Source organism: Tardiphaga sp. GW821-FHT12E02 (assembly GCF_058807155.1).
Map to the genome: position 1 here is coordinate 454,782 of NZ_JBXAQK010000002.1, position 115,343 is coordinate 570,124.

Consider the following 115,343-nt stretch of genomic DNA (forward strand, 5'->3'; position numbering starts at 1 on the left):
AGCCTTTGTGCGAATGCTTTCTGCTGTGAGAATTGATTTTGCGCAACGCTCCGCCTAAAGCTCCGGGGCGGAGGCCGATATGGCGGAATATGTGGTTCAGTTTGGCAAGGATGGCGGAAAAGTCGAATCCGACGGCCGTCTGGATGCGGCGGCTTTTCATCGAAATCACACCGCGATCTGGGCAATTCTTGCGGCATCCTTGCGGCATCACAGCGGCGACGTTGTGGAGGTCGGCAGCGGCACCGGCCAGCATGTCATGCACTTTGCCGAGCAGTCGCCCGACATCACTTGGTGGCCGAGCGATCTCAACGATGCGCATCTGATCAGTATCGAGGCATGGCGCAATTTCACCCAGCGCGCGAATGTCCGCCCGCCGCTGCGAATTGATCTCACTGATCCCGATTGGTGCCCCGAATTGCGCGATGGCAGTGCGCGCGAGCTGCTTGCGGTGTTCTGCGCCAATGTCGTCCACATCGCACCGTGGCCCGTGGCGGAGGGGTTGATCGCAGGCGCGGCACGTTATCTTCGGCCGGATGGCAAGCTCTTCATCTATGGCCCGTTCAAGCGCGGCGGCGCGCATACGGCTGTGAGCAACGCGGCCTTCGATACCAGCCTGCGCAATAACAATCCTGCATGGGGCGTGCGCGATGTGGAGGAGCTGGAGAAAGTGGCTGAGAGCGTCGGGCTGAAGCTCAACGAGATCGTCGAGATGCCGGCCAATAATCTGATTCTGGTTTTTGCACGCGTGGCTACGTAGTCATTTCATAACAAAAGGCTTGGCCAAACCGAGCCGATACCCGGGCGGAATTCCCATGAGCGATACGACGATTCCAGACAATTTCGACGACGCGCGTGCGCGTGCCACTGTATGGCGGCTTGCGGCGGCACAGGCGCTGGGCGGCGCCAATTCTGCGGTGATCTTTGCGACCGGCGCGATCATCGGCGCAACGCTGGCGCCGAGCGCGTCGCTCGCGACAGTGCCGATCTCGGTCTATGTGGTCGGGCTTGCCGCGGCGACGCTGCCGGTCGGCATCATCTCGCGGCGCTATGGTCGGCGTGTGGCGTTCATGATCGGCAGTGGGGCAGGGGCGTTGTGCGGATTGCTCGGCGCTATCGCCATTCTGCAGGCATCTTTTGCGCTGTTCTGTGTCGCGACGTTTTTCGGCGGGCTCTATGGTGCAGTCGCGCAGTCCTATCGCTTTGCGGCCGCCGATGGCGCGAGCCCGGCTTACAGGCCGAAAGCCGTATCATGGGTGATGGCCGGCGGCGTGTTTGCCGGCGTGCTGGGGCCGCAGCTCGTGCAATGGACCATGAATATCTGGTCGCCTTATCTGTTCGCGTTCAGCTTCCTCGCGCAGGCGGTGGTGGCGCTTATCGCGATGGCGCTGCTGTCCACTGTGGACGCGCCAAAACCTGCGCCGGCAGATATGCATGGTGGACGGCCGCTGGTGGAGATCATCAAGCAGCCGCGCTTCGTGGCTGCCGCGATCTGTGGCGTGGTGTCATATGCCATGATGAATCTGGTGATGACCTCAGCGCCGCTGGCCATGAAGCTGTGCGGGCTCAGTCTCAGCGATTCCAATTTCGGGATTCAGTGGCATGTGGTTGCCATGTATGGGCCGAGCTTCTTTACCGGCGCGCTGATCACGCGCTTCGGCGCACCGAAAGTCGTCGCAGTTGGCCTCATACTCGAAGCGCTGGCGGCGATCATCGGCATGTCGGGCATTACCGCGATGCATTTCTGGATTGGACTGGTCGTGCTCGGCGTCGGCTGGAATTTCGGCTTTGTCGGCGCGTCCGCCCTGGTGCTCGAAACGCATCGGCCGCAGGAGCGTAACAAGGTGCAGGCCTTCAACGATTTCCTCGTCTTCGGCCTGATGGCGGTGGGCTCGTTCTCGTCGGGGCAGTTGCTTGCCAGCTACGGCTGGAATGCCGTGAATGCGGTGGTGTTTCCGCCGGTGGTGCTGGGGCTTGTGGTGCTGATGATTGCAGGTTTCGCGAAGCGGCGAGCGCTGAAGCAGGCTGAGGCGTTTCCGGACCCGGCGATCTAGTTCGGGACGCGTAGCTTGCATGGAGCGAAGCGTAATGCACGGGCCGGCGAGGTGATGAAGCGCCGGTCCCCGGATGGCGCTGCGCTCCATCCGGGCTACGGCCGAGAGATTAATCCACTTCCATCAATTGCCCCGCCGTCTCAAACGCCTCGCGCGGCCATGCGATTTGCACCACGGCGCCGTGGTCGGGGAAGATGCGGTTGCTGAACGTCACCTTGGCACCGGTGCGCTCCAGCAATGTGCGGGCGATGAAGACGCCGAGGCCAAGGCCGCGGCGGGGGCCGTCTTCGGTGTTGCGACGGCGCGACAGATAGGGTTCGCCGATGCGCGTCAGGAGATCGGGCGGAATGCCGGGGCCGTCGTCGGAAATCGACAGCACGATGGCGTCGGCATTCCACCAGGCATTCACCTCGACCTGCTCGCGGGCGAAATCGACGGCGTTTTCCAGAATATTGCCGACGCCATAAAGGATCGCGGGATTGCGCATGCCGACCGGCTCGGGCGCCGTCGAGACGGCGATCCGTACCTTGATCGATACGCCGAAATCGCGATGCGGCGAGACGGATTCTTCGATCAGCTGCGAGATGCGCATGCGATCGAATGGCGCGCCGCTGGAATTCAGCTGGGTGATTTTCGACAGGATTTCGCGGCAGCGCTGAGCCTGCTCCGCCATGGTGCGGAGATCGCCGGCGAGTTCCGGATTCTTGTCGACGCTCTTCACCAGTTCGCGCGAGATCAGGAAGATGGTGGCGAGCGGCGTTCCGAGTTCATGGGCGGCAGCCGCAGCGAGGCCGTCGATCTGGGTGAGGTGTTGCTCGCGTGTCAGCACCAGCTCGGTGGCGGCAAGGGCGTCGGAAAGCTTGCGCGCTTCCTCGGTGACCTGGAAAGCATAGAGGCTGGTGACGCCGATGGCGGTCATGATCGAGAACCAGACGCCGAGCAGATAGATCTGCGGCAGCACCAGCGGATCGGCGGTGTCCCATGGTAGCGGCAGGTGGAAGAAAGCGAGCACGCTGGTGCAGGTGCCGGCAAGGACGCCGAGCGCAATCGTGTAGTTGGTCGGCAGCGCGGTGGCCGAAATCAGCACCGGCGCGAGGAACAGGAACGAGAACGGGTTCTGCAGGCCCCCGGTGCAATAAAGGAGGCCTGCGAGTTCTATGATGTTGAGCGCCAGCAGGGCTGCGGCGCTGACCGCTTCCAGGCGATGCACGGGATTGAAGAGCGTCTGCAGCACGAGGTTCAGCGCCGCCGACAGGCCGATGATCGTCACGCAGGGGATGATCGCCATGTCATATTCGAGGCCCTGCACCACCACGAAAATAGCGGCGAGCTGCCCCAGCGCTGCCAGCCAGCGCAGCCGCAGGATCGTGTCGAGGCGCACATAGCGGCGGGGATGACGGAAGTCGGAAACGGAAATGTCGGTCATATCAGCGTTTTAGCGGGTTGGCGGGGGAGGCACAAACGAACGGTGATGCGGCAAACTCGCCCGTGTCGGCTTGTCGTCCCCGCGAAGGCGGGGCCCCATAGCCTCCGAAAGTGTGTGGCGAAGAATCTCTCCGTGTGGTGTTCCACTTACTCCGTCGGAGGTTATGGATCCCCGCCTTCGCGGGGATGACAGGAGAGCGTGGGGCCGCCCCAACTGCTCAACTTGCGTTCAGCGTCCCGATGCCGCAGAGAACGGCCTCAATGACCGTCGATGACATCACGCACACCAACCCCGCTCCGCTGCGCCCGGACACTCCGGCTGCGATCGAGGTCGCGCATCTGGTCAAGATCTATAAGACCGAGCGCGCCGTGGACGATATCTCCTTCTCCATCGCGCGCGGTAGCATTACGGGCCTGCTTGGCGGCAATGGCGCTGGCAAGACCACGACCATCGCCATGATCATGGGTCTGGTGCTGCCGACCTCCGGCAAGGTGTCGGTGCTCGGCCATGCGATGCCGGAGCAGGCGGCGAGCGTGCTCGGGCGGATGAATTTCGAAAGCCCGTATGTCGATATGCCGATGCGCCTCACGGTGCGGCAAAATCTGACCGTGTTCGGCAAGCTCTATGCCGTGCGGAACCTGCGCGAGCGCATCGCGCAACTGGCGTCCGATCTCGACCTCACCGATTTCATTGATCGCGCCAGCGGCAAGCTCTCGGCGGGTCAGAAGACGCGCGTGGCGCTGGCCAAGGCGCTGATCAACGAGCCGGAACTGCTGCTGCTCGACGAGCCCACCGCCTCGCTCGATCCCGATACGGCGGACTGGATCCGCGGGCATCTGGAAACCTACTGCCGCAGTCACAATGCGACCATCCTGCTGGCCTCGCACAACATGCTGGAGGTCGAGCGGCTGTGTGATCGCGTCATCATCATGAAGAAGGGGCGCGTCGAGGACGATGACAGTCCGACGGGCATCCTGCAGCGCTATAACCGTACCACGCTGGAGGACGTGTTCCTCGATGTGGCGCGCGGCCGCAACAGGGAGGCGGCGCAATGAGCATCATGAAGCATACGAGCGGCCTCGCGATGCATCGCATCAATGCGATGGTGCTGCGCTACTGGTATCTGCTGCGCTCGTCCTGGCCGCGGATGCTGGAGCTGATCTATTGGCCGGCGCTGCAGATCATCACCTGGGGCTTCCTGCAGAGCTATATCTCGCAGAATGCCGGCTTCTTCGCGCAGGCGGGCGGCACACTGATTGGCGCCGTGATCCTGTGGGACATCCTGTTTCGCGGCCAGCTCGGCTTCTCCATCTCGTTCCTCGAGGAGATGTGGGCGCGGAACCTCGGCAATCTGATGATGAGCCCGCTGAAGCCGATCGAGTTCCTGATCGCGCTGATGATCATGAGCCTTGTTCGTCTGGCGATCGGCATCATCCCGATGGTGATCCTGGCGGCGGTGTTCTTTCACTTCAATCTCTTGAGCTTCGGTCTGCCGCTGATCCTGTTCTTCTGCAATCTGATCTTCACCAGCTGGTCGCTCGGCATCTTTGTATCGGGCCTCGTGCTGCGGAACGGGCTGGGTGCGGAGAGCATCGTCTGGACGCTGATGTTCGGCTTGATGCCGCTGGTCTGCGTCTATTATCCGGTCGCCGTGCTGCCGGCCTGGCTGCAGCCCGTCGCGTGGTGCCTGCCGCCGACCTATGTGTTCGAGGGCATGCGGGCGCTGCTGTTCGATCAGGTGTTTCGCGGCGACCTGATGCTGGCGGCACTGGCCATGAATGCGGTGCTGTTCGTGGCATCGTTTGCGTCGTTCCTGTGGCTGCTGAACAGCGCCAAGCGCGCGGGATCGTTGATTTCCGGCGGGGAGTGAGGCTACTCCGTCCCTCATCCTGAGGAGCCGCGCAGCGGCGTCTCGAAGGATGGCCGCGAACCTCGAGCCGGCCAACTCATGGTTCGAGACGCGGCCTGCGGCCGCTCCTCACCATGAGGGGGAGCAACTACTCTGCCCTCATCCTGAGGAGCCGCGCAGCGGCGTCTCGAAGGATGGCCGCGAACTTCGAGCCGGCCAGCTCATGGTTCGAGACGCGGCCTGCGGTCGCTCCTCACCATGAGGGGGAGCAACTACTCTGTCCTCATCCTGGGAGCCGCAAGGCGGCGTCTCGAAGGATGGCCGCACGCTCCGAGTCCAGCCAGCTCATGGTTCGAGACGCGACCTGCGGTCGCTCCTCACCATGAGGGACAGAGCCAAATTCGACCAATGGCCTGCCGGAAAAGGGGTGATTTTACCTTGTTCCTCACCTGCCCATGGCACAGGCGCATTGACGCTTTCTAAGTCAGTCTTCACTATAGTGCGCTGCAACACGCTCATCAACGGATGTGAGGACAGATGCCGATAGGTGAATTTGGCAGGCCGCCGGCGCTGCCGACGGAAACCAGCCCCGGTATGACCGCGCCGATGTACTGGATGTATGAGATGGCCTATGCCTCTCTTGGTCCGGCACGCGCGATGTCCGATGCCACCAAGATGATGCTGCAGAATCCGCTCAATCCGTTCGGACAGACGGATTTCGCCAAGCAGATCACTGCCGGCTGCGAATTGTTCGAGCGTACCACGCGCCGCTACGGCAAGCCCGAATGGGGCCTCAAGGACACCGAAGTGAACGGCGTTCGCACGCCCATCGAGATCCGCTCGGTGTGGGAAAAACCGTTTTGCCGTTTGCTCTATTTCGATCGCAAACACCCGCGCCCGCTGCGCCATCCGCAGCCGCGCGTGCTGATCGTGGCACCGATGTCCGGCCACTATGCCACGCTGCTGCGCGGCACCGTGGAAGCGTTCCTGCCGACCCATGAGGTCTACATCACCGACTGGTCCGATGCGCGCCAGGTGCCGCTTGCAGCCGGCCGCTTCGATCTCGACGACTACATCGACTATGTGATCGAGATGTTCCACGTGCTCGGCGGCAATGTGCATGTGCTGGCGGTGTGCCAGCCGGCGGTGCCGGTGCTTGCGGCCGTGTCGGTGATGGAAGCCGATAACGATCCCTATGTGCCGCTGTCGATGACGCTGATGGGAGGCCCCATCGATACGCGCAAGAATCCGACTGCGGTGAACGATCTCGCCGGCGAGAAGGGCATCGACTGGTTCCGCAACAATGTCATCACCAAGGTGCCGTTCCCGCATCCGGGCGTGATGCGAGATGTCTATCCGGGCTTCCTGCAGCTGAACGGCTTCATCAGCATGAATCTCGACCGCCACATGGACGCGCACAAGAAGCTGTTCGAGAACCTGGTGAAGGGCGACGGCGATCTCGTCGATAAGCACCGGGAATTCTACGATGAATATCTCGCGGTGATGGACCTGACGGCCGATTATTACCTGCAGACCGTCGATACCGTGTTCATCAAGCACGCGCTGCCGAAGGGCGAGATGCTCCATCGCGGCAAGCTGGTCGAGCCTGCGAAGATCGTGAACGTTGCGCTGATGACGGTGGAAGGCGAGAAGGACGACATATCCGGCATCGGCCAGACGCAAGCAACACACACGCTGTGCACATCGATCCCCGATGATCGTCGTGTGCATTACATGCAGCCCGGTGTTGGACACTACGGTGTCTTCAATGGATCGCGATTCAAATCCGAGATCGTTCCGCGCATCTGCGACTTCCATGCAAGCGCTGCGCATGCACGTCGTAACGCCGCTGCAGAGTGATTCATTTTCGCAGCGTTGCGCATCAATGCGCAGCGCTGCAGAGACGCTTTGAATCGCGCGCAAAAGACGCGGTCGGTTGCAGGATGAAATCGGTTAAACCCTTGAAAAATTAGCGGTAAACCGGATTTTCCACCTATCCCCAAAGGGTGGTGCGCGATTCAATTCTAAACTCGGTTCTTGAGCTTACTTTTGAATCAGGATTCGGGTTTCCTGCTACATTCCGTAGGGGACAAATCGGCCCAAGACCCCTTATCTTGGGCAAATGATTTGTTTTTGCGCCGAGCCCTTTTCCTGGCGGCGGTTATGGCAGTCTCCGGTCGATCTCTTGACGACCGGAACTCCTGACATGGCCTTTCGCGCACTACTTTATCGCCGTCCCACGGAACCAGACACCATTGCGGTCAAGCATGGCTCGCAAATCTTCGCCATTCGGCTGCGCAGGCACCGCCGCGCGACGAGATATACACTCCGGATTCATCCAAGCGATCGCGAAGCCATTCTGACGATGCCGCCGCGCGGCACTCTGGTCGATGCAAAGGACTTCGCGCAGCGTCACGGCGCGTGGATCGCCGCGCGTCTTGGTCGTTTGCCGAAGGCAGCACCATTCCAGCATGGCACTGTCGTGCCCCTGCGCGGCGTGGATCATAAGATCGTTCACCGTTCCGGTCGCGGAACCGTGTGGACGGAGGTGCGCGACAGCGGCGAGAAGATCATCTGCGTCGCTGGCGATGTCGAGCACATTGATCGACGTGTCCACGATTTCCTCAAGCGCGAAGCGAAGGCTGATTTGACCAAGGCGTCGGCGAAATATGCGGCGCAACTGGGTGTGAAGGTGAAGCGCATCCAGATTCGCGACCAGTCGAGCCGCTGGGGTTCGTGCACGACGGAAGGCTCGCTGTCGTTTTCATGGCGGCTGATCCTGGCGCCCGCCTTCGTGCTGGATTATCTCGCCGCCCATGAAGTCGGGCATCTGGTGGAGATGAACCATTCGGCGAAGTTCTGGCGCGTGGTGGGAAAGATCTGTCCGGCCACCGAGCGGGCCAAGACCTGGCTCGATACCCATGGCAATGATCTGCATCGGTTTGGGGTGAGCGAGTAGGGCTCACTGTTCTCCGTCCCTCATGGTGAGGAGCGCGCTCCTGCGCGCGTCTCGAACCATGAGATGGCCTGGCTCCAAGCGTGCAGCCATCCTTCGAGACGCGCGCGAAGAGCGCGCTCCTCAGGATGAGGGTGGAGTGCTGGGAAGCGCCGCCCTCTAGCGGCCGAACAACCGCTCCGACAGCCATCCATCGATCCCGCTTCCCGCTTCCGGCCGCACATTCTGCTGCTGCGAGCGGGCGCGTTGTTGCGCGGGATAATTCGCCTGGGTCGGTGGCGCATCATTCGGCTGGGCGCGATAGCCATTATAGACGGGCGCGCTCGGCACATAGCCGCGCTCGGGGGGCAGTGACGGCGGGAGCGGCGGCGGGGGCTGCTGCGGCGTGGTCGAACCCGGCAGCAGGCTCGACAGCGCCTGGCCGATCGGATTGTTGCTGAACGCGCTGGATGGCGCCAAGCCCGGCACTGGTTCGGGCGTCAGGCCCTGATGGGCGACCTTCATGAAGCGCGACCAGATATCGACCGGCAGACCGCCGCCGGTCGCCTTCTTGGTCGGCGAATTGTCGTCATTGCCGAGCCAGACGCCGGTGACGAGCTGCGAGGTGTAGCCGATGAACCAGGCATCGCGGAAATCCTGGCTGGTGCCGGTCTTGCCGGCGGCGTACCAGCCGGGCAGTTCCGCCTTCTTGGCGCTGCCGGTGAGGATGGTCTGCTGCATCATCGTGTTCATGGCAGCAACGGCACGCGCATCGATCACAGCGCTCGGGGCGTCGTTGCGGCGGGCATAGAGCGTCTTCTTGCCTTCGACGGTGCGGATCCGGGTCACCACATAGGGCGTCGTTCCATAACCGCCATTGGCGAAGGGCGTATAGGCGCCGACCAGCTCCATCATCGACACTTCCGACGTGCCGAGTGCGATGGAGGCATTGGCCTCAAGCTTGGAGGAGATGCCCATGCGATGCGCCGTGCGCACCACGCTGGCGGGGCTGACTTCCATGCCCAGCCTGACGGCCACCGTGTTCAGCGACATCGACAGCGCCTGGGTCAGCGTGACCGAGCCGAAATATTCGTGGGTGTAGTTTTCCGGCTTCCAGCCCTTGATATCGAGGGGCGCGTCCTGCCGGATCGTCTCCGGCGTCATCCCGGACTCGATGGCGGTGAGATAGACGAACGGCTTGAAGCTCGATCCAGGCTGGCGCTTGGCGGTGACCGCGCGGTTGAACTGGCTGTCGGTGTAGTTGCGGCCGCCGACCATGGCGCGCACCGCGCCTTGCGGCGTCATCGCCACCAGCGCGCCCTGGGTCACGTTGAACTTGACGCTCTTGGCGGCAAGTTCGTCGATGATGGCGGCTTCGGCGGTGCTTTGCAGCTTGGGATCGATGGTGGTTTCGACAACGATGCTCTCGTCGACCTGGCCGACGAGATCGTCCAGCACTTCGCCGATCCAGTCGGCGACATAGTTCACGGTGCCGGCGCCGACCGGCTTCACATTGTATTGCGGCGCGCCCACCGAGCCCCTGGCCTGGGCGGCCGTGATGAATTCCGCATCCTGCATCGCTGCCAGCACCACCTTGGCGCGGGCTTCGGCGCCTTCGGGATTGCGGTTGGGCGCGAGGCGCGAGGGCGACTTGACAAGACCGGCCAGCATCGCAGCTTCGGCGATGGTGACGTTCTTGGCGCTCTTGCCGAAATATTTTTGCGCGGCGGCTTCGACGCCGTAAGCGCCGGAGCCGAAATAGACGCGGTTGAGATACAGTTCGAGGATCTGGTTCTTCGAGTGCTTGCGCTCCAGCCAGAATGCCAGCTCCACCTCCTGCAGCTTGCGCTGCATAGTGCGTTCCTGCGTGAGGAACAGGTTCTTGGCGAGCTGCTGGGTCAGCGTCGAGCCGCCCTGGGAGACGCCGCGATGCATCAGATTGGTCACCGCCGCCCGCGCCACGCCGATGGGATCGACGCCCCAATGCGAATAGAAGCGGCGGTCTTCGATGGCAATGAAGGCCTTCGGCAGATAGGGCGGCAGATCCTTGATCAAGACATTGTCGCCGGCCTGTTCGCCGCGGGTGGTCAGCACGGTGCCGTCCATGCCGACGATCTGGATGGTGGGCGGCCGTTTCGGAATTTCCAGAGACTGGATCGGCGGTAGGTGCGCGCCGACATAGACAATGGCGCCGCCGATGAGGATTGCGGCCCATAGACCAAGCACGGCGGTCCAGTAGAACATCCGCTTGATGCTGCGGCCAAAGCCGCCGCGGCTCTTGCTGCGCGCCTTGCTGGAGGTGCGGGTCTTGCGCGGCTTCTCGGCCGGCTCACGTTTCTGTGCCTTCTTCGGCCGCTCTTCATCGCCGCCGGGCACGCGATCGGCAGCAGACAGGCGCAGATCGGACAATGCGGCAGAGATGCCGAATGTCGGCTCCTTGCGTCCGCCGCCCTTTTTCTTGCCCCATGCCATACGCAAACACCACGCTCCGTTCCCGGCAGGGTACCGGTCGCGGTTTAAGGCGCCGTAAAGCGAAGATTAATGGTTAGGAAACGGAGTTCCATCTTGCGCGTTAGTGTCGCGCGATGTGAATGCCATGCATGAAGTCATTGAACTTGTGCGCGGAATTCGATGAAGTGAAATGGCGCGCAGACCATCCGCGCATGGGGAAGGCGATCCAAGGTTGAGTATCGATCCGGCGCTTACCGGCCAAATCCCCGCAGCGGTCACGGATCCGCAGCGCCGTGCGGTGCTGCACAGCTATGGCATGCTTGATACCGGGCCGGAGCCGGAATTCGACGACATCGTCATGCTCGCCCGCCAGGTCTGCGGTGCGCCCGTTGCGCTGATCTCGCTCGTCGATGCCGATCGGCAATGGTTCAAGGCGGTGTCGGGCTTCGATGTCTGCGAGACCTCCATCGAGCAGTCGGTCTGTGCGCATGCGCTGGCGGTGCCCGAGACGCTGAACATTCCCGATCTCACCCTTGATCCGCGGACAAAAGACAATCCGCATGTCACCGGCGAGCCGCATCTGCGCTTCTATGCCGGTGCGCCGTTGATCGCGGCCGAGGGAGTTGCCATCGGCACCGTCTGCGTGGTCGATACGGTGGCGCGGCCCGGGGGCTTGCGGTCGGATCAGCTCGCGGCGCTGGAAGCGCTGGCGCGGCAGGTCATGACGCAATTCGAGCTGCGTCGTGATCTCGTGCGCGCCTATGGGCAGTCGCGCGGCCATGTTGCTGCGCCTTCGGTGGTTGCCGGTGATCGCCACGGCGATCTGGAGGCGCGCTACTATACGCTGTTCAATTCGCTCGATGCCGGCTTCTGCGTGATCGAACTCGCTTTCGATGCCGAGGGTACGCCGACCGACTACAAATTCGTCGAGGTCAACACGGCCTTTGCCGACCAGACGGGATTGAAGGACGCCGCCGGCAAATGGATGCGCGATCTCGCGCCCGAGCACGAGCAGCACTGGTTCGATCTCTATGGCAAGGTCGCGCTGACCGGCCAGCCTGTGCGGTTCGAGCAGCATGCCGGGCAGCTAGGTGATCGCTGGTACGATGTCCATGCGTTCCGCATCGGCGCGCCGGAGGCGCATCAGGTGGCGATCCTGTTCAACGACGTGACCGTGCGTCGCGCCGCCGACCAGCAGATGCGATTGCTCAACGAGGAGCTCGGCCATCGCATGAACAATGCGATGGCGCTGGTGCAGGCGATCGCCTCGCAGACGCTGCGCGGCGTTCAGGAGCGCGACGCGGTGGAGGCGTTTGAGCGCCGCCTCGATGTACTCAGTCGTGCGCATCATGTACTGGAGCAGCAGAGCTGGGCGTCGGCCGCATTGCGCACGGTGATCGCTGGCGTGCTCGCCGCCCATGCGGACAAGGCGCGTGTCAAACTCGACGGGCCGGAGATCGCGCTCGATCCGAAAGCAGCGCTGTCGCTGTCGATGCTGCTGCACGAACTCGCGACCAATGCAGTGAAATATGGTGCGCTCGGCGATAACAGTGGCCATGTCGCGGTGTCGTGGACGACGGAGAATGGCACGCTGGTGCTGGACTGGCGCGAGAGGGGCGGGCCCGCGGTGACAGCGCCGACGCGAAAAGGGCTTGGCACGCGCTTGATCGATCTCGGGATCGCGGGGAACGGCGGCGTGACCAAGAGCTACGATGCGGACGGTTTTCACGCGACGTTTCGGGCGCCGCTGGAAAAGGTGGAGTTTTCATCCCTTCCCCAAGCGGCGCAGCCGCGCGGTGGGGAGGGTGGATCGAACACGTAGCGTTCGAGACGGGTGGGGTGTTTCCCCAAACTCCGACGTCACGTGGGGAGAGTCCCCACCCCTGCCTATCGGCGGACCCTCCCCACTGCGCAGCTGCGCTGCTTGGGGGAGGGAAACCATTCGCTTCGCCGTTTTACTCGAGTCCCTGCACCACAGCGGGCTTATCCCCCGTCGGTGCAGGCGTCTCCGGTCTCGCTTCCGTTGCCGGCGGAGCCCCCGTTGGCGGTGTTTCAGCCTTCTCAGCCGGAGCAGGCGTCACAGCCGCTGCTTCCGGTGCCTTCGCTTCCGCCGGCTTCGTCTCCGTCACCGCGGACTGCTGCACCGGCGCCGGTGCTGGCACGGCGGCCGGTTCAGCAGGCTTCTCCGCGATCGGCTTGTCGATCACCGGGGGCTTCTCCACCGCAACAGGCTTCGCGGGTGTCGCAACGGCCTTGGGCGGCGGCGCTTTTGGCAGCGGCACGGTTGCGGTTTGGCTTGCCACTTTTTGCTTGGGCGCGGGCGTAGTCGCCGACGGTGGATTCCCCGCCACAGCCGCTGCCGCCTTCGGATCGAAAGGCGGCCGGCGATATTGCGGGAGTTCCGGCATGGCGGCTTCCGGGCCGTAGCGCGCCACGACTTCCTGATTCATCCGATCGCCCATCTGATAGGCCGGCATGAAACGCAGGATTCTGCCGCTGCGGGCGTCAATCACCATACGCCCGTCCTCGCCGCGGCGGTCGACTGCGGCGATCGTGTAGAACAACCCGCGCTGCTGCGGCGCGCCGAGGGGCGAGAAGCCGGCCTCGCGCAGGATCGCGTAAATTTCTTGCGGCGGAAGAACCGCAGGCGCGTAGCCGTCGCCATAACGCGGTCCGGGCACGTAAACCCGCGGCGGTGGCATGGATGCATAAGGGCCGGGTTCCTCGAAATCCGATACCCGCACGTCGCCCCGCATCGGCGGCAGGACTTGCGCCTGCGCGGCCGTCGCCAGCATCAGGCCAGCCGCGGTCAGACAACCTACAGTGAATTTCATTGCACGCTCCATCGACGCCCCCGCGCCCGGAGATGGGCCCAGTCCTGAGCCCGAATTGACTTATGTCCACGCCTCGCGAAGTTCCCCGTCTCAGGCGTTAACGAACGGCGCCAACCTCGCTTTGGATTTCGGCAGGGAAAGGGCCGGATCGCGGCACCTTTAGGTTTGCCGTTGCGGTTTGGTTACACACCGAAACAAGCGATTTGCCATGCGCTGTTGCATTGCGGCGGCGGACTCCCTTGCGCTTGTGTGCTAGATAAAAGTTTGGCAAGGTGATGGTTAGGACAGCATCACTGTCGCAATTTTTTGTGGCAGAACCCGCATTGGGTCTGCGACATAAGCGAGCGCTCCCGATAAAGAGGCGCTTGTTAAGGCAGGATATGGGGTGGTCACCGGATACGGCGGGCTGCCACCAGTCTTAATTCTGAAAACCAGGCTCGCTGAAGGCGCGAGCGGTAGCCCGTACGGGTTCCGCGAGCGTCAAAGGTGCGCCGACAAGGGTGGCAGAGCCCCGATGTGGGGGCTGAGAGGACGAAGATGAGCGGATCAGAGCACGAGCGCCAATTGATCGAAACCGGCATGCATGCGGCGGCCCCGGCTATCAAATCGGCTCACGTGAAAGATTCGGCCATCAAACCTGAACTGCATACCTACCGTCCGCCGGCGCTGGGCATGTACGACCCCTCGCAGGAAAAGGACGCCTGCGGCGTCGGTTTCATCGCCAATATCAAGGGCGTGAAGTCGCATCAGATCGTCTCGGACGCGATCAACATCCTGTGCAATCTCGAGCATCGCGGCGCCACCGGCGCAGATCCGCGCTTCGGCGATGGCGCGGGCATTCTCGTGCAGATTCCGCACAAGTTCTTCAGTCGCAAGGCGACCGAGCTCGGCTTCGAGCTGCCGGAACCCGGCCAATATGCCGTCGGCGCGCTGTTCATGCCGCGCGACGTGCCGTGGCGGAAGGTGCTGCAGGGCATCATCGCCGACCAGATCAAGGCCGAAGGCCTGAAGCTGCTCGGCTGGCGCGAAGTGCCGACCGACAATGCCTCGCTCGGCGAAAGCGTGAAGCCGACCGAGCCGACCAACATGCAGGTCTTCATCGGCATCGGCAAAGCCAAGGTCGTCGATGCGACGGATTTCGAGCGCCGCCTCTATGTCCTGCGCAAGTCGATCTCGCAGGCGATCTATTCGCGCCGCGAGCGCGGCCTGTCGGGCTATTACGCGTGTTCGATCTCGTGCCGGACCATCATCTACAAGGGCATGTTCCTCGCCGATCAGCTCGGCAGCTATTATGCCGACCTGCACGAAGCGGATTTCGAATCCGCGCTCGCCCTCGTGCATCAGCGCTTCTCGACCAACACCTTCCCGACCTGGTCGCTGGCGCATCCGTTCCGCATGGTCGCCCATAACGGCGAAATCAACACGCTGCGCGGCAACACCAACTGGATGGCGGCACGCCAGGCCTCGGTGGAATCCGATCTGTTCGGCAAGGATATCAGCCGTCTCTGGCCGATCTCCTATGAAGGCCAGTCGGACACGGCCTGCTTCGATAACGCGCTCGAATTCCTCGTGCAGGGCGGCTATTCGCTCGCGCATGCGGTCATGATGATGATTCCGGAAGCGTGGGCCGGCAATCCCCTGATGGATGAGCAGCGCCGCGCCTTCTACGAATATCATGCGGCCCTGATGGAGCCGTGGGACGGCCCGGCCGCGCTGGCCTTCACCGACGGCCGCCAGATCGGCGCGACGCTGGACCGCAACGGCCTGCGTCCGGCACGCTATCTCGTCACCAAGGACGATCGCATCGTCATGGCGTCGGAAATGGGCGTGCTCGACATTCCGGAAGAAGACATCATCACCAAGTGGCGTCTGCAGCCCGGCAAGATGCTGCTGGTCGATCTCGAGGAAGGCCGCCTGATCCCGGACGAAGAGATCAAGGCCCAGCTCGCCGCCAGCCATCCCTATGCGCAGTGGCTGCAGAACACCCAGATGCGCCTGGAAACGCTGCCAGACGCGCCGTCCACCGGCCAGCGTTCCAACCTGCCGCTGCTCGCGCGGCAGCAGGCCTTCGGCTACACCCAGGAAGACATCACGATCCTGATGACGCCGATGGCGTCGCAGGGCGAGGAGGCGGCGGGCTCCATGGGCACCGATACGCCGATCTCGGCGCTGTCGAACAAGCCGAAGCCGCTCTACACCTATTTCAAGCAGAACTTCGCGCAGGTGACGAACCCGCCGATCGACCCGATCCGCGAGGAGCTCGTCATGAGCCTCGTCTCGATCATCGGGCCGCGGCCGAACCTGCTCGACCATGAAGGCGTCGCCACCACCAAGCGCCTCGAAGTCCGTCAGCCGATCCTGACCGACCAGGATCTCGAAAAGATCCGATCGATCTCGGATGTCGCCGACTCGCACTTCGTGTCGCGCACCCTCGACACCACCTTCCATGCCGGTCTCGGCGCGGCGGGTATGGAGCAGGTGCTGGATGAACTCTGCGCGCGTGCCGAAGGCGCGGTGCGCGAGGGCGTCAACATTATCATCCTGTCGGACCGCATGGCCGGCTCGGATCGTATCCCGATCCCGGCACTGCTGGCCTGCGCCGCCGTGCATCACCATCTGATCCGCACCGGCCTTCGTACCTCCGTCGGTCTCGTTGTCGAATCCGGCGAGCCGCGCGAAGTGCATCACTTCGCCTGTCTCGCGGGCTATGGCGCCGAAGCGATCAACCCGTATCTGGCCTTCGAATCCATCATCGCGATGAAGGACAAGCTGCCGACAGCGCTCGACGACTACGAGATCGTCAAGCGCTACATCAAGTCGATCGGCAAGGGCCTGCTGAAGGTGATGTCCAAGATGGGCATCTCCACCTACCAGTCCTATTGCGGCGCGCAGATCTTTGACGCCGTCGGCCTGCGCACCGAATTCATCAACAAGTACTTCGCCGGCACCCACGGCAAGATCGAGGGCGTCGGTCTGCCGGAGATCGCCGAGGAGACCGTGCGTCGCCACACCGAGGCGTTCGGCGAGATCCAGATCTTCAAGAACGCGCTCGATATCGGCGGTGAATACGCCTATCGCAGCCGTGGCGAAGATCACGCCTGGAGCGCCGAGACGGTGTCGCTGCTGCAGCATGCGGCGCGCGGCAATTCGCAGGAGCGCTACCGCGCTTTCGCCAAGATGCTCAACGACCAGGCCGAACGCCTGCTGACGCTTCGCGGTCTGTTCAAGATCAAGACCGCCGAGGACGAGAAGCGCAAGCCGGTGCCGATCGAGGAAGTCGAGTCGGCGGCCGACATCGTCAAGCGTTTCGCCACCGGCGCCATGTCCTATGGCTCGATCTCGCGCGAGGCGCATACCACGCTCGCCATCGCCATGAACCGGATCGGCGGCAAGTCGAACACCGGTGAGGGCGGCGAAGAGTCGGATCGCTTCAAGCCGATGCCGAATGGCGACTCGATGCGCTCTGCCATCAAGCAGATCGCGTCCGGTCGCTTCGGCGTGACGACGGAATATCTCGTCAATTCGGACATGATGCAGATCAAGATGGCGCAGGGCGCGAAGCCCGGCGAAGGCGGTCAGCTGCCCGGCCACAAGGTCGACGCGACGATTGCTGCCGTGCGCCACTCGACCCCGGGTGTGGGCCTGATCTCGCCGCCGCCGCATCACGACATCTATTCGATCGAAGACATCGCGCAGCTGATCTATGACCTGAAGAACGTCAATCCGACGGGCCAGGTTTCGGTCAAGCTGGTGTCGGAAATCGGCGTCGGCACGGTGGCCGCAGGCGTCGCCAAGGCGCGTGCCGACCATGTGACCATCGCCGGCTTCGAAGGCGGCACCGGCGCATCGCCGCTGACCTCGATCAAGCATGCGGGTAGCCCGTGGGAAATCGGCCTCGCCGAAACCCACCAGACCTTGGTGCGTGAACGCCTGCGCTCGCGCATCGTGGTCCAGGTGGACGGTGGCTTCCGCACCGGCCGTGACGTCGTCATCGGTGCCCTCCTGGGCGCAGACGAGTTCGGCTTCGCGACTGCCCCGCTGATCGCGGCCGGCTGCATCATGATGCGCAAGTGCCATCTCAACACCTGCCCGGTTGGCGTCGCCACCCAGGATCCGGTGCTGCGCAAGCGCTTCACCGGCCAGCCCGAGCATGTGATCAACTACTTCTTCTTCGTTGCCGAGGAAGTCCGCGAGATCATGGCCCAGCTCGGCTATCGCAATTTCAGCGAGATGGTCGGCCAGGTGCAGATGCTCGACCAGGGCGCGCTCGTCTCGCACTGGAAGGCCAAGGGTCTCGACTTCTCCAAGCTGTTCGTGCGCCAGCCCGAACTGCCCGGCCAGAAGATCTATCACTCGGAAGAGCAGAACCATCACCTGGAGAAGGTGCTGGACCGCGAACTCATCGCCAACGCGCAGCCGGCACTCGACCGCGGCGCGCCGGTGAAATTCGATGCCAAGATCAACTCCACCAACCGTTCCGCCGGTGCGATGCTGTCGGGCGCGGTGGCCAAGATCTACGGCCATGCCGGTCTTCCTGAAGATACCATCAAGGTGTCGTTGAAGGGCACCGCCGGTCAGGCCTTCGGCGCGTGGCTGTGCAACGGCATCACCTTCGATCTCGAAGGCGAAGCCAATGACTATGTCGGCAAGGGCCTGTCGGGCGGCAAGATCATCGTCCGTCCGCCCGCGCATTCCAGCATCGTGCCGGAAGAGTCCATCATCGTCGGCAACACCGTGATGTATGGCGCGATCGAGGGTGAGTGCTACTTCCGCGGCGTGGCCGGCGAACGTTTCGCCGTGCGTAACTCGGGTGCGGTCGCGGTCGTCGAAGGCGCCGGCGATCACTGCTGCGAATACATGACCGGCGGCATCGTCGTGGTGCTCGGCAAGACCGGCCGTAACTTCGCAGCCGGCATGTCCGGCGGCATCGCCTATGTCCTCGACGAGGCCGGCGATTTCGAGAAGCTGTGCAACATGGCGATGGTCGAACTGGAGCCGGTCCTCTCCGAGGAGCTGGTCGCGCAGAACACCTATCACCACACCGGCGATCTCGAGGCCCATGGCAAGGTGGACGTGTTCGCCAACCTGCTGGAATCGGACATCGAGCGTCTGCACATCCTGATCTCGCGCCATGCAAAATATGCCGGCTCGAAGAAGGCGCAGATGATCCTCGCCGACTGGAAGACCTGGCTGCCGAAATTCCGCAAGGTCATGCCGGTCGAATATCGCCGCGCGCTGAAAGAGCTGAAAGCGAAAGCCGCCGAAGCCGAACCGCAGATCGCGATCGGCGCGTAACACAGGTACCCTCTTGGTGGGGCAGCGCGCAGCGCCGTCTCGAACCATGAGGGAGTGATGAGCACCCATCCTTCGAGACGCGCGCGAAGATCGCGCGCTCCTCAGGATGAGGACCGAGTTTTGGACTTCTCGCTTAAGGCGTCACTTCTATGGGCAAGATCACCGGTTTTCTCGAAATCGAACGTCACGATCGCAAGTATGCGCCGGTCGCGGAGCGGCTGAAGAACTACAATGAGTTCGTGATTCCGCTCGGCGACAAGGATACGCAGAGCCAGGCCGCGCGCTGCATGAATTGCGGCATTCCTTATTGCCACGGCACCGGCTCGGTGCAGCCCGGCACGCCCGGCTGCCCGGTCAACAACCAGATCCCGGACTGGAACGATCTGGTTTACGCCGGCAACTGGGAAGAAGCCTCGCGCAACCTGCATTCCACCAACAACTTCCCGGAATTCACCGGCCGCATCTGTCCGGCGCCGTGCGAAGCGTCCTGCACGCTGAACATCGACGACAATCCGGTGACCATCAAGACGATCGAATGTGCCATCGTCGACAAGGCATGGGACAATGGCTGGCTGAAGCCACAGGTGCCGAGCGTGAAGACCGGCCACAAGGTCGCCGTGATCGGCGCCGGCCCGGCCGGCATGGCTTGCGCGCAGCAGCTCGCACGTGCCGGCCACGAAGTCCATGTCTATGAGAAATTCGCCAAGGCCGGCGGGTTGATGCGTTACGGCATTCCTGACTTCAAGATGGAAAAGACCGTGATCGATCGCCGCGTCGAGCAGATGGTCGGCGAAGGCATCATCTTCCACTACAACACGCCGGTGGGCGGCACCGCGCCGAACGCTATCGATCCGGTCGAGCTGGCAAAGACCTATGACGCCATCGCGCTGACCGGTGGCGCCGAGCATGGCCGCGATCTGCCGATCCCGGGCCGCGAATTCGACGGCATCCATTTCGCGATGGATTTCCTGCCGCAGCAGAACCGTCGCGTTGGCAACGAGCCGCTCGGCGACATCAAGGAGATCCTGGCCGGCGGCAAGCATGTCGTCGTCATCGGCGGCGGCGACACCGGTTCGGACTGCATCGGCACTTCGCTGCGTCAGGGCGCGCTGTCGGTGACCCAGCTCGAGATCATGCCGGCTCCGCCGGAGAAGGAAAACAAGGGTCTCACCTGGCCGAACTGGCCGCTGAAGATGCGCACCTCGTCGAGCCAGGCCGAAGGCGCCGAGCGCGAGTTCGCCGTGCTGACCCAGAGCTTTGAAGGCAAGGACGGCAAGGTCACGCAGCTCAATTGCGTGCGCGTCGACGACAAGTTCAAGCCGATCCCGGGCAGCGAGTTTGCGCTGAAAGCCGATCTCGTCCTGCTCGCCATGGGCTTCGTGCATCCCGTGCACGAAGGCATGCTGAAGACCCTCGGCGTCGAGCTCGACCAGCGCGGCAATGTGCAGGCGGGCCTCAACGACTTCGCGACCTCATTGCCGAAGGTGTATTCGGCCGGCGACATGCGCCGCGGCCAGTCGCTGGTGGTATGGGCGATCCGCGAAGGCCGTCTGTGTGCACGCTCGATCGATACCGCGTTGATGGGCACCACGACGCTGCCAAGGTAAAACGCGGCCGTAGGGCGGATAAGCGAAGCGTAATCCGCCATTCTTCGCCACATGCACTCGGCCGGCGGATGACGGCTTCGCCTCATCCGCCCTACGGCCAAACGCCAAAACGACCCGGCCTGCTCAGCAGCGCCGGGTCGTTTCGCGTTCAGCGATGATGTTATTTCTTCATCGCTGTCTTGTTCGCAGGCGTGGTGACACCAGCCGCCTGCAGGATCAGGTTTGCGACGTCGCGGGCATGCGACACCATGATGAGATGGCCGCCATCGACTTCGACGGTGGTGGCGTTCATGCGCTTGGCAAGGAAGCGCTCGAGATCGGGATTGATGGTGCGGTCCTGCTTGGCCACGGCATAGAAGGATGGCTTGTCATGCCAGGCCGCAGCACTGGTGCGATCCGCGAAGATGCTGGCTGCCGTATCGCCCTGTTCGGCGAACAGCACCTTTGCTTTCGTTGGCTCGACGCCATTGGCGAAATCCTTGAGGAAGGCCGGCTCCGACAGCAGCGTATAGCCATCATGGGTCTGGATGCCTGCGCGCACAGGGCCCGTCGGGAATTTGCCGGACAGCGCGACGAAATCCTCATTGGCATCGGGTGCGCGCGCCGCGACATAGACCACCGCGGAAACCTTGGGATCGGTGCCGACATCGCTGACCACGGTGCCGCCCCAGGAATGGCCGACCAGCACCGTGGGGCCATCCTGTAGCGCGAGCGCGCGCTTGGCGGCGGCATTGGAATCGGCGAGCGACGACAGCGGATTCTGCACGGCGGTGACATGCAGGCCGGCCTTTTGCAGCAGCGGGATCACCTCGCCCCAGCTGGATCCATCGGCCCAGGCGCCGTGGATCAGCACGACATTCTTGGCCTTTACGGGGGCAGTCTGCGCATCGGCTGTGGTGGCGGTGAAGATGGCGGAAAGGGCGCTCAACGCGAGCGCGGCAAGTATCCGGGTGGTGGTCATTGCATGAACTCCTGATGGGTTGAGACAGTGGCTCTGTCTTGCCAGAGGTTCGATGCAGGGGTCTTGGACGTTACGCAGGCGGAGGTTTGTGATCGATCACGGATGATCACGAGAATGCGAGAAAAAAGCGCCCCGGATGGTTCCGGGGCGCTCGCAACACACAGCTACACTTACTTCACGTAACAGTCGCTATTACGCAGCGACTTTCTCGGCCGAGCCGTCAACCACCTTGGGTGCGCTCACGGCGCTGGTGGAAATCGGAATGCTGCGCGGCTTCGCAGCTTCGGGAATCTCGCGCACGAGATCCACATGGAGCAGGCCGTTCTCAAGCGAGGCATTCTTCACCTGCACGAAGTCGGCGAGCTGGAAGGCGCGCTCGAAGGCGCGGGCGGCGATGCCGCGATAGAGCACTTCGGACGAGTTGCCATTCTGGTTGGCAGCCTTCTCGCCCTTGATCGTCAGCGTGTTTTCCTTCGCGACGATGGAGAGCTCGTTCGGCGCAAAGCCGGACACGGCGACGCTGATACGGTAGTCGTTCTCGCCGAGGCGCTCGATATTGTAGGGCGGATAGCCCGACGCGGTTTCAGCCGTGGTCTGGTCCAGCAGGTTGAACAGGCGATCGAAGCCGACGGTGGAACGATAAAACGGGGTGAGATCATAGGTACGCATAGGGTAGTCCTCCATTGAGCGACTGTTGAGTTACCCGCCCGCCAATCGGGCCGGGCTTTCGTCACATGCAGCCTAGAGAGGCCTGCATGAAGGTGATATGGGAGGGGTGTTGCGGCCTGCAAGGGGAGGCGAAAGAATCTCGCCGGCGCCTCTCAGGCTCTTGAAAACCCGCCTTTTTCACCTAGCCGGTCCCGCATGACGCTTGTCTCGATCCCCGCCAATCCGGTCCCCGAAGGCGCCACGTCCGGCACGATCAAGACATCCGATGGTGTCGAGCTGCGCTTCGCGCGCTGGGCACCGCCGGCCGGCCATAAGGGCACGGTGTGCGTTTTCACCGGTCGCGGCGAATTCATCGAGAAGTATTTCGAGACGGTGCGCGATCTGCGCGATCGCGGTTTTGCCGTGGCGATGATCGACTGGCGCGGCCAGGGTCATTCGGCGCGGCGGCTGCGCGATGCGCGCAAGGGCTATGTGCGGAATTTCTCGGATTTCGAAATCGATGTAGAAGCCTTCGTGCAGCAGGTGGTGATGCCGGATTGTCCGCCACCTTATTATGCGTTGGCCCATTCCATGGGTGGTGCCGTGATGCTGCGGGTGGCGCATTCCGGGAAGCGCTGGTTCGATCGCATGGTGCTGTCGGCGCCGATGATCGATCTGCCAGGCCGCTCCACCTCGCTGCCGGCGCGGCTGTTGCTGCGCTTCCTGCGCTGGACCGGGCAGGGCGGCAACTATGTTCCCGGTGGCAATGGTGAGCTGGTGGGCTCGTCGTCATTTCCCGACAACAAGCTGACCAGCGATGCCGTTCGCTATGCGCGCAATGCCGCGATCCTGCAGGAAGATCCGACGCTCGGCATCGGCGCGCCGACCATCGCCTGGGCTGATACCGCGATCCGCGCCATGCACGGGTTTCGCGCGACAAGGTATCCCGTCGATATCCGTCAGCCCATCCTGATGCTGGCGGCGAGCCATGATCAGGTGGTCTCGACGGCGGCAATCGAGGAATTCGCCTATCATTTGCGGGCGGGATCGCATCTCGTCATTGCGGGGGCAAAGCACGAGATCCTGCAGGAGCAGGATCGCTACCGGCAGCAATTCTGGGCGGCGTTCGATGCGTTTGTGCCAGGGACGCCGTTGTTTAAGTAACGCGCACACTGTCATCGCCCGCGAAAGCGGGCGATGACGATGAGACGATGAGGAAAGACTAACCATGCTCGGCATTCACGATCTCTGGCTGTTCGTTCTTTCCGGCCTGCTGCTCAACATCACACCGGGGCCGGATACAGCTTACATCATTGGCCGTAGCGTGCAGATCGGATGGCGCGGCGGCGTTGCAGCTGCATTGGGTATCTGTGCTGGGTGTCTCGTCCACGTCTTCGCAGCCGCGATCGGACTATCCGCATTGCTTGCAGCGTCATCGACGGCCTTCACCGTCGTGAAATGGGTCGGTGCGGCCTATCTGCTCTATAGCGGCATCCAGATGCTGCGCTGGAAGGCGCCCGACGATCTTCTGGCGTCGTCCATCGACAGGCCGGCGATCAGGCTCAGCCAGGTGTTCTGGCAGGGCGCGCTCACCAATGCGCTGAATCCGAAGGTCGCGCTGTTCTTCCTTGCCTTCCTGCCGCAATTCGTCGATGCGGATGCGCCGCACAAGGCGCTGGCCTTCATGGTGCTCGGGATGATGTTCATCGGCACGGGCGGAGCGTGGTGCCTGCTGGTCGCGGTGTTTGCGGCACGCGCAGCGCGGCGTGTGCGTCAGTCCGGCCGGGCGCTGGTCTGGATCAACCGTGCGCTTGGTGGCGTGTTTGTTTATCTCGGGATTCGTGTGGCGCTGCTGGAAGCGAAATAAAGCGCGGAGCCGTAGGATGGGTAAGAGCGAAGCGAAACCCATCGGCGGAATGATGGGTTATCGCACCGGCCTTCGGCCTCTGCTCAACCCATCCTACAAACGTCACTTCATCACAGCGATCGTTGCGCTCACCGCGAGATAAATTCCGAGCAGCAGCATCGCGATCAGGAACCAGCGGCGGAATTGCTCCGGCGCCATGCGGTCGCGTACGGCCTGGCCGAGGAACATGCCGGCGAAAGCGGTGATCATGGCGATGACACCCGGCACGGCGGTCGCCGCATTGAGCAGGCCGGCGCTGGTGAGATTGAACGCCTGCGCCAAGGTTGCCACGGTGAAGTAGAGCCCGAGCGCCTGTACCAGTTCGTTCTTCTCCATGCCGATCGACTGCATGAAGGGCATCGACGGAATGACCTGCACGCCGGTGGCCGCCGAGACCACGCCGGTGATGGCGCCGACGATGCCGCCGACCCATTTTTCATCCTTTGGCGCGGTCCTGAACTGGAATTTCACCAGCGTCACCACGGCATAGACCACGAGCAGCACGCCGAGAATCACGGCGCAATATTTGGCGTAGGGGCCTGTCATCAGGCCGCCTCCGAGCCAGATCGCAATCGCGGTGGTGAGCAGCAGCGGCCACAGCCGGCGGATGATGTCGCGCAGATAGGGGCCGGCGAAAGTCTGCCAGATATTGGTGACGACGGCGGGCACGATGACGATGGTCAGCGCCTGAACTGGGGTCATGGTGGTGGCGAGCAGGCCCATCGCAACGGTGGGAAGGCCGAGGCCGATGACGCCTTTGACAAAGCCTGCGAGTGCGAAAACGAAGGCGATCAGAATGAGCATTGTGTCGGTCATGGTGCGACACATTGACCGATCCTCGCGAGGGGCACAATCTGGAGGTTATGGAGAGTGCCTTCGCCTGATCCGAAGGCTGGAGGATGCGCGATGCATTTCGATCTGGTCGATCTCAGGCTGTTCGCGGCCGTGGCCGAGGCGCGCAGCATCACGGGCGGCGCTGCAGCAGCGAATTTGGCGTTGGCCTCGGCAAGCGCGCGCATTCAGGGGCTGGAGGCAGCCGTCGGAGTCGCGCTCCTCAAACGCGGGCGGCGTGGGGTGACACTGACGGCGGCGGGCGAGAGCCTGCTCGGCCATGCCCGCGTGGTGTTGCATGATGTGGAAGCGCTCCGCAGCGATATGGCGGCCTATGCCAGCGGGACCAAAGCGAGCATCGTTCTGCTGGCGAACACTGTTGGTCTCTCCGAGCATCTTCCAAAGGCGCTGGCCGCGTTTCTGCGCGAGCATCCGCAGGTCAGCCTCGAGGCAGAAGAGCGCGAAAGCGCCGATATCGCCCAGGCGATTGCGGCAGGCAGCGCTGATATCGGCTTTGCGGCCGAGCATACGCTGCCGGAAACGCTCGATCGCTTCATCTTCAGCGAGGATCGACTCGTGCTGGTGACGGCTCCGCGCAGCGATCTGGCGTCGCGCCGGGTGATCGATTTTCGCGAGGTCGCCGATCGCGATTTCATCGGGCTGACCAATGCGACGGCGCTGCAGAACCACATCGGCAAATATGCGGCCCGCCTCGGCGCGCGGCTGCGCTATCGCGCCCAGATGCGCGATTTCGATGCCATGTGCCAGATGGTGGCGGCACATGTGGGCGTCGCCATTGTGCCGGAAGTGGCGGCGCGGCGTTGCGCGCGCTCGATGCCGATTGCGCTGGTGCGGATCCGGGACAGCTGGGCCAACCGCAAGCTGGCGATTTGCTTTCGCGATCTGAAGGCGATGTCGCGCCCGGCACAGCAACTGGTCGAGCATCTGCGCGCCGCGGCGCGAGGCTGAGGTCAGGGATTCAACAGCTTCATCGCCGCCGCATGCACGCGTGGATCGCCGGCGGCGATGATCTTGCCGCCGTTCTGGGCCGGCTTGCCGTCCCAGGTGGTGACGATGCCGCCGGCGCCGGTGACGATGGGGATCAGGGCCGCGATGTCATAGGGCTTGAGGTCGGTCTCGATGACCAGATCGAGATGGCCGGCGGCCAGCATGCAATAGGAATAGCAATCGCCGCCATAGCGGGAGAGGCGGACATGTTTCTCGACGCCCTGGAAGGTCGCGCGGTCGGTCTCGTTCATCAACAACGGGCTGGTGGTGAAGAGCACGGCCTTTTCGAGCGAATCGCAGCGCCGCACAGCCAGTTTGCGGCTGTTGCCACCGGCGCCCTGAAAGCGCGCCGAGCCGTTATCGCCGGAAAAGCGCTCGCCGATATAGGGCTGGTGCATCATGCCATAGACTGGCGTGCCCTTGTGCAGCAGGGCGATCAGGGTGCCCCAGGTCGGAAAGCCGGAGATGAAGGACTTGGTGCCGTCGATGGGATCGAGCACCCAGACATACTCGGCGTCCTCGCGCTCGACGCCGAATTCCTCGCCGACGATGCCATGCTGGGGGAAGCTCTGCTTGATCAGGCGCCGCATCACGGCCTCGGCGCCGCGGTCGGCTTCGGTGACCGGGTCGAAGTCGCCAGCCTTCTTGTTGTCGATGCTGAGCGAAGTCCGGAAATAGGGAAGGATGGTCTCGCCCGATGCGGTGGCAAGCCGGCCGATGAAGGCGGTGAAATCGATGACCGTCACGGCTGGATCCTTTACGGCGAAGAGTCGTTGGGTGGTTGTATCAACCTATATCGCGGCTTGGGCCAAGCTGCATATGAGGCCCTCGCATTTGCCCACCGGTCGCGAATTTTGCGCAGACCGCGCAATTGGATTTATGCGCAATGTGCGCAATTTGACTCGCCAAAGATTATGAGCCGAAGAACTGGAATTTGGCATTAAGAATGAATTTTTGTTCATTTCTAAAATGCGTCAAAATGGCTGACCATTTTTCAAGTGCCTGTTTTTGCTAAGTTTAATTGTGACAACCATGCTGCGAGCGGCAAAAAGCCTTGCATTTTTTGCATGAGAAAATGCCCGAAAACTCTTGCACTTCGAAGCCCAGGGATGCATATTGTTGCGGTGCGGTAGCGCCTGGCGCTATCGCTGCCCTCCTTGGGCGTTTCCTCCCTAGACTTGGGCCGCTTGCTTTCGCAAGTGGCCCTTTTTTCTTGTCTATGGAGTTTTTGCAAGTTGCGCGGCGATCGGCCAGCAATCTTGTTTGCGCTCGTTTATCCTCGCAAGCTCAGCCGACAACTGCTGGCATCCGCTGCGGCCGACGTCAGTGCCAGCCGCAGCCAGGAAAGAACGAAGCAAGCAGATCGCTCTGGCTGAGAACCGGAGCCAATCGAAGCGCTGCGCGGACTTACTTCAGCGACGTGTTGATCTCGGCAAACTTGCCGTTGAGGTTCGTTCCGAGACCGTTAACGACGGCGATGATGGCAAGTGCAATGCCGGCGGCGATGAGGCCGTATTCGATGGCCGTTGCACCCGACTCGTCGGCGACGAACGTCTTGATGATGCTCTTTATTTTGATCATTTTATCCCTGCCCAATGGTTATCGCGGTCAATGCCGCCGGGATAAAATGACGATATATAATCTAAGGTTGTATGAATCGCGGTGGTAAAAGAGTGGGGTATCGGGCTGTTTCGCACGATTTGTCGCAGGTAAATTAGTCCGCTATCAGGCTCTGGGGCGGCTGAGCGCGGCAGCTGCGGAAGGTCACTCCGCCGCCGTCTGGAACGGGCCGAGCAGACGGAGCGGAATGTCGATCAGGGCGTCCGCCAGAACCGTGAAGTCATCGGCGATCTGGTCGAAGCGTGCGGTCCGCTCGCGCTTGCGCTCGTCCATATAGATGGAGCGGTTCAGCTCGATCTGGACGGCATGCAGGCCGCTGGCCGGGTTGCCGTAATGCTCGGTGATGAAGCCGCCGGCATAGGGCTTGTTGCGGCCGATCGAATAGCCAAGCCGCCGATACGTATCCTCCACCACATCGGTGAGGAGCCCGGCGCAGCTGGTGCCGTAGCGGTCGCCGATCACCACGTCGGGCCGGCGCGGCTCTTCGCGGGCGATGCCGATCGAGGGCATCGAGTGACAATCGACCAGAATGGCCGTGCCGAAGGTCTGGTAGGCCTTGTTGATCAGGCGGCGCAAAGCGCGGTGATAGGGCTTGTAGAGGCTCTCGATGCGGGTGAGGGCGTCGTCCACATTCAGCCGCTCGCGATAGATCTCCTGGCCGTCGCCGACCACGCGCGGGATGGTGCCAAGCCCGCCGGCGACGCGCATGGAGCGGGTATTGGCGAAGCTCGGCAGCCGGCCCGTGAACATCCGGGGATCGAGCTCATAGGGCTCGCGATTGACGTCCACATAAGAGCGCGGGAAATGCACCCGCACCACCGGGAAGCCGCGATTGGCCAGACCGCCGATCAGGTCGTCCATGAACGAATCCTCGGAACGGCGAAGGGCAGCGATATCGATTCGCGAGGCGCTGAGGAATTCGGCGGGATAAACGGTGCCGGAGTGGGGCGAGTTGAAAATGATCGGCGCCCGCCATGCGGAGGGCTCGTTGATCTCGAAGGGGGGCGACAGCTCACCGTCAAACTGGGTCATCGTCGCGTTTCGTCCCTGCAGGCACGTTCTTCTGGACCATCAGTCTGGCAGAAAACCGGCAATTTGCGAGATGTCATTGTCGGTATCCGCGCGCGATCATGCAACGGTCGTCCGGACCTCATCCGCCGCGGAAAACCGGTTCTGTTGCTCTGGATCGCAATCTGGCGCACCATAATGAAACGGTTATCCACATGCCCGCGGCGCAAACTTCACCCGAAATTTACCAACCACGGGGCTTAGTGGGTGCCAGGTTTTCCTCATTCGGGTTCGACGTCTCACAGCCATGCACAAGATCCTTCTCGCCGAAGACGACAATGACATGCGCCGGTTCCTGGTGAAGGCGCTGGAAAACGCCGGGTTCTCGGTGTCGCACCACGATAACGGCATGTCAGCCTATCAGAGGCTGCGCGAAGAACCCTTTGAAATGCTTCTAACGGATATCGTGATGCCGGAAATGGACGGTATCGAGCTGGCCCGCCGCGCCAGCGAACTGGATCCTGACATCAAGATCATGTTCATCACCGGCTTCGCCGCCGTGGCGCTGAATTCGGACTCCGAGGCGCCGAAGAACGCCAAGGTTCTGGCCAAACCCGTGCACCTGCGCGAATTGGTCAGCGAAGTGAACAAGATGCTGGCGGCCTGAGGCTGTCGGTTTTTCTTCACAAACGGTCGTAATTGGCGCCCCGGCATCCTTGCCTCGCCGGGTCCGACCCGTTATAGACCGCCTACCCGTAACGACCGGTTCTTAGGGCGCGTAGCTCAGCGGGAGAGCACTTCCTTGACATGGAAGGGGTCACAGGTTCGATCCCTGTCGCGCCCACCATCTTCTTCAAGGGTTTAGCCGCATCGCGGCTGATCGGCGAAAAGATGATTTTCACGAACTTTCCACGAGCCCCATCCACGATGCTTTTGCCATCGAGAACGCTTCGACAAGGCGGCCGATATCTGATCGGTGCATCTCGACGCAATTTGAATGTCCGAAGCAAACATCTGCTGCCACCATGTTACTCCGATAGTAACGTCGCCGAGACCTGCGCCTTAAAGGTCGCCGCCACAGACGTCGCCGCCACATCCCTTAGCGGTTCCACGCATCGCGCGAGCATCTGAAGCGCCTGTACTCCTGACGCCACAATACGCTCTCGTCATCCCATTGCAAGCAAAACAGATGTTAGGCATCATCCGGCGTGTGATTCGCTTTCCGTCATGAGACGATAATGGTTGGCAAACCCAAGCTTCCGAATTGGCTCGCTTACATTCGACCTCACGTGGCGCCCTACTTGGCCCTAGGGAGAGGGGAGCGCCAGAGGTACGTTGCGAAACTTTCGAAGAAGACCGATCTGTCCGACAACAGCTTGCGGCGTATGATTGCCGCAGCGCAGTTTCTGGATGCCGAGGGCATCACGGATCTGCCCCCTGGCGGTCGCTTGCCCTTAGGGGCTGTCGAAAACATTGCGCGAATCGCTGCCCTCGAACCTTCGCGCCGGCGGGAACTGTTGAATGAGGTGTCGGCCGGTCAGCTGACGATCGATCAGCTCGCGGGAGAGCTGGAGAAAACCAGAAAAAACGCAAAACACCGCGCAACCGTCCGAAAATTCGGTCCTCAGCCAAGCTTAAATGAGATTTTGGCGTCGAGGGCGCTTCGGACACTGGAAGCCAGGAATTTCGAACTTGAGGGGATATCGGTTTTCAGTTTCGACGACGACGGCGATCTGCGCTATTTCGATTCGCAGACCAGACCAGCCCTTGTTATTCGGATCCCGACCAAACCGCCGATCGTGGTGCTGGATGCCCATCGGATAGAAGGCACAGCCGCTTCCTTCATGAGGCAACGCAAGGAATTTCTGCGCAACATTCTAGTCGCAGCAGGACTGTACGAGACAGTTCTAGTCGCCGCGCCGCATTGGCAAGAGGACGTCGCGAGACTGATCCACCATGTGCGCCCATCGGTTGGCAGTCGAATCATTCAGATTGAAAATGCTGCAGGGGATATCGACCGAATGATGTAACGCTCTGCCTCGACCAAATAGACCTTTTCCGATCGCACCACTAGTTCGCGGTGGGTCGATTTTAGCATTGAGAGAGGTCAGAATCCCCCCCTCTCCGCCACATTTACTGTGGTCCCGAAAAAGCCAGTAAAATCAGGCCTTTCCAATGCCTTCGGGCGATGGTGTAGCCCCAGGGTGTAGCCCCTGAGGCAGTCTAAGTTTGTCACGAAGTTCAGCCAGAAACAATGGCTGTGTCACACCGCAAGCCTAGCTCGTCGATAGCGCCACCCAAGAAACTTTCAAAGCCATGGATCATTGCATCATCATGCCAAGGGCTATGCATAAGATTCGACACCGCGATTGTGCTTTCCATCGAAGCATGAAACGATCACGATAAGTCCTTCAGATTGATTGTGCGGAACGCGCGCCTTCCCAGAGCGTTTCCGACGCTCCCGCCTAATTAGTCATTGTCGTGTTTTTCGGTTGAGAGATCGGGCCGGTGCCGGTATACGGCGCTGCCGATCCGCTTGGTTGCCGTGCAAGGATAGAACGAATGCTAACGCTTAAGTCCTTCGTCAAAGCGTCAAAGCAGATGGTCGCCTACGGCGAGAACGGCACGGGCGCGCTCGACCATCTGCCGTCACGCGTGGCCGGGCATGGCCAATTAAAGAGGCCCAAGGCACGCTCGCGCGACGCCTCGTCGTCCAATGCGCGGCAATGGGACGATAAATTGAAAATGTACGTTTATTCCGACAGCAAGTGATCCTCGAGCAAAAGCCGAATTATCTCGTCGTTTGCAATCAGTCCGAGCAAGAACGGACAGTCGAGCTATTGGGAGATCTGCCATCGGTCTTGGCAGCATGGCGCTCCGGCACCCGGGTTTCGCCGATCTGGGCGATCCGAGATTTTGGGCGCTTTAACGCGAATCCCGCCCCACTTTCCGGTAAAACGACGCTGTTCTTTCTGGGGCCGGTTCAGCCAGCGCGCCTTACGAGCGAACTCGCCGCCGTTTCTGACCCGACAAAGATTCGTATGTGGGCGACGACCGGATGCTTTAATACCGTCATCCGCGTCTTCGACAAGCGCCGTGTCGACGAGATTGTCGCCTGGGCCACCGAGCAGGCCATTCCGTTCGAGTGTTGGCGGATCGTCGATGGCCGCATCCGGGAGGTGAGGCACTCGACTCTGCAGGCCGCCGATCTGGATGAGACCCTGAAGGTGTTGGCAGCGCTCGGTAGCGTGCCGACCGAGTCCGCCATGCGGGCTACTCTACAGGAGCATCTCGCCGTCACGGCGACCGTGCTTGCCCGCTCGGCGGCGATCTATCCGCCCGCATACGAGGACTTCAAGGCTACCGCGGTCGTCACCCGCGAACTGGTCCGCGCATGGGAAAAGAAAGAGCTCAGCACTCTCGAGCTCCAGTCGCGATTGATCGCGGCGAACGCGGCCATTTCTCGCTTCTCGTCCCAGGCATTTTCGGGCGTGCCGCCCATTCTCGGAACCGAGTGCCATTTCTGGATCCATTCCCTGTTGGGCACGGGAAGCGCGAATATTGCGCTCTCGCGACTGGTCGATTGGGTTCAGAAGATATTAGGCGAGGCCGATCTGCCGGGACGTATCGCCCTTCTTGAAAGCGATACGAACGATGTACCTGAGCTCGGTGAGCTCACCACGAACGCCGCGCACTTGGACCGCGATCTGCTGGACGGATCCTTGCCGGTGTCCGAAGATGTCCGTGTCCCGCTCGTGACCTATTTCAGCGGGCGAGACGGCTTCAGTAGCCACTTGCAGACGTTGAGCGCGCCTCTGACGACTATCGCGGAATGCAATTCGTACCGCTCGAACTTGCTGACCGTAACCCACGAGATCGCTCACATTCTGGTGCAGGTGCTCTTCGTTCACATCTACCCGGACATCGATGATAGCAACGGTCTCGACTTGGCGAGGCAGATCGCTCAACCGCGTTTCCGTGCGACGAACTGGCTCATGGCTGCGCGACAACTGGTTCTTGAAGGCGTCATAGGTATGGCTCAGGCCGATATCGGGCATGCCGTGTCGGCCGAGGAAATGTCGGAAGAACTGCCGGACATCCTCAAGGATCAGCGGCGCGAAGCCCAGGAAATTATCGTCCACGCGCTTGATTTCTGGTACTTCTATCGAGGCGAACCAGACTTCTACATCAAAAGCATATGGCACTCTTGGTGCGCCATCCCCGGCATCGGCGACCGCGTGTCCGAATATCTAATGCGGACGCTATGCGCGGTGTCGATCAACCTTCTGCGCGAGCCGTCCGAAAATCGCTTCCCTGCAGCGTTACGCGACGTACAGAAGTTTTTGGTGGCGTTGCAGACGCAGGGAGGCGTTCTGAGCGACTACATCTCGATCGCGCTCGAACACATCCGTTGCATAGAAAACGATCAGGACTTGTGGAAAAACTTCGAGAAGCGCTACAGCGCCCGGCTTCTGTTGGTGCGGCTTGTCGCGATTTTCCTTGCGTCCGATCGTCTGGTGGGCAAACTCTATGCCGATCCGCACGAAGGAAAGGGCCGCGGTTACGAGAACAAGCAGACTTTCCAGTATGACCAGGAACCCATAGGCAATCCGCTGACGTTCTTCCGCGGATACCTGAAGGACGATCCCGGCGAAAGCGAGTCGCTCTGGGTGCTTCATTGCCTTGCGTTTGACATGGTGACCGACGCATGACCCAATTCAGTGGCTATCTGATGGCGCGAGCTGGCGATTCTGAAGTCCCGCGCGATTTGCTGGATCTCCCCCACCCGAGCGTGGCAAACGGCCCGTCTCTCCACTTCGTCGATACCGCCTACTCGTTGCGCAGGTGGGATTCGTTCACTCTCGAAAGTCCTGTGCCCCTTGGCGAAGAGGCCGATACGGCGCGCCCTCCTTTCCAGTATCAAGTCTTCATCGTTCGCGGCCTAAGCAAGTTTGTCATACTCGCTCCACGCCGGAAGATCGCAGACTATCTGATCCAGCACGTTTTGGACCGCCAGATATTTCCCAATTTCAGGCGGACGCCGATCAATATTCAAAGACTGATCGAAAAGTCGGAGACCCCCGACAGCGAGTTCTTGGTGACTTCGCTGCATGGTCGATTCTCCGGACCGGGACGGACGCTACGCATGATGTCGTTATACGGCGACGATGTCACCGACTCGATCGTCTTCAGGGATCATCACCAGCTGTTCAACTTCTTCTCGTGCGGGCTGGGACGCCGCCTGTTCGACGGCTTACCGCGCTTGCGCCCCAACGAAGAGGGAGAGATCACTCGCATTACTAACGAAGGTTCTCTTACGCTGAGTCTGATAGATCGAAGACGAGCGGTCGAATTCCTGCTCGTCCTCGGTTTCGTGCTGCGAAACAGGTGCGCTGACACTTGGGTGCCTGTCGCGGAAGGGCCGGATCAATTGTGATGAATATGAACCTTCCCGACAGCTGGAAGAATCGCACGGCACTTATCGAACACCTTGCATATCAACTCGTCCGCGGCCGCCTCGGGATTTTCCTCGGTGCGGGCGTTTCAGCGTTCTACGGGTTGCCCGATTGGGTAACCTTGGTGAATCGCCTGCTCGCCCGATCGGGAGAACCAGCCATGACAGGTTCAGAGGATCCGATTACTCGCGTCGGAGCTTTGAGAGCAAAGCATTATCGCAGCAAGGCGAAGGATTTTCTGGGAGCCGTGAAAACCGATCTTTACGAAGGCACCTCATTGGACTTCGAGAAGATTCGCAAGAACGATACGTTGGCAGCCGTCGGTTCGTTGGTGATGTCGTCGAAGCGCGGATCCGCCGCCAAGGTGATCACGTTGAACTATGACGACCTGCTGGAAAACTACCTCGAATTCCACGGCTTCGTCACCTCTTCGGTCTGGAAGCCGGCCCATTGGGCGAACAACGACGATGTCACGGTCTACCATCCGCACGGATTTCTTCCGTTGGCACCGGACAGAAAAGACAGTGATGACATCGTGCTAGGGACTAGCGAATATCTCGACGTAATGAAGTCTCAGTGGCGCCCGCTTCTCGAGTCCTTCCTACGTACGCACACATTTCTGTACATCGGTCTTTCCGGCACCGACATGCATCTGCAAAGTCTCATCCACGGCATCAAAGATGATCACGCGATCACCGAAGAACGCATCCTCTATCATACCGTGAGGTTTTCTGTTGAGGGAAAACGCGACGATATCGGAGACTTGCTCGAGCCGCAGGGCGTCTTTACCCACAAAATCGCAGTTCATTCAGAAATTCCGCCGCTGCTGTTCGCGATAAGTCAGGCCGCTCGAAAGATCAGGGCGGGCAGCTGACCGAACCTCTCAGGGTACGCCTCTTCCGGGTAGGAGAACAGAGCCGTCCCAGTTGACGATCGGAAGTGCGCTAAACCGGCTTCCGTCGCGTTCGGTAATGTGTCTGCCCAGATTCTTCGGCGCGTAGATTGTGGAGGCGTCGTCGATCGGCGCGTTGCGTTGCCAGCGGTGGAGCGCGGAGATGTGGATCATCTCCCCGATCGGCTCCTCGTTCCGATTCCTGCCAACATTCTCCTCCGACCAAGGAGATAAGAGAGGCCACCGTTTGCATTCCACCGGCGCATTGTTCAGCGATCGAAGTGCTCGTGGCCATCCTCGATAAACGCCACTGCGCGACTGGTGCTGCGTGGAGGTCGCTCTCTCCATAAGCTGAGAGTCCGACAGTCCCGGCCAACCGGCCTCCGTCACTGGAAAGTCGGGAAAGAAGAACTTGATCCGTTTCAGCATCCAATCAAGCGGCAGGTCGTCCAGCGCAGTGACCTTGTCGCGATTCCTTATCTCCTCGTCGATGTAGCCGCCGCCGATATCTGCATGTGCGCCGGGAAACCAGACCTGCTCGACAGCCGTGCGGAAATTCTTGAATTTGCTGCGCCGCCATGGCGTAGACTCGAATGGATGCCGTTGCTCGTCGATTGCCATTGCGTGAAGATTTACATTGGTAATGGCGCAGAGCTCGACATCGTGGAATTCGTAAGTATCTCGGTTCAAGACCCTGAATTGACTGATAGGAACTCCGAGAGCTCCCACGGTGTCGAAAACCCCCAGGCAGGAAATTCGAAGCCCGTGCCGGTCGTTCAAATAAGCAGCAAGAGACGTCCACTCGCCTGGCGACCGGTCGTTTGGGCTACACCGATAGAACTCCCAAGATCGTTGTTCGAGCTCGGGCGTGCAGTTCTCGCGGGTCAGGAGACCTGCCGCATGGATGTAACCGACGAGCCACCGGGCTGTGAAAGCGCCGCGGGAGAAACCGAAGATAAATACCTGATCCCCTGGTCGATAGTGAAATGACAGGAATTTGTAGGCGCGGCGAATATTACGACTGAGCCCCTTCCCAAGAGCGCCGCCAAAAAATCGATTGAGGAATCCGCCGGTGCCCACGCCACGCTCGTAGAAGACGATATTATCTTGGTTCGCGAACGTCTTCGGCGTCACAGGGTCTGTGCCGGAGCACAAATCAGGTTCGCTCGGCTCGGCTGCGTCGTTCTCTGCCCAGAGGGCGCGGGCAATAATGTCCCGAATCCTAACGATATTTGTGTCCTGCGCACCGAAATCGGAATCGTTCCACGTGCCATCTAGCAAGAGGATTATACGCCGTCCCATGGCATTCTTCAGTTTCAAAGGCTTCTATTTTGTTTAACGGCAATGCGGCACGACCTGGAGGCGACCACAAAGCGCTTCCCGCGCGCAGGATTGAACGTTGCCATGCGAGGAATGCTATGTCGATGGCGATTGGGTTGACAGCCCGCTCATGGTTGCTCTGCTCGCTTCGATGTTCGGCTTACTACCTAGGGGGCGGCATAGATCTCGGTGTCGCCGGCCATCCAGATGTAGCGGCCGCAAGTTCCGGCGTAAAGGCACGCCGGTACCGGACCACGTTCGCCGATTCCCGCGGCAGCAGTCGGGACCAGCAAGAGGCAACGCGTGGTCCGAAGGGTGCTTAGCAACCGGACTTCTCACTTGGGTCTGGACGCAGCGGGCGCGGGTGCGAACATTTTGCCCGTCAGAAGCAGCGCCACCGTCATGACGACCAATGCGACGATCACGACGTTAGCGACGGCGAATAGCGCGGGCCCGATGACCACCATCGCACCCGTGTCGCCGTGCGCGATCAGCCGCGCCGGCGCGGCGGCAATGGCGGTCGCGCCGAAGCTGAACGCCCAGAGGCCGGGGACGGCGCCCGCTTCCGCTATCCATCGCGAAAGGCGGGCCAGGACGAGGAGCTGCAGAATCCCGTAGCCGATCAGCGCGTGGACGAAGATGTCCGGCGCCCCACCGCCGACTGCAATGTAGGCCAACGCGCCGACGGGAGCCGGCGCGAGCTGCACACCGAGCGTCGGACGTAGCGCCGCCGATTTAACCGGTCCGGTCAACAGTCGGAGCAGCAGTACGGATTCCATCGCGAGCCAGGAAAAGACGCCCGCGCCGAAAGCGAACTGTCCCCAGTCCGGGTAGCCGAGGGCCGCGATCACGATCGCCGAGACGAAGCTTCCGGCGACCGTTGGTAGATAGAGCACCGCCGTCGTGTGTTCGTGATCCCTTTCCCCGAGCCACAGGCCTCCGGTGCGCCACACCGCGAACGCCAGCGTGAAGGCGAAGCCGACCGCAAAGAGGGCGCCAGCGGCCGTCGCGGAGTAGGGGATTAAGCCGCCCGCGACAAGCATGGTCGCGACGCCCGCAAGCCCGATGAAGCAGCACTGCACGGGGTGGGCAGCCTCCTCCGCGAGCTTCGCCGGCGCGAGCAGCGCTTTCATTGCGTAGAGCAGAAAGAGAACGCTCCAGACCATACCGGCCGCGAGATAGATGTATTCGGAGACCACCGCAGGCAGCGACCACGCGTGTTCGGCCGCGCGCCAGGCATTGCCGAGTCCGGCGATCCCGAGGACGATCCCGAAATAGCTTGCAGGCATGTTGCCGGCGATCCGCGCGAGCCAGGCCGGCCTATTCGTCTCGATGAGCGGTCCCGAAACTGCGTTTTTCATGATCGTCTACTCTCCGGGCTGATTTAAGTTCTACGGGTTCGCGACGACGGCTTCCGCGACCATCGCGTCCAACAGTTTCGTCATGGCTGCGACGGGTCCCGACTCCACGTCGAGACCGTGACGTAGCGCGAGGTGAACCGGTGCGTTGTAGGACAGGAAGGTCGTGCCGGATCCGTCCTCCCAGACCAGCGCCTTCAGCGGCAGATCTATGCCCGCGGTCTGCGCGGTCTGCATCAGCGGCGTGCCGCCCTTGGCCGCGCCGAAGATCAGCAGCACAGTCGGCCGCAGCGCCATATCGACCTCGGCCGCACCCGCCGCATGGTCGATGCGGACGAACACCGTCAGGTCTCTCGCCCGGACGGCATCCTCGAACCGCCTCATCGTCTCCTCCGGTCCGTGGCCGCTTCGCGTCGTGACAAGCCCTCCGATCGTCATGGTCATTCTCCTGTCGGTCACTTCGCCAACGCGTCCCGGAATGCATCGAAGGTCCGCGTGGAATAGACGACGGCGGCGCCCGCGTTGATGGAGACGGCGACTCCCAGCGCTTCGGCGAGCTCGTCTGGCGTCACGCCGAGCGATCGGGCCTTTTCGGCGTGGACTGTGATGCAGCCGTCGCAATCCAGCGACACCGCGACCGCGAGCGCGATAAGTTCCCGCGTCTTGGCGTCGAGATGGCCAGTCTTGGCGCCCGCGCCGCTCAAGGTTGTGTAGCCGCGGACGGTGTCGGGACTCAGCTTTGCGAACTCTCCCACGTCGGCGACAAGTTGACGACGATAGTCATTCCAATCGTGCATGCTCATGGCGATATTTCCATCTGGTAGGTTCGGTTCGTCGATGCCGCCTTCGGTGAAAACGGCGTATCGACGGTCTCGCGACGCGGCGCGGGCGCCTTCTTCATGCGGGCACGCAGATCGATGGGTCCTTCCGTCGGATCCTTCAGAGCGAACAGTTCGATCGGGTCGCCAAAGCCGCGTACGTGATGCCTACCGACGCACTCGAGCTCCGCATCGCCGTCGACGAGATCAGAGAACTAGCGGGACACCAGCACCGTCCTTCCGATCTGCTTGGTGAGCGCCTCGAGCCGGGAGGCCAAGTTCACCGCCGGACCAATGATCGTGAAGTCGAGCCGGTCGTGCGACCCGATGTTGCCGTATATGACGTCCCCGACGTGGACGCCGATGCCGTAGCGGAGAGCGACGCAGCCGGCCTTCCGTCGTCTGGCGTTCAGTCCGATCATGTTCCGGCGCGCCATCTCCACGGCTTTCAGGAGATCGTTGCATGCCGACGGCCGATCCGTTGGAAATACGGCGAGGAGCCCGTCACCGATGAACTTGAGAATCTCGCCGCCGTACTGCGCGATCGGCCCAGACATCGCGTCGAAGTAGTCGTTGAGCAGGCCGATGACTTCATCGCGGGGATGGTCGTCCGAGATTTTCGTGAAGTCCCGCAGATCGCACATCATGATTGCCGCGCTAACCGTCGTCCCGCGGCCGCGACGAGTAGCGCCGGCGAGGATGAGTTCGCCTGCGTGAGACCCGACGTAGGTATCTAGGAGCGTCCGGGCCAGAAGGTTCTTGATGCGGATCTCGCTGACCAGTGAGAGCACCGGCAGCAGCTCGCGGAGATAGTTGACGTGAGACTGGTCAAAGCCACCCGGCTGGGCGGTCGCGAATGTCACGACATGCCGCTTCCCGAGCGTGTGATAGAAGGGCCAGGCGAGGTAGTCGGTAAGCCCCTTCGCGCGCAGTTCGGCGTAGACGTGATGGGTCCGCCCTGACGAGGGCTCGCGTTGGAGATTTTGGCGTACTTCCGCCGCGCCCAATCTTATTTCTTGGACCGCGCTGCCGATGTATTCGGCGCGCTGTTCGACGTCGTGCGCCACATGTTGGAAGTCCGCCTCCTTCGCGTCTGAAGACCACGTGACGCGGGCACCAATCCACTGCGGATGCTGGATGTCCAGATGTAGTGAGGCTCGCTCCACGGGTACGCTGGCGTTCCTTAATCGCCGACACATCTCAGCAAAGATGCCGTCGATGTACTCGTCGTTGCGGGTGCCGTGTATCAACCAGCATGCGATCGCGTTGAACTGGCAGTCCAGGAAGGTCTTCTCGATTCCGGACGTGATCTCTCGTCGAGCCATGATCCGCTCTCCTAACGTCTTCCCCGAGGGTGCCGCCATGCCAACCCGGCCGGCGGACACCCGAACCTTATCGCTGTAGCTACTTGCGCAGCGCGGCCGCGACCTGGCCGACGAGCGTGGCCCACGGCATGTCGAGCGCGGCGTAGAGAGCGGCAGACTTCGGAGCCGCGTTGTCCTTCAGGATCTCGACCATCAGGGTCGCATAGTCAGAGACGATGACGCCGCACTGCTGCATCCGGACGAGCGCCGCTTCATGCTTGGTCTGGCTGAACGTGCCGGAGGCATCGACGGCGACGTAGGCGTCCAGGCCGCGGGCAGCCGCGGTCATCGCCGGGAAGGCGGCGCAGACTTCGAGCGAGATACCGGCGAAGATGAGCTTTTTGCGGCCGGTGGCTTCGATCGCCTTGGCGACGGCCGGATCGTCGTAGGCGTTCACTGTCGAGCGGTCGATGATCTGGACGTCGGGCCGCGCCTCGACAAGCTCGGGAATCGTCGGACCCCACATGCTGTCGCGTGCCGTTGTTACGATCACGGTAGGCAGCTCGAGTACCTTGGCCGCCCTGGCGAGGGCAACGACATTGTGCTTCAGCTCGCCCGTCGAGAAATCGCGCACGCCGGTCATGAGGCCGACTTGATGGTCGACGAGGACGACGGCGGCGTTGTCGTGGGTGAGCGGGTCGTACTTGCGGATGGTCATTGTGAACTCCTGTGTAACCGGCCCGGATCTGTCCTAATCCGGAGGGGTGGATCACGACGTTCGCCGCGATGTCCGAAAGCTAGGCTGCATCGGTCCGGCCCAAAAGGCGGCAATATCGGGACTTAGCGTCCGATTGATTGGACGATGCGCGGACGAAATGTTGGATGAATGGGCGTATCGTCAGCCGCTACCGAACTGGACGTTCGGCCAACCATGAGGCATGTTTGGCTACAAACCGTCCAATGGAATGAACGACGAGAATTCCATGCTCGATTTGAACGATTTCTATCTCTTCGTGCAGGTGGTTGACCGCGGCGGATTCACCGCCGCAAGCCGCACGCTGCGGACGCCGAAGTCGACGTTGAGCCACCGCATGCAGCAGTTGGAAGCCAGTCTTGGGGTACGCTTGCTCAACCGCACGTCGCGGCAGTTTGGCATGACGGACGTCGGCGCGGACTTCTACCGTCACGCCGTGGAGATGCTGCGCCAAGCGGAGACGGCCGAGGCCGTGATCAAGGAGCGCATCGGCGAACCAAGCGGCACGATCAGGTGCACCGGCGGTGTCGCGACCATGCAGTTTGCGATGGCGGACGTGGTCGCCGACTTCCTTGTTAAATTTCCGAAGGTCAACATGTTCGTCCACGCGGTCGACCGGACCGTTGACATCGTCGGCGAGAACTTCGACGTGGCGATCCGCGCGCACAGCAACCCGCTTCCCGACTCTAATCTCGTCCAGCGGACGCTGGCACCCGCGCCTTGGTATCTGTTCGCTGGTGCTGCCTACCTCAAGAAGCACGGACAGCCGGAGAAGCCGCAGGAACTCGCCGACCATCCCTCGCTGTTCATGCATCGGACCGGGGTGGATCCGATCTGGCGCTTGCGCCACGTGCGGCAGTCGAAGAACGAGGCCGTGGTGTCGCTGACGCCGCGCCTTCTCAGCGACGACATGATCGGTCTGCAGCAGGCCGCGATACGCGGGCTCGGGATCGTGGCGCTGCCGGGCTACATCTGCCGCGCGGCCGTGAAGTCCGGGAAGCTCCAACGCGTGCTGCCGAACTGGATTGCTGGAGGTTCCACCCTGACCGCGCTGATCCCCTATCGTCAGGGCCTTCTTCCCTCGGTCCGCGTTTTCCTCGACCACCTCGCCGCGGAATTGCCCAAGACCGTGCTGATGTAGCCCGCGGCGCAGCCTGACACATTCCGACCGCCCAAAGGCGCCGGCGCCGTCGTCCAACTCGATGGACGATGCATCTCCGCTCGTCACTCGCGGCTTGCCGACGCTCCCGGGGGAATCGCTCTGAGGAGTGGACGTTTTCTCTTGATCACGTGACCGGTGGAGAATTGTGAGCCCAGCATCGTCCAACCGTTTGGACGTTAAGTCTCGAAAAGGACGACTTCTCGGAAGCGCCCTGAAGCGTAGTTTCCTCGAAGAAAGGCAGCGACTGCTGGGAGGACATAAGATGACCACGACAGCGACGGCAAAGATAACAATCGACTGCACCGAACGGTTCGGCGGGATCGTCTCCGCCAAACCCCACCGGATCGGCGATGGATTTGAGGCCAAGCATTTCTCCGAGGAGATGTTTGGCGGAGGCATGGATCCACTCCTGATGGCCGACGACTTCACGATGACCGCCCCGACGTTCGATCCGCACCTCCATGCCGGCATCTCGGCGGTGACGGTGATGTTCGAGGACGCGAAGGGCGAGTTTCTCAACCGCGATACGCTCGGACACAACATCGCGCTGAAGGCCGGCGATCTCTACTGGCTCACGGCGGCCCAGGGCGCCGCGCACGAAGAAAAGCCTGCTAACGGAGCACGGATCCGTGCCCTGCAGATCTTCGTCAACCTGCCATGCCGCCTTAAGAAGGAGCCCGCACGTTCGATCCACGTACCTTTGGGTACCCTATGCCGGCTATGGCATGAATGCCGGGATTGCGGATGCTGCGAATCTGGCTTGGCTGTTGGCCGCCCGCATCGCCGGTTGGGGAGCAGACGGAATCCTCGCAGCTTACGAAGCCGAGCGTTTGCCGATCACCGAGCAGGTGTCCCATTTCGCGATGAACCACGCCCATGCGATGACGAAAGCGCGCGGAGCGATCTCACCGCAGATCGACGCCGAGGGACCGGAAGCTGATGCCTATCGCGCCTCGGTCGCCCGGTCGACCTACGACCTTAACGTACAGCAATATTGCTGCGCCGGATTGAACTTCGGCTAGTATTACGAGCGGTCCCCACTGATCATTTACGATGATGAGGCCGCCCCTCCTTATTCGATGGGAGATTTCACCGCCTCCACGGCGCCGGGCGCGCGCCTTCCGCATTTCATGCTGGCTGGTGGGCGATCCATCTACGATGCCCTTGGGCGCGGCTACACCCTGTTGCGGTTCGATACTGGTGCTGGCATCGATGCTTTGCTGGCGTCAGCAAATGCAGCAGGCTTCCCCATTAAAATTCTCGATCTGGCAGCAGAAGCAGCGCCTGATGTCTATCGGCAGAGACTCGTACTTGTCCGTCCGGATCAACACATCGCCTGGCGCGGCAATCAACTTCCAAACGATCTGGATGCATTCATAAATCGAGTTGGTGGACAATTCAGGGCTGAGCAGAGCAACACGACCCCTGTTTAATGTCCGCTCCTGGCGCAAAGCGGCCGATGCAATGAAGCCGGACCTGCGGCGCCGAAGAGGCGTCCTAGACACGCTTCTGTATCCGATACCTGGCGCGCAAGAGTGACAAACCGGCGGTCGGCGAATGCCTGCCGCTCATCTCGTCGAGTTGTGAGTGATCGATCGAAATGCAAGATCACTGAGTTGCGGAAAGAATGACGGCAACGGTCTCGGCCGGCATATCCCATGCGGGGAAGTGGCCGCTGGACTCGAACCAATGAAAATCTGCTGATGGGAAAGCCGCTTTGGCACGCGTTGCCTGGCGGGGCAGGCAAAGCCGATCCTGCCTTCCCCATCCGATTACGACGCGACCGGTGGATAGCGCGGCTGGCCCAGTCTGCTCTGGGCCTGTGGCAAGATCGTCGACCAGCGCGTCGAACGTCGGCGTGGTGCTGAGTCCCGTCAGTTCGGTTGTCACGACATGCGGGTCAAGCGCCCAAGGCCGCGCTGACAATTGTACCAGCAACGCCGTGCGCGTGACTGCATTTCGGCTAAGCGTCGGCAGCAGCGGTCGGATCGCGCGCAGCAATCGTCCTGACAGTCCGATGGTCACTTTGAAAAAGGTTCGTTCCCAACCGCGCCAGAAGCCACCCGGATCGAGTGCAACCACGTTGCCGACGCCGCCGCGCCGTGCAAGTTCGAGGACGATCCGTGCGCCCATCGAGCAGCCGACCACGTCGACGCCCGTCAGATCATTCGCTGCGATATAGCGCTCGACGCTGCCAACCAGTCCGGCGAACGTGCCGCTATCACCCTCACCCGGCGTGGCGCCATGTCCGGGAAGGTCGACGGCAATCACCGTGCGATGCGCGCTGAGCTCGTCAAGGATCGTGCTCCACGATTGCCAGCTTCCGCCGAGACCGTGAATGAGCAGCAGCTTTGGCCCTGTGCCGCGTTGGATATGGTGCATCTTACGCCTTTTAAGTTACTGCAAACCCTAACGCACCAGATCGCCTTATGGGCCATTGACGCGCGTGGTCCGGCAGCGCCGGTGGTCGAAACTGGTTGAGTGGTATAGGTAAACAAAGCACGCTGGATTTACGGGCATAGTCGAGAGCTTCCGCAGCACGGTCCCGGGTAGTTTCATCTTTCGGCTGGTGCCGAGACAAGATGGCGCTGACACCGTCAAGACTGTCGGCAGAGGAGAGCATCGGGTCGGTGACAATCTCAAATCCGTAAAGGCCGGTTCATGGGGGCGGCAGCTCGATTGGCCTTCTATCTTGACTTCCTCATCGGCTGGACGTCCACCTCTCCGTAGGACGGCCGCGGGCCCTTTAAGGCGACGCGGCTGTCAGTCATGTTGCCGCAAGGGCGGCTCAGGACGGAATATCGGTAACCGCCGTTGGCATGACTTCCGTGATTCCATTCTCGCTCTGCCGGAATTTTGAAAGTGCTTGGTAGACTTGCAACCTGGCACGCATCACAGAGCCAAGCGGTCGGTGCGCCGCAAGCGCGTGTGCTTGCTTAAATGTGATCTGCTCGTCGAAGAAGTGCTGCCGCTCGATGCTGTAAGCGTTTTGCGGCGGGATTGTCAGGGTGGCAATGCGAATATACGGCGATACGTCCTCGGGCCAGACAACCGAAGCGTCTTCGATTGGCTGCTTGTCGGCATCGTTCCAAAGCTGAGCACGCATTTCATAGACTGTAGTGCTGTTCGCACAAAAATCGACCGCAGCCGAGCGGAAGCCGTTTTCGTCCTGGTGGCGCGCTCTCGACCTTGGTGCCGGGCGTGGTTTTCAGCATCGATTGTCCAATTCAGTCACGCCGCGCAATCGGCGTTGGGCTGTAAAAAACTACGGTGCCCGAGGCGCCGTAGTTTGCGCTGTTGCGGATTTAGCGACGTGACGGGCCGGCGCCGGTCGTGCCGGACTCAGGCACGAACTTGAACAACGTAAAGTTCTTGTCCGTCCATCCGGTCGGGTGGAACCAGGGCGAGTCCTGGATGTGCGATGCCGTCACGTAGAGCGCGCCGTCCGGGCCCTGCGCGAACGTATCCGGCCAGCGCAGCCGCACATCGGTCAGTTCGGTCTTGAGTGTGCCGTCGGCATTAAGACTCTTGACGGCGTTGTCAGCGATCGAGCTAAGGAACAGCTTGCCGGACTTGTCCATCCAGAGGCCGTCGACGGGCTCCGTGGTCGCCACCTTCTCGGCCTTGCCAACGGCCGCATCCGGCTTGCCGGCCGCAGCCTGCAACACATCGGTGCCGATCTTGTACAAGGTCTTGCCGGTCAGCGCCTGCCAATAGAGCGTCTTGCCGTCGGGCGAGAGGGCGATGCCATCGGCGTTGAACATCGGCTGGCGATTGTCAGGTCGCTTGAGCGGCTTACCGTCGACAACAACCACGGCGTCTTTTTCCATCTCGGTAGAGGGATCGCCGCTCAGCACCCGCCATGCCTTGCCGCTGGCGAGGTCAGCGACGACCAGGCCGCCGGGCACGCCGGAATCGGTCATGTAGGCGTACTTGCCGTCCGGAGAGATTCGAACATCGTTGAGATAGCTGCCCGGACCGGCAACGTCTGCCGCAATCGGGTAGATGCGCTTGACGCCGTTGCTGGCGAGGTCGATCTGCACCAGCTTCGGTCCGTCCTTGACGGTCTTTTCCGTGTTCGGTGCCGCAGGATCGACCACCCACAGCGAACCGCGCCCGTCCGCAACAACGCTTTGCACGGTGACGAAGTGATCACCCGGCGTGACGCCGGCCATGTTGAGATTGCGCCACGAATTCCATTCCTCGTTCGGGTAGGCCTTGATGGTGCCGTCCTTCATCACTTCGGCGACCGAGACCGGGACATCCTCGGACCAGCGCGGGAAGTTGACGAAAATGCGCCCGTCCTCGGCAACGGTGGCGCCCGTCACCTGATGATCGAATTTGGCGACCTCCTGAAGGCGGTCGTCCTTGTTGCCGGTCAATGGCGCGACGATGCGCTCAGCCTTTGCCTTAATGTCCTGCATAGCAGATTGGGCGTTTGCCGCGCCGATCTGGCAAACGAGCGATAGGGCGAGCAGCGACGATGCGGAAAGTAAGCGGTTCATACCGGTCCTTTTGGTGTGCAGGGCTGAATTGTCTGGATACGTAAATGGTGGGCGCCCGTTCTGTTCCGGAACGGGCCACGATCTCAATCGGCATATGGTAAGACACACCGTATGCCGAGTTTCTCCATTCTGAGATACTGATACCGCAGCGTCGCAGGAGAGCGAAAGGATTCGATGGATTCCGAGGAAGCTCGTCGGAACAACGTTGTCTTCAGATTGTTGGCACGCGCATCCTTGAGGGAGAATACAATGCGCGCACTTTGCTGGCACGGAAAAGGCGATGTCCGGGTTGATACGGTTCCGGATCCCAAAATCCAGCATGCCCGTGATGCCATCATCAAAATCACTGCGTGTGCGATCTGCGGTTCCGATCTTCATCTGCTCGATGGCTATCAGCCCACAATGGAAGAGGGCGACATTCTCGGCCACGAAAATATGGGCGAAGTGATTGAGCTCGGTTCGGAAGTAACTAACCTGAAGATCGGCGACCGAGTCGTAGTGCCGTTCACCATCAGTTGCGGCCAGTGTTGGTTTTGCCAGAAGGGCTTGTTTTCCTGCTGTGACCGCACGAATCCCAATCATGAGATCGCCGCCAAGGCGATGGGTCAGTCGCCTGCGGGCCTATTCGGCTTTAGTCACATGCTGGGCGGCTATTCCGGCGGCCAAGCCGAATTCCTACGCGTGCCGATGGCCGATGTCGGTCCCATCAAGGTGCCGGACAATGTCACCGACGAGCAGGCGCTGTTTCTGTCGGACATTTTCCCGACCGGCTACATGGCCGCCGTCAACGCGCAGATCGAGGACGGCGACACCGTGGCGATTTGGGGGTGTGGCCCGGTCGGCCAGTTCGCGATTCGCTCAGCCTTCATGCTAGGCGCCGGCAGAGTAATCGCGATCGACGAGGTGCCGGAGCGGTTGGCGATGGCGCAGGCCGGAGGCGCTGAGACCATCAACTTCTCGCATCTCGACGTTCATGACGAACTGATGCGTTTAACCGACAAGCGCGGCCCGGACAGTTGCATCGACGCCGTCGGCGCAGAGGCAGCTGGACATGGGGCTGTCGATGCCGTGATGGACAAGATCAAGGCGGCGACGTTCCTCGCCACCGATCGCGTCCACGTGCTGCGACAGGCGATCATGGCCTGCCGCAAGGCCGGAACTATCTCGATCCCCGGCGTCTACGTTGGGATGGGTGACAAAATTCCACTTGGTGCGGCCATGAACAAGGGGCTGACCATCAAGACTGGGCAAACCCATGTGCAGGCCTACACCAAGCCGTTGCTGGAGCGCATCATTAAGGGCGACATCGACCCCAGCTTCGTCGTTACAGACCAGGCGAGCCTGGAAGATGCCCCCGAGATGTACCGCAAGTTTCGAGACAAAGAGGACGGGGTGATCAAGGTCGTAATGCGTCCTGGCCGATGAGCCGGTGGTGGAGTAGCGAGCGATTATCGCAAAGCCCGCTTCTGGCGGATTGTGTTGAAGAAGTCGGCGAGTTGGCTGTTGGCACGCGGAAAGGGATCGAGCGCGCGAGTGTCTATCCCAGTTCAGATGGGCATCGGAGCCGGTGCCGGGATCAGTTTTGCCAGCTTCCGAAGGTTCTGAGCAGCGGCGGCGAGCAAGAACTCGTCGCGAGCGCCGCATGGACCTCTCAGACGAAGCCGATCGAGGCGCAGAATGCGCTTCAGATGCGCGAACAACATCTCGATCTTCTTGCGTTCGCGCCGCGAGGTTACATACGCCTCTGTCTTGGCAATCCCACGCGCTACGTCCCTGGCGCTCTCGTAGATCGATCGCGGCACCTTGCGGGCTGGCATCTTCGGACAACACCGCTGTTTGAGGTCGCAGATATCGCAGTCACGTTTGCTGGCGCGATAGAGAAGCGTCGCTCCGTCATTCACCAGTGTTCCGGTTGAAGTTAGCACGTTGCCCGCGGGGCAGCGATAGATGTCAGCTGCCGATCATAGGCGAAGTCGTCGCGGGCGAACGTTCCATCCTTGCGAGCCGACTTGTCGAACACGGGTATATGCGGCTCAATCGCGCGCTTGTTGACCAGCCACCCCAGCATGTCGGCTGAGCCATACGCGCTGTCGGCAGCCAGACGCTGGGGATGGATGCCGAAGCATTTCTCGGCACGTTCAATCATCGTGCGGGCTGCACCAACCTCGGCCGTTCGAATGGCGCGTGTCGTCTCGACATCAACAATGACCGCAGCCTTCAGATCGATCAGGTAATTTGTCGGCATAAGCAAAGAAGGCGTGGCCTTTGTGAGCCCCGGTCCATTGCGCGGCCGGATCGGATCGGGAGACGAACTTCGGCACCGTCTCGCTCGCTGCGCCCCAGGCCGCCTCGTCCAGTGTGTCGAGGTACTCACGGACGGACCGCCGCGTCCGGGCAAGCGCGTCCCAGTCATGGTCCTCGGTCCCCGCAGCGGAGCGCTGCTTGTTGGCGTCGGCAGCGATCAGGCTGGCATGGACGGCGAAGGCTGTTCCATCGACCAGCCCCTCCGCCATGCAGCGTCGCACCACCGCCTCGAACAGCTTGCGTAGGAGATCGCAATCGCGGAAGCGACCGTGTCTGTTCTTCGAAAAGGTCGAATGATCCGGAACCTCGCCATCGAGATTGAGACGGCAGAACCAACGATAAGCAAGGTTCAGGTGAACCTCTTCGCACAATCGTCGTTCCGACCGGATGCCGTAACAGTAGCCTACCAGCAGCATCCGGACGAGCAGCTCAGATCAATCGATGGCCGTCCCGTCGAACTGTAGAATGGCGCCAACTCGCTCCGAATGACTGACAGATCGACGAACCGGTCAATGTTCCGCAGCATGTGAGCGGCTGGTACGTGCCGCTCCAGCGAGAACTCATAAAATAGAGCCGCCTGATCAGTCTGCTGTGGACCCATCATCGATTCAGCCTCCGCCGAGATCGAGATTGAATCAGCGATGGCGATCCGCTTCAACAGGGGAGTTTTTCAACACAATCGGCGCAATGCGGTCATGGCGACTCACCGGAGGCAATGGCTTCAGGGTTCACGCGGAGCGTACCCCTTAATTTGCTGAGATGAAGTGGCAGAATGGCTGGTCGTTCGCTTGGGCAGTACAAGCCCTCCGCTAATTGGCGTAAAACGGAACTTGGGGCATCTGCCGAAGATTCAGCGCCAGCGTAAAGGATTAATTTTTGCGTTGAGCAGCGTAGTATGCTGCTGCTTGAAGTACGCTCCCTTTGTCCTCGAACAATGACAACGAACCCTCTGCGGCAGCTGTCAGGCTTTCAAGGCGCTTGCGTGCGCTATCAAGACCGAGTTGCGTGACGAAGGTCGTTTTCCCGAGCGCCGCATCAGCTCCAGCCGGTTTGCCAAGAATTGTTGCTTCTCCTTCGACGTCGAGAATATCATCGGCGATTTGGAACGCTTCCCCAATGGCGCAGCCGAAGTCGTCCAGAGCACGGTATTCAATAGGCGTGGCCTGGCCGAGCAGCGCACCTGCGATGCAAGCGTAGCGCAGCAGTGCACCAGTTTTCATGCGGTGCGTGATAGAAATATTTACATCGCCGACGCCGCCGAAGCGGCCTTCTCCAGCGAGATCCAGCATCTGACCACCAACCATGCCGCCAAGACCGGCACAGCGAGCCAGTGCGCGGGTCAATCGCAGGCGGACGGCGGGATCTGAATGCACCTCATCGCGCGTTACGATATCGAAGCCCAGCGTGAGAAGCGCATCGTCAGCCAGAATGGCTGTCGCTTCGTCGGTTGCTAAGTGTAAGGCAGGTTGACCCCGGCGCAGTTCGCTGTTGTCCATCGCAGGAAGGTCATCATGAATCAGCGAGTAGACGTGGATGCACTCCAGCGCCGCGCTGACCAACAGTGCCTGTTCGCGGCGAACGCCGAATATCGCAGCACTTTCGAGGACGAGAAAGGGGCGCAATCGCTTGCCGCCGGCGAGCATCGAGTAGCGCATCGCTTCCATCAATCGCTTTGGACGGTCGATCTCATCCGGAAGTGCCCGATCACCAAGTATGATGGCGATCACCCGCTCGACGTCGTCAGCAGTCTGATCCAGCCGTTTCGCGAGATCGGTATTCATCGCCAATTATGTATCCTTTGGGCCGCGAGGCGTTGCTGTCTTGGTCAGATTTGACGCCTGCGGCTAAGCGCCATGAGATCACGGCGAACCTGTGCGAAATGGGGCATGGGAACGCTCGCATGCTTTAATAAGTGCGCGAGCCAGACCCCGTCTGCGGCAAGGCGGACCGTGGCGAGGGAAGGATCTGTATCGGTTTCTCGGTGCCTTTCGAGTTGAACCGTCAGCCATTCACCCCAGATGCGTCGAAGAGATGGATCAGACAGCAGGGCGACGGAAAGGGCAGCCCAGAGATTTCCACGTTCGCCGTCGAAATCAACGAAAGTCGTCGCGACGTAGGCGCGCGTGAACCGGCCGTAAGGCTCCGGATCGTGCGTCATGTGATCGTCGATGTCTTTATCGAGCTTGTTCAACAGGTCGGCAAGCACTGCCTCGATCAGCTTTTGCTTGTTCGGGAAATGGTGGAGCAGGCCACCTTTGCTCACCCCCGCGTTTCGCGCAGCAGCATCCAGCGTGACCCCATGAACGCCCACGCTCACCAGTAGCTGTGCCGCAGCAAGAATCCGCTCACGAACATTTGCCGCCCTTTTGACTTGCGCCGGAGATAGACCCATGTTTATGGACTACCGTCCAGACGGTATGTCGTCAAGTGTATCGCGCCCGGGCCGGGCGCCAATTCGTTCCGGAACTCGCATGCAAGCCAATCACCTTTCATCATCAGAACTCGCCGAAGTCATCTCGGACGCCACTACCGCGCTTTCGGGGCTTCAGAAGAAGGACGGCCATTGGGTATTCGAACTCGAAGCCGATGCGACCATTCCAGCCGAATTCGTGATGCTGGAGCACTATATGGATCGGATCTCGCCAGATAAGCATCGCAAGATCGGGGCCTATCTCCGCCGCACCCAGGGGGCCCACGGCGGCTGGCCGATGTATACGGACGGCGACTTCAACATGTCTGCGAGCGTGAAGGCCTATTGCGCTCTCAAGATCATCGGCGATGAAGTCGATGCTCCCCATATGATTTGCGCGAGGGAAGCTATCCTCGCCAATGGCGGCGCCGAGCGCGCGAATGTTTTTACCCGCATCCAACTAGCCTTGCTGGGCGCCATCCCGTGGCGAGGCGTGCCCTCGATGCCGGTTCAGATCATGTATCTTCCCAAATGGTTCTTCTTCAACATCTGGGCGATGTCCTATTGGGCGCGCGTCTGCGTCGTACCGCTCCTTGTCATTCAGGCTCTACGGCCCAAAGGACATATCGCGGTGCGTGTCGAATTTTCGGAGATTTTCAGCAAGCCTCCGAACGAGGTTCGCGACTGGATCCGCGGTCCGTTTCGCTCGCGGTGGGGGCATGTCTTCAAATGGATCGACGTTGGTCTCAAAATGATCGAGCCGATCATTGCGCCGATCCTTCGTGAAAAATCCATCAAGCGCGCGGTCACCTTCGTCGAGGAACGGCTGAACGACAGGGATGGGCTCGGCGCCATCTATCCGGCCATGGCCTATTCGCTGATGATGTATGATGCGCTGTCGCCGACGCATGGTCATCCGCACATGGCAATGATCTGGCGTGCCATCGACCTACTGATCGTGGAGAAAGACGACGAGGTTTATTGCCAGCCTTGCGTGTCGCCGGTGTGGGACACCTGCCTGTCCGGTCACGCGATGTTCGAGGCGGCGCAGGCCGGTGGCAGCGAGGCCTATGCGCATGTGGAGTCCGCCTGCGACTGGTTGCTCGAGCGCCAGATCACCGATGTGCGTGGCGACTGGGCCGAAATTCGCCCGGATGCCAAGCCTGGCGGCTGGGCGTTCCAGTATCGCAACGACCACTATCCAGACGTGGACGACACCGCCGTGGCCGGAATGCTGCTGCTGAAGAGCGGCAAGGCCAAATATGCTGACGCGATCGAACGGGCGCGGCATTGGATCATTGGCATGCAGAGCACCAATGGCGGGTGGGGCGCTTTCGATGCGGATAACGACAAGGAGTACCTCAACAACATCCCATTCGCCGATCATGGTGCGTTGCTCGATCCGCCGACGGCGGACGTCACTGCGCGCTGCATTTCGTTCCTGTGCCAGCTCGGACATATAGAAGATCAGCCGACGATCGAGCAAGGGATCGCTTATCTGCGGCGTGAGCAAGAGAAGGATGGCAGTTGGTTCGGGCGTTGGGGGACCAACTACATCTATGGTACGTGGTCAGTGCTGTGCGCTCTCAACATCGCGGGCATCGCCCATAACGATCCCATGGTCCAGCGTGCCGCTGACTGGTTGATCTCGATCCAGCGCGCCGATGGCGGTTGGGGAGAAGACGAGCGAAGCTATGACAATGGTCGCTACACCGAAAACCAGTACAGCCTGCCGACGCAAACGGCTTGGGCCATGCTTGGCCTGATGGCGGTCGGCCGAAGCGACCATTCAGCGGTAGAGACCGCAGGGCGCTTCTTGAAGGAGAGCCAGAAGAACGGCGAGTGGGAAGAGCGAAGCTACAACGCGGTCGGTTTCCCGCGGGTCTTCTATCTCAAATACCATGGCTATCGTCTCTTCTTTCCGTTGATGGCTTTGTCACGCATGCACAACCTTCGACAGAGCAACAGCAAGCTTGTCACGTCCGGATTTTAGAAAAACTCCACTGCCTCAAGAAAACCGACTGGTCGTCACAGAACCGTGCCGGCTGGTGTGTGACTTTGATCATGCGAATACTGACGTAGAAGGACCTGCTATCTATGCATATCTCCAAGAGCTTCCGCTTTGCTTCGATCTCTGCGGCACTCCTTGTTGCAGCCATCGCCTCATCGACGGCGCAAGCGCAGCAGGCAGCCTCAAGAGATGCTGCGGCTGTGAAACCGGGGAACTACAAGGTTGAGCCAGAGCACACCCAGGTCACTTTCTCGCTATCGCATCTCGGCTTCAGTGAATTCTCCGGCCAATTTTCGGGAGCATCCGGCAGTCTCAAGATTGATCCAGCCAAGCCCGAGGTGTCACAGCTCAAGGTGACGATACCAACCCGATCGATCCAGACGACCGTTCCTGAATTGACCGAAAAGCTCAAGGGCGAGGGATGGTTCGAAGCTGCGAAGTATCCGGAGGCCACCTTCACCGCGACGAAAATCACATCGACAGGCGGCGACACTGCAACCATTGCCGGCGACCTGACACTGCATGGCGTCACCAGCCCGTGACGTTGAATGCGCGATTGATCGGTTCGGGGATTAATCCCATCGACAAGGCAACAACCGTCGGATTTCAGGCGACGGGAATGATCAAGCGTGGTGACTTCGGCATCAGCCAATATCTGCCAGTTCTCGGCGACGAAGTTCAGTTGAAGATCGATGCCGCGTTCATTCTGGAGTGAAGTGGAACGTTCGATAAAGTGCGACTGCCGAACGCTACGTAATGCATCTTGCGCAATATCCTCGAAGGCCTAATGTCCGCTCATGGCGCAAAGCGGACATCTTTCCCGAGCCTTTTGACCGATCCGCAGAGATCGACGCCCACTCAACAAAGTCTCGGCGAAAACTTAAACGCGGCTGTCTCCGATCGCTTGCCCGTCGATAGATCGACGGGCACCTCTTCATTGAACCGTGAGGCCTCGGTTTGCGATGAGCTGCTTGTAGATCGTCGCTTCCTTGGCGAGGCGGTCGGCCATGTCTTTTGGCGTGCCGCCGATCAGTGTATATCCGAAGCGATCGACGAAGGACTTCATCTCTTCGGACTTGAGGACCAGGTTGGCCTCCTTGTTCAAGATTTCGATGATCGGGGCGGGGGTCCCGGCAGGAGCCGCGATTCCTGACCAGGACATGAGGTTAAGGTCGGGATAGCCCAGTTCGGCGGCACAAGGAACGTCCGGCAACAATGGTGAGCGGGCGTTGCCGCTGACTAAAAGCGGAATAGCGCGTTTAGACTCAATCTGTGGCGTGGCGCTCGGGACCACCTCGAAGAACACATCAACCTGTCCGCCGATGAGATCATTCATCGCAGGGCCGCCGCCTCGGTAGGGCACATGCGTCATCTGCACGTCGGTCAGGGAACTGAAAAGCTCCGAGAAAACGTGCGGGAAGCTTCCGTTGCCGGCGGAAGCGACAGTCACGGAACCCGGCTTGCTCTTCGCCGCGTCCAGAAGGTTCTTCAGCGTCTTGAACCCGCTCTTCTCGCTCGCGACCAGCACCGTGGCAGCTTCCGTCAACCCGATGATCGGGGCAAAATTCATCAACGGATCGTAGGGCTGCGGTTTGTAGATGTAGGGGGCGATCACAAATGAGCTCGTGGTGCCGAGCAAAAGCGTGTTGCCGTCCGGCGCCGCCCTCGACACGTATTGCGCGCCAATGGTGCTTCCCGCGCCGACCTTGTTTTCGATGATGAATGGTTGTCCGAGGACGGTCTGCATATGGTTGCAGATCAGGCGGCCCAGCGAGTCCAGGTGTCCGCCTGCCGCGAACGGGTTCACGAGCGTGACGGGCCGCGTTGGATACTTGCCCTGTGAGAATGATGGTCCTGCAACGGATGCGAAAAGCCCGGCGAGCAGAAGCGAGCGTCGGTCGATCATGTTTCCTCCAGATGCAATGGCGTTCTCAGCGCGCAAGGGCGCACTGGTGCCTTTTCAATTCAGGTTTTACTCAGACCGCAACAGTGTCCGCGTTGTAGTGGTAGAGCCAGGCGTAGCGCTCCAGCAGGCGGTCTTCTGCCCATTCACGTTCGACGTAAGCTCCCGCTGAAGCCGGGTCGCCGAGCGCGGGATTGTGGAAACGCTTGGTGTTGTCCGCCGACCCATTCACGGCTCGTGACGTCCGTTCAAGCCGAGCGGATTCATAGGCTTTGAGCGCTTCGGCGATATCCGTGTGGGCGTCCAGCGCACGCGCAAGCACATATCCATCCTCGATCGCCATCACGGCTCCCTGAGCCAGGAATGGCACCATCGGGTGGCATGCATCTCCCAGCAGGGTGATGCGGCCTTCGGACCAGCGCGGAAGCGGCTTTCGGAGCTTCAGCGCCCATAGATAGGGTTGCGGGATCGCGTTTATCAGTTGCTGGACATCGTCATTCCAACCGACGAAGTCTGCGCGCATGTCGTCGTGTGACCCTGGCGTAGTCCAGGACTCTTCGGTCCAATCCGTTCGTTCCACGATGCCGACGAAGTTCATCAATGCGCCGCGGCGGAGCGGATATTGCACGATGTGGCGACCCGGGCCGACCCAGTTCGAGGACACGTTGCGGGCAAGGCGTGCGGGCAGGGTGTCCATCGGGATGACACCCCGCCAGGCGACCAGGCCAGTAAATTCTGGATTGTCGACACCATGCAGCGTGGCCCTGACAACCGAATGGATGCCGTCGGCACCGATCAGGACATCACCGGTCGCCCACGTGCCATCAGCGAAATGCAAGGTGACCCGATCTCCCGTGTCCTCGCACGCGATCGCCTTACGGTTCAGCTTGATCGCATGGGGGGCAAGCGAGGACACAGCCTGCGACAGGATGTCCAGGAGGCCGGGCCTGTACATGGTGACATACGGATTGCCGTAGGTCTGAACCGAGATCGTGCCGAGATCGAAGGCGGTCCAGGCTTGCCCGGTATTCCACATCCGGATTTCGCGCCGTTCCGGATGCGCTGCTTCTGCCATGATACGGTCTGTGAGACCCAGTTTGTCGAAGACCAGCATGCCGTTGGCGCTTACCTGCACGCCTGCGCCGACTTCACGGAGTTCGGGTGCTTGCTCATAGACTTCAACGCTGAAGCCCCGCTTGAGGAGCGACAGCGCCGCCGTCAAACCGCCGATCCCGGCACCGGCGATGATCACCTTCGGCTTTGTACTGCTCACCTTTTCCCACCCTTGTCGTGCGCATGCAGCGCTTCAGTTTCGTCGCCGGTTCGCTCGGCTTGTGTTGTCAGCGCGTTATTCCGCGATGACCGGATTCCGCAGAATGCCAATATTGCTCACTTCGACTTCGACTGTATCTCCGGCCTTCATGAAGAGCGGCGGTGTGCGCTTGGCACCCACGCCTCCGGGCGTTCCGGTCACGATCACGTCGCCGGGAAGCAGCGGCAAAATCGCTGAGCAGTAAGCTATGATTTCCGGAATGCTGGTGATGAGTTTGTCGGTCGTTGTGTGCTGGACCACCTGGCCGTTGAGGCGTGTTTCCAGCGTCAGCTTTGACGGATCCGGGATTTCGTCGGCCGAGACGAGCCAAGGGCCGAAAGCGCCCGTTCCAGCGAAGGTCTTTCCCGAAATGAACTGCGTGGTGTGCCGCTGCCAGTCGCGTACGCTTCCCTCATTGTAGCAGGAATAGCCAGCGATATAGCCGAGGGCCTCGCTTTCCGGGATGTGGCGGCCGGTCTTGCCGATCACGATGGCGACTTCGCCCTCGTAGTCGAAATGGTCCGACACCTTGGGCTTGATCATCGGCTGCAAGTGGCCAACCTGGCTTCCGGCGAAGCGAGCGAACAAAGACGGCTTCTCGGTCGCCGTACGGCCAACCTCTGCCACGTGATCATGATAGTTCATGCCAACGCAGATGATCTTGTCGGGGTCGGGAATGACGGGAAGGAGCGTCAGGTCGGCGAGCTGGTAATCCACGTCACCGGTTGCGACCAAAGCCTTGGCAGCAGCGAAGTCATCCCGGTCAATGAATTGACGCAGCGACTTCGAACGATCAAGCCTGCGCCCGAGGTCGATAACCCCCTTGTCGGTCACCACGCCAAATGAAGCGTTACCAGCGCGCGTGAACGATATGAACTTCATAATATCCTCCTTGGAGGGCGAAGACGCGGTCGTCGCGCTGAAGCGACAGCAACCAAGCGGCCTTCGGCTCTTCCTTATGTTTGTTGCACTGCGCGCGTGACCGATTGACTTCAATCATTTCGGTCCTGCCAATCTGTCCCGTACGGGCAGGCGGTGATCAACGTCGGAACTTAAAACTGTCCGCACCATGGACAGATCGTGCCCGCTCTGGCGGATGTCCGCGCCGCGGACACCTTAGGCAGGCAGCCTCCCAAGCCAGGCATCCGAGGCATAGGTTCGTGTAAACCCGGCTTCAGCGCTGGACAATCAGAAGGAGTTTGGGATGGAATTGAAGTCGCTGGGATATATCGGTATCCGCTCCTCCCGCCTGGACGACTGGTCAAGCCTCGCGAGCGGACTGCTGGGGATGCAGCAGATCGATCGGGGGGCGAAGGTTCGTGCCTTCCGGATGGACGACCGGAAGCAGCGGCTTGTGGTAAGCGGTGAGGAGGGGGATGGCCTGGCTTTTCTCGGTTGGGAGGTCGCGTCGAAAGCCGATCTTCTGGCATTGGCTGCCCGCCTGGAAGCGTCCGGAACGCGCGTCACCGCGCATCCTGCATCGGTGGCAGACGAGCGTCATGTCACCGATCTCATCTCTTTCAAGGATCCCGGCGGTAACACCGTCGAGGTGTTCTGGAAACCGCATATCGCAATCGAGCCGTTCATTCCGGGGCGTCCCATCTCCGGTTTCCGGACGGGCCCATTGGGCATGGGGCACGCGGTGATCAATGTCGCCGACATTGCTCCGATGCTGACCTTCTATCGCGACATTCTGGGTTTTCACGTCAGCGATTTCGGCCATGCGCCTTACAAGCTCTATTTCTTCCACCTCAATGGCCGTCACCACAGCTTTGCGATGGTCGAGTCTGGAAAGCAGAGCCTGCATCATTTCATGGTCGAACTCGGATCTCTGGACGACATCGGCCAGGGATACGATCTGGCGCAGCAGGAGGACGGGCGCGTCGCCTACACGCTCGGGCGTCATACCAACGACCATATGACCTCATTCTACTCACACACTCCGAACGGGTTCTTCATTGAATACGGCTGGGGTGGACGCACGATCGATCCCGACACCTGGGAGCCGCACGAAACCTTCGACGGACCCAGCCTCTGGGGTCACGAGCGCCTTTACATGCCGGAGGAACAGCGCGCGCGGCTCAGGGATATGCGCCTCGACGCAGCGGCTCGCGGTGTACGCGTGCCAAATCCGGTTTTGCCCGCGATCGACTGCCCGTGGCTGGATTCGGTCATTCGACGCGAATAAGACCGATCAACCGCCGGAGCGCAGGCTCTGATCGCGCGCGGTAATTTTCCGCGCCGCATCGCTCATTGTCTCGTAAAACTGTTCGATGCCTTCGGCCAAGGTCATCGCCTTCGTGATCCAGATAACCGCAATGGCCCCGACCAACTCGCTGTCCGAGAAAATGGGGACAGCGATACTTGATGTGTGGCTGTTGTATTGCTCGTTGAAACGCATGGCGAAGCCTTGCGCGCGTGTTTCGGCAATCAGCTTGTCGAGCCAGTTGCTCGAGAGAAGATAGCGCTCTTCCTCGCTTCCGTTCCTTGAAATATCCGCGATCAATCGTGCTCGTTCGGACTCCGTACAATATGAGAGGTAGCAGCGGCCAGCCGCCGTGTGGAGCATCGGCAGATGCCGCCGGATCACACCACGATCAATCGACAACGGGCTTCGGGGATGGGTCGATTCCTGGATCTGCATTTCGGTGCCGACGCAGACGGAAAGATCGAAGGGCCAGATGAAACGATGGCTTAGCTCGATGAGTACCGGACCTGCGGCCTGGCTGATGGAATTGACGGCATCGTATCCAATTCCGAGCGATCGAGCCTCTTGGGTGACCCGAAACCGATTGTCCGACGAACTTCGCACGATGTAACCCTCTTCCTCGAGGGTCTCGATCAGGCGGTACACCGTGGGACGCGCGAGACCGACCTGCTCGGCGATTTCGCCAGCCTTGATCCCCGCATTCCTGCTGATCAGCCGGAGAATCTTCAGCCCTCGCTGAAGCGACCGGACGCTTGACGCGTGGGTCTCCGGCTTCCTCGTGGCTTTCTCCGTATCGGTCGGGGCGTCGATCGTCATCACGTTTTTCTCTGTCTCGGCGCGAACCTAGCAGTGGCCCCCATGAGCGACAAGGAACGCTCGGTCGCAGGGTTGGCGCCGCGATGCAACAAGGATTGGTCGCGTCCGTAGCGCGGACAGTCGTGAGTTGGTGTGCAAAACCCCGCGTTCGGAACTGTAGATTGCGGCAAGATTTTCAACGTTTGGTCGGACGCTTTAGTTCGGCCTCAACAGAGGCGACCGCCTTTTGCAGATTTCGCAGATAGCGTCCCGCGGCCTTCTGAGGCGCCATCGTGGTGCTGAAGAAAATGATGTTCATGCTGCCGATGACGCCGCTCGATCCGACGATCGGCAATGCGATGGCGCTGATGTTCTTTTCGGTTTCACCGACCGACCAGGCAAAGCCGTCGCGGTTGAACTGCTCGAGGAGTCCATAGATGGCCGCTTGATCCTCGGCAAGCGCGGCGTCGGCATTTCCGGAAGCCGCAGTGATTTCCAGCATGGTCTTGCGCACCTTTGGACGCGCGGCCGCAAGTATGGCGCGGCCCAGCGAACTCCTCAGGAATGGCCGGCGTCGGCCAATCATCGCGCGGTGAACGGAGAATGGGCTGTAAGGGTGCGTGGTTTCCCGAATGATCACGGAGCCGGAGTCGAAAACCGCAAAGTCGCTCGGCCAGGAAACCTCCTTCATCAGATCGAACATGGCGGGAAGCGCTGCCTGGCTCATGGCGTCGCGCGCCGAGAGGCCGTCGCTCAGTTGGCGCACTTGCGGCGTCGAGCTGAACTCACCGCTGGGCTCGTCAAACGTCACGAAGCCGTCTTCGATCATGGTGTGGAGGAGGCGATAGGCCGTCGTCCTGTTGATCCCCGTCTTCCGTGCGAGGGTTTGGGCCGAGCTTGGGCCCCCGACATTCAGTTCGGACAGAATTGCAAGCCCCCTCGAAAGGGCCCGGACATTGGGATGCATCGGTCGTGTCCTGTTCACCAGATGAACATTTTGACAATAGAGATGGCAGTTCCGGCCGCCATCCGTCAATGCGAACAAACATAAAAATCAATGGAGGAGACCATGTTCATCCGCAATTTTGCACTCGCATCCACCCTTCTTGTTTCCACGGCTCTGACGACCACGGCTTGGGCGCAGTCGACGGAGAAGGCGGGTGGTATCAGCAACGGGACAGTAAAAATCGGCGTCCTCACCGACCTCAGCGGACCAGCTTCGAGCTCCAACGGCATGGGATCCGTCGTTGCCGCACAGATGGCGGCTGAAGATGCCGCGAACGGTCTCAAGGTCGAAGTGGTGTCGGCTGACCATCAGGGCAAGCCGGATGCCGGAATGGCGATTGCTGGCCGCTGGTTTGACGTAGACGGCGTCGATGCCGTTGCGGACATGCAGGGATCGCCGATCGGTTTTGCCGTGCAAAACCTGTCGAAGCAGAAGAGCAAGATCATGCTGCTGTCGGGTTCGACGTCATCGGACTTCTCCGGAAAACAGTGCTCGCCGCTCTCGGTGCAATGGACGGTTGATACCTACGGTCTCGCGCAGGGCGCCGCCAAGGCGATCTCCGCCGCAGGCGGCAAGAAGTGGTACTTCCTCACTGTCGATCAAGCCTATGGTCACGCACTGACGCGCGACACGATCGAGCAGGTGACGAAGAGCGGTGGCGAAGTCCTCGGTAATTCGGTCTTCCCGTCGCGCAATTCCGATTTCTCTTCCGTGCTGCTGCGTGCTCAGAGCACCAAAGCGGACGTGATCGCGATCGCATCCGCGAGCGGCGATACCGAAACGGCGATGAAGCAGGCCGAGGAATTCGGCCTCAACGCGAGCGCCAAAATCGTACCTCTGCAGTCAACCGTGCAGGACATGAAGGGCATTGGCGTTAAGACGGCTCAGGGCGCGTACGAAGTTGCGCCGTTCTACTGGGATCGCAACGACGAAACGCGGGCCTGGGCGAAGCGGTTCTTCGAAAAGGCGAAGATCATGCCGAGCGGTTTCCATGCGGGCGTCTATTCCTCGGTCGTTCACTACTTGAAGGCCGTGAAGGCAACAGGCACGGACGACGCCAACACCGTGATGAAGCAGATGGAATCCCAGAAGGTGAACGACTTCTTCGCCAAGGACGGATACATCCGCGCCGATCGCAAGATGATCCACGACATGTACCTGCTGCAGGTCAAGAAGCCCGGCGAGCCGAAGGGTGAATGGGATCTCTACAACGTCGTTCAGACCTTGCCGGGTGAATCCCTGGCGCGGCCGCTCGCCGAGAGCGAGTGCTCGCTCGTCCAAAAGTGAGCGAGCGGCTGATGAGAACTTCAATGCAAGGAGATAACTGATGTCTTTGGCTGTTGTTTGCGCTTCGCACACACCGTTGATGTATCGCGGTCCGGCGACCACCGAGACCGAGCAGCGCGTCAAGGACGCCTTCGCGGATCTCGGGGCGTGGCTCCGCGATTACAATCCCGATTACATCATTCAATTCGCGCCGGACCACTTCAACGGGTTCTTCTACGACCTGATGCCCGCGTTCTGTGTCGGCGCGGGGGCGGAGTCACTTGGAGATTGGGGAGGCGGCCTCGGGCCGCTTCCCGTTCCGGAAGATACCGCTCTCGAGCTCACCGACTATCTCCGTGCCGCTGATTTCGACGTCGCGCTCTCATATCGAATGCCCGTCGATCACGGCTTCGTCCAGATGTGGGAAGCGATGTTCGGCAATTTCCGCTCGATCCCTCTTCTGCCGATTTTCGTGAACGGTGCTGCCCCTCCGCTACCGACCTATCGCCGCACCCGCATGCTCGGCGAGGCGGTCGGCCGTTTCGCCGCCAAATCCGGCAAACGTGTGCTGTTCGCGGCGTCCGGCGGCCTGTCGCACGATCCGCCGCTTCCGGACATCCGCATTGCGACGCCAGAGGTGCGCGAGCGCCTGATCAACAATCGGCATCAATCGCCTGAGGCTCAGAAAGCTCGCGAGGAGAAAGTCCTCGAAGCGGGCGTACTCGCCGAGGCAGGGAAAGGCCCATGCGCGCCACTCAATCCTGAATGGGACGCAGAGTTCATGCGTATCCTTCGCTCGGGTGATTTCGTATCCGCCGACAAGCTGGACACGGATGAAGTCCGTAAGGCCGCCGGACGCGGAGCCAACGAAGTGCTTTCCTGGATCGCAGCATTTGGCGCCTTGTCCGCCGCCGGCGAATACAAGGTTGAACGCGAGTTCTACGAAGCGATCCCTGGTTGGATCGCAGGTATGGCGATGATCGCTGCACGTGGATCGGAGACGGCCGCCCGCTGACGGGCGTCTCCGCAAATCAATAAAATCGAAGGAGGTCTCCAATGAGTGCGTATTTCAACACGGACGTGTTGATCATAGGTTCAGGTCCTATGGGTGCCACCACAGCGCTCGGGCTCGCCACTTACGGCGTGCGCGCGCATATGGTGTCGCGTTCTGCATGGCTCGCGGATAGTCCGCGGGCCCACATCACCAACCAGCGGGCGAACGAAGTGTTCCGCGATCTCGGCATCGACGACGAGATCGCACGCTTTGCGAGCCACTGGGATGTGATGGGAGACACCACCTTCGCGACCAGCCTGGCGGGTCCGGAGCTGATCCGGATGCGCACCTGGGGAACGGGTGACGACCGCAAGGGCGATTATTTGAAGGCCAGCCCGTGCGGCATGATCGATATCATTCAGCCCTTGCTCGAACCGATCCTATTGCAGAAGGCGGCCGAACGCGGTGCGACCTTCACGTTCAATACCGAATATCTCGGCCACGAGCAGGACGACAACGGCGTCACCGCCCGGATGCGCGATCGGCTCGATGGGCGGGAATACACGATCCGCGCGAAATACATGGTCGGCGCCGACGGCGCGCGATCTTCGGTGGTCGAACATCTCAATCTGCCGATCACGGGACAGATGGCTCGCGCCGGCACCGTCTATACAATCTTCGATGCCGACCTTTCGAAGTACAGCGCCCATCGGCCAAGCATCCTGAACTGGATCGTGACGCCGGATGCCAGTTTCGGCGAAATCGGCATGGGCCTTCTGCGCGCCGTCCATCCGTGGACGCGATGGATCGCGGGGTGGGGCTTTGACATCAACAAGGGCGAGCCGGACCTTTCACCGGACACAATAATCTCGAAGATCCGCATCCTGATTGGCGATCCTAAGATCGAAATCGATATCGTTCGGACCTCGCTCTGGTACGTCAACCAAGCTTACGCGACCGAATATACGAAGGGCAGGGTGCTGTGCGGCGGCGATGCGGTGCATCGCCATCCGCCGTCGAGCGGCCTCGGGATGAACACATGCGTTCAGGACGGGCATAACCTCGCCTGGAAGCTCGCATATGTCATCAAGGGCTATGCGGGACCTGAATTGCTGCAAAGCTACTCGGCGGAACGCGTTCCTGTCGGCGAGCAGATCGTCAAGCGCGCCAACCAGTCTCGTATGGACTATGCACCGCTGAATGCGTGCTTCCGCGTTCCGGAAGCTGCGAACCCTGTGGCCGCAGGCATCGCGCGCTTCCAGGATCCGGGCCCGGCGGGTGTCGCTGCGCGCCGTGCGGTGCAGGATGCACTCGATCTCAAACAGACGGAATTCAACGCGCAGGGCACCGAAATGAACCAGCGCTACGAAAGCGGCGCTGTCCTTCCGGATGCCGATGCCGAGCCCGAGGTCTGGCGGAGAGATCAAGGTCTCTACAATCAGGCCACGACGAGACCCGGGGCAAAGATCCCGCATGCGTGGATCGTCGGAGCCGACGGCAAACGTAAATCGACCTTAGACGTCACGGGGAAGGGCTCTTTCACGGTCGTGACCGGTCTCGCGGGCGAGAACTGGACGAAGGCGGTCGAGAAATTGAACCTGCCTTTCCTACGCGTTGTGGTTATCGGAACGTCCGACCAGCAGGATCTCTACTGCGAATGGCAACGCATTCGGGAGATCGACGAGGCTGGTGCTGTGCTCGTGAGGCCGGACGGCGTCGTTGCGTGGCGCCAATCGGAAACCGTGAGTGATGAACGCGAGGCCCACGAAAAGCTCGCGAACGCTCTGCGCAAGGTTTTGGCTCGCAACGATTTCAACAATGTCGAAGCAGGCGACGCACCTCCATACCGCGAGCAGACGGACGCTCCGCTTTTTGCATAACCCCTCGAAGGCAACTGGATAATCCTATGAGCGATACACGACCGAACAATTTTTCGAGCGTCTGGGCGGATCTGAAGGGCGTCTCCTTCAAGCAGCACTTCATCGACGCGGGCGGGATCCGAACCCGATGCATGGAATCCGGCGATCCGTCGAAGCCGCTGGTCCTAGCGCTCCACGGCGTCGGCGGACATGCGGAGGCGTATTCGCGCAACTTCGGACCGCACGCCGACGCCGACTTCTGGTTCGTCGCGATCGATATGCTCGGTCATGGCTGGACAGATCAGCCGCCGATCAACTACCAGGTCAAGGATTACGCCGAGCATATTCTGGCCGTCCTCAAGACCCTCGGTCGGGACCGCGCGATGCTGACCGGCGAATCCCTTGGCGGCTGGGTTTCGACTTATCTCGCCGTCCATCATCCGGAGGTCGTCGAAAAGCTCGTGCTGAACACGGCTGGTGGCTGGACCGCGCATCCGCACGTGATGGAGCGGTTGAAGACACTTTCCAACGAAGCGGCATCGGATCCAACCTGGGAGCGCATCAAGACCCGTCTCGAATTTCTGATGTGCGACAAGAGCATGGTTTCCGACGATCTCATCGAGACGCGCCGGGCGATCTATTCCCAGCCCGGTTTCTCCGAGACCATGAGGCGCATCATGTGCCTCCAGGAGATGGAAATCCGCAGGCCCAACATGATCACGGCCGAGCAGTACAAGTCGATCAAGGCTCCGACTCTGGTGGTCTGGACCTCGCATGATCCCACGGCAACGCCGGAAGAGGGCAAGCAGATCGCGGACATGATCCCGGGCGCCAAGTATGTCGTCATGAACGAATGCGGCCACTGGCCCCAGTTTGAGGACGCCGAACTGTTCAATCGCATCCACATCGAATTCCTGAAGGGGTAAGGCTGATATGGCAAATGTTGCAGAGAACATCGACGGCATCGCGAAAGCGATCCGCGAGGCCTATTCCGGAGAATCGATCCCGCCGATCAGGACGCAACTGATCTTCCAGGAAATCGACACGGCATACGCCATCCAGGAGGCCAACACTTCGCATTGGCTGGCCGAAGGACGCCGCATCGTCGGGTGCAAGATCGGCCTGACCTCGCCTGCCGTGCAAAAGCAGTTGGGTGTCGACCAGCCTGACTTTGGCATCCTCTTTGCGGATATGCAGGTCCAGGAGGACGAACCGGTCGCAAAGGGGCGGGTGCTCCAGCCCAAGATCGAGGCAGAGGTCGCGTTCGAAATGGCACGGGACATCGTCAGTGCCAATCCGACGGCAAAGGAGATTGCGGATGCAACGGCATTCGTGATGCCTGCACTCGAGATCGTCGGCAGCCGCATCCGCAACTGGGAAATCTCGATCTTCGATACGATCGCGGATAATGCATCGTCGGCCTTGTTCGTCCTCGGCCGCAATAAGCGGCCGCTGGGCGATCTCGATCTCCGCGAGGTCACCATGAAGATGACGCGCAATGGCGATGCGGCATCGGAAGGAAAGGGCGCCGCCTGCCTCGACAACCCGCTCAACGCGGTGGCGTGGCTCGCGGCTGAACTCGGCAAACGTGGCCGCCCGCTCCGCGCTGGCGACATTGTCCTGTCCGGTGCGCTTGGGCCCATGGTCCCAGCGAACTCGGGTGATGTTTTCGAAGCCACCATCAGTGGCCTCGGCTCGGTCAGCGCACATTTCGGCTGATCGCACAACAAAAGAGAAACTCATGAAACTTGTAAGATTTGGACAGCCGGGCTCGGAGAAGCCCGGCCTAGTCGGTGCCGACGGCGTCCTGCGCGACCTCTCGTCGGTAATCCCGGATATCGGCCCCGCAACGCTGTCTCCCACGGCATTGAAGGCGATTTCCGAGGTCGCGCCGTCATCCTTGCCCGCCGTGCAGGGCCAGGCGCGTTTCGGCGTGCCCGTTTCCGGGATCGGCGAGTTCGTGGCCATTGGCCTGAACTATTCCGACCATGCGAAGGAGGCCAATCTGCCGCTCCCGTCGGAGCCGATCATTTTCCAGAAGGCGATCACCTCTCTCAGTGGTCCGAACGATACTGTGATGCTTCCGCAGGGATCGAAGAAGTCAGACTGGGAGGTCGAGCTCGGGATCGTAATCGGCTCCAAGGCGACCTACGTATCCGTAGAGGAAGCTCTGTCCTTCGTCGCCGGATATTGCGCCGTTAATGACGTCAGCGAGCGCGAATACCAGATGGAGCGCGGCGGCACATGGGACAAGGGCAAAGGATGCGATACTTTCGGTCCCGTCGGCCCATGGCTGGTGACGGCAGACGAGGTCGGTGACGTCCAGTCGCTCGATCTCTGGCTCGATGTCAATGACCGTCGGATGCAGACGGGCAATACAAGCAAGATGATCTTCAACTGTGCCGAGATCGTCAGCTATGTCAGCCGCTTCATGACCTTGCTTCCGGGCGATGTGATCGCTACGGGAACGCCACCAGGCGTCGGAATGGGATTCAAGCCCGACCCGATCTATCTCAAGCCCGGCGATACGATGACCGTCGGCATCGAGAAGCTCGGCGTTCAACGTCAGAAGGTCGTGGAATGGACCAGGGACGGGGTAGGTTCGTGATAAACTTTGCCCATGGAAGATTTGCCGGGCGGACCGCAGTCGTGACTGGAGCGGCTTCCGGCATCGGCAAGGAAGTGGCTTGGCGTCTGATCGGCGAAGGCGCCAGAGTGGCAATTTGGGACGTCAGCGACGACCTCGATCGCGCGGCGGCCGATCTCGACGGGCCGCATATCGAGAAATTGGATATCTCATCGGAAGCAAACGTTGACGAGGCTATGGAGCGGTCGATCGCCGCTTTGGGCGGCAAGCTCGATATCCTTGTTGCGGGCATCACCGGGCCGAACGTCGTTCTACGGGATTATGTCGCTGATGATTGGCGTCGCGTGTTCGACATCAACGTGAAGGGAACATTCTTGGTCAACCGTGCCGCCGTCAGGGCCATGGAGCCCAATGATTACGGGCGAATTGTCAACATTGCATCGATCGCAGGCAAAGAAGGTAACCCTAACGCTTCGGCATACAGCGCATCCAAGGCAGCGGTGATTGGCCTGAGCAAGTCGCTTGCCAAAGAAACCGCATCAACCGGAATTCGCGTGAATTGCGTGACGCCGGCGGCGATCAAGACGCCGTTGTTCGAGCAAATGACGCAACGACACATCGACTTCATGCCGTCGAAGATTGCATCGGCGTCATAGGCGTTCGAGATCAGTTCGCGTAGAGCGGAGGCAGGCTGGCGATAAATGCCGTCAGTTACTCGGGCGATCACCTGCTCATTGGTCTGAAGCGTCGTGTGAACGACAACGTCTGCGTCGTCAGAAAGATGAATCTTTTCGACGAGCTCGCTCTCGTTCGGAATGTCTTGGTTTCCGGAAAAACATGCGTGATACAACTCGATCGCCGAAATCTTGGTCGAAAATGCGCTTGAAGGTCGGATATTGTTTAGCGAAGTGCTGCGCAACGAGCCCCAGTTTGTGTTCGCCGCCGCAGCAGGTCAGTTCATGAAACGCGTTCTCAGTAGCCAAATGTCATCTGTCGAGGGTAACCAGTGTTTCACCGCCCTAGTGAAGGACTTTCACTGGTCCGCGATGGCGTGATCGCGGAAATTTCCCAATGAACCACGTTCACTATGGCGGTTAGCCTGAACAATTCGTATCTCTCCGCGACGCCTGATACCACTTCGCTATTGCGGATCGACAGCAATATCCTAACGTACGAACCGCAATGAGCATATTAGTTGGGATCATAGGATGTCTGACTTCTCTCCTGGCAGAGAATTTGAATTACTTGTCGCGTCGCCGCCGTTTTCTTCGGACTGCAGCAATGTCGTGGCAATTAGCCTTACTGAGAAGGCAGCGGTTCTGAGGGCACCCCCTTGTGGCGATTTGGCTGACATGCGCCGCAGTCGCCACGTTTTTATGTCCATCATCGATCTGGCGATGCGCGCCGCATTGCTTTCTGGAAGCAAGTTTCAAGAACGCGGGCTCGCCAGTAGCATTCGGATCGACTTCTTCGAGGAAGTGACGGTTGAGGCGGTCGTGGCTAAGTGCTCGGTCATCGAGTGTGAAGATCGATACGTCGGTACTATATCGATAAATCCGGAGACAAAACCCAACATGGTCTCTTGCATCGCCACGTGTACGTTCATGCGGTGAAAAGGGGTACCACCGGCTCGACAACCGCCGTGTGCAGCAGCGCCCTTGGTTCGTAGGTATCGGAGACATAGCCGATCACTACGAACTTCTTGTTCGGAAGGAGACAGGGGGCAACGATGCTGTCGACAGCGTCGTATCTGCTGCGGACATCGATCGCCTGGGGCTCAGCCTAGAGATGCTACAATGGCGGCCAACTCAGACCTGTAACCTGCCGCTTCGGTTGGTTGTCGATCGAGCGCTCGAGCTCAGGCGTCCACAACCCAAGTTCTTCAAGGACTGATCGCGTCTTATCCATTGTATCAACGACCGTCGCAATCTTGTCGGCGTTGGAGAGTATCGGTACAACCGGCACTCTATCCGGACGAAGGTCGGGATGGCGACTTGTGTTTTGTTTGTGGGAAAGTGCCTCGACAGGGTCCAGCACAGGTGTGACGCATGCGTCCTTGTTCACGAAGAGCTCCGTCCATTCATCGCGGGACCGAGTTTCGAAGAGTTTCTCGAACCTTTCGGTCATTGAAGACCATGTGTTTCGATCGAGATGGTTCGGAAGCGCATCTCCGATACCCAAACCTGCCCACAAATTCTCGAAGAAGCGCTTCTCCAAAGCGCCCACGGCGAGAAACTTCCCGTCGGCACATCGATAGCAGCGATAGAAAGGCGCGTTTCCTGCGACAAGTCCGTCGCCTGGGGCCTGAAGAACGGGTTGTCCCCAATCTGGATAGTGCATGGCCATCAGCGAGATACAGCCATCGACCATTGCAGCGTCGATGTACTGTCCGGTTTGAGTGCGCTCGCGCATGATCAGGGCCTGGAGTATACCCAGCGTCGCGAAAAGGCTGCCGCCAGCAAAATCAGCGAGCAGATTCAGGGGAAACGATGGGACACCGCCGCTCGGCCCGAACGCCCCTATGGCACCGGAAACAGCGGCATAATTCAGATCGTGGCCTGCCTCTTGTGCCATGGGGCCGGATTGTCCGTAGCCGGTAAGGGCGCAATACACCAATCGCGGATTGATCTGTTGAAGGGCATCGTACCCCAAGCCGAGACGGTCCATGACGCCGGGACGATAGCCTTCGATCAAAACGTCGGACTGACGCACGAGGCCCTTAAAAGCGGACTTGCCTTCGGCGGATTTCAAATCGATTTCGATGAACCGCTTCCCGCGGGCCAGTGCGGCAATGGGAAGGCTTCCGGCTCCTCCGCCGACAACGATCACTTCTGCGCCCATGTCGGCGAGAAGCATAGTGGAGTAGGGACCCGGAGCCAGCCGGGTCAGGTCGATGACGCGAACGCCGTCCAATGGGCGGCCAGCGGATTTTTTGCTCGATTCAGTTGCCATGATACATTTCTCACAAAGCGCCTCGGCACGGCGCGGCAGCATTCCGCCGGTGCGCCGTGTCTGAAAAAATCTCGTTCATTCTTAAGCGGGTATTATTTCGAACGCTCGGCGTTGCGATCATAGACATCCTTGGCGATGATCAATTTCTGGATCTCGTTAGCGCCTTCGTAGATCTGCGTGATCTTTGCGTCGCGGAGCATTCGTTCGATGGGGAAGTCATTCATGTAGCCCGCGCCGCCGTGCATTTGCAGTGCATCGACCGTAGACTTCATTGCGGTGTCGCTGCAGAACAGCTTAGCCATCGATGCAAGTTTGCGTGCGTCCGGGTATCCTTCGTCGATGGCTTCCGCGGCGCTGTAAAGCAGCGTCCTTCCAGCCTCGATCGCTGTCGCCATGTCGGCGATCATGCCGCGCAACATCTGGAATTTCGACAGCATCTGGCCAAACTGCTGGCGCTCGGAGGTGTAGTTGACGGCCTGGTCGAGCGCGCCCTGGGCGATACCGAGAGCCTGAGCTCCGATCAGGGCTCGGGTCCAAGTAAGGGACTCGCTGATGTAGTCATAACCTTTGGTTTCGTCGCCGATGGCCCGGAATGCAGGAATGCGGCAATTCTCGAAATGCAGATCGGCGGTCGGGCTGCCCTTGATCCCGAGCTTGCTTTCCCTCTTGCCGACGGAGAAGCCGGCATCGTCTTTATGAACGGAGAACAGGCCGAACGTCTTCTCTCCGGTGCGGGCGAGTACGGTGTACCAGTCGGAGCGTCCGGCATTGCTGATATAGCGCTTCTGGCCGTTGATGACCCAGTCGCTGCCCTCGCGCTTCGCGGTCGTCTTCAATGCGAACAGATCGGATCCGCAATGCGGTTCGGTCAAACAGATCGACGCGACGGTTCCACCGGCCATCGCAGGCTTGATTACCGTCTCGATCAATTCCTTATTGCCATGCTTGGCGATCGGCACGAGACCGGCCCAGATCACCATCAGCGTCAACGACGATGATGCGCAGACCCGCGCAATTTCCTCGAGCGCAATGCATTGCGCTAGGACATCGCCGTCCTGACCGCCCGCTGTCTCGCTAAATGCCAAGCCGACCAGCCCGAGCTGCTTGAAGGCTTCAAGCGATTGTTCCGGAAACCTTACTTCCCGGTCGTAGGCCGCTGCGTGGGGCTCGATCTTGTCGAGAGCCAGACGCCGAAGGTTGGAGCGGAATTCCTGGTAATCGTGCGCATTGCTCATTTTCGTTTCCTCAAAGCCAATCAGTTACAAGGTTCTTTTTTCGACTGGAATTTTACATACTGTTCAGTCAGTAAGCAATGTTCCGATGATGGGGTGGACGCAGCGGTATTTGCGTAGATATCAACGTCCGACGCGCACGTGCGCGCGAGGGGGAGCACGTCATCGCAATTCCGGGGGCAAGAGGGCTGCAGGGAGATCCTGATAACAGACCGGACGCAGGAATCGCTCGATTGCGAGGCTGCCCACCGACGTGCTGCGGCCATCCGATGTCGCCGGATAAGGACCGCCATGGACCATAGCCGCTCCGACCTCCACGCCGGTCCCGAAACCGTTCACCAGAATTCGGCCCGCTAGACACTCGAGCTGCGGCAGCATCTTTGCGGCGAGCTCTTGATCTTCGCCTTCGATATGCAAAGCCACGGTGAGTTGGCCTTCGAGCGATGCGATCACCGTTTCGACCTCGCTCCAATCCATTGCTGCGACGATCAAAGACGTTGGGCCGAACACTTCGGCATGCAGCGCCGGGTTGGCGAGGAACGACTTTGCCGTGGTCCGGAAGAGATGAGCGGAAGCTCGTCCGGCCTCCACGGAACAGCTTGCGGTCACGCGCGTAACGCCCTTTTGCGACGCTAGGGCTTCGCCTCCCTCGCGGTAGCTTTCGAGGATAGATGAGGTGAGCATCGGTGTTGGCGGGAATTGTTCGATGGATGCAGCAGCACTCGCGATAAAGCGTTCCAGCGCGGCGCCCTCGATCGCAATGACAAGACCGGGGTTCGTACAGAACTGTCCGCAGCCCAATGTGAGCGCATTGGCAAACGCGCCGCCGATGGCTTCGCCGTTGGTCTCAAGCGCACGCGGGAAAAGCAGCACGGGGTTGATGGAACTCATTTCCGCGAAGACCGGGCTCGGTTGGCGCTTGGCGGCGGCGATTTTCATCAACGCAGTCCCGCCGCGCCGGGAGCCTGTAAAGCCGACAGCCCTGACTTTCTCGTGCGCAACCAGCGCTTCGCCTACCACCTGACCAGAGCCGGACAGGAGGGCGAACAGGCCAAGGGGTAGGCCCAGTTCGGTAATCGCCTTCTGAACCGCTTGTCCGACCAGTTCGGACGTTCCGAGATGCGCCGAATGAGCCTTGACGATGACCGGGCAACCGGCCGCGAGAGCCGAAGCGGTGTCGCCGCCGGCGACCGAGAACGCCAGCGGGAAATTGCTGGCTCCGAAAACTGCTACCGGACCGAGCGGCAAGTTGCGCAATCGCAAGTCGGGGCGCGGCGAAGGCTTGCGATCCGGCTGGGCGGTCTCGACTCGAACGTTCAGGAATGATTTTTGGCGCACCACATCGGCGAACATCCGCAATTGCGCGACCGTACGCCCGCGCTCGCCTTCGATTCGCCCCTGCGGAAGACCTGTCTCGGCCATGCAGCGAGTAACGAGTTCGTCGCCGAGTTCGAGGATATTCTCTGCGATCGCGTCGAGAAGGTGTGCTCGGCGCTGCAGATCGATCTCGCGAAATGCGTAGAAGGCTTCATCGGCATGTTTGACCGCAAGCTCCAGTTCCGAGATTGAAGCCGCGCTGAACTCACCAGGCAGAATATCGCCGGTGGAAGCGTTCCGAGCCTGCAGGGTGCCTCCAGTACCTCGAACGCGCGTGCCGCCAATAAAAAGTTCGCCTGTGATGGTCACTGTCATACTCCCAATGAAATAGCGATTCCTTCGTTTGCCGAATACGGTGGGCGCCGTCGCATCATGCGCGAGCATCCGCGGCAACCTTCACTCGAAACTGCAATCGCTATCTCGCCACTTACTAGCCGGATGGTATGTTGTCAACGCGGACCAAGGATGATAAAGTGGATGGCAGGCCTGAAGGTCGTAAACGCCGGATATCCCGCAAGTTTGCGGTCCATTCCCGGCGCATTTGTTGCTGCTTTCCGTCGTCGGTCCGCGATGGAGCGAACGGGCGATGTCGCACGTCCGCGACGCTGTCGCTCGCAAGAGTGGCTGCCTGAGCAGCCGTAACACTTGCGGGCTTCAATCCGCACGGACTACTGTATCGTACGATTTTTTGATGGTGACGCTTCGCATCGTTAACCGAGACACTCACAGGACCAAAGTGCCAGCTCCACTCAAAGCAACAGCCAGCAAGCGATCGAAAACGGCGGCCACTCCGGTGGTTCGCGGGACGACGACCAAAAAGCGAGCACCGAAGTCGCCCAAACCCGCGACGAATCTGGAGCTGCGCGAAGACAGCATCCGTCGTCTTTCGGAGGCTTCCTTCGCACTGTTCGTCGCAAAAGGTTATCACGCGACATCGCTTGACGAGATCGCGAGGGCCGCGGGTCTCACAAAGGGGTCGATCTATTTTTATTTCAACAGCAAGCAGCGGCTTTTGCTCGGTTTGCTGGAAGACGCGCGCGAGGCCGTTGTCTCGCCACTTCTGGATCACGTCCATAAAATCGAGGGCTCGGCGACGGACAAGATTGCAGGCTTCTTTCGGTTCAGTTCGCTGAATGGAATTGAGCAGCCCCAAAAGTTGCTTTGCCTCATCAAGACGTCAATCGAATTCCGCGATCGTGACGACGCGATCAGCAAGCGGATCGTCGAGATATATGACGAGATTTACTCCGCGCTCGAAGCCATCCTGGAAGCGGGCAAGAAGCGGGGTGAAATTGCTTCTACGTCCACGAAGGAGCTCGCATCGATGATTGTCGCAACGAACGACGGAATGATGCTGGAATGGCATCGTCGAGGTGCGAATATCGACGGGCGAAAGTTAGTCCGGACAGTATGGACGACCTTCCTGCACGGTATCGAGCCCTCCAACTGATCGAGCCAGCGGATTTGCATCCGCGGCGTTGATGACGCCGCGGAAGCGTCGGGAATTCGTATAATCCGATTGCATACTATACGGTCAGTATGTTAGTTGCGAATTTCATTGTTTCGTGCGCTGCTGCGCGAGCTGCGTCTGTACGCCTCGGCGTCTGCACGAAATGCCTTCAAAGGAGAAGAAGATGGGCCTGATTACCTACCTGACGCGCATCCAGTTCGAGATCGGGGCGAGTGGACTCATTCCGGAAGAGCTAAAGCTGTTGGGCGTCTCGCGGCCGTTGATCGTGACGGACAAGGGGATCGTCGCCGTCGGGTTGCTCGATACGTTCATGAAGGCCGCTCGGCTGGATGAAGCGACGGCGGTGTTCGACGGCACGCCCGAAAACCCTACGGAAGCCGCGGTCCTGGCCGCAAGAGACCAGTTCAAAGCAGGAAATTGCGACTCGATCATCGCGTTCGGCGGCGGCTCGTCGCTCGATCTTGCAAAGGCGGCGGCTCTGCTGGTCTCGCATCCGGAACCGCTCGCTCAATACGCGGCGATCCTCGGAGGAATTGCCAAGATCACCGCCGATCAGCCGCCTGTAATCGCCGTGCCCACAACCGCCGGCACCGGAAGCGAGGTCGGTCGCGCGGCGCTCATCACGCTTTCGGATGGACGCAAGCTGGGCTTCATCTCTCCGCATCTCATTCCGAACGTTGCTGTTTGTGATCCGGAACTGACGTTGGGCCTTCCTCCGTTCCTCACGGCGGCGACCGGTATGGATGCCGTCACGCATTGCATCGAGACCTATCTCAGCCCAAAGGACAATCCACCCGCCGAAGCGATCGCGTTGGACGGTTTGCGACGGGCGATGGGCTTCCTAAAGATCGCCGTCAAGGACGGTAAAAACATCGAAGCCCGGAGCGAGATGATGATGGCGGCGTTGGAAGGGGGAATGACCTTTCAGAAGGGACTCGGCGGCGTTCACTCGATGTCCCATGCGCTCGGCGGACATAAGACGAAGAAGCTGCACCACGGATGCCTGAACGCCGTCATTCTCCCGCATCTTCTTCGTTTCAATGCATCCTCCTGCGAGCGGAAGTACGAAGCGTTGCGTGCAGCAATGAGGCTCTCTGCCGGAGCGGATCTGTCGCAAGCCATCGTGGACCTCAACGCCGATCTCGGCCTGCCTGCATCGCTCACTGAAATGGGGCTTACGCAGGATGACTGCGAACCATTGGTCAAATGGGCTTTCGAGGACCATTCCACCGCGACCAACGGGCGTCCGCTTACCGAAGACGACCTGCGCCAGTTGTTCACAAACAGCCTGAAGCCATACGTCGGTTAAAGGCTCGTCGTCGCCCTTGCCGACGATGCTTGCATCGACGCCACCTCATAGCAGCGGTCGCAAACGCCGCTGCTATCTCGCCACGCCGCGAATCCTTCCGCCATGTACGTGTCGAGAGTACGGCCTGCATCCGTTCTGCCGCTAACGGGCGTATGTACGGCAGGGTCAATCCCTTTCAGTCCTTGTAAAAATCCCGTAGCCGGACATTCGCACGATTGCGGTCCCAGGTATCGGGGCCAACGCCGCTTTCGCTCAGTGCTCGCTTCCTGACCTTATTGGTAGGCGTTCGTGGAAGGGCCTCCATGATCTCGATGTAGCGAGGGATCATGAAATGAGGAAGCTTCGTGGTCAGGAATGCAATCAGATCGACGGGTGAGAAGGGCTTCTCGCAAGACACGCACAACTTAATGTCGTCATCGTTCGTGAATTCGGACGGCACGCCAACGGCGGCGACCTCGCGGATGTGCGCGAATCCGAGCGCAGCAGTCTCGATGTCGTATGCCGAGATATTCTCGGATCGTCTCCGGATACGCTCCTTTAGCCGATCGACGAAAAACATGTTCCCGCTCTCATCGAGGTACCCTAGATCGCCCGTGTGGAACCATAGATTTCGCCAGGCGCGAACGGTCTCCTCCGGCATTCCCAGATAGCCCTGCATGATCGTCGAAGGGTGGCGAGGACGCACGACGATCTCGCCTGCCTGGTTCGCCGGACATGCTGCGTCGGTGTCGGGGTCAACGATCTGCAAATCGTAGTAGTCGGTCAGCACCCGTCCGCAAGATCGTGGCACCCTCGGTGCGTCAAGCGATGTCCATGTCGGGCAACCAATTTCGGTCATGCCCCACATGTCAACGGTTTTCAGATCGAAGCGGGCTTCGAACGCGTCAGCCAGATGGGGCGGCATCGGGCAACACATCAATCGCCTCAGATTGTGCTTGGCGTCCAGCGGCGTCGATGGCTCGCCAAAGATCATTTCGATCATTGGACCATGTGCGATGCTGATTGTCGCATCATAACGGCGAACGGCGGCGAGCCACGACCCGGCTTTGAAGCCGTCATCGAGCACGATCCTTCCGCCAGCCATGAACGTTGCAAGGACCCCCATGTATTTCCCGGCAATGTGGTTGAGGGGGTGCGCTCCATAAAAGACATCGTCGCGGGTGATCCTCATGACGTCGATGACTTGGTGCGCCATCATGCATAACTGGCCGTTCGGCATCATGGCGCCTTTCGCGGGACCGGTCGTTCCACTGGTGAACATGATCGATCCAATATTTGAGGTCGTCGCGGACGTATCCGGAATTTCGGATGTCCCTGTCTCCATGACTTTGTCGTAGCTGACGGCGTTCCGGTGCCCCGGAGCGGCGGTCGCAAGAGGTGATCCAACGACGACCAGTCCGCGCAAGCTGGTGATCGCTGACGCGGCTTCGAGCAGATGAGGAAGCAACTCGGCACTGACGATGGCAGCGGTCGGCTGCGCTGTTCGGAGGATGTGCTGCAACGGCTCTCCGCGAAGCGTCGGGTTGATTGGCACCTCGGTGGCGCCGAGTAATGCGCAAGCCATCCATGCGTGAAGATGCGGAACGCTTTCGGGGCACAGGATCGCTACCGCACCTTCAGTCGTTATCCCCATAGCCCGGAACGCGTTTGCAAGCTTCGCCGCGGATTCGATGAACGACCCGTATGTTTCGAATTCATTGCCGCACTGCGAGAGAAACGGCCTGTCGCTGCATGTTGAGAGGCGCTCCAGGGCGACCTGACGGATCGTCCAGCTGTTTACTCCACCATTTAGCATGCGTGTCTCCTTCGCTTCTTCGCTTCATAGATCAAACCCCTTGCCGTCGTCGAGTGGACCATAGTACATACTGTCCGTATAGTAGGTAAGTTGCAGGAAACGATCATGGAAGAACGGTCTGGCGCGCTCGCAGGTATCACGGTGATTGAGCTTGGTATGGTGATGCAAGTGCCGCTTGCCGGGCAGATGCTGGCGGACTTCGGTGCGACAGTCATCAAAGTCGAGCGACCTGGATCGGGCGACATTCTGCGAACTCTCGATCCTGTCGCGAACGAGCAGGGCGTGATGAGCTGCTATTACGCCGCGCTCTGCCGGAACAAATACACGGTGTGCATCGACATCAAACAGCCCGACGGACAGGCTACGTTGTTGAAGTTGATCGATCAGGCAGATGTGTTGATCCATAACTTCCGGCCGGGGGTGATGGAGCGGCTCGGTCTCGGTTACGATGAGTTGGCCAAGCGCAATCCGAAGCTGATATTTGCTGGTGGATATGCGTTCGGCCAGCAAGGGCCGATGTCGAAGCTGCCTGGGCAGGACATGCTGGCACAGGCCTTCAGCGGCTTCACCATGAGTGGCCGCGATCCTGACGAGCAACCGAAACTCAATAATACGCCTTTGATGGACTATTCGGCAGCGCTTTCCCTGACCCAAGGGATTCTGGCGGCGGTGATCGAGCGTGGGCGTTCCGGCATGGGGCAGGCGGTATCGACGTCGTTGCTCGAGGTTGCTGTCGGAATGCAGACTCTAGAAATCGCCAGTCAGACAATGCATGGCACGGACACAAGCTGGCTCCGGCAATCGATGGTGTTTCGCGCGAAGGACGGCTGGATCGTCGTGCTGACGCTATTTCGCGACAATCCTCTTCGGTTGCTGTGCGACGCGTTCGGTGTTCCGGATATGAGCGAGAGCGAGCAATTCCGAACCGTCGAGTTGCAGATCGTCAGCAAGGCGCGCATCCACGAGAGGTTTGCGCCGCTCTTTGCGCAGGAGAGCCTGGCGGAGGTAACCAAGCGCCTCGCAGGCGTAGACATTCTGTATTCGCCGATCAATCGGCTTCCCGACACTCTCAGTCATCCGCAAATGGAGGCGAATGGTTCGATCTGGTCAATCGACGTTCCGGGTCACGGAGAACTGAAAGTCGCAGGCAGTGCCGTCAAACTCTCGCGGACGCCTGCAACCTATCGCCGTGCCCCGGCATGGATGGGGGCGGACAACGAAGAAGTGCTTCGGTCATTCGGCTTCAGTGAAGACGAAATCAACGCATTGAAAAAGTCAGAAGCGCTCAAGAGCGATCCGCGCTCGGATAGCGTTGGCGCGACCAAATAGGGAGTTCTCCATGAGCACATCAGCGCACAATTCAGTCTCACCGTCCTGGGACGCAGCGATCGAACGGATGCTTGGACGTATCGATCAGACGCTCGCAATGAATCTCGACGGGTTTCCAAATATCGGCAATCCGGAAACTGGCGTTTGGACGACATCGCCAGACGGATTCTGGACCGGTGGCTTTTGGGTGGGCATGCTGTGGTTGGCGGGCAAATACACTGGTGACGCCCGCTACGGCGCCGCGGCCGAAGCCTGGCTTCGGCGCCTGGAAAGCCGGGTCGAAAGCCGTACCGTGTTCCGCGGCCTGTTATTTTATCCGGCTGCGGTCATGGGGGCTGAAACCGCTGCGCATGGCCATAGTCGCGAGATCGCAGTGGACGCGGCCGTTTCACTCGGACAACAATTCATTGATAGCGTGGGCATCATTCCTCTCGGAAACGAGGCGGAGGAGGCACACAGCGTTGGCGACTACGACGCCAATATCGATGGCCTCATCGCGTCGCCATTGATGTTCTGGGCGGCTCGCGCCGGTTCTCGTGACGACCTGTATGCGAAGGCGTTGTCTCATGCACTGAAGAGCGCCGAGTTTTTCGTGCAAGCGGACGCCTCAGTGATCCAGTCTGCGACGTTCGATCCCGGGACAGGGCGAGTATCGCGTCGCTACACCCACAAAGGAATTGCGGAAGACTCGATTTGGACGCGCGCACAGGCGTGGGCAATGCTCGGCTATACGCTGTCCGCGAAGAACGCCCCCAATGAGCAAAAACTGCTCGACTACGCATCGGCGACGGCTGAATGGTGGATGAAGAACGTTCCAGCCGATTACGTCGCATACTGGGATTTTTCAGCTCCGGTAACTCCAGCAACCTGGCGCGATACGTCGGGGACCGCGATCGCCGCTTCGGCTCTCTTGGGGCTGGGCCAGCTTGTTCGTGGGGAGGACGGACTCCGCTTCCGAAATCACGCCGAGAGCACGGTGCGCGCGCTCGTGGACAGACATCTCACACCTGTCGGCAACACGGATCGCCGTCCTCAGGGAATCCTCGGCGATGGCTGTTTCGACGTCCGCCACAACAACGCCCTCGCGAATGAACTGATCTGGGGTGACTACTTCCTTTTCGAAAGCCTTGGTCGTCTCGCGGGACGACTAGACGGAATCGGCGCCTGAGCCGATCGCGACGGCTCTGGCCGTACAGACTTAATCACACTCAGCGAGAATGAGGGGAAACGACCAATGTTGAAGCAATCTTACGTCAAGAAACTCATGTGTACGCTCGCAGTAACGATGATGCCAATCACATCATACGCGCAGACTGCGGTGAAAGTGGGCGTACTGAATGACAAGTCCGGCCTTTACGCAGATCTGAGCGGCGAGGGCTCGATCGTCGCTGCCCAGATGGCAGTCGAAGACTTCAAGGCTGCCGAGAAAGGACTGAACGTTCAGATCGTGTCGGCGGATCACCAGAATAAGCCGGATGTCGGTACGTCGATTGCACGGAAATGGTACGATCAGGACGGTGTCGATATGATCATCGACGTGCCGACGTCCTCCGTGGCCCTGGCGCTCAGCTTGCTGACGCGCGACAAGAACAAGGTCTTCATCAATTCTGGCGGCGGCTCGTCCGATCTCACGGGAACGGCTTGCACGCCCAATACCATCCATTGGACTTACGATACTTGGGCTACGGGGAACGGAACCGGAAGCGCGATGGTCAAGCGCGGCGGCGATACCTGGTATTTCATCACGGCAGACTATGCATTCGGCCATGCCCTCCAGCGGGACACCGCAGCCACTGTCGAAAAGACCGGCGGCAAGGTGCTGGGCCAGGCACGCCATCCGTTGTCGACGTCGGATTTCTCCTCGTTCCTACTCCAGGCGCAAAGTTCGAAAGCTAAAGTCATTGGTCTCGCGAATGCCGGCGCCGACACGGTCAATTCGATCAAGCAGGCAGCCGAGTTCGGCATCACGCAAGGCGGCCAGAAGCTGGCGGGACTGCTGGTCTTCATCAATGACGTTCACGCCCTTGGGCTCAATGTTACGCAGGGACTGGTTCTTACCGAGTCCTTCTATTGGGATTTGAACGACGACACGCGGGCGTTCTCGAAGCGCTTCGCTGCCCGGTTCAAGGGCAAGATGCCGACCATGGCGCAGGCCGGCGTCTATTCCGGAATGATCCATTATCTCAAGGCCGTCGAAGCCAACAAGGATACGAAGGACGGCGCAGGGATCGTGAAAAAGATGAAAGAAATGCCGACCGACGATCCGGTGTTCGGCAAAGGCAGCGTTCGCGTCGATGGCCGTAAGATCCATCCGATGTATCTGTTCGAGGTCAAGAAGCCGGAAGAATCGAAGGGCGAGTGGGACCTCTACAAGCTGCTGGCGACGATTCCCGCGGAGCAGGCCTTCCGTCCGCTCGATCAGGGCGGCTGCCCGCTGGTCACCCAAAAGTAAGTCATCTGATGATGAAAAAGAGCGGACATCGGCATGTATCCGATGTCCGCTCTTGATCCACAACGTCCCATCGACATGTCCGCGACGTTCTCCGAGCGATCGTGGTGCTGGAGTGTGTTTGCTTGACTGACGATCTCATCCTCGAAACCCACGGACTGACCAAGCAATTTGCGGGATTCTACGCCGTTCGCGACGTCAATCTGCAGGTTCGCAAGGGTACCATTCACGCGCTGATCGGGCCAAACGGTGCAGGCAAGACGACGTGCTTCAACCTGCTCACCAAGTTTCTGCAGCCCTCCGAGGGCCAGATTCTCTACAAGGGCAAGGACATCAGCGCGATGGCGCCGGCAGACGTCGCCCGTCTCGGCCTCGTCCGCTCGTTCCAGATCTCGGCGGTATTTCCACATCTGACCGCGCTGGAGAATGTCCGCGTCGCGCTGCAGCGTCAGCACGGTGCGTCCTTCGATTTCTGGCGCTCCAAGAGCGTGCTCGACAAATACAATCAGCGCGCCGCCGAACTGCTCGAAGATGTCGGCCTGTCCGAATTCGCCAACACCCCGGCGGTCGAGATGGCCTATGGCCGCAAGCGCGCGCTGGAGATCGCAACCACGCTGGCGCTCGATCCGGAAATGATGCTGCTGGACGAGCCGATGGCCGGCATGGGCCACGAGGACATCGACAAGATCGCCGCGCTGATCAAGCGCATATCGACGAAATACACCATCCTGATGGTCGAACATAATCTCAGCGTCGTCTCGACGCTGTCGGACAAGATCACCGTTTTGACGCGCGGAAAAATCCTGGCGGAAGGCAATTATGCCGACCTCACCAAGGACGAACGCGTGAAGGAAGCTTACCTGGGAGCCGGACATGGCTGATACTTTGACGGCCGCTCCGGCTTCTTCTTCTGCCAACGCAAAAACCGTTCTCGAAGTCCGCGACCTGCAGGCGTGGTACGGCGAATCGCACATTCTTCACGGCATCAATTTCGACGTGAAGCAGGGCGAGGTGGTCACGCTGCTCGGCCGTAACGGCGCCGGCAAGACCACGACGCTGAAGTCCATCATGGGCATCATCGGCAAGCGCACCGGCTCGGTGAAGTTCGAAGGCAACGAGATCATCAAGGCCGCCTCGGACAAGATCGCCAAGCAGGGCATCGCCTTCTGTCCGGAAGAGCGCGGCATCTTCTCCAGCCTCGACGTGCGCGAGAACCTGATGCTGCCGCCGACCATCCGTCCGGGTGGTCTCTCGGTCGAGCAGATCTTTGAACTGTTTCCGAATCTGAAGGAGCGTCTCAACAGCCAGGGCACCAAGCTCTCGGGTGGTGAGCAGCAGATGCTGGCCATCGGCCGCATCCTGCGCACCGGCGCGCGCTTCCTGATGCTGGACGAGCCGACCGAAGGTCTGGCGCCCGTCATCATCCAGCAGATCGGCCACACCATCGCGCGGCTGAAGTCGGAAGGCTTCACCATCCTGCTCGTCGAGCAGAATTTCCGTTTCGCCTCCACCGTCGCCGATCGCTTCTACATCGTCGATCACGGCCAGGTCGTGGACGGATTCGCGAGTTCGGAGCTGTCCTCGAATATGGACAAGCTACACACCTATCTCGGCGTTTAGGACGGGAATATCATGACATTCAATCTCCAGGCCCTGTCCGCCCAATTGCTGGTCGGGCTCATCAATGGCTCCTTCTATGCCTTGCTGAGTCTCGGTCTCGCGGTGATTTTCGGCATGCTCAACATCATCAATTTCGCTCATGGCGCGCTCTATATGATGGGCGCCTTCGTGGCGTATTTCCTCCTCAATCTGGCAGGCATCGGCTACTGGCCTGCGCTGATCTTGGCGCCGATCATCGTCGGCGTCTTCGGCATGATCCTGGAGCGGACCATGCTGCAATGGATCGCGTCGCTGGATCACCTGTATGGCCTGCTGTTAACCTTCGGTCTGGCGCTGATCATTCAGGGCGTATTCCAAAACTATTTTGGTTCGTCGGGCCTGCCTTACGCGATCCCCGACGCGCTCAGAGGCGGCGTCAATCTCGGCTTTATGTTCCTGCCGATCTATCGTGGCTGGGTCGTCATCTTCTCGCTGGTCATCTGTATCGCCACCTGGTTCCTGATCGAGCGTACGCGCCTCGGCGCCTATCTTCGCGCAGCGACCGAGAACCCGACGCTGGTGCGCGCCTTCGGCATCAACGTGCCTTTGATGATCACGCTGACCTACGGCCTCGGCGTCGGTCTGGCGGCGCTGGCCGGCGTGCTGTCGGCACCGATCAACCAGGTTCGCCCGCTGATGGGCGCGGACCTCATCATCGTCGTGTTCGCGGTCGTCGTCATCGGCGGCATGGGCTCGATCATGGGATCGATCATCACCGGTTTCACCCTCGGCATCATCGAGGGCCTGACCAAGTATTTTTACCCCGAGGCCTCCAACACCGTCGTCTTCGTGCTGATGGTCTTGGTGCTCCTCGTGAAACCCTCGGGCCTGACGGGACGGACCACCTGATATGACCACCATCACTGACAATTCGATCCCCACCACGCAGACCCGTGGCACCAAGGACGAGATGATCGCTTTCGTGATCATGACCGTCCTCCTGGCGGCCGTGCCGTTCTCCGGGCTGTATCCGTTCTTCGTGATGCAGGCGCTGTGCTTCGCGCTGTTCGCCTGCGCCTTCAACCTGCTGATCGGTTACGGCGGCCTGCTGTCCTTCGGCCACGCGATGTTCATGGGCACTGCGGGCTATGTCACCGCGCATATGGCCAAGGTCGGCACCATCGGCTTCAAGGTCCCGCTGATCGGCGAGTTCATGATCAATATGGGCCCGCTGTCGCCGGAACTGTCGATCGTGTTCGGTCTGGTGGCTGCCTTCGTGCTCGCCGTCGTCACCGGCCTGATCGCGATCCGCCGTCAGGGCATCTACTTCGCCATGATCACGCTGGCGCTGTCGCAGCTGATCTTCTTCCTCTATCTGCAGACGCCGTTCACCCATGGTGAAGACGGCATCCAGGGCATTCCGCAGGGCATGCTGTTCGGCCTGTTCGACCTGTCGAAGCCGACCACGCTGTATTACGTAATCCTGGTCGGCTTCCTGATCGGCTTCCTGATCATCTTCCGCACCACCAATTCGCCGTTCGGCGAGGTGCTGAAGGCGATCCGCGAAAACGAGCCGCGCGCCATCTCGCTCGGCTACAAGACCGATCATTACAAGCTGATGGCCTTCATCCTGTCGGGCGTGCTGGCCGGTTTTGCAGGTTCGCTAAAGGTGTTCGTGGCGCAGAACGCCTCGCTCACCGACGTGCACTGGACCATGTCGGGTGAAGTCGTGCTGATCACGCTGGTGGGCGGTCTTGCGACGCTTTACGGCCCGGTGGTCGGCGCCTTCGTGATCATCGCTATGCAGCAATATCTGGCCGGCTTTGGCCAGTGGGTGACGGTGATCCAGGGCGTGATCTTCGTGGTCTGCGTGCTGACCTTTCGCCGCGGCGTTATCGGCGAGATCGCGCATCTGTCCAGACGTTCGCTGTGAGGCCGCGGAAGTCCAGCGTGCGGGCCTGAAATTCCCCTACGATATAATACAATCTTCCAGATACCGACCCACATCACCACCCCACGCGTCACTCGATAGCCATCGTATTGCAGACCCCGGGATCGCCGAACACGGTATTGAGAGCGGCGGTCCAGGGCGGCTTCCGCCGCGAGCAGGACGACGCATCGGAGATATGGGCGACGGATCTTCGTCATGCCGCCGATCATGGCGGCCGCCACGAACGCGGAGACGAGAATGGCGGCCCGATAGCATGCTTCGAGGTCGCCATGCTCGAGGTCCACGCCTATCGAGATGCTGGCGCCGCTCGCGAAGGAGATGAAAAGCCGCCCAACTCCTTGAAGCTGACCGCGTTCACGAACCCGGCGAAGCAGGTCATGAGCAATCCCGAGCACGCGACAAAGCTCCGGTTCATTGTCGTTACCTTTCGAATGCGATGGTGAGGGATCGGCGGAGAAGAGCCCTGCTGTCGCCGACTCTGACGTCCCGGCATGTCTACCCGCCCGGTCGGTTCGCTATCCGTCTCCGTGGCGACAAGGCCCTGCGTCGCGGACGCTCGCGCGACGCCGCCGAAGGTTGGCCCCCTCGACGGATGGGTGCTACCTTCCGAGGCATGCGGCCGCCTGCCTTTTTGCGTCATGGGCCGCGACGAAGGAGAGGTGAACCGAAGTGGAAAGAAGGCACGGAGCAATCGGAGCGGTCTTGATCGCCTGGACTCTCGCCGTCATCGGCGTCGCGACGATCGGAGCGGTTGCCGTCTTTCTTCTCGGATAGCGAGGCGGAGATCCGGGTCTCCGGAAGATGCCTCGTCACCGATGTCGCCGCAGCGACATCGGTGACTCCGGAGCCTTACTTCGGAAGCACCTCGGTCACGGTCAGATCGCGCACCTCACCGGTCCGCGTCTGCCAACTGATCGACTCCCCTGCGGACATGCCGATCAACGCGACTCCGATCGGCGTCAGCACGGATATCTTCTTGAGCGTGATGTCGGCTTCGTCCGGGTAGACGAGCGACACGGTCTGCACCTGGCCGGTCGTGTTGTCGCGGAACGCGACGCCGTCGCCCATGCGCACCACGCCGGACGTCGAGCGTTCGTCGCGGATGATCCGCGCCCTGTCGAGTTCATCCGCCAGCCAATCGGCGACGTCCGGCATTCGGGTCGTGGCGGCCTCTGCCAACGATCTCAATCGAGCATGATCGCTCGCAGTGATCGAGATCTTCGGTTTCAGGCGTCGGGAAGGAGAGGCCTTGCCCCGACCGTTATCATCGACTTGGTTCATTTCCGTTCACCCTTCAATTCCGTTGGCTCCCGCAGAAGTCCGGTACCACCGGGCTTCGCACGGATCGCGCGCGTATCTGGATTTACATATGTGACGTTCAGAGAATTGATGTCGTGTCGCCGCGCGGCCTCGCAGGAGGCGCTTTTGACGGCGGCTAGTCCGCAGCCGCGGGGAGACCGGAGAGCCGGTCGAAGCTGGGCACGATAGACATCATTCCATGATGCTAGGCATAGTTTTCGCGATGTCAATCTCGTCGTTGAGGTCGAGAGGGACGCCGACCGAGATGTGGAGCGAATTACATGCGCGACGGAGTGTCGCGAGGGTGGAGTTGACTTCCTTCCACGCGGCGCTACGTTCGCACCATGTCGCATCTTCGCAAATATCGCTCGTTGCTTCGAGCAGGACGTCTCCAAAACCGGAGTTAGCCCGTCGCCGTCCTCGCGGACGGTCACGGGTGTGTTGCGAACGACTTCCCAGAAATAAACGGCCTTCCCAAGCCTACCGACCGCTCCGGTCGGCTTGCGCGTCGGCTTTCCGTCTTGCCGCGTCCCACGGTTCATCGCGGGGCGTCGTCTCCGCGTGCGTCGCGAAAGCTGCGATTGGAGACGACGTACGCCTGTCGATGGGACATGGCATGACGACGAACATGCGAGGAATGATGATCAGCCATCTGGATCCCAGGCTTCCCCCGATCGCGGTCAAGGCGTCGGAAATCGACTTGTTGTGGAACGTCGCCGAGCACGGCTCATGTGTCGAGCCGCGGGCTTCCGCATTCCTGAAGAACGAGATCGGACGAGCCGAGATACTTCTGGAGCCGCGGGTGTTGCGCGGTCTCGTCATGATGAACTGCAGGGTTTCATTCCGCGACGTCGGCTCGTCCGAGGAGATGACGGTCGAACTCGTCTTTCCCGAGGCGGCGAACGAAGCGGCGGGCAGGATCTCCGTGTTGTCTCCGCTCGGCGCGAGCCTGCTCGGAATGTCCGTGGGACAGGCCATCCAGTTCGCGGACGAACGCGGAGTGCGACGAACCATCGTCGTTACGGCCGCCATTCCGCTTTCCCGATCGTGACCGCATCCGGCGACCGGGCGGCTCGACGTCGCCGCCGGTTGCGCTGCATTTCAATGGAGTTTCTCAAGATGACCGAACGACAGATACATGGACGCATCACTGGTCCGATCGTGATGATCGGCTTCGGCTCGATAGGCAAGGGCGCGTTGCCGCTCATCGAGCGCCACTTCGAATACGACAAATCGAGATTCGTGATCGTGGACCCTCAAGCGGACGACGAACTCGCGAAGAAGCACGGCGTGCGGTTCATCAGGAAGGCCGTCACGAAGGACAACTACGAAGAGGTCCTTACGCCTCTCCTGACTGAGGGCGGCGGTCAGGGTTTCTGCGTGAACCTCTCCGTCGACACCGGCTCCGTGGATCTCATGCGTCTGACGAGAAGGATCGGTGCCCTCTACATCGATACGGTCGTCGAGCCCTGGGCCGGCTTCTACTCGGACACGAAGAGCACGCCTGCGCAGCGCACCAACTATGCGCTGCGGGAGACGCTGCTTGCCGCGAAACGCGAAAGTCCCGGCGGAGTGACGGCCGTATCGACGTGCGGTGCCAATCCCGGGATGGTATCATGGCTCGCGAAGCGAGCGATGCTCGATCTCGCACACGATCTGACGTTCGACCTGCGGCTGCCCGAAAGCCGCGAGGATTGGGCAAGGCTGGCACGCAGGCTCGGCGTCAAGGGAATCCAGATAGCCGAACGGGACACCCAACGCTCAAACAAGCCGAAACCCGCGAACGTCTTCGTCAACACCTGGTCCGTGGAGGGATTCGTGTCGGAGAGCCTGCAGCCCGCCGAACTGGGCTGGGGCACGCATGAGAGATGGAGGCCTCGGGAGGCCCGGACGCACGAGACCGGTTGCCGCTCGGCGATCTATCTCCTCCGCCCGGGTGCCGCGACGAAGGTACGCTCCTGGTGTCCGACACCGGGGGCCCAACACGGTCTTCTCATCACGCACAACGAGGCGATCTCGCTGTCGGACTATTTCACCGTGAGGGAGAACGGCGCGGTCGTCTACCGACCGACATGCCACTATGCCTATCATCCCGCCGACGACGCCATGCTGTCCGTAGGAGAACTGCTGGGCGCGGAGGGGCGGATGCAGGGAGCGTCGCGCATTCTGGACGAGACCGAGATTGTCGACGGTATCGACGAACTCGGCGTGCTCGTCTATGGGCACGCCAACAATGCGTATTGGTACGGGTCGCAGCTCTCGATCGACGATGCGCGCAGACTGGCGCCCTACCAGAACGCGACAGGACTTCAGGTCACTTCGGCGGTGATCGCCGGCATGGTTTGGGCGCTGGAGAATCCGACCGCCGGCATCGTCGAAGCGGACGAGATGCATTTCGACCGCTGTCTGCAGATCCAGAAGCCGTATCTGGGAAAGCTGCGGGGATACTATACCGACTGGCACCCTCTGGCTGGCCGACCCGGCATCTTCGACGACGACGTGGATACCGCGGACCCGTGGCAGTTCAGGAACGTGCTGGTCAGATGACGATGCCTGCATCGATCCGACGGCTACGCTACGGCCGCAGTTTTCGTCCTCGAGGAGAAGCGGCCGCACGAAGGCGGCCGGGCAACCCGGAGGAATGAGAGGTGTCGGGGATCGCCCATGTGATCGGTGCAGGTTTGGCGGGGCTCGCCGCCGCCCTGCGTCTGTCGGAGAACGACTACGCGGTGCATGTCCACGAAGCGACGATGCAGGCCGGCGGTCGATGTCGCTCCTATTTCGACCCGAAGCTGGAGATGGAAATCGACAATGGAAACCATCTGATCCTGTCAGGAAACGTCGACGTTCTTGCTTACGCGCGATCCATCGGATCTCTCGACGGTCTTGTCGGCCCCGACACCGCCAGACTGCCGTTCGTCGAGCTGGGATCGGGGAAACGCTGGACCATCGATCTTGGACGGGGGCGCCTTCCGACGTGGATCTTCGACAGACGCCGGCGCGTGCCCGATACCCGCATCGCCGAATATCTTCGGCTTTATCCGCTCGTCGCCAACCGCGAGGACCGGCGCGTCGGGGACGTCGTGCGTTGCACTGGGCCGCTTCATGATCGATTGCTCCACCCGTTTCTTCTCGCCGCACTCAACGTCGATCCCGAAGAGGGCTCCGCCAAACTGGCAGGAAGCATTCTGAGGGAAAGCATCGTCGCGGGAGGCGTAGCGTGCCGCCCGCTGGTTGCGCGACCCGGGCTCGGCCGCGTCCTGGTGGACCCCGCCGTCGCGACGTTGAAGCGCCGCGGAGCGGTCATCAGCTACGGGCATGCTCTGAGGGCCTGTGGTTTTCGGGACAGCCGGGTCGCAGGCCTGGTTTTCGCGGACGGGAATGTCGCCGTGGGCCGGACCGACGTCGTCGTCATGGCCGCGCCGCCCTGGGTCGTCGCGCCTCTGATTCCCGATCTCCGCGCGCCCGACGAATTCCGCACGATCGTCAGCGCTCATTTCAAGATCGCTCCCACGGCCGGGCAATCACCGGTCGTCGGGGTCATCGGAGGACTGGTCGAGTGGCTGGTGACGTACGACGATCGGTTGTCGGTCACGGTCAGCAACGGCGACCGTCTGAACGGGATGCCCCGGGATGTTCTGGCAGCCGCGCTTTGGGACGAGGTTCGGCGGATCTGCGGAATCGACGCGGCTCTCCCGCCCTGGCAGATCGTCCGCGAACGTCGCGCGACCTTCGCGGCCGTTCCGGAGCAGAACTCTCGACGTCCCGGGACCCGCACGGCTTTCGGCAATCTCTTTCTGGCGGGAGACTGGACGGATACGGGCCTGCCAGCCACGATCGAAGGTGCCGTCCGCTCCGGCCATCGTGCCGCCGACATGGCTCTGGGGCCGCCCGCTTAGAAGACGATGCCGAGATCCGCGTTCACGCAACCGTCGCCCGACCTTGTGCCGGCGGCGGCCCGGGCAGGCACCCGTGTCGCCGGTCGGCGCTGGCGTCAGATGACCCCAAGCGCGTCCATGGCCTCGGCTATGCGGACGAAACTCGCTATGTTCGCGCCCAGCACGTAGTTGCCCGGCGCGCCGTAGTCGTTGGCCGTCTCGGCGCAACGATCGTGGATATCGCTCATGATGGCCGCCAGTCTCGCTTCCGTCTGGTCGAAGGTCCAACTGTCGCGGGAAGCGTTCTGCTGCATCTCGAGCGCCGACGTCGCCACGCCTCCCGCGTTCGCGGCCTTTCCCGGCCCGAAAAGGATGCCGGCGTCCTGAAACGCTCTCACTGCTTCGGGGGTGCAGGGCATGTTGGCGCCTTCGCCGACGGCGACGACGCCGTTGCGGACGAGGGTCGCCGCATCCTTGCCCGTGAGTTCGTTCTGCGTGGCCGATGGCATGGCGACGTCGCAAGGAACGTCCCAGATCGATCCGCCTTGGATGAAGCGTGCGCGGGAGCCCTTCAGCCGGACATATTCCTCGATCCTCTCGCGTCTGACCTCCTTGATCTCCTTGACGAGCTGGAGATCGACGCCGTCCTCGTCCACGACGTATCCTGCCGAGTCCGAGCAAGCCACGATCTTTCCGCCGAATTCGGCGATCTTCTCCATGGCGTAGATGGCCACGTTGCCGCTTCCGGACACCACGACGCGCCTGCCGTCGAACGAGAGCGACTTCGTCGCCAACATGCTATTCACGAAATAGGTCGCTCCGTAGCCCGTCGCTTCCTTGCGGGCGCGGGAGCCGCCGTAGACGAGACCTTTCCCCGTCATCGCGCCGGCTTCGTAGCGGTTGGTCAGCCGCTTGTATTGGCCGAAGAGAAATCCGATCTCGCGTCCGCCCACGCCGATGTCTCCCGCGGGAACGTCGGTGTACTCCCCGAGATGACGGTAGAGCTCGGTCATGAACGACTGGCAGAAGCGCATGATCTCGTCGTCAGACCTGCCCCTCGGGTTGAAGTCGGAGCCTCCTTTGCCGCCGCCGATGGGAAGCCCCGACAGCGCGTTCTTGAAGGTCTGTTCGAATCCCAAAAACTTGATGATTCCGATGTTTACCGATGGATGGAAACGAAGGCCTCCCTTGTACGGACCCAGCGCCGAGTTGAACTGGACGCGGAAGCCGCGGTTGATCCGGACCTCTCCGGCATCGTCCACCCACGGAACGCGGAAGATGATCTGCCTCTCAGGTTCGCACAGTCGCTGGATGAGGGCCTTGTCCAGGTACTGGGGGTGTCGGGCGACGACCGAACCCAGGCTTTCGAGAACCTCCTGAGCAGCCTGATGGAACTCCTCGTCACCGGCGTTGCGCCGAACGATCTCGCTCAGAATGGGAGAAAGCTTTTCGTCTAGAAGAGGCACGTGCTCAAAACTCCTGTCGTAAAGCTTGCGGCCGCCCGCAGCTTCTTGGACTACAGTACATCCACGACGAAGCCATAGCCAGACACCGCACCGACCCTGCGGCGTGGAGGCGCGAAGATGAAGCGGCGGGTCAGCGAACAACCTGTAACGACCGGAGACGTTGAAGGACGCTCAGTTCCTTCCGACGGCCCGGAGGGACAATCCCGGGATCTGCCGATCTACACAGACGCTCCGATGCGCGTGCCGCTCACACGTTTTCAGCGGGGTCTACGGGAAAGGCGGCGCGATCGATGGTGCGCTCGGTCCGATCGCGGGAGGCGGGACCATTAGACGACCGTGACGTAGTTGCCGTCGGCGCGTCGAAATTCCTTTCGGCGGGTATTGATCACGACCTCGGCTTTTCCCACATGGCAGTCGCCCCAACGAAAGGAGAAAGGAGGCCAAACATGACAACGTCCGCCATGTCCGAGTACGACGATATCCACGCGAATTCCCTACTTGCCAGCACCTTCAGCCACCCGCGGGAAGTTCTCGCCAATCCTGTTTTGGATGTCCTGCAGAAGCGATGCATCCTCGCCACTTGGGCTTCGGACGCATTCGCTGTCGAGGGCAAGCCGTGGCTTCGCCAGATCCCCGGCTCCGACCGTCAAGTGCGCATTGGCGACGTCCTCGCGGCTCTGCGGACCCTCGACGGAGGTGACGGCCCTCCGCCGCGCCGCGGTGGCGCGATCCATTTCACCCGGAAGCGAAAGGTCGGCCAGACGGCCTACGAACGAAAACGCCAGATGATCGCCGTCCACCCGTGACGTCTGGACAATAGGTGACCGCTCACGCGCACGGACCTTCAGCAGCGGCCTGTGCCCGGCGGCAACGCGGTCCGTTCGGATCGCGTTGCCGTTTGCTTCTGCGCGGTTTGGCTGTCTACGCATGCCGTATGGTAGGTCTCGTCGCACGGGACACCGATGAGTGACACAGTTCACCGACAGCTCCGTCGGAAGCTTATGCTCGAGCGGTGGCTTCTGTGTGCCGTCCAGGCATGCCGGATGCCGGCTAGATTTCAGGCTGTCGGGTCGAAAACCGTCGCTCTCGGCGGGCTCGCATCCATGGCGCGATCCACCACGCGATCGGATATGCCAGGGCGAAACTGAGGACGACGACTAACGGAATGAAATATTTCGAATGTTCGGCCAGCGGGCGCACCAACAAGACGATGATAATGCCAGCGCCGAAGAGGACGGCGTTGGTCAACCCGAAGACCAGCCACGATAGTCGCGTTCGCGTTTCCATCAGATGACCATAAGCGCCGCATGTGCAGACGGACGGTCAGTTCTTGCCAAAAATCAAGCGCGCCGAAAAATCTTGGGCTTTCGTTCACCTGGCTGTAGCTCAATAGAAGTGTGGGATACGATAACGGAAGGCGCCGTCGGGCATCCAAGCGCGGCTGGAGCCTGATTCACGAATCCGCGAGATCCTGCACCTTCCGTCGTCTTACAGGCGTTCGGCGATCGACAGGGCGTTTCCCAGCGCCGCGCCTGCCGCGGTGTTGTCGAAAATACACCATTTGGAAACTGCGGGGCTCCGACCCAGTTGTTCGGCGATGCGATCGAGCGCTGCCTCGTCGTAGTCGGAGTAGTACGTCCTCGGCGCGCCGTGCAGACGGTAGTACATCAAGCCGTCCCATCCTCCGGGCTCGCCGTCGCCGTGAAGCACGGGGTGGGCGGCCACGCGGGCCACACGCAGGCGTTTGAGTAGCCCGTCTGCATCCGGGGTGAACCAGCTTGCATGGCGGGGTTCGACGACGACAGCAGCGGCAAGAACCGAGCAAGCGTGTCCGAAGAACCCTCTCGCGATGTCGGCGTCGAAAGCCAATTTTGGCGGTAGTTGCACAAGCACGGCCTCAAGCTTCCCAGACAGGCCTGCTACCTCTTCGGCAAAAGCCCGAAAAAGGGTTTCGGCATCGACTAGACCCCGATCGTGCGTGATGGCCTTGGGGACCTTCCCGGAAAACCTGAAATCAGGTTTTACGGTCCGTGCCCATCTCTCGTAAGTTGCCCGTCGATGAGATCGCGAAAACGAGGAGTTGATCTCCACGGCCGAAAGGCGTGATGCGTAGCGTTCCAGGTGGCTGCCCTCCGACGGGAAGGGGCCTGCGCGCGATGCCGGGACGGACCAGCCGGCCGTTCCCACATGTCGTGCCGCGCGCACCATCTTCCTCCACCCCATCATTGTCCCGCCAAAAAAACGGCCCGCCGAAGCGGGCCATCGTGGCTCAGCGGTACAAAGTCCGTTCCTTTCGGACCTCTTCGGCGTCGTACGGCTGGCCGGCCGGATCGTACCCGGTCCATCCGTTCTTCTGCCAAGCGGCGCTGCGGTCGCGGAGGTTCACCGAGGAGGTGTCCAGCACGGCTTCCAGACGAGCCTTGTCGCCGTCCGCGACCTTGGCGGTCACTAGCGAGCCACCGCGGCGTACGCCTTCCGCATAGAGCGGAGCTTCGTCCTTCGAGACGCCGGCTTCCGTCAGCGCGCCGACGAGGCCGCCGGTTGCCGCCCGCGGCGGCGCCGACCGCGGTCGCCGCCAGCCAGCCGGCCGCCACGACGGGTCCGAGACCGGGGATGGCAAGCAGGCCGAGGCCGGCGAGCAGACCAGCCGCGCCGCCGACTCCGGCACCGACGCCAGCGCCGGTACCTGCCGCTTCGGCACGGTCGTCGACGCCGTCGCCGTCACGGTCCTTCTTGCCGTCGAACCAGCCGTCGGAGTTGTTCGCGACGATGCTGATGTCGGAATGGGGAACGCCGGCGGCCTCGAGCTTCGTCACGGCGGCCTGGGCGTCGGAGTAGTTGTCGTACAGACGGGAAATGGTCGAGGTCATGATGTTTCTTCCTTACTTCGCCGCGTTCACGTTGCCCTGGAAATCCACGCTGATGCTGCTCGTCACACCGCTCTTGGAGGCCTTGCCGCGCCAGACGCCGTTGTCATCCTTCTTGAGCTCGGTCACGTTGCCGTAGCCGGCTTTCTCGATGGCCGACTTGGCCTGGCCCTCGGTGAAGGAGTTGCGACCGGCGACTGGAGCGTTGGAGTTCTTCTGCTCGGTGTTGACGGCGTTGATGTTCGGTCCGTCCTTGGCCTGCGGGTTTTGCGCGAAAGCGGCTCCGGACGCGAGCAGAGCGGCGGCTACGATGAGATTGGAGATCGGTTTCATGCAAATCCTCACATGTTGGTGACGGGTCCTTCCAACATCTTCGAACACGCCCGGTTCCAATCCTTGAAGGATGAAACATTCAGCGGCCATTCGGATTATCGTGTGTACCACGCGATATCCTGGTTCGGGCCGAGCCGGCCAAGCCGCTTCGGACACCGCGCTTCCGGGACGACGCTCGGGCTCATTCCCCACGTTGACGTCCCCGGGCGCCCTGCCGCGCCCGTGGGCCGCGAAGGCCCGCTGCTTATGTTCTTCGCCGCGTTGACGTCGCGATCAAGCGTCGAGCCGCAGGCGTAGCGGTGGGCCCGCTCCGCCAAAAGTCTTCACTACCTTCGACCCGCATGCCGAACAGTCCTGCGACGTGATGCGCGGACCGATCTTCACCGCCATCCCGCCGGCTCTCTCAGCCTTGCAGATTTCGGAAACGACAAAAAAACAACTACCGAATGGTTGCGCGACCGCAGATCCGGAACGCACGGTTCGACCCAGTCCGCAAGGATATGCAGCCTCGAAAAAATTTAGGTCGGCCCTTGAAATCGCGCTGCGAGTTTTTCTAGATATCGGATGTCGGACGCCCATAGGGTCCGACGGAGGCGGGCGCCGGTGGTGTCCGGCGTCTGCTCATACCCATCTTGCTCAAAGGAGGATTTGGCTATGAGAAACTACGACTTCGCCCCGCTCTGGCGCTCGAGCATCGGCTTCGATCGCCTTTTCGATCTTCTGGACGCGACGCAGCGCTCCAATGAGGAGGGCTTTCCGCCCTACGATATCGAACGTCTCGGCGATGACCGCTACCGCATCTCGCTCGCACTGGCTGGCTACTCTCCCGAGAACATTTCCCTGACGGCCGAGCAGAACGTTTTGACGGTCGAAGGCCGCAAGGACGAGCAGAAGCGCGATCTGCTCTACCAAGGAATCTCGGCGCGCGGCTTCAAGCGGCAGTTCAACCTGGCCGACCACGTCAAGGTCACCGAGGCGAACTTCGACAACGGTTTGCTGCGGATCGGTCTGATGCGTGAAGTGCCAGAGGCCATGAAGCCGCGAAGCATTCCGATCGGACAGCCGGGTAGCAGCAGCTTCGAACAACTGGAGGCGAAGGCCGCCTGACGGTGGCTCCAAACCCGCGCGCCTGTATTCGGCGCGTGGGCTTTCTTTTGACGCGCATCACGGAGTTCGACAATGGCCGCCACGGCTCTTCCCGCCCTGGATTCGGGGGACGGTTTCACACGCTACATGAACACGATCAAACGCTTTCCCCTTCTGACGCCGGAGGAGGAGGTTTTCTTCGGGCGAAAGCTTCGAGAAGACGGCGACGAAGAGGCTGCATACCAGTTGGTGACCAGCCATCTGCGTCTCGTCGCGAAGATCGCTATGCGATATCGCGGCTATGGGTTACCGATCTCCGGCCTCATCTCGGAGGGCAATATCGGACTGATGCAGGCCGTCAAAAAGTTTGACCCGGATCGCGGCTTCCGGCTCGCGACGTATGCAACCTGGTGGATCAAGGCGACAATCCACGAACACCTTCTGCGATCATGGTCGATCGTCCGGGTCGCCGCCTCCAATTCCCAGAAGCGCCTCTTCTTCAATCTGCGCCGACTCAAGAGCAGGATAGGGGCGCTCGAGGAAGGCGATATGCTGCCCGAGCATGTATCTAGCATCGCGCGACGTCTGGACGCGCCCGAAAGCGAAGTCGTTGACATGAATCGGCGCCTCCAGGGAGACATATCCTTGAACGCGACGTTGCCCCATGACGACGATGACGGCATGGAATGGCAGGACCGTCTTACTCACGATATGGATGTGGAGGAATCCTACGCGGAGCGGAGCGATAGCGCTCGGCGTCGGCAAGCGCTCGAACAGGCATTGTGCGGCCTTTCCCTAAGAGAGCAGCGCATCATTCGTGCAAGGTGGCTCACCGCTCACCCGTTGATTCTCGATGAGCTCGGCGCCGAAATGGGCATCTCAAGGGAGCGCGTACGCCAGATCGAAGAGAGGGCGATAGAGAAGATCCGTGGCGCCGTTGCATCTTCCGGTGGAGCCACCGCCTTTCATCGCTGATCGATACCTCCTTTGCGATGCACCATAGGTCGCGGTGGTGCACACCGATCGATTTGTTAATCTCACGGAAAGGGCGGCTCCGTGCCGGGGCTCGCCGTACCAACGGGCGAGAGGCGATGATGTTCTTTGTTGAATCCTTCAACGATCGTACGAAGGCAAACATGGAAGTTGCGCTTGAGCGGGGCTGTGAAAGTCTCCCGATAAATCTCAGGTCGGATCACGGAGCGCGCAAGCGCATCGGCGAGAAGATCGTCGAGTGCGCGGAAGCGGGACGCCGTACCCTGCATGAACTCACGGTCGCGGCAAAAATCGCTGCTGCTGAATTCGGCTCCGAATAGCTCGACGAAAACGACTGTCTGTTCAGTTCCCTTTGGCCAGGACCCGAACGAGAGAAGCGAAAGGGCGCCAGTGATCCGTCGCCCTAAACGGTGAAGCAGCCATCCTCTCCACCCCTGCAAACTCGCAAGACGGTCCTGCCGAGGCTTGCCTTCGAGCGGACCTTCACCGTCGATGGCAGCAGGCCACTTTTGCGTGCTGCAGCAAAAAGCCGCCGGCATTGGCGCTCGGCGGCTGGTGCCGGTACTCAATATACTTTTTCCGACTGAAATTCTCCCCTGCCGGCGATCAACTATAGTACCGGCCTGCGAACATTCGCAATAGGAACCGCTGCTGCGCGTTGAACACCGAACATTCCGCGAAAAGAACGCAATTGGGGTCGGGAAAGAGACAAAGGTTTTGACGTTTCTCCGGTAGAATCTTCGGAGAGAAGGAGCTGCCATGCCAACCTATCGTTTGCACGTCGAGTACGATCGAGGCGGCAGGCACCTCGATCTTTACGGTGCTGATTTCATCGACCGGGACGCAGCTTTGACAGAGGCTCATCTCGGCCTAAGGGAATTGCTTGCAGCAGCAATTGTCGGGGCAACAGATGGGCCAGTTGCTATCACTCTGGTAGACGCCGACGGACGTCACGTCGCGACCGTAGCGCGGCAGGAAGTGGTTCCGCCTAGTTGGAGGTCAACTTACTGAGCGGGTCACTGGCTCCGGCGCCGTCTGATCGCGCCGCGCGGCGCGCCTCCCGACGATTGGCTCCCCGACGGCCATGCGATGGTGCAGGCCATGTAGCTTGTGCGTCCTTGTTGGATTTGCGGCATTCGGAGCCAGGTTAGGCAAGCCCGACAGCGCCTCCAGGCCGTCTTGCACCACACAAGTGAATCGGTCGCAGTGGCGTGCCCGGCCCGGCACACGTCATCTTCGCGGGACGTCGTATCCCGAAGCGCCGAGCATCTCCTTGGTCAATTTCTTTGGCCGGTCCGGCACGGTTATCGGCTCGGCGGTTTCAATCCGCCTTCGAGCCACCCCCGGCCTGTTCTAGCGGAACCGGTTCAATCTGAGTGCTGATAAAGCCGCAGCGCGGGCATTCATATGCGTGAACGACAAAGCCCGGCGTGCCCGGTATTGACCGAATCCACGCGGTGGCGGCTTGGCACTTGGAGCAGGCGGGAGTCCGATTTTTTGGCATGACGGGACGCGGATGTACGATGCCAAAAATTCGCAGATGTCATTTCGGAAATCAAGACCAACCGCTAGAGATCCGGGTGCGGGCAGCGGACTGCTGATTATCGGAAACGTCCCGCTATCGGATCGTAACCCGCATATCTCACGTCGACCCTCCGGGCCCGGTTTCGCGAAGCGATCGCGTCGGTCGACCATCACTTTCGGCGCAAAGCGGAAAGCAGGCCTTCGATCGAGTAGGGCTTCTTGAGAAGGTCGAAACCGTGAGTGCCTTCGTCCGCCAGCACGTGACTATAGCCACTGGTGAGCACGACCTCGATCCCCGGCCACTCCGCGCGGATCGTCCGCGCGAGCTCGATCCCGGTCATTCCCGGCATCACCACGTCGGAGAAGACCAGATCGTACTCACCCTCCTCGCGGAGAATATCGAGCGCAGTCTGACCGTCGCCCACCCATCGGACGGATTGTCCCAATTCCCGCAGCAGGTCGGCTGCAAAGGATCCGACGGTTTGATTGTCCTCCACCAGCAGGATTCGGCGTGCGACGGGTGCGGACGAGTTCGAGGATATGCCCGAGCGGCCCGTGCCTGAAGGCGTTTCCGTGTCTGAGCGCGGAAGGTAGAGCGTGAAGGTCGTGTCCCGGCCGATTTCGCTCGTAGCATCAATCTCGCCGCCGGACTGCTTGGCGAAGCCATAGACTTGGCTCAAACCAAGACCTGTCCCTTTATCGACGGGTTTCGTCGTGAAGAACGGCTCGAATATCCGCGTAAGTGTCGCGGGATCCATGCCTGTCCCCGAGTCCTCGATGCTGACGGCGACGAAGTCTCCGCTGGCGGCGGCATGACCTCTCACCGCGGGGACCGCGACGGCGGCGGCGATGCGGATCGAGATGCGGCCCCCGTCGGGCATCGCATCGCGGGCATTCACCAGAATGTTGAGGACGGCGGTCTCGAACTGGCTGGGGTCGGCCTCGATAGCGAGTCGTTCGGCCGGGTGCTCCACTTGCAGTTCGACCATTCCTCCCACCGTAGTGCGCATGATCTGATCCAGATCGCGCAATCGTTCCGCAACATCGAAGATTTCCGGGGCAAGGGGTTGCCGCCGCGCGAAAGCGAGTAGCTGACCGGTCAAGATGGTCGCCCTGCTGGTCGTGTCGGCTATCGCCTTCACGTACCTTGCGCGTTTTTCCTCCGAGAGGTCCGGCCGCTGAAGGAAATCGACCGAAACGCGGATGACGGTGAGAAGGTTGTTGAAGTCGTGAGCGACCCCGCCGGTCAGGCGGCCGATTGCCTCGAGCTTCTGCGCCTGCACCAGCGCCTCGCGGGAACGATCGAGTTCCTCCTGAGCGATCCGACGCTCGGTGATGTCCCTTGTGACCTTCGCGAAGCCGACCAGCTTTCCGGTGTCGTCGTGGATCGGGTCTATCAGCACGTGAGCCCAGAAATGTTCGCCGGATTTGCGTACGCGCTGGGCTTCGCCCTCGAACTTGCCGCTGTTCACCGCCGTCGCAAGGGCCAGCGCGGGCTTGCCGCTGGCACGGTCTTCATCGGTGTAGAAGACGGAGAAGTGTCGGCCGACGATCTCGGCTTAGCCCTTGATGGCCTGGGCGCCCGCATTCCAGTTCGTGACGTGGCCGTCCGGATCGAGGAGGTAGATAGCGTAGTCTTTGACGCCCTGGACGAGAAGTTTGAACCTGCGTTCGCTGGCAAGCAATTCTTCGTCGATCGCGCGCTTTTCCGATATGTCGCGCGTTATCTTCGCGAAGCCGATGACTTCGTCGGCTGCGCCATAGACCGGATCGATGACGACATGGGTCCAGAAGCGGGTGCCGTCCTTCCGGATACGCCACCCTTCCGACTCGAAGCGGCCTTCCGCTGTGGCCGTCGCAAGCGCGCGGCCGGGTAGACCGATGGCTCTATCTTCATCCGTGTAGAATACGGAAAAGTGCTGGCCGATGATTTCTTCCGCCGAATAGCTCTTGAAGCGCTCGGCTCCGGTGTTCCAAGTCGCGACATAGCCTTCGGCATCGAGCAGGTAGATGGCGTAATCCTTGACGGCGTCGATCAGGATCTGAAATCGGTCACGCTGCGCGATGTCGCTCAACGGGGACGGTCTGGGTTTAAGCATATCGTTCCCTCGGCGAGCAAAGCGTCCGCGCATAGAGAAGGTACGATAGACCGGCATGGTGTCGGCGCATAGCCCGACTGTCGGCTCTCCCTCAACGTGAGATGTCAGGTCGAACTACCCAACGTCGCACTTCGGCTGTTGGCGGTTGCTGCTTGGGTCGCAACGCGGACGTCGCGGAACTCCACCGCGTAGAGCCGCGGCGAAGCCGGGGAGGCTTCGCGACGATCTCCACCGCATGGCGGATTTGAGAGGCGTGAGGATAGATGGTTTCCAGGTAGTATGGAACCGGTTTGAAAGAAGCGGGTTTCGCAACTACCGCAAGTACAGGAGGCTGATCGATGGCTACCAACAAACCTAAAGGCGACAACGCGCGCAAGGGCGCCGTGAAGAAACGCAGCCAGACGAAGACGGCGATGGGCGGCGCGACCACCTGACCAAGCGAGATAAGGGCTCCGGCGAATTCATGGCTATCAAGAAAGCGCCGAAAAAGCCTGCGACCAAGAAGACGGCGAAAAGCTCCGCATCGGGCAAATCCGCTGCAGCGAAGAAGAAGTCGGTCAAGAAGAAGACCGTTGCCAAGAAGTTCAAAGGTGTCCGGCGCGAGAAGAAATGATGGCACGACCGTTCGGCGCACGCTCCAGCATAAAGAAGCGATCAGTTGTAATCGGCGGCCGCAAGACCAGCGTCAGTCTTGAGAACGAGTTCTGGGCGGAGGTGCAGAACTTGGCGCGCAGCCGTGGCCAAAGCGTCGTCCAGTTCCTCGCAGACGTGGTGAAGAGCTACGAAGGGCACAATGTATCCTCTGCGCTGCGCCTGTCGGTCCTCGGACACTATCGGAACCTGGGACAGGCTGACGGCTCTTGACGCAGCATGATGGGTAGGACGCGTATGCGCCGCCCGTCGTCGAACTGCTCAGTCCACTTGGATGCGGAGTATTTTCAGAACACCACCGATTTACTTGTCGATCTGAAGGGCAGCCTCAGCGATCCAGCGTTCGAGCAAGGCGTTGATTTCTTCCCAATGGCTCGCAATCGAGGCCGGGCCGCGATCCTGAACGCGTTCTGCCATCTTCACCAGTCCGGCCAACGCCAGACCTTCGGCACGACCGATCGCGGGAGAGGTGCCCGCCGTAGGTGTTTCCGTGGCTAAGGCATGGACCAATCGACGGGCATCATCTTCCGGACTATTCCGCGCTGTCCTCAGCACCGCGCGGCAATATCGAGCTTTTAGATAGCTAACTCTATTAGGCATTCCCTTCTGATATCAGCTTTGGTCGGGAAGGGCGTAAATTTTGAAGGTATCGGGTCAGAGAAAAATCGACTCTCGGGAGCCTTTCTGCCTTTCAGTCGTAGCCTTTCTGCGAAGCGCGCCGTCCACCCCAGCGGATGCGTGCCAATCGCCTGACGGTTTGGTGACGCCCACGCGGCCGGGCCGCTTGCCTGACTCGATTGTTGGTCGCGCGCGGGGTATGATGTCCGCATGGCACTTGGCGGCTGGAAGCCCGAAGAAGATGATCGGCTACGAGAACTAGCGGCTAAGGGCGCGACCTTGATGCGAGCCAGCGCCGCGCTCGGCCGAGCTACGGGGGCCGTCAGGAAGCGGGCAGTCACCCTCGGACTGACCTTTCCGGGCGTGCGACAGGTTCGAGCCGACTATGTTGCTTCCGGCGCGATCGAGCGAAAACATAGGACGTAGCGGGCGACAAGCTTGGAGCGACGGCGTGTATGTCGAGGCTGAGCCCCGCGCGCTTCTCTTACTCAGCGACGGCTGCAGAAACTCACGGGCCGCGGCGACGGCAGTGGCGGCCAAGTCGCGCGCCACTTCAGCCCAAAGTCATCTTCAACGGTGATGCTCGTCTTCCTCGGACCGATCTGAAAGGATCGCTTGCTCATGACTTCTACCTGCCGCAGGAGGCTCAGGCGATCGCACCGCGCGTCTAACGTCGGACCCAGACGAGGCGCCGACCATCAGATGCTGAATCTCCAACCACTGGCGAAGCTGTGCTTCGGGTAGCGGGTTGCTGAACAAATATCCTTGGAACGCCTGACATCCAAGCTCCTCCAGCGTCTTCAGGGGCTTGTGTGCCGACGAGAGGGGCTATGCCTGCGTCTTGTCTGCTCTACCGAGACCCGGCCTGCGCCGAGCAGCTCCGCGATGACGGGCGCGGAGACCGGGCGTCCGAACAGGTAGCCTTGCATCTGGTCGCATCCCAATTCCCGGAGCATCTCCCGCTGCCGCTCGGTCTCCACGCCTTCGGCGGTCGTCGTCATTCCCCAGGCCGCGGCGATGCTGAGAACCGCCCGCACGATCGAAGCGGATCCCGGCGTTTCCAGATCCGCTACGAACGATCGGTCGATCTTGACCTTGTCGAAGGGGAAACGGCGCAGATAGCTCAGCGAGGAGTAACCAGTTCCGAAGTCGTCGAGTGCGATCGCGACGCCCATCTCCCGCAGTCGGTGCAGAACGCCGAGAGCGACGTCGTCGTCCTTGATCAGAACGGCTTCTGTGACCTCGATTTCGAGACGGCTCGGACTGAAGGCGGTCGACATCAAGGACGACGTGACTGTCAAGGCGAACGAAGCCGATCTGAATTGCAGAGGCGATACGTTGACTGCGAGGCAGACTTCTGGAGGCCATGACGACGCCTCCGCGCAGGCGGTCCGAAGCACCCACTCCCCCAGATCCGCGATGAGACCGGCGTCTTCGGCGACCGGAATGAATTCGGCGGGCGATATCATCCCGCGGACGGGATGGCGCCATCGCACGAGAGCCTCGCAGGCGACGACGGCCCCGGTGCTCCCGTCCACGATAGGTTGATAATGCAGTTCGAGTCCGCCGTCTGCGATCACATCCCGCAGGTCGTGTTCCAGAACGAGGCGGGCGCTGGCCCGTTCCGTCAAGGTCGTCTCAAAGAAACGGTGGCTCCGGCGCCCGTCCGATTTGGCGGCGTACATCGCGAGATCGGCATGTCGGATCCACTCGTCGATGTCGCTGGCGTCGTCCGGGGCCAAGGCGATTCCGACGCTGGCGTCGCTGGACAGACGATGCCCACCGATATCGAATGGCTCACGCAGCCGGCCATGCAGCCGGGAAACCATTTCCAGAACATTCTCGCGCGAAATCGCCATGCGCATGACGATGGCGAATTCGTCGCCCCCGAGTCTGGCGATGAGGTCGTCGGCCCCGAGGCAGCTGCGTAGACGTGTGGCGATCTGCTGCAGGAGACGGTCGCCCACGTCGTGACCCAGCGTGTCGTTGATGTCCTTGAAGCCGTCGAGGTCGATGTACAGGAGAGCGGAACGTCGGGTGTCGCCGGTCTCGAGCCAGAGATCCTCCAGTTGGCTGCGGAATAGAACACGGTTGGGTAGCTCGGTCAGTCCATCGTAGTGCGCGAGATGCGCGATGCGGTCTTCCGCGAGTTTCCGCTCGGTCACGTCTTCGTACACGCTGACGATGTAGCGCGCCTGCCCATCGGCATCCCGGATGGCTACGCGGGTCGAATTCAGGAAATGCGTCTTTCCGTCCGGTCCCCGGAAACGCCGCTCGCTTCGGACCACGCTCTCTTCCGACCGGACGAGACGGTCTTCCATTTCGGAGACAGCCTCCGCGTCGCTCGCCGGAATCAGATCCGATATGGTTCGCCCGACTATCTCGGCGCCGGTCAGGCCCAAGTAGCGATCGGCGTTCCGGTTGGCGAGGAGATACTTTCGGGTGCCGGCGTCCTTCACGGTGATCAACGCGGGGATGTTGTCCATGATCTCATGGACGAACGCCAGGTTACGGTCGCGTTCATGTTCGATCTGCGTACGGTCTGTCGTGTCCTCGATCGTGGATACCCAGCCACCGTCGCGCAGCGGCCTGTTGTGGGCCAGATACGAGCGGCCGTCGGTGGTTACGCTCGCCATCCGGATGACCTGACCGGCGGCGATGGCCTGCTGTACCTCGGCACAGAAAGCGGTCGCGTCACCATGAAAGTGGCCGAGACGCTTCCGTTCATCGACCAATTCCCTGAAATGCCATCCGATGACGGACACGGCGGGGTCGAGGCCGAACATCTCGAAGAAGCTGCGGTTGATCGAGACGACGTGGCCATTCTTGTCGTAGACCACCAATCCCTGGATCATGTTGTTCAGGGCCGTGTCCAGGCGCTCACGTTCCGCCTCCAGACTGCGTCGGTTCTCCCGGCCATCGCGCAGGATCTGCATTATGATCCGGACCAGAACCATGGCGACCGCAAGCGCCGTCAATGCCGCGACCGTCAATGTCGCGCGGGTCTGAAGCTGCCAGTCCTCGAGCGCCGCCTCCACGGTCTTGCTGGCAACGACGGTCGCCGGCACATGCTGGAGTGGAACGCCGGCGGCCAGGCGCTCCGCGGCATCCAGCGCTCCTGGACCTCTGATGGTCCGGCGATCGGCGCGCAGCAGCGACAGCGGTGAAGTGCCGAATTTCCTGCCGACTGCTTCCGGAGCCGCGGGATGCCTGGCCAGCAGGGTCCCATCCGAGCCGAAAAGACTGATCGCATTGTCAGTCCCGGGAGCGATCGAGCCGAAGAACCGCTCGAATTGCCGCAGGTCGATCCGGCGGACAAGCACGCCGACGAAGATCCCGTCGATGCCTCGCAGCCGTTGCGCGATGATCATGTGCCACTTGCCGGTCAGAAGGCTCGGGGCGGTCTCCGTCAGCACGTCGGGCGCGGAGGAATCGGTCGTGAAGCGCTTGAAGTATCCGCGCTGAGCAACGTTCAGCTTCGGCACTGGCGACGTCTGGGACCAGTTGACCATGTTGCCGTCGATATCGAATATGGAGACGTCCCCGAGGTATGAGATACCTTGCGATCGCATCATGGCGCGGGCATTTTCGCCCGATAGCCTGGATCGGAGCTGATCGGCCGAGCCCAGCCCGGGAATGTCTAGCCGCCGGATCAGGTCTGAAGCGATCGTCGCCGAATCCGCGAATTGTTCGTCGAAATGGCGGGAGAGCATCTGGACGGTGCTGGACAACTCCCGCTCCGCACTAAGCAGCGCGCGTTCGCGAAAATGGTCGATGAGAGACACGGCCGCGCATGTGATGGTGGCCAGCAACCCGAGTCCCGCCAAGGCCAGACACAGCGCCGGGCTCTTCCGTATGCTCGTCTCGCCCAGTGGCAAGAGCGTCTTCCTCAACGTCTGGATCATCTGCCTTCCGAACGCGATGTTTGCGGTCGGTAGAAGATTATGACGCGAAAGTTGCAGAAGTGATCAACGCCCCCGCACCGGCAAGGCTCTATCGTCGAGACCGTCTACGCTGGTGAACAGCTGATTAAATCGTAGGCAGCTGCCGAAGCTAACCTCGAATTAAGGGGAGCGGCATACGTTTGCCAGGCATTAACCAATAAGGCATTCGGTCGAAATGAAGATTAGCACTTTGCTTACGGTCGCCATCGTGTCGCTCTCGGTAGTCGGGGGAGGCGTTGCCCTCTACGTCGCTGGCACGAAGTACGCCGCTCTCGACCGGGTGCACGAAGCGCAAGGGCGGTTGGCGATCGTCCGCTCCGTCGGCGACATTCCGCGTTACCTGAATTCGGAACGGGGCTTCGCCACCAATATCCTGTACGGGCCGGCCACCATCGATCCGAAGGCGAAGGCGGAGCTGATCGACAGATACCGCAAGCAGACGGATGGCGCGCGCGCCAAGATGTTGGAACTTCGTAAGGGACTTCCGGGTCCGTTCGTTGACGGCGCGCGTATCGCGAACGAGATCGACGCCTTGAACGCCAAACTCGTTACGTTGCGGGAGGCCATGGACAAGGCGATGGACGGCCCGGCCGACGCCCGCAAGGATGCCGGCCGCAAGATCGTGGCGGACAACGCCGTGTTCAACAACGCCGTCACCTCTCTCCTGGACGAGCAGGTCCGTAGGATCGCAAAGCTTGACGGCGATGCCTACCGCCAGGCCAGTCTGGCGAACATCTCCTGGACGCTCCGAGACGTCGGCGGTCTGAACGCGAGCCTGCATAAGAACGTCGTCGGCTCCGGCAGGCCGGCGACCGATGCGGAGCGGCTGGAGCTCAGTCGCATCCAGGGCCGTTCGGACCAGATACTGGCGTCCCTGCAGGCGCTGCGCGGTGTCGCGACGACGCCGGCCAACGTGTCCGCCGCCCTCGATAAGATGAATGCGGCCTACGTCGATAGGTTCGGCAAGGAACTGAAGATGGTGAAGGACGGCGCGGCGACGGGCAAGTTCGAGCACGACGTCGACACGTACTACGCCGAGTCCCAGAAAGGCCTCGGCGCGATCATCGACGTCCGGGACGCCTTCTACGCGAATGCGGAGCAGGTGCTGGAAGAGGCGCGCTCGTCTGCCGGCTTCGGTCTGATCCTGGCCCTCTGTGGTCTCGCGATTCTTGCCGCAGCGGATGTCGCGGTCGTCGTGATGGTGCGGCGACGGATCTGCAAGCCCATCGTGGACCTCACTGCGAGCATGTCGCGACTGGCCGGAGGCGATCTCGCCGGCGAGGTCCCGAGCGCCGGTCGAAACGACGAGATCGGGGCCATGGCGGCGGCGGTCGAGGTGTTCAAGACGAGCATGATGGACGCCGAAAGGCTGGCAGCGGACAAGGCGGCGGATAGCGAAGCCAAGGCAGGTCGTGCGAAGATGTTGGAGAAGCTGACATCCACATTCGAGGTGGCGATCCAGGAGCTTGTCGGCGGACTGTCGCGCGCTTCGGGCGCCATGGAGGATACGGCACGATCCATGGAGGCTACCGCGCAGACCGCGGGTAGCCAGGCCGTGGTGGTCGCAGGCGCCTCCGATCAGACATCCGGGAACGTTCAGTCGGTCGCGAGCGCGACGGAGGAGCTGTCGTCGTCGATCACCGAAATCGGGCGCCAGGTCGCTCAGTCGGCGGATATCGCGGCACGCGCCGTGGAGAACGCGCGCCAGACCGGCGAAACGGCGCTGTCGCTTGCGGACGGCGCGAAACGGATCGGCGACGTGGTCACGCTGATCAACAGCATCGCTGCGCAGACCAACCTTTTGGCTTTGAACGCCACCATCGAGGCGGCCCGTGCGGGCGACGCCGGCAGGGGCTTTGCCGTCGTCGCTTCGGAGGTGAAGTCTCTGGCGGAACAGACGGCGAGGGCGACGACGGACATCGCGGAACAGGTGACGTCGATCCAGTCGGCCAGCAATCATACCGTCTCGGCCATCCAGGACGTCGCCAACGTGATCGGGGAGATGAACCGGATAAGCTTCGCGATCGCGGCCGCGATCGAGGAGCAGGGATCCGCGACGATGGAAATTTCCCGCAGCGTCCAGGAAGCTGCGCGAGGGACGCGTGAGGTGAGCACGAACATCGCAGGCGTCAGGCAGGCGGTGGACGTTTCCGGCGCGGCGGCGGCGCAGGTGTTGAACGCCGCGGAGGGGCTGTCGCGGCAATCCAGAGATCTGACCGATCAGGTCAATCAGTTCCTGTCGGCGGTGCGGGCGGCCTAGAGCGGTTGTAGCCAAGGGGCGATCGAGCGGACGCATGATCGCGTCACCGACTTCGCTAGGTGACCTGAGGCGTGGGCACCGGTCTGCCCGGAGCGCCGCAGGACGATGGCGGGAGAGGCACGGTCGAAGAACCAACCTGTCCGTCCGTGTCGGTCCTGAGAAAGAAAATGCTCTTTCTCGATTTCGGCCGTGTCTTCGATCACGCGTGATGCGGAAATTCCTGCAGCGTAAACTTCTCATTCACAGCCGTCATCCGAAAGGCAAAGCCGTGACTTCGGACGCAACGAGCGGCCTGAATCTTTCGTTGATATCCTCCACGGTTCGGACGTCGACCGAAACGCCCAATAGCTCTTCGACGGCCTGCTGGAAATCTACGATGTGGAACAACGTGGTCACGTCAGGCGTCGGCTCGACGAGCAGATCGAGGTCGTTGTCTTCAAGATCGTGGCCTCGCGCAACAGACCCGAAACGCGGACGTCGCGCAATGCGTGCCGAGCGGCCATGGCCAATATGGCTTGGTGATGCTTTTGAAGTGCGATCGAAGGTTTGATCGCTCACGCCGCGTCCCTATTGCCGGGGGAACATAATCACTTCGTCGGCAAGCTTCAAAATCGGACCTGCCGGAACCTCCGCCATCGACACCCTGCAATGAAGGTCGACCGGGACCGCGCCGACCGAGCAGGAATTAGTAAGGGGCTCGTTTCACGCGTTTTGCGCCTCCTCTGAAGGACGGAGAGGGCCTAGGTTGAGTATCGATTCCGGATAACGCTCGTTCACCAATTGGAATTGACGGAATATCTCCTTAGCCAAAGTCTTGTCGGCTGGACCGATGATGCCGTGGCGCGGCTCGTCGATACGGGGAAAGAACTCGCGCGTGAACGGGATGAAGCACGCTTTCTTACATCGATGAAGAAGGGCTTCCGCTGTCCGGCTAGGGTAGCTCGCTCATTCGACACCTGAATTACCCCGATGGGCAGCCTGGGACCGGCACCTGGATCGTCTACGGGGCGCTGAAGGAGGACTGGGTGATCCTCGCAGGCAATGGCGTCGGTGCGGCGCTTCCCGCCTTTGTGCTCGGCTGTAAGCTGCGCGACATGCGATCGACGACTTGAAGGAGCGGCGCCAACCGTGCGGCCCTTCGCATAAGGTTCGTTGGTGCCGAGGGATAATTGGTCAAGAACGATACCGGACGCCCCGCAGGCGCCAATTCTCACGCAAACCCGAGATTGCACGGTTAGGGTATCCGGCATCGATCGCAATTCGGATGCGTCTTCGACGTCTCGCGGGCGTGCGTTGTTTACCTGACTTTGGTTGGTTGCGGTAACCGCTCCCAGACAGGTGTCACGATGTATTTCGCCGCGGGTATCAGGGCGGCGCCGAGCAAAAGTCCGAAGATGCCCGATCCCGCCGCGCTCACGATCCAAACGATTGTCGCATCGAGCGCCGGAAAAGCCTGAGCGGCGGGCTCAGCAACCGATGCAATCAGATGTTCGATGCCTGCCAGACCGTAGCCGGCCAACGCGTGAACGATTATGCCGCCGCCGACCCAGATCATGGCGGCCGTACCAACGACACTAAGCGCTTTTAGAAAATACGGCATGCCGCGTACTAATCCGCGGCCGATACAGGCCTTCGTGCGTCCAACACTCGAGGTGAGATCACCCTTCGCCATCGCCAAGCCGACATCGTCGGCCTTCACGATGAGCGCGACGCCGCCGTAGACCAGAACCGTGATACCGGTTGCGACGATCGCGAGAACCATTGCTCTCACGAAGAACGGTCCAGGAGGCACGGCCGCAAGGGTTATAGCCATGATTTCCGCAGAGAGGATGAAATCGGTCTTGATGGCGCCGGAGACCTTGTCTTGCTCCATCGTCGTCGGGTCAACGGCCAATGTGCGAGGGCCGTCGGTATCGGCGGCATGCCCAGGAAGCGCGGCCTCGGCAACCTTCTCAGCACCCTCGTAACAGAGGTACGCGCCGCCGATCATGAGCAATGGCGTGACAGCCCAAGGTGCCAAAAAGTCCAGCAGTAGCGCTGCCGGCAGAAGGAACAGTAGCTTGTTCCTGAGCGACCCCACAGCAATCTTCCGGACGATCGGCAGTTCACGCGACGGGTCGAAGCCGACCACATAGCGCGGCGTCACCGCGGCGTCGTCGATGACGACACCGGCCGCCTTCGCGCCGGCGCGCGCGGCTTGTCCGGCGATGTCATCCACGGAAGCAGCGGCCACTTTCGCGATACCTGCGACATCATCCAGTAACGCGATCAGTCCGACGCTCATGATGTTTCCAAGCTGCAAAGCTCTCCATGCGACACAGAACGCCCTGCTGGGCGGCGGGGCCATCCTCTCTCAGGTATGAACTCTTACGGACGCTCTTTAAAATTCGACCCACGGCGCCGACGGAATATCGCACGAACCCCGAATTCACACCTGGTTCATTACTGCGGCGGTTGCCCGTTTGATGCGGAAACGCCTCCGTCGACCGCAACATTGGCGCCTGTCATGAAGCTGGCGTCTTCGCTGGCGAGGAACACAATCACCGCCGCAATCTCCTCGGGTTCGCAAACGCGGCCCAGCGGAATCCGCTCTGCAAATTCCGCCAACAGCTTTTCGTCGTCCATCATGTCGGCGGTCATGCCTGTGCGGGTGAGGGTAGGGCATACGGCATTGACGCGGACCCCCTTCTTGCCGAGATCCATCGCAAGCGCGCGTGTCAGGTTGACGACCGCGCCTTTGGCGGCGTTGTAGGGGCTCATGCCCCAGTCGCCGCCGGTGCCGGACACCGATGCCGTGTTCACGATGGAGCCCCTGGTCTTCGTCAGATGCGGGATGGCAGCCCGGCAGCCGAAGAATACGCCGTCGACATCGGGCGCCATCACCTCCGCCACTGGTCGTCGGTTATCTCGTCGGGGGCGCCGCCAGCGTGGACGCCGGCATTGTTGACCATCACGTTCAGTCCGCCGAAACGCGCGATAACTTCGGACACCATCGCCGTGACCGCCGCAGAGTCCGACACATCGACGACGTGATGGGTGGTCCGGTCAGACGGCAGGTCTTTCGTTACGGCTTCCAGTGATGGCTTGTCGCGGTCGACCAGCGCAACTTGGGCGCCTTCGGCGGAAAAACGCCGCGCTGTCGCTGCGCCGATGCCCGACGCGGCGCCGGTTACGATCACTATCTTGTCCTTGAACCGGTCCGTCGACATCGGGCTCTCCGCGTTGATTGTCGAAGGACAACAGCGAGGCCACGGAATGGGTCCGGACGGTGACCGGTCAGTTTCCGAGCGATCCAATCCATTCGGAGACGACGACCGCGATGTCGGCCACGACCTCGCGATCGGTCCGACCGCTGCGGGCCGGAACGTGAAAGCCGTGATCGGCGCCATCGACGCGATGCGCGGTGGCCAGTGATCGCCGCCGCTTCACGACGCCGCGCAGCAGCGCAGGCTCCGCGAGCTTGTCCTGGGTGCCGTGGACGAACAGCATCGGGATTTGGACGTCTTTCAGGTGCTGGGCACGCGCGGTCGATGGTTTGCCCGCAGGATGCAGCGGGAAGCCGAGGAAAACGAGGCCGACGACGCCAGCCAGCGGTTTCTCCGCCTGCGCCTGAGATGTCATGCGGCCGCCGAAGGATTTGCCGCCGGCGACGAGCGGCAGACCACGGCATCGCCGGGGGGCCTCGGCAACCGCCGCCCGGATCGCCGCATGCGCGATAACAGGACTATCCGGCCGTCGACTTCCTCGCTGCATGAATGGAAACTGGAACCGCAGCGTGGCGACGCCATGTCGGTATAGATCGGCCGCCACATCCGCCATGAACGGGTGAGCCATGCCGGCGCCGGCGCCATGGGCAAGGACGAAGCATGCCCGCGCCTTTCGCGGCTTCATGAGCAGCGTCGACAGCGCCGGCATATAGCCGCTTTTGAGCGCCACCGGCGTTTCGGCTGGAGGCCGTACCGTCATTTCGCCGCCGCCAGTGGATCGCGCCGATCCTCTTCCCAACCGAACACTGAGCGCCCGCCGAGGGACGCGGAAGCCTCGAGTTCGCCATCGACAAACTCCTTAAGCGATGGACCGGACGCCATCCGCTCGAGCTGCCGTGCCTGGTCGTCGAGCCGCTTCAGGGTGTCCAGTTCCTCTTCGCGGCCGAGCCGCGCTTTCTGCACGGCCGACTTCAATACGCGGATGGTCTCGTCATAGACCTTGATGGGCACCGGGTAGGGATGGCGGTCCTTGCCGCCATGAGCGAGCGAAAAGCGGGCGGGATCGCGGAAGCGATAGGGGGCGCCGTGGACGATTTCCGCGACCATCGCGAGGGAGCGCACAGTGCGCGCGCCGACGCCCGGTGTCAGCAGCAAGTCCGGAAAGTCGATCGGGCCGCGCTCGGCCGCCGCGGCAAGGGTACCGTGTAGGCGCCGCGTGAAGACGTCGCTCGAGCGGACATCGTGATGCGCTGGCATGATCAGATGCGGCAGCAGCGGCTGCGCGGCCTGGCCGCCCGTCAACGCGGTGAATTCGTCGACGATGCCGTCCGCGCCGAGTGCCGTCAGCAGGTCCAATTGCGCGCTCCGCGACGGTGCGGCGCGCTGGTCGGTCAGATTAACGACTTCGCCATGCGGCGGCCCGTCGATGGCGCTGTGCGGCGCATCGACGAAGCTCTTCACGGTTTCGGAGTGCCAGTGATATCGGCGCGCCTGCTTGCTGTCCCCGTTCATGCCCTGCTGGACGACGGTCCAGCGGCCATCGTTGGTGACGAAGAAGCCGTGCAGATAAAGGTCGAAGCCATCCTGGACGGCGGCGCTGTCGACTTTGGCGACCAGACGGCTGGCGCGCGTGAGGGCGACGGCATCGAAGCCTACGCGGTCGCCGAGCGCGCGGAGTTCATCCGGCGTCTTGCGGGAATGCTGGCCACGGCCGCCGCAGACATGGATGCCGAGTTCGTCCTGCAGCGGCCCCAGACCTCGCTTGAGGGCGCCGATGACGCTAGTGGTGATACCGGACGAATGCCAGTCCATCCCCATCACCGCGCCGAACGATTGAAACCAGAAGGGATGCGACAAGCGGCGAAGGAATTCGTCTCGGCCGTAATGGTGCACGATTGCCTGGGTCACGATCGCGCTGAGCGACGACATGCGGGTCGCCAGCCACGCCGGCACACGGCCGGCGTGAAGGGGAAGATCAGCGCTACCCGTTCGTTTCGCCATCAGCCGTCAATATCCGATTCTGCGCCCTCGCACGCCGCCTCCGCAGCCCCGCTCGATCGCGTCAAACCCGTTTTGTCAGCGATGCTCCTTCGCGTGATCTAGGGCGGCGCGCAACTTGTCACGTTGTCTTTCCCAGCGCTGCTGTTCCGCATCCGCACGCTTGTCGAGCTTCTCGCGTTCCGCTTGTAAGGCGGCGTCCTGTGCGTCGTGCTCCTGCTCTGCCGCGTCGAGTGCTTGTTGCGCTTTGGCGATACGTGCCGATCGTCGTTCCCGCTGCTTCGCCTCGGCTATGTCCGCTCGGCGCTGCGCCTGTTCGCGCTTCCGCTGCTGCCGGTCGAACGACGCCGCAGCCTTGCGCGCCGCGGCCCCATCGGGCTTCGCCGTGTTGCCATCAAGCCGCCGCGCCGGCTCCTTTCGCTGCCTTGTCCGGGCGGACCCTACGACCAGATCCTTCGGCAGGCCGCTCGTCACCCTGAACGCGCCGTCTGTACCGACAGGCCTTCGCAGCACCTTGCCGGGATGCGCAAGCGTCGCCGCGACGACCGCGGTACCGTCGACCTCCCTGGCAAAACCCTGGTGAAATAGGTTGCTGTCGGCGCCCCAGATCTCCAGGGCAGCCTTCATGGATGGAGCGGCGACGGCGAGGTCGTAGAAGCCGATGGAGGTCTGGTAGGTCTTAAGCTTCCTGGCCATTAGTCGCCGACCGGGCGCATCGGGGTACATCTGGATCTAAGCAAGGCCAATTGCTCCCAAAAGGCTCAATCCGCGGCGGTTTAGAGAACAGCGCGGCAGATGCTACGCGCGGAAAAGACCTCGACGACTCGAGGTCTTTTCCTTCCGAGGTCGGCTGTCTGAGTTATTTCTTCTTGTTCAGGTTTTGCGCCATTTCGAGGTGATGCTGCAAGTGCGGGAGCGTTTTCCCGGCCCAATCCTTGAGCTTCGGATCCTCTCCGCCTTTTGCGTAGCGTTCGAATAGCGACACCGCGTCCTTGTGTGCGCTGACTTGCATGGACGCATAATCGGACGTGAAGTCTTCCGGCTTCGCGTCCTTGAGCTTGTCGACCATCTTTCGGTGGGCATCGTCCAGTGCGGACGGGATTTCCGCTTTCACGCTGCCGCCGACGAGCGCTTTGAGCTCTTCTGACGTCTTGGTGTGGTCGGTGATCATCTGCCCGGCGAACGTCTTCGCCGCAGCGTCACCACGCTCCTGCGCCAGCTTGCTGGTGGCGATCTCGGTCATGTCGCTCATCGCAGCTTCCTTGACGAAATCGGCGGTGGTGGGCGCGACGCCGAGGACCGAATTCACGCCGGTCTTCTCTCCCAGGGATTGCGCCGAGGCGTTGGCGGCAAGGGCAAGAGACAGGATTGCGGCAGCGGCGAGAAGGGACTTTTGCATCGTGTGACCTTCGTGGTTGATCAGCGGAAGCGCTGCAGCCCGCAAATGTCCGAACTCGGTCCATGTTCCATAGCTGGCCTGCGCTTGAGAGGAATGCCGCATCCGGGCTTGCGGTCACGTCCGGTCCGCGTCACGACTGCAGGATCGAGGCACCTTGCGAGGACACACATGCGAGCGTTGGAGCTTTCCCATCCTTGGGGCACCGAGAACCTGAAGATCGTCGAACATGCCGATCCCGCGCCCGGCAAAGGCGAGGTCGTAGTGAAGATGCGCACGATCTCCCTCAATTTCCGAGATACGGCGATCATCGCGAAAGGCGGCTATTCGGCTGGCGCAGCCGATGCGCCGCCCATCATTCCATTTTCCGACGGTTGCGGCATCGTCGCGGCGATTGGCGAAGGCGTGCGCCGCGTCGCCGTGGGCGACCGCGTCTCGACCTTGTTTTTTCCCAACTGGCAGGCCGGCCCGCCGACGCCGGACAAGCGCGACGGACCGCTCGGGTCGCCCGGCGCACCCGGCGCGGCGAGGGAACTCGCTCTGTTTCCGGAGATGGCGGTTTCGAAAGTCCCCGACTATCTCACGGACGAGGAGGTGGCCACGCTTCCGTGTGCCGCTTTGACCGCATGGCGGGCGATGTTCGTCGACGCGCGCCTCGAGCCCGGCGACACCGTGGTATTGCAGGGGACCGGCGGCGTTTCGATCTTCGGTCTGCAATTCGCGAAGGCGGCCGGGCTGAGGACGATCATCACATCGTCCTCAGATGAGAAGCTCGCACGGGCCACGGTACTCGGAGCGACCCACACGGTGAACTACAAGGACGTTCCAGAGTGGCACCGTCCGGTCCGCGAACTGACAGGCGGTCGCGGAGCCGACTTCATCATGGAAGTCGGAGGCGCGGGTACGTTGATCGAAAGCCTGAAGTCCGTCCGCATGGCGGGACATATCGCGGTTATCGGCGTGCTGACCGATGCGAGTGCCCCACCGGCGAAACTCTCCGCTTCGGTGATGATCGCGACCGCGGCGAAGGTGCAGGGCTTGTCGGTTGGTTCCCGGGAAATGTTCGAGGCGATGTGCCGGGCGTTGATCCTGCATCGCATCCGGCCGGTGGTCGACCGTGTGCTCCCATGGACCGATGCTCGGCTCGCCGTCGAGGAAATGGCGCGCGGCAGCCATTTCGGCAAGATCGTGCTGACCTTCGATAGCTGACGTTGCTTAAGCATTCACCTCGGCACTACAGGTCGGAACGCGCATCAACGGAGCCGCTCTTTCTCGTCGGGAGTAGTTTCGGGACGCCATTCCCAACCGCCAGCTTTATATTCATAGAACCCAACGAGCTGTCCTTCAGTGTCGCTTCCAGGCGCTATGACCGGCACACTGTTGCTAGGCGCGCTTAGTTGCTCGCCAGCCTTCGGCCCATTAACGCAGCGGCCAGTGTAGTTCTCTGCCATCACAATTCCCGGCTTTTTGCCCACCAAGCGTCGGTCGCGATCTTCTTGAAGCGATCGGTCCAGTCGGGGCCATTCCGCGTGCAGACCTTGATGGCTTCGTTGATGATGTGGACCTGCACCCGATAGCCTCGAACTTGATCTCATGCACCCAGCGG

Annotated in this window: 94 protein-coding genes, 1 tRNA gene and 7 pseudogenes; 57 read left to right on the plus strand and 45 right to left on the minus strand. The window is 61.0% G+C overall.

Features of this window, described 5'->3' with window-relative positions:
- Positions 1-79 precede the first annotated feature (79 nt).
- Together AC1RQ5_RS29700 and AC1RQ5_RS29705 are read left to right on the plus strand one after the other, a co-directional pair.
- Entirely contained in the window at positions 80-757 is a 678-nt protein-coding gene (locus AC1RQ5_RS29700) for a DUF938 domain-containing protein (protein WP_493204353.1), read from the plus strand.
- Positions 758-812: 55 nt separating this feature from the next.
- A complete protein-coding gene (locus tag AC1RQ5_RS29705; protein ID WP_493204354.1) occupies positions 813-2,051 on the plus strand; it encodes an MFS transporter in 1,239 nt (412 codons plus the stop codon).
- 109 nt (positions 2,052-2,160) lie between these two features.
- On the opposite strand, the gene AC1RQ5_RS29710 is transcribed toward AC1RQ5_RS29705, so the two are convergent.
- Positions 2,161-3,477: an ActS/PrrB/RegB family redox-sensitive histidine kinase gene (locus tag AC1RQ5_RS29710; RefSeq protein ID WP_493204356.1), complete on the minus strand. Its 1,317-nt coding sequence runs from the start codon at positions 3,475-3,477 to the stop codon at positions 2,161-2,163.
- 260 nt (positions 3,478-3,737) lie between these two features.
- On the opposite strand from AC1RQ5_RS29710, the gene AC1RQ5_RS29715 reads away from it, so the two are divergent.
- From AC1RQ5_RS29715 to AC1RQ5_RS29730, 4 genes are all read left to right on the plus strand, one after another.
- Complete coding sequence (locus AC1RQ5_RS29715; RefSeq protein ID WP_493204358.1) at positions 3,738-4,532, plus strand: ABC transporter ATP-binding protein; 795 nt, start codon at positions 3,738-3,740, stop codon at positions 4,530-4,532.
- A 5-nt stretch (positions 4,533-4,537) separates the two neighbouring features.
- Positions 4,538-5,347, plus strand: a complete 810-nt coding sequence (locus tag AC1RQ5_RS29720; RefSeq protein ID WP_398477855.1) for an ABC transporter permease — start codon at positions 4,538-4,540, stop codon at positions 5,345-5,347.
- A gap of 516 nt (positions 5,348-5,863) precedes the next feature.
- Positions 5,864-7,186 (plus strand): polyhydroxyalkanoate depolymerase, encoded by a 1,323-nt coding sequence (locus AC1RQ5_RS29725; protein WP_398477809.1) that lies wholly within the window; start codon positions 5,864-5,866, stop codon positions 7,184-7,186.
- 262 nt (positions 7,187-7,448) lie between these two features.
- Complete coding sequence (locus tag AC1RQ5_RS29730; RefSeq protein WP_398477811.1) at positions 7,449-8,285, plus strand: M48 family metallopeptidase; 837 nt, start codon at positions 7,449-7,451, stop codon at positions 8,283-8,285.
- 156 nt (positions 8,286-8,441) lie between these two features.
- Here AC1RQ5_RS29730 and AC1RQ5_RS29735 read toward each other — a convergent pair whose 3' ends face one another.
- Complete coding sequence (locus AC1RQ5_RS29735; protein ID WP_493204361.1) at positions 8,442-10,733, minus strand: transglycosylase domain-containing protein; 2,292 nt, start codon at positions 10,731-10,733, stop codon at positions 8,442-8,444.
- 211 nt (positions 10,734-10,944) lie between these two features.
- Here AC1RQ5_RS29735 and AC1RQ5_RS29740 point away from each other — a divergent pair, with 211 nt between their 5' ends.
- A complete protein-coding gene (locus AC1RQ5_RS29740) occupies positions 10,945-12,534 on the plus strand; it encodes a sensor histidine kinase (RefSeq protein ID WP_493204363.1) in 1,590 nt (529 codons plus the stop codon).
- Between the two features lie 133 nt (positions 12,535-12,667).
- On the opposite strand, the gene AC1RQ5_RS29745 is transcribed toward AC1RQ5_RS29740, so the two are convergent.
- The gene (locus AC1RQ5_RS29745) at positions 12,668-13,546 is read right to left on the minus strand and encodes a hypothetical protein (RefSeq protein WP_493204365.1); all 879 of its coding nucleotides are present in this window, start codon (positions 13,544-13,546) and stop codon (positions 12,668-12,670) included.
- A gap of 537 nt (positions 13,547-14,083) precedes the next feature.
- Between AC1RQ5_RS29745 and gltB the strand changes: the two genes are divergently transcribed.
- Positions 14,084-18,841, plus strand: a complete 4,758-nt coding sequence (gltB, locus tag AC1RQ5_RS29750) for a glutamate synthase large subunit (RefSeq protein WP_398477818.1) — start codon at positions 14,084-14,086, stop codon at positions 18,839-18,841.
- 149 nt (positions 18,842-18,990) lie between these two features.
- Positions 18,991-20,448 carry a glutamate synthase subunit beta gene (locus AC1RQ5_RS29755; protein ID WP_493204367.1) on the plus strand — a complete coding sequence of 486 codons (1,458 nt, stop codon included), beginning with the start codon at positions 18,991-18,993 and terminating at the stop codon, positions 20,446-20,448.
- 160 nt (positions 20,449-20,608) lie between these two features.
- Here the strand turns inward: AC1RQ5_RS29755 and AC1RQ5_RS29760 are convergent, their stop codons facing one another.
- Both AC1RQ5_RS29760 and AC1RQ5_RS29765 read right to left on the minus strand, forming a co-directional pair.
- On the minus strand, positions 20,609-21,409 hold the full coding sequence (locus AC1RQ5_RS29760; RefSeq protein WP_398477823.1) for an alpha/beta fold hydrolase: 801 nt from the start codon (positions 21,407-21,409) through the stop codon (positions 20,609-20,611).
- Positions 21,410-21,601: 192 nt separating this feature from the next.
- Positions 21,602-22,078: an Hsp20 family protein gene (locus tag AC1RQ5_RS29765; RefSeq protein ID WP_398477825.1), complete on the minus strand. Its 477-nt coding sequence runs from the start codon at positions 22,076-22,078 to the stop codon at positions 21,602-21,604.
- A 195-nt stretch (positions 22,079-22,273) separates the two neighbouring features.
- Here AC1RQ5_RS29765 and AC1RQ5_RS29770 point away from each other — a divergent pair, with 195 nt between their 5' ends.
- The gene (locus tag AC1RQ5_RS29770; protein WP_493204368.1) at positions 22,274-23,221 is read left to right on the plus strand and encodes an alpha/beta fold hydrolase; all 948 of its coding nucleotides are present in this window, start codon (positions 22,274-22,276) and stop codon (positions 23,219-23,221) included.
- Positions 23,222-23,285: 64 nt separating this feature from the next.
- Entirely contained in the window at positions 23,286-23,924 is a 639-nt protein-coding gene (locus AC1RQ5_RS29775; RefSeq protein WP_398477829.1) for a LysE family translocator, read from the plus strand.
- A 102-nt stretch (positions 23,925-24,026) separates the two neighbouring features.
- Here AC1RQ5_RS29775 and AC1RQ5_RS29780 read toward each other — a convergent pair whose 3' ends face one another.
- The gene (locus tag AC1RQ5_RS29780; RefSeq protein WP_398477832.1) at positions 24,027-24,779 is read right to left on the minus strand and encodes a sulfite exporter TauE/SafE family protein; all 753 of its coding nucleotides are present in this window, start codon (positions 24,777-24,779) and stop codon (positions 24,027-24,029) included.
- A 90-nt stretch (positions 24,780-24,869) separates the two neighbouring features.
- Between AC1RQ5_RS29780 and AC1RQ5_RS29785 the strand changes: the two genes are divergently transcribed.
- The gene (locus tag AC1RQ5_RS29785; protein ID WP_398477834.1) at positions 24,870-25,763 is read left to right on the plus strand and encodes a LysR substrate-binding domain-containing protein; all 894 of its coding nucleotides are present in this window, start codon (positions 24,870-24,872) and stop codon (positions 25,761-25,763) included.
- 2 nt (positions 25,764-25,765) lie between these two features.
- On the opposite strand, the gene hisN is transcribed toward AC1RQ5_RS29785, so the two are convergent.
- From hisN to AC1RQ5_RS29800, 3 genes are all read right to left on the minus strand, one after another.
- On the minus strand, positions 25,766-26,548 hold the full coding sequence (hisN, locus tag AC1RQ5_RS29790; RefSeq protein WP_493204371.1) for a histidinol-phosphatase: 783 nt from the start codon (positions 26,546-26,548) through the stop codon (positions 25,766-25,768).
- Between the two features lie 661 nt (positions 26,549-27,209).
- Positions 27,210-27,383 carry a Flp family type IVb pilin gene (locus tag AC1RQ5_RS29795; protein WP_398477838.1) on the minus strand — a complete coding sequence of 58 codons (174 nt, stop codon included), beginning with the start codon at positions 27,381-27,383 and terminating at the stop codon, positions 27,210-27,212.
- Between the two features lie 183 nt (positions 27,384-27,566).
- Complete coding sequence (locus AC1RQ5_RS29800; protein WP_493204374.1) at positions 27,567-28,454, minus strand: N-formylglutamate amidohydrolase; 888 nt, start codon at positions 28,452-28,454, stop codon at positions 27,567-27,569.
- A gap of 283 nt (positions 28,455-28,737) precedes the next feature.
- Here AC1RQ5_RS29800 and cpdR point away from each other — a divergent pair, with 283 nt between their 5' ends.
- The 7 genes from cpdR (at position 28,738) to AC1RQ5_RS29835 (ending at position 34,760) form a co-directional block, all read left to right on the plus strand.
- Positions 28,738-29,097, plus strand: a complete 360-nt coding sequence (gene cpdR, locus AC1RQ5_RS29805; RefSeq protein WP_211910339.1) for a cell cycle two-component system response regulator CpdR — start codon at positions 28,738-28,740, stop codon at positions 29,095-29,097.
- Between the two features lie 105 nt (positions 29,098-29,202).
- Positions 29,203-29,277, plus strand: a tRNA-Val gene (locus AC1RQ5_RS29810).
- A 391-nt stretch (positions 29,278-29,668) separates the two neighbouring features.
- On the plus strand, positions 29,669-30,460 hold the full coding sequence (locus AC1RQ5_RS29815) for a hypothetical protein (protein ID WP_493204376.1): 792 nt from the start codon (positions 29,669-29,671) through the stop codon (positions 30,458-30,460).
- A gap of 532 nt (positions 30,461-30,992) precedes the next feature.
- Entirely contained in the window at positions 30,993-31,202 is a 210-nt protein-coding gene (locus AC1RQ5_RS29820; protein ID WP_493204377.1) for a hypothetical protein, read from the plus strand.
- Complete coding sequence (locus tag AC1RQ5_RS29825) at positions 31,199-33,142, plus strand: hypothetical protein (protein WP_493204379.1); 1,944 nt, start codon at positions 31,199-31,201, stop codon at positions 33,140-33,142. Before AC1RQ5_RS29820 ends, AC1RQ5_RS29825 begins: the two co-directional genes overlap by 4 nt.
- The gene (locus AC1RQ5_RS29830; RefSeq protein WP_493204381.1) at positions 33,139-33,867 is read left to right on the plus strand and encodes a hypothetical protein; all 729 of its coding nucleotides are present in this window, start codon (positions 33,139-33,141) and stop codon (positions 33,865-33,867) included. Before AC1RQ5_RS29825 ends, AC1RQ5_RS29830 begins: the two co-directional genes overlap by 4 nt.
- Positions 33,867-34,760, plus strand: coding sequence for an SIR2 family protein (locus tag AC1RQ5_RS29835; protein ID WP_493204383.1), 894 nt, complete (start codon positions 33,867-33,869; stop codon positions 34,758-34,760). Before AC1RQ5_RS29830 ends, AC1RQ5_RS29835 begins: the two co-directional genes overlap by 1 nt.
- A gap of 9 nt (positions 34,761-34,769) precedes the next feature.
- On the opposite strand, the gene AC1RQ5_RS29840 is transcribed toward AC1RQ5_RS29835, so the two are convergent.
- From AC1RQ5_RS29840 to AC1RQ5_RS29865, 6 genes and pseudogenes are all read right to left on the minus strand, one after another.
- The gene (locus AC1RQ5_RS29840) at positions 34,770-36,098 is read right to left on the minus strand and encodes a T6SS phospholipase effector Tle1-like catalytic domain-containing protein (protein WP_493204385.1); all 1,329 of its coding nucleotides are present in this window, start codon (positions 36,096-36,098) and stop codon (positions 34,770-34,772) included.
- A 335-nt stretch (positions 36,099-36,433) separates the two neighbouring features.
- Entirely contained in the window at positions 36,434-37,387 is a 954-nt protein-coding gene (gene tehA, locus AC1RQ5_RS29845) for a dicarboxylate transporter/tellurite-resistance protein TehA (RefSeq protein WP_493204540.1), read from the minus strand.
- 102 nt (positions 37,388-37,489) lie between these two features.
- The gene (locus AC1RQ5_RS29850; protein ID WP_493204387.1) at positions 37,490-37,900 is read right to left on the minus strand and encodes a DUF302 domain-containing protein; all 411 of its coding nucleotides are present in this window, start codon (positions 37,898-37,900) and stop codon (positions 37,490-37,492) included.
- 11 nt (positions 37,901-37,911) lie between these two features.
- Positions 37,912-38,259, minus strand: coding sequence for a carboxymuconolactone decarboxylase family protein (locus AC1RQ5_RS29855; RefSeq protein WP_493204388.1), 348 nt, complete (start codon positions 38,257-38,259; stop codon positions 37,912-37,914).
- A 140-nt stretch (positions 38,260-38,399) separates the two neighbouring features.
- Positions 38,400-39,599 (minus strand): annotated as a pseudogene (locus tag AC1RQ5_RS29860) (adenylate/guanylate cyclase domain-containing protein); the annotation flags it as partial.
- A 79-nt stretch (positions 39,600-39,678) separates the two neighbouring features.
- On the minus strand, positions 39,679-40,296 hold the full coding sequence (locus AC1RQ5_RS29865) for an isochorismatase family protein (protein WP_493204390.1): 618 nt from the start codon (positions 40,294-40,296) through the stop codon (positions 39,679-39,681).
- A gap of 265 nt (positions 40,297-40,561) precedes the next feature.
- Here AC1RQ5_RS29865 and AC1RQ5_RS29870 point away from each other — a divergent pair, with 265 nt between their 5' ends.
- From AC1RQ5_RS29870 to AC1RQ5_RS29885, 4 genes and pseudogenes are all read left to right on the plus strand, one after another.
- A complete protein-coding gene (locus tag AC1RQ5_RS29870) occupies positions 40,562-41,473 on the plus strand; it encodes a LysR substrate-binding domain-containing protein (RefSeq protein ID WP_493204392.1) in 912 nt (303 codons plus the stop codon).
- 403 nt (positions 41,474-41,876) lie between these two features.
- A pseudogene (locus AC1RQ5_RS29875) lies at positions 41,877-42,131 on the plus strand (pirin family protein); the annotation flags it as partial.
- An 88-nt stretch (positions 42,132-42,219) separates the two neighbouring features.
- Positions 42,220-42,516, plus strand: coding sequence for an FAD-dependent monooxygenase (locus AC1RQ5_RS29880; protein WP_493204393.1), 297 nt, complete (start codon positions 42,220-42,222; stop codon positions 42,514-42,516).
- A gap of 57 nt (positions 42,517-42,573) precedes the next feature.
- A complete protein-coding gene (locus AC1RQ5_RS29885) occupies positions 42,574-42,927 on the plus strand; it encodes an aromatic-ring hydroxylase C-terminal domain-containing protein (protein ID WP_493204395.1) in 354 nt (117 codons plus the stop codon).
- A 175-nt stretch (positions 42,928-43,102) separates the two neighbouring features.
- Here the strand turns inward: AC1RQ5_RS29885 and AC1RQ5_RS29890 are convergent, their stop codons facing one another.
- The 3 genes from AC1RQ5_RS29890 to AC1RQ5_RS29900 form a co-directional block, all read right to left on the minus strand.
- Positions 43,103-43,876, minus strand: a complete 774-nt coding sequence (locus tag AC1RQ5_RS29890; RefSeq protein ID WP_493204397.1) for an alpha/beta fold hydrolase — start codon at positions 43,874-43,876, stop codon at positions 43,103-43,105.
- A gap of 406 nt (positions 43,877-44,282) precedes the next feature.
- Entirely contained in the window at positions 44,283-44,600 is a 318-nt protein-coding gene (locus AC1RQ5_RS29895; RefSeq protein WP_493204398.1) for a hypothetical protein, read from the minus strand.
- 199 nt (positions 44,601-44,799) lie between these two features.
- Entirely contained in the window at positions 44,800-46,320 is a 1,521-nt protein-coding gene (locus AC1RQ5_RS29900) for an SMP-30/gluconolactonase/LRE family protein (protein WP_493204400.1), read from the minus strand.
- On the opposite strand from AC1RQ5_RS29900, the gene AC1RQ5_RS29905 reads away from it, so the two are divergent.
- Complete coding sequence (locus AC1RQ5_RS29905; protein ID WP_493204402.1) at positions 46,249-47,424, plus strand: zinc-dependent alcohol dehydrogenase; 1,176 nt, start codon at positions 46,249-46,251, stop codon at positions 47,422-47,424. The two genes, AC1RQ5_RS29900 and AC1RQ5_RS29905, sit on opposite strands and share 72 nt — an antisense overlap.
- Positions 47,425-47,546: 122 nt before the next feature.
- Here AC1RQ5_RS29905 and AC1RQ5_RS29910 read toward each other — a convergent pair.
- The 3 genes and pseudogenes from AC1RQ5_RS29910 to AC1RQ5_RS29920 all read right to left on the minus strand — a co-directional run bounded on the left by AC1RQ5_RS29910 (position 47,547) and on the right by AC1RQ5_RS29920 (position 50,695).
- Positions 47,547-48,907, minus strand: a pseudogene (locus AC1RQ5_RS29910) (IS1182 family transposase).
- Positions 48,908-49,172: 265 nt separating this feature from the next.
- Entirely contained in the window at positions 49,173-50,084 is a 912-nt protein-coding gene (locus AC1RQ5_RS29915; RefSeq protein ID WP_493204541.1) for a polyprenyl synthetase family protein, read from the minus strand.
- A 44-nt stretch (positions 50,085-50,128) separates the two neighbouring features.
- On the minus strand, positions 50,129-50,695 hold the full coding sequence (locus tag AC1RQ5_RS29920; RefSeq protein WP_493204404.1) for a TetR/AcrR family transcriptional regulator: 567 nt from the start codon (positions 50,693-50,695) through the stop codon (positions 50,129-50,131).
- A 79-nt stretch (positions 50,696-50,774) separates the two neighbouring features.
- Here AC1RQ5_RS29920 and shc point away from each other — a divergent pair, with 79 nt between their 5' ends.
- Positions 50,775-52,706 (plus strand): squalene--hopene cyclase, encoded by a 1,932-nt coding sequence (gene shc / locus AC1RQ5_RS29925; protein ID WP_493204405.1) that lies wholly within the window; start codon positions 50,775-50,777, stop codon positions 52,704-52,706.
- A 104-nt stretch (positions 52,707-52,810) separates the two neighbouring features.
- Positions 52,811-53,439 (plus strand): annotated as a pseudogene (locus tag AC1RQ5_RS29930) (YceI family protein).
- A 219-nt stretch (positions 53,440-53,658) separates the two neighbouring features.
- Here the strand turns inward: AC1RQ5_RS29930 and AC1RQ5_RS29935 are convergent.
- From AC1RQ5_RS29935 to AC1RQ5_RS29945, 3 genes are all read right to left on the minus strand, one after another.
- Entirely contained in the window at positions 53,659-54,630 is a 972-nt protein-coding gene (locus AC1RQ5_RS29935) for a Bug family tripartite tricarboxylate transporter substrate binding protein (protein ID WP_493204407.1), read from the minus strand.
- Between the two features lie 70 nt (positions 54,631-54,700).
- Complete coding sequence (locus AC1RQ5_RS29940) at positions 54,701-55,900, minus strand: FAD-dependent monooxygenase (RefSeq protein ID WP_493204409.1); 1,200 nt, start codon at positions 55,898-55,900, stop codon at positions 54,701-54,703.
- Positions 55,901-55,975: 75 nt separating this feature from the next.
- Positions 55,976-56,821 carry a fumarylacetoacetate hydrolase family protein gene (locus AC1RQ5_RS29945; protein WP_493204411.1) on the minus strand — a complete coding sequence of 282 codons (846 nt, stop codon included), beginning with the start codon at positions 56,819-56,821 and terminating at the stop codon, positions 55,976-55,978.
- Between the two features lie 322 nt (positions 56,822-57,143).
- Between AC1RQ5_RS29945 and AC1RQ5_RS29950 the strand changes: the two genes are divergently transcribed.
- Entirely contained in the window at positions 57,144-58,127 is a 984-nt protein-coding gene (locus AC1RQ5_RS29950; protein ID WP_493204413.1) for a VOC family protein, read from the plus strand.
- 6 nt (positions 58,128-58,133) lie between these two features.
- On the opposite strand, the gene AC1RQ5_RS29955 is transcribed toward AC1RQ5_RS29950, so the two are convergent.
- Positions 58,134-58,964, minus strand: coding sequence for a helix-turn-helix domain-containing protein (locus AC1RQ5_RS29955; protein ID WP_493204414.1), 831 nt, complete (start codon positions 58,962-58,964; stop codon positions 58,134-58,136).
- Positions 58,965-59,139: 175 nt separating this feature from the next.
- Positions 59,140-59,910: an IclR family transcriptional regulator domain-containing protein gene (locus AC1RQ5_RS29960; protein ID WP_493204415.1), complete on the minus strand. Its 771-nt coding sequence runs from the start codon at positions 59,908-59,910 to the stop codon at positions 59,140-59,142.
- A 102-nt stretch (positions 59,911-60,012) separates the two neighbouring features.
- Here AC1RQ5_RS29960 and AC1RQ5_RS29965 point away from each other — a divergent pair, with 102 nt between their 5' ends.
- The 8 genes from AC1RQ5_RS29965 (at position 60,013) to AC1RQ5_RS30000 (ending at position 68,268) form a co-directional block, all read left to right on the plus strand.
- Entirely contained in the window at positions 60,013-61,236 is a 1,224-nt protein-coding gene (locus tag AC1RQ5_RS29965; protein WP_493204417.1) for an ABC transporter substrate-binding protein, read from the plus strand.
- A gap of 40 nt (positions 61,237-61,276) precedes the next feature.
- Positions 61,277-62,230, plus strand: a complete 954-nt coding sequence (locus AC1RQ5_RS29970) for a 3-carboxyethylcatechol 2,3-dioxygenase (RefSeq protein WP_493204419.1) — start codon at positions 61,277-61,279, stop codon at positions 62,228-62,230.
- 41 nt (positions 62,231-62,271) lie between these two features.
- Positions 62,272-64,089 carry an FAD-dependent monooxygenase gene (locus AC1RQ5_RS29975; protein WP_493204421.1) on the plus strand — a complete coding sequence of 606 codons (1,818 nt, stop codon included), beginning with the start codon at positions 62,272-62,274 and terminating at the stop codon, positions 64,087-64,089.
- A gap of 26 nt (positions 64,090-64,115) precedes the next feature.
- Complete coding sequence (locus AC1RQ5_RS29980; protein ID WP_493204422.1) at positions 64,116-64,994, plus strand: alpha/beta fold hydrolase; 879 nt, start codon at positions 64,116-64,118, stop codon at positions 64,992-64,994.
- Between the two features lie 7 nt (positions 64,995-65,001).
- Positions 65,002-65,787, plus strand: a complete 786-nt coding sequence (locus AC1RQ5_RS29985; RefSeq protein WP_493204423.1) for a 2-keto-4-pentenoate hydratase — start codon at positions 65,002-65,004, stop codon at positions 65,785-65,787.
- A 22-nt stretch (positions 65,788-65,809) separates the two neighbouring features.
- Complete coding sequence (locus AC1RQ5_RS29990) at positions 65,810-66,676, plus strand: fumarylacetoacetate hydrolase family protein (RefSeq protein WP_493204425.1); 867 nt, start codon at positions 65,810-65,812, stop codon at positions 66,674-66,676.
- Positions 66,673-67,311, plus strand: coding sequence for an SDR family NAD(P)-dependent oxidoreductase (locus AC1RQ5_RS29995; protein WP_493204427.1), 639 nt, complete (start codon positions 66,673-66,675; stop codon positions 67,309-67,311). The genes AC1RQ5_RS29990 and AC1RQ5_RS29995 overlap by 4 nt, the downstream gene beginning before the upstream one ends.
- Before the next feature lie 552 nt (positions 67,312-67,863).
- The gene (locus tag AC1RQ5_RS30000; RefSeq protein ID WP_493204429.1) at positions 67,864-68,268 is read left to right on the plus strand and encodes a hypothetical protein; all 405 of its coding nucleotides are present in this window, start codon (positions 67,864-67,866) and stop codon (positions 68,266-68,268) included.
- Positions 68,269-68,446: 178 nt separating this feature from the next.
- Here AC1RQ5_RS30000 and AC1RQ5_RS30005 read toward each other — a convergent pair whose 3' ends face one another.
- The 3 genes from AC1RQ5_RS30005 to AC1RQ5_RS30015 form a co-directional block, all read right to left on the minus strand.
- On the minus strand, positions 68,447-69,607 hold the full coding sequence (locus AC1RQ5_RS30005) for a CaiB/BaiF CoA transferase family protein (RefSeq protein ID WP_493204431.1): 1,161 nt from the start codon (positions 69,605-69,607) through the stop codon (positions 68,447-68,449).
- A gap of 92 nt (positions 69,608-69,699) precedes the next feature.
- On the minus strand, positions 69,700-70,842 hold the full coding sequence (locus tag AC1RQ5_RS30010) for an acyl-CoA dehydrogenase family protein (RefSeq protein ID WP_493204433.1): 1,143 nt from the start codon (positions 70,840-70,842) through the stop codon (positions 69,700-69,702).
- Between the two features lie 159 nt (positions 70,843-71,001).
- On the minus strand, positions 71,002-72,525 hold the full coding sequence (locus tag AC1RQ5_RS30015) for an aldehyde dehydrogenase (NADP(+)) (protein ID WP_493204435.1): 1,524 nt from the start codon (positions 72,523-72,525) through the stop codon (positions 71,002-71,004).
- A gap of 382 nt (positions 72,526-72,907) precedes the next feature.
- On the opposite strand from AC1RQ5_RS30015, the gene AC1RQ5_RS30020 reads away from it, so the two are divergent.
- Both AC1RQ5_RS30020 and gbd read left to right on the plus strand, forming a co-directional pair.
- Complete coding sequence (locus AC1RQ5_RS30020) at positions 72,908-73,666, plus strand: TetR/AcrR family transcriptional regulator (protein WP_493190133.1); 759 nt, start codon at positions 72,908-72,910, stop codon at positions 73,664-73,666.
- 184 nt (positions 73,667-73,850) lie between these two features.
- Positions 73,851-74,996 carry a 4-hydroxybutyrate dehydrogenase gene (gene gbd, locus AC1RQ5_RS30025; RefSeq protein WP_493204437.1) on the plus strand — a complete coding sequence of 382 codons (1,146 nt, stop codon included), beginning with the start codon at positions 73,851-73,853 and terminating at the stop codon, positions 74,994-74,996.
- Between the two features lie 175 nt (positions 74,997-75,171).
- On the opposite strand, the gene AC1RQ5_RS30030 is transcribed toward gbd, so the two are convergent.
- Positions 75,172-76,791 (minus strand): AMP-binding protein, encoded by a 1,620-nt coding sequence (locus AC1RQ5_RS30030; RefSeq protein ID WP_493204439.1) that lies wholly within the window; start codon positions 76,789-76,791, stop codon positions 75,172-75,174.
- A 105-nt stretch (positions 76,792-76,896) separates the two neighbouring features.
- Between AC1RQ5_RS30030 and AC1RQ5_RS30035 the strand changes: the two genes are divergently transcribed.
- From AC1RQ5_RS30035 to AC1RQ5_RS30070, 8 genes are all read left to right on the plus strand, one after another.
- On the plus strand, positions 76,897-78,120 hold the full coding sequence (locus AC1RQ5_RS30035) for a CaiB/BaiF CoA transferase family protein (protein WP_493204441.1): 1,224 nt from the start codon (positions 76,897-76,899) through the stop codon (positions 78,118-78,120).
- Positions 78,121-78,130: 10 nt separating this feature from the next.
- Entirely contained in the window at positions 78,131-79,288 is a 1,158-nt protein-coding gene (locus AC1RQ5_RS30040; protein WP_493204443.1) for a glycoside hydrolase family 88 protein, read from the plus strand.
- A gap of 120 nt (positions 79,289-79,408) precedes the next feature.
- Complete coding sequence (locus AC1RQ5_RS30045) at positions 79,409-80,572, plus strand: ABC transporter substrate-binding protein (RefSeq protein ID WP_493204445.1); 1,164 nt, start codon at positions 79,409-79,411, stop codon at positions 80,570-80,572.
- 122 nt (positions 80,573-80,694) lie between these two features.
- Complete coding sequence (locus tag AC1RQ5_RS30050; RefSeq protein WP_493204447.1) at positions 80,695-81,450, plus strand: ABC transporter ATP-binding protein; 756 nt, start codon at positions 80,695-80,697, stop codon at positions 81,448-81,450.
- Entirely contained in the window at positions 81,443-82,189 is a 747-nt protein-coding gene (locus tag AC1RQ5_RS30055) for an ABC transporter ATP-binding protein (RefSeq protein WP_493204449.1), read from the plus strand. The genes AC1RQ5_RS30050 and AC1RQ5_RS30055 overlap by 8 nt, the downstream gene beginning before the upstream one ends.
- Positions 82,190-82,201: 12 nt before the next feature.
- Positions 82,202-83,077: a branched-chain amino acid ABC transporter permease gene (locus AC1RQ5_RS30060; RefSeq protein WP_493204451.1), complete on the plus strand. Its 876-nt coding sequence runs from the start codon at positions 82,202-82,204 to the stop codon at positions 83,075-83,077.
- Between the two features lies 1 nt (position 83,078).
- Entirely contained in the window at positions 83,079-84,101 is a 1,023-nt protein-coding gene (locus AC1RQ5_RS30065; RefSeq protein ID WP_493204453.1) for a branched-chain amino acid ABC transporter permease, read from the plus strand.
- Positions 84,102-84,208: 107 nt separating this feature from the next.
- Positions 84,209-84,562: a hypothetical protein gene (locus tag AC1RQ5_RS30070; protein ID WP_493204455.1), complete on the plus strand. Its 354-nt coding sequence runs from the start codon at positions 84,209-84,211 to the stop codon at positions 84,560-84,562.
- A 406-nt stretch (positions 84,563-84,968) separates the two neighbouring features.
- Here the strand turns inward: AC1RQ5_RS30070 and rnk are convergent, their stop codons facing one another.
- Positions 84,969-85,400: a nucleoside diphosphate kinase regulator gene (rnk, locus tag AC1RQ5_RS30075; RefSeq protein WP_493190124.1), complete on the minus strand. Its 432-nt coding sequence runs from the start codon at positions 85,398-85,400 to the stop codon at positions 84,969-84,971.
- Positions 85,401-86,034: 634 nt separating this feature from the next.
- Between rnk and AC1RQ5_RS30080 the strand changes: the two genes are divergently transcribed.
- From AC1RQ5_RS30080 to hpnE, 3 genes are all read left to right on the plus strand, one after another.
- The gene (locus AC1RQ5_RS30080) at positions 86,035-86,469 is read left to right on the plus strand and encodes a GreA/GreB family elongation factor (protein WP_493204457.1); all 435 of its coding nucleotides are present in this window, start codon (positions 86,035-86,037) and stop codon (positions 86,467-86,469) included.
- A gap of 68 nt (positions 86,470-86,537) precedes the next feature.
- Positions 86,538-87,965: a homospermidine synthase gene (locus AC1RQ5_RS30085; protein ID WP_493204459.1), complete on the plus strand. Its 1,428-nt coding sequence runs from the start codon at positions 86,538-86,540 to the stop codon at positions 87,963-87,965.
- A 101-nt stretch (positions 87,966-88,066) separates the two neighbouring features.
- Positions 88,067-89,317 carry a hydroxysqualene dehydroxylase HpnE gene (gene hpnE / locus AC1RQ5_RS30090; RefSeq protein ID WP_493204461.1) on the plus strand — a complete coding sequence of 417 codons (1,251 nt, stop codon included), beginning with the start codon at positions 88,067-88,069 and terminating at the stop codon, positions 89,315-89,317.
- Positions 89,318-89,412: 95 nt separating this feature from the next.
- Here the strand turns inward: hpnE and gdhA are convergent, their stop codons facing one another.
- The gene (gdhA, locus tag AC1RQ5_RS30095; protein WP_493204462.1) at positions 89,413-90,762 is read right to left on the minus strand and encodes an NADP-specific glutamate dehydrogenase; all 1,350 of its coding nucleotides are present in this window, start codon (positions 90,760-90,762) and stop codon (positions 89,413-89,415) included.
- A 446-nt stretch (positions 90,763-91,208) separates the two neighbouring features.
- Between gdhA and AC1RQ5_RS30100 the strand changes: the two genes are divergently transcribed.
- A complete protein-coding gene (locus tag AC1RQ5_RS30100; RefSeq protein ID WP_493204464.1) occupies positions 91,209-91,568 on the plus strand; it encodes a hypothetical protein in 360 nt (119 codons plus the stop codon).
- 682 nt (positions 91,569-92,250) lie between these two features.
- Here AC1RQ5_RS30100 and AC1RQ5_RS30105 read toward each other — a convergent pair.
- The 3 genes and pseudogenes from AC1RQ5_RS30105 to AC1RQ5_RS30115 form a co-directional block, all read right to left on the minus strand.
- Positions 92,251-92,970: a DUF72 domain-containing protein gene (locus AC1RQ5_RS30105; protein WP_493204466.1), complete on the minus strand. Its 720-nt coding sequence runs from the start codon at positions 92,968-92,970 to the stop codon at positions 92,251-92,253.
- 61 nt (positions 92,971-93,031) lie between these two features.
- Positions 93,032-93,632 (minus strand): annotated as a pseudogene (locus tag AC1RQ5_RS30110) (hypothetical protein).
- Positions 93,633-93,644: 12 nt separating this feature from the next.
- The gene (locus tag AC1RQ5_RS30115) at positions 93,645-93,962 is read right to left on the minus strand and encodes a hypothetical protein (protein WP_493204468.1); all 318 of its coding nucleotides are present in this window, start codon (positions 93,960-93,962) and stop codon (positions 93,645-93,647) included.
- A 654-nt stretch (positions 93,963-94,616) separates the two neighbouring features.
- On the opposite strand from AC1RQ5_RS30115, the gene AC1RQ5_RS30120 reads away from it, so the two are divergent.
- The 4 genes from AC1RQ5_RS30120 (at position 94,617) to AC1RQ5_RS30135 (ending at position 97,052) form a co-directional block, all read left to right on the plus strand.
- Positions 94,617-95,069 carry an Hsp20 family protein gene (locus tag AC1RQ5_RS30120; protein WP_211910783.1) on the plus strand — a complete coding sequence of 151 codons (453 nt, stop codon included), beginning with the start codon at positions 94,617-94,619 and terminating at the stop codon, positions 95,067-95,069.
- 72 nt (positions 95,070-95,141) lie between these two features.
- Entirely contained in the window at positions 95,142-96,023 is an 882-nt protein-coding gene (gene rpoH, locus AC1RQ5_RS30125; RefSeq protein WP_493204469.1) for an RNA polymerase sigma factor RpoH, read from the plus strand.
- Between the two features lie 116 nt (positions 96,024-96,139).
- A complete protein-coding gene (locus AC1RQ5_RS30130; protein ID WP_211910782.1) occupies positions 96,140-96,361 on the plus strand; it encodes a hypothetical protein in 222 nt (73 codons plus the stop codon).
- A 439-nt stretch (positions 96,362-96,800) separates the two neighbouring features.
- Positions 96,801-97,052: a DUF6894 family protein gene (locus AC1RQ5_RS30135; RefSeq protein ID WP_493204470.1), complete on the plus strand. Its 252-nt coding sequence runs from the start codon at positions 96,801-96,803 to the stop codon at positions 97,050-97,052.
- Positions 97,053-97,735: 683 nt separating this feature from the next.
- Here the strand turns inward: AC1RQ5_RS30135 and AC1RQ5_RS30140 are convergent.
- A complete protein-coding gene (locus AC1RQ5_RS30140) occupies positions 97,736-98,575 on the minus strand; it encodes an ATP-binding protein (protein WP_493204542.1) in 840 nt (279 codons plus the stop codon).
- Positions 98,576-98,644: 69 nt separating this feature from the next.
- Positions 98,645-99,664 (minus strand): annotated as a pseudogene (locus AC1RQ5_RS30145) (PAS domain-containing protein); the annotation flags it as partial.
- A 463-nt stretch (positions 99,665-100,127) separates the two neighbouring features.
- On the opposite strand from AC1RQ5_RS30145, the gene AC1RQ5_RS30150 reads away from it, so the two are divergent.
- Both AC1RQ5_RS30150 and AC1RQ5_RS30155 read left to right on the plus strand, forming a co-directional pair.
- Positions 100,128-100,277 (plus strand): hypothetical protein, encoded by a 150-nt coding sequence (locus tag AC1RQ5_RS30150; RefSeq protein ID WP_493204472.1) that lies wholly within the window; start codon positions 100,128-100,130, stop codon positions 100,275-100,277.
- A complete protein-coding gene (locus tag AC1RQ5_RS30155; protein ID WP_493204474.1) occupies positions 100,277-100,528 on the plus strand; it encodes a ribbon-helix-helix domain-containing protein in 252 nt (83 codons plus the stop codon). Before AC1RQ5_RS30150 ends, AC1RQ5_RS30155 begins: the two co-directional genes overlap by 1 nt.
- A gap of 1,205 nt (positions 100,529-101,733) precedes the next feature.
- On the opposite strand, the gene AC1RQ5_RS30160 is transcribed toward AC1RQ5_RS30155, so the two are convergent.
- Positions 101,734-104,838 carry a bifunctional diguanylate cyclase/phosphodiesterase gene (locus AC1RQ5_RS30160; RefSeq protein ID WP_493204476.1) on the minus strand — a complete coding sequence of 1,035 codons (3,105 nt, stop codon included), beginning with the start codon at positions 104,836-104,838 and terminating at the stop codon, positions 101,734-101,736.
- A gap of 214 nt (positions 104,839-105,052) precedes the next feature.
- Between AC1RQ5_RS30160 and AC1RQ5_RS30165 the strand changes: the two genes are divergently transcribed.
- A complete protein-coding gene (locus AC1RQ5_RS30165; protein WP_493204478.1) occupies positions 105,053-107,137 on the plus strand; it encodes a methyl-accepting chemotaxis protein in 2,085 nt (694 codons plus the stop codon).
- 249 nt (positions 107,138-107,386) lie between these two features.
- Here the strand turns inward: AC1RQ5_RS30165 and AC1RQ5_RS30170 are convergent, their stop codons facing one another.
- From AC1RQ5_RS30170 to AC1RQ5_RS30200, 7 genes and pseudogenes are all read right to left on the minus strand, one after another.
- Complete coding sequence (locus AC1RQ5_RS30170; protein WP_493204479.1) at positions 107,387-107,695, minus strand: nucleotidyltransferase domain-containing protein; 309 nt, start codon at positions 107,693-107,695, stop codon at positions 107,387-107,389.
- A gap of 739 nt (positions 107,696-108,434) precedes the next feature.
- Positions 108,435-109,421 carry a DUF808 domain-containing protein gene (locus AC1RQ5_RS30175; protein ID WP_493204481.1) on the minus strand — a complete coding sequence of 329 codons (987 nt, stop codon included), beginning with the start codon at positions 109,419-109,421 and terminating at the stop codon, positions 108,435-108,437.
- Between the two features lie 158 nt (positions 109,422-109,579).
- Positions 109,580-110,526, minus strand: a pseudogene (gene budC, locus AC1RQ5_RS30180) (meso-2,3-butanediol dehydrogenase).
- Positions 110,414-111,103 carry an alpha/beta hydrolase family protein gene (locus AC1RQ5_RS30185; RefSeq protein ID WP_493204482.1) on the minus strand — a complete coding sequence of 230 codons (690 nt, stop codon included), beginning with the start codon at positions 111,101-111,103 and terminating at the stop codon, positions 110,414-110,416. The pseudogene budC and the gene AC1RQ5_RS30185 overlap by 113 nt, the downstream one beginning before the upstream one ends.
- Positions 111,100-112,344 (minus strand): DUF763 domain-containing protein, encoded by a 1,245-nt coding sequence (locus AC1RQ5_RS30190; protein ID WP_493204484.1) that lies wholly within the window; start codon positions 112,342-112,344, stop codon positions 111,100-111,102. The genes AC1RQ5_RS30185 and AC1RQ5_RS30190 overlap by 4 nt, the downstream gene beginning before the upstream one ends.
- Before the next feature lie 75 nt (positions 112,345-112,419).
- Positions 112,420-113,037, minus strand: a complete 618-nt coding sequence (locus AC1RQ5_RS30195) for a cell envelope biogenesis protein TolA (RefSeq protein WP_493204485.1) — start codon at positions 113,035-113,037, stop codon at positions 112,420-112,422.
- A 163-nt stretch (positions 113,038-113,200) separates the two neighbouring features.
- The gene (locus AC1RQ5_RS30200; RefSeq protein WP_493204486.1) at positions 113,201-113,740 is read right to left on the minus strand and encodes a DUF4142 domain-containing protein; all 540 of its coding nucleotides are present in this window, start codon (positions 113,738-113,740) and stop codon (positions 113,201-113,203) included.
- A 168-nt stretch (positions 113,741-113,908) separates the two neighbouring features.
- Here AC1RQ5_RS30200 and AC1RQ5_RS30205 point away from each other — a divergent pair, with 168 nt between their 5' ends.
- The gene (locus tag AC1RQ5_RS30205) at positions 113,909-114,946 is read left to right on the plus strand and encodes a zinc-dependent alcohol dehydrogenase family protein (RefSeq protein WP_493204487.1); all 1,038 of its coding nucleotides are present in this window, start codon (positions 113,909-113,911) and stop codon (positions 114,944-114,946) included.
- Positions 114,947-115,343 lie beyond the last annotated feature (397 nt).

Bases quoted from the DNA above. Each gene is read 5' to 3' on its own strand.
- rnk (WP_493190124.1), bottom strand. From the start codon at position 85,400: ATGAACCAAGTCGATGATAACGGTCGGGGCAAGGCCTCTCCTTCCCGA.
- AC1RQ5_RS29895 (WP_493204398.1), bottom strand. From the start codon at position 44,600: ATGCGTGCTCAGCTTTGGAACGATGCCGACAAGCAGCCAATCGAAGAC.
- AC1RQ5_RS30115 (WP_493204468.1), bottom strand. From the start codon at position 93,962: ATGAAACCGATCTCCAATCTCATCGTAGCCGCCGCTCTGCTCGCGTCC.
- AC1RQ5_RS29985 (WP_493204423.1), top strand. From the start codon at position 65,002: ATGGCAAATGTTGCAGAGAACATCGACGGCATCGCGAAAGCGATCCGC.
- tehA (WP_493204540.1), bottom strand. From the start codon at position 37,387: ATGCCTGCAAGCTATTTCGGGATCGTCCTCGGGATCGCCGGACTCGGC.
- AC1RQ5_RS29980 (WP_493204422.1), top strand. From the start codon at position 64,116: ATGAGCGATACACGACCGAACAATTTTTCGAGCGTCTGGGCGGATCTG.
- AC1RQ5_RS30100 (WP_493204464.1), top strand. From the start codon at position 91,209: ATGACAACGTCCGCCATGTCCGAGTACGACGATATCCACGCGAATTCC.
- AC1RQ5_RS30105 (WP_493204466.1), bottom strand. From the start codon at position 92,970: ATGGTGCGCGCGGCACGACATGTGGGAACGGCCGGCTGGTCCGTCCCG.
- AC1RQ5_RS30085 (WP_493204459.1), top strand. From the start codon at position 86,538: ATGACCGAACGACAGATACATGGACGCATCACTGGTCCGATCGTGATG.
- AC1RQ5_RS29780 (WP_398477832.1), bottom strand. From the start codon at position 24,779: ATGACCGACACAATGCTCATTCTGATCGCCTTCGTTTTCGCACTCGCA.
- AC1RQ5_RS30205 (WP_493204487.1), top strand. From the start codon at position 113,909: ATGCGAGCGTTGGAGCTTTCCCATCCTTGGGGCACCGAGAACCTGAAG.
- AC1RQ5_RS29885 (WP_493204395.1), top strand. From the start codon at position 42,574: ATGGGAGATTTCACCGCCTCCACGGCGCCGGGCGCGCGCCTTCCGCAT.
- AC1RQ5_RS29745 (WP_493204365.1), bottom strand. From the start codon at position 13,546: ATGAAATTCACTGTAGGTTGTCTGACCGCGGCTGGCCTGATGCTGGCG.
- AC1RQ5_RS30165 (WP_493204478.1), top strand. From the start codon at position 105,053: ATGAAGATTAGCACTTTGCTTACGGTCGCCATCGTGTCGCTCTCGGTA.
- AC1RQ5_RS30200 (WP_493204486.1), bottom strand. From the start codon at position 113,740: ATGCAAAAGTCCCTTCTCGCCGCTGCCGCAATCCTGTCTCTTGCCCTT.
- gbd (WP_493204437.1), top strand. From the start codon at position 73,851: ATGGGCCTGATTACCTACCTGACGCGCATCCAGTTCGAGATCGGGGCG.
- AC1RQ5_RS30055 (WP_493204449.1), top strand. From the start codon at position 81,443: ATGGCTGATACTTTGACGGCCGCTCCGGCTTCTTCTTCTGCCAACGCA.
- AC1RQ5_RS29850 (WP_493204387.1), bottom strand. From the start codon at position 37,900: ATGACCATGACGATCGGAGGGCTTGTCACGACGCGAAGCGGCCACGGA.
- AC1RQ5_RS29795 (WP_398477838.1), bottom strand. From the start codon at position 27,383: ATGATCAAAATAAAGAGCATCATCAAGACGTTCGTCGCCGACGAGTCG.
- AC1RQ5_RS29990 (WP_493204425.1), top strand. From the start codon at position 65,810: ATGAAACTTGTAAGATTTGGACAGCCGGGCTCGGAGAAGCCCGGCCTA.
- AC1RQ5_RS29720 (WP_398477855.1), top strand. From the start codon at position 4,538: ATGAAGCATACGAGCGGCCTCGCGATGCATCGCATCAATGCGATGGTG.
- AC1RQ5_RS30040 (WP_493204443.1), top strand. From the start codon at position 78,131: ATGAGCACATCAGCGCACAATTCAGTCTCACCGTCCTGGGACGCAGCG.
- AC1RQ5_RS29935 (WP_493204407.1), bottom strand. From the start codon at position 54,630: ATGATCGACCGACGCTCGCTTCTGCTCGCCGGGCTTTTCGCATCCGTT.
- AC1RQ5_RS30150 (WP_493204472.1), top strand. From the start codon at position 100,128: ATGGCTATCAAGAAAGCGCCGAAAAAGCCTGCGACCAAGAAGACGGCG.
- AC1RQ5_RS29955 (WP_493204414.1), bottom strand. From the start codon at position 58,964: ATGACGATCGACGCCCCGACCGATACGGAGAAAGCCACGAGGAAGCCG.
- AC1RQ5_RS29855 (WP_493204388.1), bottom strand. From the start codon at position 38,259: ATGAGCATGCACGATTGGAATGACTATCGTCGTCAACTTGTCGCCGAC.
- AC1RQ5_RS30190 (WP_493204484.1), bottom strand. From the start codon at position 112,344: ATGGCGAAACGAACGGGTAGCGCTGATCTTCCCCTTCACGCCGGCCGT.
- AC1RQ5_RS29905 (WP_493204402.1), top strand. From the start codon at position 46,249: ATGCGCGCACTTTGCTGGCACGGAAAAGGCGATGTCCGGGTTGATACG.
- AC1RQ5_RS30020 (WP_493190133.1), top strand. From the start codon at position 72,908: ATGGTGACGCTTCGCATCGTTAACCGAGACACTCACAGGACCAAAGTG.
- AC1RQ5_RS29820 (WP_493204377.1), top strand. From the start codon at position 30,993: ATGCTAACGCTTAAGTCCTTCGTCAAAGCGTCAAAGCAGATGGTCGCC.
- AC1RQ5_RS29830 (WP_493204381.1), top strand. From the start codon at position 33,139: ATGACCCAATTCAGTGGCTATCTGATGGCGCGAGCTGGCGATTCTGAA.
- shc (WP_493204405.1), top strand. From the start codon at position 50,775: ATGCAAGCCAATCACCTTTCATCATCAGAACTCGCCGAAGTCATCTCG.
- AC1RQ5_RS30005 (WP_493204431.1), bottom strand. From the start codon at position 69,607: ATGGCAACTGAATCGAGCAAAAAATCCGCTGGCCGCCCATTGGACGGC.
- AC1RQ5_RS29835 (WP_493204383.1), top strand. From the start codon at position 33,867: ATGAATATGAACCTTCCCGACAGCTGGAAGAATCGCACGGCACTTATC.
- AC1RQ5_RS30140 (WP_493204542.1), bottom strand. From the start codon at position 98,575: ATGCGCACTACGGTGGGAGGAATGGTCGAACTGCAAGTGGAGCACCCG.
- AC1RQ5_RS29920 (WP_493204404.1), bottom strand. From the start codon at position 50,695: ATGGGTCTATCTCCGGCGCAAGTCAAAAGGGCGGCAAATGTTCGTGAG.
- AC1RQ5_RS29725 (WP_398477809.1), top strand. From the start codon at position 5,864: ATGCCGATAGGTGAATTTGGCAGGCCGCCGGCGCTGCCGACGGAAACC.
- AC1RQ5_RS29785 (WP_398477834.1), top strand. From the start codon at position 24,870: ATGCATTTCGATCTGGTCGATCTCAGGCTGTTCGCGGCCGTGGCCGAG.
- AC1RQ5_RS30045 (WP_493204445.1), top strand. From the start codon at position 79,409: ATGCCAATCACATCATACGCGCAGACTGCGGTGAAAGTGGGCGTACTG.
- AC1RQ5_RS29765 (WP_398477825.1), bottom strand. From the start codon at position 22,078: ATGCGTACCTATGATCTCACCCCGTTTTATCGTTCCACCGTCGGCTTC.
- AC1RQ5_RS29970 (WP_493204419.1), top strand. From the start codon at position 61,277: ATGTCTTTGGCTGTTGTTTGCGCTTCGCACACACCGTTGATGTATCGC.
- AC1RQ5_RS29760 (WP_398477823.1), bottom strand. From the start codon at position 21,409: ATGACCACCACCCGGATACTTGCCGCGCTCGCGTTGAGCGCCCTTTCC.
- AC1RQ5_RS29755 (WP_493204367.1), top strand. From the start codon at position 18,991: ATGGGCAAGATCACCGGTTTTCTCGAAATCGAACGTCACGATCGCAAG.
- AC1RQ5_RS30035 (WP_493204441.1), top strand. From the start codon at position 76,897: ATGGAAGAACGGTCTGGCGCGCTCGCAGGTATCACGGTGATTGAGCTT.
- AC1RQ5_RS29965 (WP_493204417.1), top strand. From the start codon at position 60,013: ATGTTCATCCGCAATTTTGCACTCGCATCCACCCTTCTTGTTTCCACG.
- AC1RQ5_RS30120 (WP_211910783.1), top strand. From the start codon at position 94,617: ATGAGAAACTACGACTTCGCCCCGCTCTGGCGCTCGAGCATCGGCTTC.
- AC1RQ5_RS29915 (WP_493204541.1), bottom strand. From the start codon at position 50,084: ATGAATACCGATCTCGCGAAACGGCTGGATCAGACTGCTGACGACGTC.
- AC1RQ5_RS30080 (WP_493204457.1), top strand. From the start codon at position 86,035: ATGACGACGAACATGCGAGGAATGATGATCAGCCATCTGGATCCCAGG.
- AC1RQ5_RS30135 (WP_493204470.1), top strand. From the start codon at position 96,801: ATGCCAACCTATCGTTTGCACGTCGAGTACGATCGAGGCGGCAGGCAC.
- AC1RQ5_RS29710 (WP_493204356.1), bottom strand. From the start codon at position 3,477: ATGACCGACATTTCCGTTTCCGACTTCCGTCATCCCCGCCGCTATGTG.
- AC1RQ5_RS29945 (WP_493204411.1), bottom strand. From the start codon at position 56,821: ATGAAGTTCATATCGTTCACGCGCGCTGGTAACGCTTCATTTGGCGTG.
- AC1RQ5_RS29960 (WP_493204415.1), bottom strand. From the start codon at position 59,910: ATGCATCCCAATGTCCGGGCCCTTTCGAGGGGGCTTGCAATTCTGTCC.
- AC1RQ5_RS30130 (WP_211910782.1), top strand. From the start codon at position 96,140: ATGATGTTCTTTGTTGAATCCTTCAACGATCGTACGAAGGCAAACATG.
- AC1RQ5_RS30195 (WP_493204485.1), bottom strand. From the start codon at position 113,037: ATGGCCAGGAAGCTTAAGACCTACCAGACCTCCATCGGCTTCTACGAC.
- AC1RQ5_RS30175 (WP_493204481.1), bottom strand. From the start codon at position 109,421: ATGAGCGTCGGACTGATCGCGTTACTGGATGATGTCGCAGGTATCGCG.
- rpoH (WP_493204469.1), top strand. From the start codon at position 95,142: ATGGCCGCCACGGCTCTTCCCGCCCTGGATTCGGGGGACGGTTTCACA.
- AC1RQ5_RS29950 (WP_493204413.1), top strand. From the start codon at position 57,144: ATGGAATTGAAGTCGCTGGGATATATCGGTATCCGCTCCTCCCGCCTG.
- gltB (WP_398477818.1), top strand. From the start codon at position 14,084: ATGAGCGGATCAGAGCACGAGCGCCAATTGATCGAAACCGGCATGCAT.
- AC1RQ5_RS29770 (WP_493204368.1), top strand. From the start codon at position 22,274: ATGACGCTTGTCTCGATCCCCGCCAATCCGGTCCCCGAAGGCGCCACG.
- AC1RQ5_RS29705 (WP_493204354.1), top strand. From the start codon at position 813: ATGAGCGATACGACGATTCCAGACAATTTCGACGACGCGCGTGCGCGT.
- AC1RQ5_RS29800 (WP_493204374.1), bottom strand. From the start codon at position 28,454: ATGACCCAGTTTGACGGTGAGCTGTCGCCCCCCTTCGAGATCAACGAG.
- cpdR (WP_211910339.1), top strand. From the start codon at position 28,738: ATGCACAAGATCCTTCTCGCCGAAGACGACAATGACATGCGCCGGTTC.
- AC1RQ5_RS29975 (WP_493204421.1), top strand. From the start codon at position 62,272: ATGAGTGCGTATTTCAACACGGACGTGTTGATCATAGGTTCAGGTCCT.
- AC1RQ5_RS30065 (WP_493204453.1), top strand. From the start codon at position 83,079: ATGACCACCATCACTGACAATTCGATCCCCACCACGCAGACCCGTGGC.
- AC1RQ5_RS29815 (WP_493204376.1), top strand. From the start codon at position 29,669: ATGGTTGGCAAACCCAAGCTTCCGAATTGGCTCGCTTACATTCGACCT.
- AC1RQ5_RS29865 (WP_493204390.1), bottom strand. From the start codon at position 40,296: ATGACCATCCGCAAGTACGACCCGCTCACCCACGACAACGCCGCCGTC.
- AC1RQ5_RS30185 (WP_493204482.1), bottom strand. From the start codon at position 111,103: ATGACGGTACGGCCTCCAGCCGAAACGCCGGTGGCGCTCAAAAGCGGC.
- AC1RQ5_RS29775 (WP_398477829.1), top strand. From the start codon at position 23,286: ATGCTCGGCATTCACGATCTCTGGCTGTTCGTTCTTTCCGGCCTGCTG.
- AC1RQ5_RS29900 (WP_493204400.1), bottom strand. From the start codon at position 46,320: ATGCTGGATTTTGGGATCCGGAACCGTATCAACCCGGACATCGCCTTT.
- AC1RQ5_RS30060 (WP_493204451.1), top strand. From the start codon at position 82,202: ATGACATTCAATCTCCAGGCCCTGTCCGCCCAATTGCTGGTCGGGCTC.
- AC1RQ5_RS30010 (WP_493204433.1), bottom strand. From the start codon at position 70,842: ATGAGCAATGCGCACGATTACCAGGAATTCCGCTCCAACCTTCGGCGT.
- AC1RQ5_RS30155 (WP_493204474.1), top strand. From the start codon at position 100,277: ATGGCACGACCGTTCGGCGCACGCTCCAGCATAAAGAAGCGATCAGTT.
- AC1RQ5_RS29730 (WP_398477811.1), top strand. From the start codon at position 7,449: ATGATTTGTTTTTGCGCCGAGCCCTTTTCCTGGCGGCGGTTATGGCAG.
- AC1RQ5_RS29880 (WP_493204393.1), top strand. From the start codon at position 42,220: ATGAATGCCGGGATTGCGGATGCTGCGAATCTGGCTTGGCTGTTGGCC.
- AC1RQ5_RS29870 (WP_493204392.1), top strand. From the start codon at position 40,562: ATGCTCGATTTGAACGATTTCTATCTCTTCGTGCAGGTGGTTGACCGC.
- AC1RQ5_RS30160 (WP_493204476.1), bottom strand. From the start codon at position 104,838: ATGATCCAGACGTTGAGGAAGACGCTCTTGCCACTGGGCGAGACGAGC.
- AC1RQ5_RS29890 (WP_493204397.1), bottom strand. From the start codon at position 43,876: ATGCACCATATCCAACGCGGCACAGGGCCAAAGCTGCTGCTCATTCAC.
- AC1RQ5_RS30030 (WP_493204439.1), bottom strand. From the start codon at position 76,791: ATGCTAAATGGTGGAGTAAACAGCTGGACGATCCGTCAGGTCGCCCTG.
- AC1RQ5_RS30000 (WP_493204429.1), top strand. From the start codon at position 67,864: ATGTCTGACTTCTCTCCTGGCAGAGAATTTGAATTACTTGTCGCGTCG.
- AC1RQ5_RS29700 (WP_493204353.1), top strand. From the start codon at position 80: ATGGCGGAATATGTGGTTCAGTTTGGCAAGGATGGCGGAAAAGTCGAA.
- AC1RQ5_RS29715 (WP_493204358.1), top strand. From the start codon at position 3,738: ATGACCGTCGATGACATCACGCACACCAACCCCGCTCCGCTGCGCCCG.
- AC1RQ5_RS29735 (WP_493204361.1), bottom strand. From the start codon at position 10,733: ATGGCATGGGGCAAGAAAAAGGGCGGCGGACGCAAGGAGCCGACATTC.